Origin of the sequence: Rhizobium sp. NPDC090275, from assembly GCF_044772225.1 — a bacterium.
GTDB lineage: Bacteria > Pseudomonadota > Alphaproteobacteria > Rhizobiales > Rhizobiaceae > Rhizobium.
This window is the reverse complement of sequence record NZ_JBIVYL010000001.1, coordinates 226098-338478: the sequence shown is the minus strand read 5'-3', so window position 1 is coordinate 338478 and position 112381 is coordinate 226098. Positions and strand designations below refer to the sequence as shown.

Here is a 112381-nt window from a genome sequence, read left to right as displayed (position 1 = left end):
GGCGTAGTCGTAGTAGGTCTTGTCGAAGACATTGTAGATGCCAGCGTTGATCTTCAGACCCTTGATCTGCTCGGGCTCCCACCATGCGGTCAGGTCGACGATGCCGTAGCCCGGAGTGCTGAAGTAGCTCGTGGACGTTGCGGTTCCGATGGTCTGGCCGCGCGCATGCTTGACGCCGGTCCAATCGAGACCAACACCCCAGGTCTCGGTGTCATATCCGATGCTGACCACGGCCTTGAGGGGTGCCACGGACTGCAGGAAGGTCTTGGTATCGAGGTTGTTGCCTTCCGCGTAAGCCAAGCCGGCCAGAGCGCGGAAGCCGTTCGAGAAGCGCTTGTGAACGGAGATTTCCGTACCGAAGATCTCGGCGTTCGCCACGTTGTTATAGGTGCTGATACCGCCCTGCGGATACTGCGACAGCGTGTAGCCGAGAGCGGCAGCCTGCGCGGCGTTCAGGCTCGTCGTGTCGATGAAGTTGCGGTAGCGGTTGTAGAACAGGTTCACGCGGCCACCGAGATCATCGTCACCGAGCTTGGCGCCGATTTCGAAACCGTTGCTGGTTTCCGACTTCAGGTTGGGATTGCCGATACGCAGGTACGTGCCCGGACCACCGAAGGTGCTGAACAGTTCGCCAGCAGTCGGCGCACGGAAGCCCATGGCCCACTGACCGTAGAGCAGAACCTGATCGTTGACTTCCTGCTCCAGCCGGATCTTCGGCGATATCGCCGTATCGTTGAAGCCGTTCGGCAGCGCCGGATTGCTGGCGTTGTCGGCGAATGCATCGGTCATCTTCGGATCATGCTTGACCCAATCGAAGCGAACGCCCGGCGTAACCGAGAAGCCGGTATCACCGAAACTGACCTTGTCGTCGAGATACAGGCCGATACGGCCGGTCTCAACTTTCGGCGTATCAGCCTGGTTGGTGTGCAGGTTGGCGCATGCGGAATAGCCGGTCGGATAGGCGCCGCTTGGCAGCGGTGCCGGGCAATTGTCGTAGCCCGACGAATACTGCTCGCTCGTAACATGAGCGATGTCGAAGCCGAAGACGAAATTGTGGTCGAGGTAACCGGTGTCGATGTTCTTTTCCAGGGCACCGACGAGACCGATCGTGCGTTCGTCATACTCGTTCAAACGACCGATCGGGCCGATAACCGAGGTGGAGCGATAGCCGTTATATCCGGTTCCGCGCGTCTGATCCTGCCAGTAAAGCGAAGCCCAAGCGGAATCCACGAGGCTGTCGTCGCTCTCGGACTGGAACTTGTAGTCGACAGAAACGCGGTCGCGAGCCGACGCATCGTTTGTGAAATAGTTCCCCGGCAGATACTGATCGCGCGGACCTAGGACACTGACCTGATTGGTTTTGGCGTTGGTATCGCGGTCCTTGCGATAGCTTTCAGCCGTCAGGCCGATCGTGTGGCCGCCTTCGAGCTGCTGGCGCAGCTTGAACAGCAGGTTATGCTGATCGTAGTCGGAAGGGTTCGGCGCCGTGCGGGTCGGACCGTATGTATCGACGGTTCCCTGGCTGTCGGTCTGCTTGCCGGTCTTGTAGCCGCCCTGGAACATGATCGAGGTGTTCTCGATACGCTTGGCGATGGCGGCGGACGGCGAGGAGCTCTTGTCGGAGCTGTCATATGTGTACTTGACGATACCGCCCCAATCGCGACCTTCCTCGATCAGGTCTTCCGGCTCCAGCGTGCGCACGGCCAGGACACCGCCAAGCGCGCCACCGCCGGCACGGCTCGAATCGGCGCCGCGCAGGACGTCGACGGCCGAGAGCGACGAGAAGTCGAAGGTATCGACACCACCGGTCGCGCTGCGTGTCGCGTCCGAAAGGAAGGTCAGCGGAATGCCGTCCACGGTGGTCAGAACGCGGCTACCTTCGAGACCGCGAATGTTTACGCCACCCGTGTTGCGATTGAAGTTGACGCCCGGCTCGGCAATGCGGCCAAGATCGCTGATGCTGGTGATCTGCTTGTTTTCGATCTGAGCGGCCGTCGTCTCGGTCGCCAGCGGCGTGTCGGTGGCGCTGCCCGGCGCCGGCGCGGACACCCGCTTGCCCTTCACAACAATCTTCTGCAGCGTCGTTTCGCCGTCGCTCGTGGCGGCCGGCGTCGTCGTCTGCGCGCTCTGCGCCAGCGCCTGCGAGACCGGACCAGCGCAGACAAACGCCGCGCTCACCAAAAGCGCCGAGCGCCAATGTCGGATAACCATAATCAACCCCTCAATGAAAAAAGTACCGGGCTGGCTGGTCGTCACGCATTCGCGCTTGGAGGGGCTGGCTAGGTGTTCAGGCGAATAATTCCGCCTACTTCTTGCCGCATAAAAAACATGAGTATGGTTGTCAATATATGTAGCCGAGATATCATGATCTAAATGCTCATGTTTTCATGACGCCGATCAACGTTGCGAAATTGCAACGAAATCCGCCCCCATACGTTGTTCTCCCGCTGGGACTGAAACGATGGATGGATGCGTGAAGAAGACAGGCCAGATCGCGACAGCACTTCTCTGCCTCATCATGTTGACCGGCGCCGGCCTGCCAGAGACCGGCCCAAAGCCCGAAGTGAAACCCGGCGACAAGCAGGTCGAACAACAGGCCGACGACCCGGCGAATATCGATGTCGCGCCAAAGCCGCAGCCAAAACCAGAAACTCAGCCCGAGACCGCAGAACCCGATGCGTCCAGCCCCGATGTTCCAAAGCCGGACACGAAACCCGGCGAGAAGGCCACCGAAGGCGACCAGCCCGCCCCCTCCTCCGACACGTCAACCAAGGATGCCGCCGCGCCCAAGCGCGAGGTGCAGGGCCCCAACCTCCCCGACAAGAACCCTCCCGATAAGCAGACACTCGAGGCCCAGCATCTGACGATCGAGCCGGAAAGCGATGCCGACCACTCAGAATGTGTCAAGGAACTGCAATCACTCGGCGTCGTCTTCACCGATCTCAGCCGTATCGACGACGGCAATGGCTGTGGCATCGACAAGCCGATCAAGGTCACCGAGGCCCTGCCCGGCATCAAGCTGAAGCCGGATGGCGTCTTCCGCTGCCCGGTGGCGCTGGCCTTGGCGCGCTGGATGCAGGGCACGGTCATCCCGGCCGCTGCCATTGCGGCCGCCGATCAGGGCCGCATCACCACCATCAACCAGGCCTCTTCCTACATCTGCCGCCTGCGCAACAGCGCCGAAACCGGCAAGATCTCCGAACACGCGCGCGGCAACGCGGTCGATATCGCAAGCTTCAGCTTCGAGAAGGGCGAGGATATCGCGGTCAAGCCGCGGCGCGAGGATTCGACCCTGATCGGCGCCTTCCAGCGCACAGTCAGCGCCGCCGGCTGCCTCTATTTCACGACGGTGCTCGACCCCGAAAGCGACGCCGCCCACGAGACCCACTTCCATCTCGACGTCCTGCAGAGGAAGGGCGGATATCGCTATTGCCATTGATTTTCAAAGGCCTGGCGCAGCATGCGGAATCAGGGTGGAAAGCCGCTCACTCAATCCGTCAACACGCGCTCCGCCTCGACAAAGGCCGAAAACGAGCGCTTGAGATCGCCAAGATCGCCATCGGTGATCAACACCAGCACGCTGCCGCTCACCCCTTCCGGCCACGCATCAAGATGGATCGGCTTGTGGATGATGTGCTGCACGCCGTGAATGACGACGGGCGTCGGATAACCCTCGATGTCGAGAATACCCTTCACGCGCAGCAGCCGGTTGCCATGCCGGTTGACCAGCATCGACAGCCACGTCGAAAACCGCGGCCATGAGAACGGCCTGTCGGCGGTGATCGAAACCGAGCGCACCGAGCCATGCGCGTTCACATCATCGACAGGCGGATGCGCGTGGTCGTGATAGCGATCGGCGGCGATCCAACGCCGCACCTCGCCCGATCGCGCGCCGAGATCGTGAATATCCTCGGTCACCAGAAGCGCACTCGGCATCTGGTCAAGTGAGCCGATCTCGATCCGCGCCGCCGGGTTCATCTCGTTTAGCAGCGCCAGCAGATCGTCCATCGCGCCTGTCTCGGCGATATCGCTTTTGGTCACGACGATCCGGTCCGCGACGGCCACCTGCCGGGCGCTCTCGCTGTAGGTCGCAAGGTTGTGGCGCCCGTTCGGCGCGTCCACCACGGCAATGATGTTGCCCATCGAGAAATGGTATTTCAGCATCAGGTCGGCCGTCAGTGTCGCCACGATCGGCGCCGGATCGGCCAGCCCTGTGGTCTCGATCACCAGCCGCTTGAACGGCGCGATGCGCCCCTCTTGCCGCTTCTCGAACAGCGACAGGATCGCCTGCTTGAGATCGCCACGGATCGTGCAGCAGATGCAGCCGCTCTGCAGAAGCACCGTCTCGTCGTCGATCGTCTCCACCAGCAGATGGTCGATCCCGACGCTGCCGAACTCGTTGATGATGACGGCGACATCGGAAAGATCGGGCTCACGCAGCAGCCTGTTGAGCAGCGTCGTCTTGCCCGCGCCGAGAAAGCCGGTGAGAACATTGACGGTAATCGGGCCGGCGGGCGCCGAACTCAACGGCCGCGCTCCATCTCAAGCATCACCGAAGCATCAAGCGGGTCGATCGCGCAGCCTGCAAGCGTTTCGGCGAGCGGCCAGAGCTCGCCCATATGGCCGACCACCACGCTGCGTCCGGTGCGGCCATGCAGCGTGTAGCGATCGTTCCAGACCTTCAGCCTCAGGCCGTAAAGCCCGAGCACCCGGTTGGCCGCCTCGGCCTGTCGGTAGCGCTCGGCGGCGGGCGCCAGAAGCGTGGCACTCCCGGCACCGCTGCTCCAGTGATCGCCGGCGCCGAGCGCGCCGCAAAGACCGCACATCGGTTGCGCTCCCTTAGGGCTGCGGCCGCGCCGTGCCGCTGCGCGGATAGCGCTTGGCGAAATCGGCCGCGATCTCTTCCATGGTCACGAACTTCACGCCGTCGAACTTGCGGATATGCTCGAAGATGCGCTCATGCATCTTCAACACATGCGGCTTGCCGGAAACATCCGGGTGGATGGTCAGCGGATAGACGGCGTAATCGTAATTCTCGTAGATCCACTCGAACTGGTCGATCCACATCTGCTCAATATCGCGCGGGTTGACGAAGCCGTGGCTGTTCGGCGACGCCTTGATGAACATCATCGGCGGCAGGTCGTCGAGATACCAGGAGGCCGGGATCTCGATGAGATCGGTCTCCGGCCCCTGCACATAGGGCTTCATCCAGTGCGAGGGATGCTTGGAATAGTCGATCTTCGTCCATTCGTCGCCGACGGTCACGTAATAGGGATGGTGGTCGTTGTGCATCAGCGAGTGGTCGTAGAGCACGCCCTTCTTCTTCAGAAGCTCGTTGGTCTTGGAGCCGAACTCCCACCAGGGCGCGACGTAGCCGCGCGGCGGCTTGCCGGAAAGCTTGGTGATCAGGTCGACGCACTTGTCGAAGATCGCCTCTTCCTGCTCCGGCGTCATGGCGATCGGGTTCTCGTGGCTGTAGCCGTGCATGCCGATCTCGTGGCCGGCATCGGCCACCTGCTTCATCTCGTCCCAGAAGGTCTCGATCGAATGGCCGGGAATGAACCAGGTTGTCTTGATGCCCCATTTCTCGAACATCCGCAGCAGGCGCACGCTGCCCACCTTGCCGGCGAACACGCCGCGAGAGATATCGCAAGGGCTGTCTTCTCCGCCGTAGGAGCCGAGCCAGCCGGCCACGGCGTCAACGTCGATCCCGTAAGAAACCAGTATTTCCTTCGCCATTCTCTCTTCCTTCTGTCAGGTCAATGTGCGCAGCAGAGACGCCAACTGAAGACGTGGCATCGCGGCTCTGATCTGCCGCGCAAGCCAAGCAGTTGGAATCCTTGGGCATCAACCTAGACCGAGAATCGCGTGCATCGCAAACGGTTTTGTCGCGATGCAGCAGGCGCTAGAACAACCCCTCGATCGCGCCATCCTCGTTGAGATGGATGCGCTCGGCGGCCGGCGATTTCGGCAGGCCGGGCATGGTCATGATCTCGCCGGTGATGACGACGACGAAGCCGGCGCCGGCCGATAGTCGCACTTCGCGCACCGAAACCACATGCCCCTCCGGCGCGCCGCGCAGGTTGGGATCGGTCGAGAAGGAATATTGCGTCTTCGCAATGCAGACAGGCAGATCGCCATAGCCCTGCTCTTCCCAGACCTTCAGCTGGTCGCGCACCGTCTTCGGCACGCTGACCTCGCCGGCGTGATATATCTGCGCGGCGACTTCCTCGATCTTTTCGATGAGCGGCATGGCATCGGGATAGATCGGCGCGAAGTTGGCGTTGCCGGATTCGGCCATCTCCACCACCTTCCACGCCAGCTCCTCGATACCGGCCGAGCCTTCCGCCCAGTGGCGGCAGACGATGGCTTCCGCGCCGAGATGCGCGACATAAGCCTTCACCGCCTGCACTTCTGCATCCGTATCGGAAACGAAGTGGTTGATGGCAACCACGACCGGCACGCCGAACTTGCGGACATTGGCCACATGGCGGCCAAGGTTGGAGCAGCCGCGCGTCACAGCGCCGACATCCTCGCGCCCGAGATCGCCCTTCCCCACGCCGCCATTCATCTTCAGCGCCCGCACGGTCGCGACGATCACGGCCGCGTCAGGCTTCAGGCCGGCCTTGCGGCACTTGATGTCGAAGAACTTCTCCGCGCCGAGATCCGCGCCGAAGCCCGCCTCGGTCACCACGTAATCGGCAAGCTTCAGCGCCGTCTTGGTGGCGATGACGGAGTTGCAGCCGTGGGCGATGTTGGCGAAGGGGCCGCCATGCACCAGCGCCGGATTGTTCTCCAGCGTCTGCACCAGGTTCGGCTGCATCGCATCCTTGAGAAGCACGGCCATGGCACCATCGGCCTTCAGGTCGCGCGCGAACACAGGCGTCTTGTCGAAACGGTAGCCGATGATGATGTTGCCGAGGCGCTCTTCCAGATCGTGAAGATCCGACGCCAGGCACAGGATCGCCATCACTTCCGAGGCGACCGTGATGTCGAAGCCGCTCTCGCGCGGAAACCCGTTGGACACCCCGCCCAGCGAAGCGACGATCTCGCGCAGCGCCCGGTCGTTCATGTCCATCACGCGCCGCCAGGTGATGCGGCGCACGTCGATATCGAGCGCATTGCCCCAGTAGATATGATTGTCGATCATCGCCGACAAAAGATTGTGTGCTGCGGTAATCGCGTGGAAATCGCCGGTGAAGTGAAGGTTGATATCCTCCATCGGCACGACCTGCGCATAGCCGCCGCCGGCCGCCCCGCCCTTCACGCCGAAGCAAGGCCCCAGCGACGGCTCGCGCACGCAGATGACGGCCTTCTTGCCGATCCGGTTCAGCCCGTCGCCGAGCCCCACCGTCGTGGTTGTCTTGCCCTCGCCCGCCGGCGTCGGGTTGATGGCGGTAACGAGAATGAGCTTTCCGTCAGGCTTGCCCGCCTGCGCGGCGGTGAACTCGGCGCTGATCTTTGCCTTGTCGTGGCCATAGGGCGAGAGTTGAGCCGCCGGAATCCCGAGCCTGTCGCCGATCTCGTAGATCGGCTTTTTCACCGCGGCGCGCGCGATCTCGATGTCGGTTTTATACTCAGCCATGCCGCCCTCAGATCTATTTCGTCTCGTGAAAGTCACGTTTATGCCAATGGCATGGTGAAATATACCGAAAGTTTGAGGGGGGCACAGCGGCTGGCAACCTCTATCACCGACGCATTGATTCAGCATTTACGGGGGTAAACCATGAAATCACTTGAGCTCATCGTCGAGCGCATCATTCTGTCCAGTCGCTGGATCCTTGTCGCCTTCTATCTCGGTCTCGCATTGTCCCTGGCGGTCTATGCGATCTCCTTCGCCTACAAGTTCTCCAAGGTGGCGATCAACGTCTTTACCTATGACGAAGGCGAAATGATCCTGGCCATGCTCGGCCTCATCGACGCAGCACTGGTCGCCAGCCTGATCGTCATGGTGATGATCTCGGGCTACGAGAACTTCGTGAGCCGCTTCGACGAGAGCGAAGCTGATGTCTCCTTCATCGGCAAGCTGGATTCCGGCAGCTTGAAAATCAAGGTCGCCTCCTCGATCGTTGCTATCTCTTCCATTCACTTGCTGCAGGTATTCCTGAATTCGGATCAGTTCACCGACAGCAAGATCATGTGGCTCACCGCCATGCATCTCGCCTTCGTCGTTTCCGCCGTCATGCTCGGCTTCCTTGAGCAGCTGATGAAGAAGGCTAAGGACAGCTCGAAGATCTAGCGCCAAGCGATTCGCAGGCGGCTCCGCCGCCTGCGACATATGGTTGCAAGGCAAATTGTGCCATTATAACTCGGCATCACGGATAATTCGTGCACGCAGTGCAGCAAAAACGACACGTGGTTGATTTACGCAAAGCTAAAAACAACCAACCGGAGATTTTTCGTGTTTAAATTATAACACATTAATCTAATCACGGTGCGCCGCACAATTTCTGACTAGCAAATATATCAGATAGTCGATTTTATGATCGAAGTTGTAAGCGGCGGGAACTTGTTAATGTCTTACGTAACTACCTCAGAGAGGCAGTCACTATTAACGGCTGAAATCGCAGCAGTGAAGACTAGGCAGGCATTTGCCCAAGCTCTGGTCCGCACTGCCGAGGCCTTTGGTTTCACGTACGCTACTTTGATGGAAGCTCCGACTCCGGAGAGTTTTCTCCTCAAGTCCCTATTGATCGAAAGCAATCTTCCCCCTGCCTATATCAGCAGGTTCGATCGTGCCCGATTCATGCAGCTCCCGTTGTTTTCGGCGGGCATGTCCGCCTCCGCCTTGCCAAGACATTGGACGCTTTGCGACGAGACGGGCGCTTTTCCCGCCGAATTCCGCGAGCTGAAAAACGACTTTGACATGCGCGTCGGCATTTCTTTCCCAGCCTATACCGCCGAGGGCCAGCGGCTGATGTTCTGGTTTTCCGGTACGCGCACGCCGCTTAGCCAGGCGGAAGTCAATGAACTGCACATGTTGATGCTCCATGCGCTGGACGCCTTCAGCCTGGTCAAATCCGCCAAGAGCAGCGAGCACCCGCCGCTTTCGGCACGCGAGCGTGAAGTCGTGCGCTGGACGTCGCAGGGCAAGACCTCGATCGAGATCGGCCAGATCCTGTCGCTATCGGACCATACGGTCAATGCCTACATGACCAGCGCCATCAGGAAGCTCGATTGCGTCAACCGCACCCAGCTGGTTGCCAAGGCGATCCGCTACAAGCTGATCACCTGACGCCAAGCCGCGCCGTCCCAGCCTGCGTCAGCGCCGCAAGGCTCCCCCTATCGGCCGAGCACCGCGCGCATCTCCACCAGGTTCGAGCGCACTCTCAGAATATAGAAGCCCATGGTCGCCAGATGGCTCGGCATGATCCAGCCGTCCTCGCGACCGTTGGAAATGATCGCCGGCTGGATGCGCAACGCCGCCTGGAACTGTGCGTTGGTCGCGCCGTAGAGAGCGCCGAGATTGCGCTCGGCGATCACCCGCGAAAAGTCCGATTGGGCAGCCGCCAGGATGGCGTAGTAGCCGTAGAGCTGGCCATAGGCGAACCAGAAGCGATCGTCGGCGCGCGTGTCGAACCAGCCGCTCGCATGGTTGGCCGAGCGCTCCGCCAGCATGTCTGCGGTGCCGCCGAGATCGTTGGCGATACGATCGATGAACTGAATGAGGTTGTCGGCGCGGGTATCGAACACCGCGTTGCAGTTGGACAGATCCGTATTGAACTTGCGAAGACTATCGATCGCCGAGCGATAATAGCTTGGCGTCGGCGTCTTCGGACCGAACGGATTGAGCCCGAAATACCAGCTGTACTCGTCGAACTGCAGGTTACCACGCGCGCTCTGCAGGTCGTTGTTGATGCCGGACGTGCCGCGCACGCGGCCCAGCGTATCGACGAGCTCCGCCGAGGTGCGGCGCAGCGCCTGGTTCACGCCGCGCTGGAACGAGGCCTTGTTGTCAAGAAACGGCGTGTGGTCCCAGTCGATCCCGAAGAAGCCGAGCCGATAGAGCAGCATGGAGGAGATCCATGAATTCTGGTTGACGTTGAAATCCGTGAGATCGGCCGTGACGTCGACGATCGCCGAGCGCTGGCAGGTCTTGGCCGCAGGCGTCGTCGCGCCCTCGGCGGGCGGAATTTCCTGGCCGACCTGAACCTTGCGCTCCGCAAGCTTGTACTGATCGACGAAGGACGGGTTGAAGCCGGTCCACATTTGCGTCTGAACGAAGAAATAGCCGTACATCAGGATGAGCAGCAGAAGCACGCCGATGACGGGAAGCCTGACCAGCCAGCTGCGACGACCATACCAGCCGCGCGCGGCCATCAACGGCCAGAAGGCCCAGGCCACGAAAAGCCGCGCCCAACGACCAATCGCCCGGCCGATCGATCTGAAAAAACCGGAGATTCCGTCAAGCATCGCCCATTCCCCTCTGCATCCAAAAGCGCGTGTTTCACCCGCTCTCAAATATGCATCCGCATCCCAAACGGCAACATCGTGCTGATATTATTGTTTCTTCGGCCCTGTTTAGAGGCGGCACGCCTATAGGCGCGGCATCCGGAAGCGCAGCCGCGAGGAGATCTTCATCGTATCGATCAAAGGCGCACCCGGCACATCCTCGTTCTGATGCGCATAAGCGGGAAACCGCTTGCCGAACTGCGCATCGGCGGTGCGCTTGCGATGCTCGATCTCCTGCGGCAAGAGCATGTCGCGTTCGAAGAGAACGATGGCATCGGCGATATTGGGAAACAGCTCGGACGAAATCTGCACCTTCGAGCCCGGAATATCGGTATCGACCTGGGCCTGATATATCAAAAGGCGCTCTTCCGTATCGATCATCAGCTTGCGCATCAGCGTGTTGCACTGGCCGATCTCGGTGTTGAGCCCATCCACAAGCAGCTGGAAGATCCCGATGAAGCGCTCGCGCCGTTGGCTCTCGTCGCGCAATTCGTGCTCGCGGGTGGAGAACTCGTCGGCCTGCGCCTTCAGCGCCTTGCGCTCCTCTTCCATCCGATCCCACTCGGCCTTGCTGCCATAGACGCCGATGCGCCCCTGCGTCGTCAGCGCCTTGGCATTGAGCTCCTTGATGCGGATGCGGGCGATGTCGATCTCGTCGACCAATCTGCGCCGGCGCTCGACGATATCGACCAGCCTGCGCTCGGCCTCCTTGTGGGCGCTGAGCACGACCGCGCGATGGTGCGTGATAAGCCCCGCGACACTGTCGGACTTCACCATCAGGTCGCGCAGCCGCTCGACCACGGGAGCCGCCCTGACTCGGCTGCTGTGGCGCCGCCACATGCGCTGGCGCGAGAAATGCCCGATGAACCGCTCGGTCGCCGTCAGCCCGCGGAAACTGTCGAGATCCGACGACACCCTGACGGTCATTGCGTCCAGCGCCGCCACCAGTTCGGCAAGCAGCTCCGCAAGGTTCCTGGCATCAGTCGCAAATCCTTGGAAGCGCTCGTTTTCGACCAGAAAGCGCTCGTCGTCGATCTCGGCAGGATGGCGCGCGAACTCGCCGACGAAATCGGCGCAGGTCTTGACCTTCACCGGCAGTTCGTCGGCGATCGCACTGGCGGCATCAAATGTGGTGTCAAACGAGACAGGCTTGCGCACCTGATATCCCCGGGGAATCGAATGCCGTCAAATTAGAGCCGTTCATTCCTAAATGGAAGCAGCGGTTTAAGTCAGACCGCCTCAGCGACCCACTCGCCGTTCATGGCGTCGTCCCAGTGGCGGCGGCAGAGCGACACGTATTTCTCGTTGCCGCCGACCTCGATCTGCGCCCCTTCCCGCGCCACCGCGCCGTTGCCGTCGAGGCGCACGACCATCGTCGCCTTGCGGCCGCAATGGCAGATGGTGCGCACTTCGCGCATCTCGTCCGAGATCGCCATCAGCTCCTGCGAGGCGGGAAACAGCTTGCCCTGGAAATCCGTGCGCAGCCCGTAGACCATGACGGGGATATTGAGCCGGTCGACGACGCGCGCCAGCTGCCAGATATGCTCGCGCGTCATGAAATGCGCCTCGTCGACGAAGACGCAGGCGATCGGTTCGCCCGCAGCCCCCTGCTCGGCGATCAGCGACAACAGATCCGCATGCTGCTCGAAGGCGACCGCGTTGGCCTGCAGCCCGATCCGCGAGCCGATGATGCCCCTGCCCGCCCGCTCGTCGAACGCCGCGATCAGCAGGAGAACGCGCATGCCGCGCTCCTCGTAATTATACGCGGCCTGCAGCAGCATCGTCGATTTGCCGGCATTCATCGTCGAGTAGTTGAAGTAGAGCTTCGCCATTGCATTCTCCGTCTCTCCGCTTCTTGAAAGCTGGATACGATCAAGAAAACCCCCGGCCGTCGTTAATCACAGAAAATTGCCTGAAAACCCCTTCAAAACTGACAAAATTAAAGCGATCCATTAAATACGACACGTCGCAATCGGATACCGCAATGCGGCGCAAACGCACTGAGGTCGCTTGTAAAACTCGGCTATTGGTGATTGGCTTGGGAACGTAAGACTGGGAGTCTATAAATGAAAACGACAAGCGCATTCAAACTGATCACTGCCACAGCCGTTGCCGCACTCTCTGTCGCAACCGCCGCATATTCCGCTGATCCCGCCAGCTGCTCCACCGTCCATCTGTCGGATGTGGGCTGGACCGATATCACCGCGACAACAGCAACCGCATCCGTGATCCTCAAGGGTCTCGGATACACCCCCGACGTGAAGGTTCTTTCCGTACCGGTCACCTACCAGTCGCTGAAGAACAAGGACATCGACATCTTCCTCGGCAACTGGATGCCGACGCAGGAAAAGGACGTTCGTCCCTTCATCGACGACAAGTCGGTCGAATCCTTCGGCCCGAACCTGACCGGCGCGAAATACACATTGGCGACCAACGCCAAGGGCGCCGAGCTCGGCATCAAGGACTTCAAGGACATCGCCGCCCACAAGGAAGATCTCGAAGGCAAGATCTACGGCATCGAGCCGGGCAACGACGGCAACCGTCTGGTCATGGGCATGATCGAGAAGGATACCTTCGGCATGAAGGGCATGGAGGTTGTCGAATCCTCCGAGCAGGGCATGCTGGCGCAGGTCGCCCGCGCCGAGAAGGCCGGCAAGCCGGTCGTCTTCCTCGGCTGGGCACCGCATCCGATGAACGAAAACTTTAAGCTCACCTATCTCACGGGTGGCGACGACGTTTTCGGTCCTGACTTCGGTGGCGCCAAGGTGTTCACCAACGTTCGCGCCAACTACCTGACGGAATGCCCGAACGTCGGCACCATGCTCAAGAACATGGTCTTCTCTCTCCCGATGGAGAACCAGATCATGGGCAAGATCCTGAACGACGGCGACGAGCCGGAAAAGGCCGCGACGGAATGGCTGAAGGCCAATCCGACGGCAATCGAGCCGTGGCTCGCAGGCGTCAAGACGCTTGACGGCAGCGGCGACGGCGTTGCCGCCGTCAAGAAAAGCCTCGGCCTCTGATATCGAAAGACGGGGTGGCTCTGACCACCCCGTTTTCGCTATCCTCGCCCCTGTTGTTGTTCTTTCTGGATAGGCACGCCCTTGAACTGGATCACCGACTTTAAAATTCCCATTGGTCCCTGGGCGAAAGCCTTCGTGGATTGGCTCACCTCCAATGCCCACTGGTTCTTCAACCAGCTTGCCTTCGTGCTGTCCCACGTCATCGACGGGATCCTGTTCGTCCTGCAGAAGCCGCACCCGCTGATCGTCGTGCTGGCCATCACCGCCATCGCCTACTGGCTGAGGCGCTCGGTCGTCGTCGCCGTCTTCACCTGTCTTGGGCTGCTGTTCATCATGAACCAGGGCTACTGGAAGGAAACGACCGCGACGCTGGCGCTGGTGCTCGCCTCGACCTTCGTCAGCATGATCGTCGGCATTCCGCTTGGCATCGCGGCTGCCCGCCGCCCCTGGGTAAATTCGCTGCTGCGGCCGATCCTCGACTTGATGCAGACCATTCCGACATTCGTCTATCTGATTCCAGCGCTTATCCTTTTCGGCCTCGGCATGGTGCCCGGCCTGATCGCCACAGTGATCTTCGCCATCCCCGCCCCCATCCGCCTCACGCGCCTCGGCATCATCTCGACGCCCCCCTCACTGGTCGAAGCCGCCGAATCCTTCGGCGCAACCCCGATGCAGGTGCTGCGCAAGGTCGAGCTTCCCTATGCCACGCCGCAGATCATGGCCGGCCTGACGCAGACGATCATGCTCTCGCTGTCGATGGTCGTCATCGCGGCACTCGTCGGCGCCGACGGCCTCGGCGTTCCCGTCGTGCGCGCGCTCAATACCGTCAACGTCGCCAAGGGCTTCGAGGCAGGTCTCTGCATCGTCATCCTGGCGATCATCCTCGACCGAATGTTCCGCGTGGCGGGTGAAGGAGACGGCGCATGACCGCGGTTCGCTTCGACAATGTCAGCATCGTCTTCGGCGACAAGCCGGAGGCCGCCCTCACCCTTGCCGACAAGGGCAAGACCCGCGACGAGATCGGCGCCGAAACCGGCCTCGTGCTCGGTGTCGCCGACGCCTCGCTGGAAATCCAGGAGGGCGAGATCCTCGTGCTCATGGGTCTTTCCGGCTCCGGCAAGTCGACCCTTCTGCGCGCCGTCAACGGGCTTGCCCCCGTCGTGCGCGGCGAGGTCACCGTCAACAGCGCATCAGGCCCGGTCAATCCCTACAAGACCTCGGCCAAGGGCCTGCGCGATCTGCGCATGCACACCGTCTCCATGGTGTTCCAGCAGTTCGCGCTGCTCCCGTGGCGCACGGTCGCCGACAATGTCGGCTTCGGCCTCGAACTCGCCGGCATGGCCGAAGGCGAGCGCAAGAAGCGCGTTGCCGAACAGCTCGAGCTGGTCAACCTGACCAAATGGGCCGATCGCAAGGTCAACGAGCTCTCCGGCGGCATGCAGCAGCGCGTCGGCCTTGCCCGCGCTTTTGCGACCGGCGCGCCGATCCTTCTGATGGACGAGCCGTTCTCCGCACTCGACCCCCTCATCCGCACCCGCCTGCAGGATGAGTTGCTCGAGTTCCAGCGCCGCCTGAAGAAGACCATCCTCTTCGTGAGCCACGACCTCGACGAGGCCTTCCGCATCGGCAACCGCATCGCCATCATGGAAGGCGGGCGCATCATCCAGTGCGGCACGCCGCAGGACATCGTCAAGAACCCGGCAGACCAGTATGTCGCCGATTTCGTCCAGCACATGAACCCGATCAGCATGCTGACTGCCCGCGACGTCATGCACTCGGGCCTCGGCGATGCCGCGGCAGGCGCCAGCGTCAGCGGCACTGCCAAGGCCGAGACCCCGCTGATCGACATTCTCGACGCGCTGTCCCGCCAGCCGGGCAGCATCGGCGTCGTCGAAAACGGCGCCATCATCGGCACGATTTCCGCCCAGGACGTCGTCGCCGGCCTGACGCAGCACAGGAAGAAAGAACAGGCTTGATCCCACTGTCCGCTTCCGCCAAAAAGTGGACATGAAAGATCAAGCTTCTGTCATCAGGGAAACGGACGAAGAGGCGCGCAAGCTGGCGCGCACTCTTCTCCGTTCCGCCCGCTACGCCGCCATTGCGGTCCTCGACCCCAAGACCGGCTTCCCCTTCGCCAGCCGGGTGCTTCTCGGCACCGATTTCGATGGCGTTCCCGTCATTCTCGTCTCCGGCCTTTCGGCGCACACCCGTGCGCTAGACGCCGATCCGCGCGCCTCGCTATTGACCGGCGAGCCCGGCAAAGGCGACCCGTTGGCCCATGCACGGCTGACGACTCAGTGCCGCGCGGCAGCCGTCGAGCGCGACAGCACGGCCCACACACGCATTCGTGAACGTTTTCTGGCTCGCCATTCCAAGGCAAAACTCTACGTCGATTTCCCTGATTTCAGGTTTTTCCGGCTGATTCCCGAGAGCGCCAGCCTCAACGGCGGCTTCGGCCGCGCCTACATTTTGGGCGGCGAAGAGCTGATCATCCGCTCCGCAGCCAACGAAGAGCTTGCGGAAAGCGCTGCCGAGGTAGTGCAAGATTTGCTAGCCCTGGAGCCGGATTTGGCAAGGAAAACAGCGATCGCGCATAAAGCCCGTACGGGCACCAAATGGGCTATTTGTGGAGTCGATTGCGCCGGTTTTGATGTGATTTCGGGCGATTTGCTGGTGCGACACGAGTTTGACACACCTATCAGCAGCCGCGTTGAACTTTATTCACATATATCTAACATGAAATACTCAATACCTGAAATTTAGCTATATACAATCTTGAACCCGTCTTGCTAGTTTTCACCGTCGGCAATTTCAGGCAGACGTTCTTTTGAATTCCGTTTCCATGGGAAGATGATTATGGACACAATTGATTTGACCGCTCACGCGAATGTTGCCGCCGCACTGTTGTCCGCAATGGCAAATCCCAAGCGACTTCTGATCCTCTGTAATCTCGTCAAGGGTGAGATTCCCGTTGGCGCGCTGGCCACCGAAGTCGGCCTCAGCCAGTCGGCGCTGTCGCAGCACCTCTCCAAGCTGCGCGCCCAGAAGCTGGTCAAGACCCGCCGCGACGCACAGACGATCTACTATTCCAGCACATCCGATCAGGTCATTCGCATTCTCGAGACCCTGACGCAGATCTACGCCGAACCCGTCCGCGCCAAGTCCGCGGCCTGATTTCCCACATCACATCGTTTCCGGCCGTTCCAGCAATGGAGCGACTGACTATTTTTAGCACCATTTGATATTGATGGATCGGCGACCTCTGGTTTGCCGATCCTTTTTTTGTGCGCGAATGCGGCGCGCAAAAACCTCACCACAGACCGGCGTGAACAAGAAAATCAGGACCTGAATCGCGTTATCGGTCTCCGCGTGCCGAATTCTCTGAGAACGAAGGGCATCCCTTCCAACCGGAGACCATCGAATGTTCACACGACTGATCGCGCTGACCCTGCTCGCCTGCTTATCCACCTGCCCGGCCTTCGCGGCATCAGGCTTCCGCCAAGCTGCCATCGCGGCGACAGACGACAGGCCGCCCCTCTCCGTCAGCCTCTGGTATCCCACGGCATCCACGGCCAAGCCGATAAGCCTTGGAGAGACACCGGCCTTCGTCGGCTTCCCCGTCATCCGTGATGCCCAACCCACGCCTGCCCCGCACCCGCTCATTGTGCTATCGCATGGCTATGGTGGCAGCTGGCGCAACCTCGCCTGGCTTGCCGGAGAGCTCGCCGGCAGAGGCTATGTCGTTGCGGCCCCCGATCATCCGGGCACGACCACCTTCGACATGCAATCGTCCGACATCGTGGCGCTCTGGCAGCGCCCGCGCGACATCAGCCGGGTGATCGATACGCTTCTTGCAGACCCTGCCCTTGCAGGTTCGATATCGCCAGACCGCATCGGCGCCATCGGCCACTCCCTCGGTGGATGGACCGTCATGGAGCTCGGCGGCGGCCGGCTTGACGCGGAGGCGGTCATGAAAGAATGCCCTCAACAGTTTGGCCCCGTCTACTGCAGAACGTTCACCGCATTGGGCATCGGCCGCGATGCAGCCTCCATCGCAGCCCTTGGCGCGGATCTTGGCGATGCCAGGATCAGGGCGATCGTCACGCTGGACCTCGGCCCCGGACGCGGTCTGACATCGAGCAGCCTTGCTGCGGTAAAGGTTCCGGTCCTTGTCCTCGGCGCGGGCGAGAACGTCGATCCCGAGACTGCGGGGAAAGCCAGCATCGCCGCGACCAACAAGGACTCCGTCTACCTCGCGGAGCACCTGCCGCCTACCACGACGCAATTCGCCCTGGTGCCGGGCGCCTTGCACTTCAGTTTTATGCAGCTTTGCAAGCCGGGAGCGGCAGCGCTCATCGAGGAGGAAGCACCCGGAGAAAGCATTGTCTGCCGGGATGCGACTGGCGCCGATCGACAAGCAATCCATCGCGACGTGGGTGACAGAATAGTGACCTTTCTCGGGAGTGCGCTGGCCGATCGATGACGCCGAACGGCCTTGCGGAAAAATCACGGCTTTTCACCCAAAAAGTCGTGATTTTCGGCGTCGGGCATATCGAATCCGTCACAATTCGCCACCGCCATTCTATCTTCTTGCTAAATCGACGCGAAATTCCTAATAAACTTGCCATGCGTCCTTCGAGCCAAACATGGCCGATTGGCGCGTTTGCCGCGCGCAGTCCGTCGTCTTTGGCACATCCGGAAATGGATGTTTGTACGGCCTGGATTGATCGCAGCGGCAGGACAGTCGCGGGTCGAAGACCCATCCAAGGAGAGACAAAATGACCCTGAAGACCCTGACGGCGGCGCTGGTTGCCTCCATCTCTTTCGCGCCGCTGGCGCATGCCGACATCACCATCGGCCTGATCGCACCGCTGACCGGCCCGGTTGCCGCTTACGGCGACCAGGTGAAGAACGGCGCCCAGACCGCCGTTGACGAAATCAACAAGGCCGGCGGCATCCTCGGCGAGAAGGTCGTGCTGAAGACCGCCGACGACGCCGGCGAACCCAAGCAGGGCGTTTCGGCCGCCAACCAGCTCGTCGGCGACGGCATCCGCTTCGTCGTCGGCCCGGTCACCTCGGGTGTCGCCATCCCGGCATCCGACGTCTTCGCTGAAAACGGCGTGCTGATGGTCACCCCGACCGCAACGGCTCCTGACCTGACGAAGCGTGGCCTCGCCAACGTTCTGCGCACCTGCGGCCGCGACGACCAGCAGGCCGAAGTCGCCGCCAATTACGTCCTGAAGAACTTCAAGGACAAGCGCATCGCCATCATCAACGACAAGGGCGCTTACGGTAAGGGTCTCGCCGACAACTTCAAGGCGACGATCAACGCCGGCGGCATCAAGGAAGTCCTCGACGACGCGCTCTCGCCCGGCGACAAGGATTTCAGCGCGCTGACCACGCGTCTCAAGGCCGAGAAGGTCGACGTCGTCTATTTCGGCGGCTACCACCCGGAAGGCGGCCTGCTCGCCCGCCAGCTGCATGACCTGCAGGTCAACGCCGTGATCATCGGCGGCGACGGCCTGTCGAACACCGAGTTCTGGAACATCGGCACGGATGCTGCCGCCGGTACCATCTTCACCAACGCGGTCGACGCCACCAAGAGCCCCGACTCCAAGGCCGCCGCCGACGCGCTGAAGGCCAAGGGCATCCCGGCCGAAGCCTTCACGCTGAACGCCTACGCCGCCGTCGAAGTCATCAAGGCCGGCATCGAAAAGGCGAAAAGTGCTGAAGATTCCGAAGCCGTCGCAACGGCGCTGAAGGCCGGCGAGCCGATCGCAACCGCCATCGGCAAGCTCACCTACGGCGAAACCGGCGACCTGACCTCGCAGAGCTTCTCCCTCTACAAGTGGGAAGACGGCAAGATCGTCTCCGCCGAGTAATTCGGCTCGCCACTGCGATCAAATACAGACCGGGCGCCCTCACGGGCGCCCGGTTTTCGTTTGCGGATTTTTCGACATGGCCTTGGCCGCAGCCGGCCTCGATCAGGCCTGGAAGAATTTCAGGAGATCGGCGTTGATGATGTCGGCATGCGTGGTCGCCATGCCGTGCGGCAGGCCGTCATAGGTCTTCAGCGTGCCGTTCGTCAAAAGCTTGGCGGCAAGCAGGGCCGAGTCGGCGATCGGCACGATCTGGTCATCAGTGCCATGCATGACGAGAACCGGAACCTTGATCTTCTTGAGATCGTCGGTGAAGTCGGTCTCGGAAAACACCTCGACGCAATCATACTGGTCCTTGGCGCTGCCCATCATCCCCTGCCGCCACCAATTGTCGATCACGCCCTGCGAGACCTTGGCGCCCGGCCGGTTGAAGCCGTAGAACGGGCCTTCGGGAATGTCGCGATAGAATTGCGCGCGGTTGGCGGCAATTGACGTACGGAAGCCATCGAACACTTCAAGCGGCAGGCCGCCGGGGTTCTTGTCGGACTTCAGCATGACAGGCGGGATCGCGCCGATCAGCACCGCCTTGGCAATCCGGCCCCGACTTTCATAATTGCCGACATAACGCGTGACTTCGCCGCCACCGGTCGAATGGCCCACATGGATGGCATTCTTGAGATCCAGATGTTCGGCAAGCTCGGCGACATCGGCCGCGTAAGTGTCCATGTCGTTGCCGTGGCCCGGCTGGCTGGAGCGGCCATGGCCGCGACGGTCATGGGCGATCACCCGGTAACCCTTGCCGAGGAAGTAGAGCATCTGCGCATCCCAGTCGTCGGCGCTGAGCGGCCAGCCGTGATGGAACACGATCGGCTGACCGGTGCCCCAATCCTTGTAGAAGATCTGCGTGCCATCCTTGGTGGTGATGTAGCTGCTGGTCATGGCGTTTCTGTCCTTACCCGTCGAGTGAGCGGTCTTCTGGTTGGCGGCTGCGGAATGCTTGTGGCTCGCGGCTTCAGCCGAATTGGTGAAGGAGGCGGCAGCGGCCGTCGCGACGAGGCCGAGCCCTGCGACCATAACATGCCGTCTTGAGGCATTTTGGATGTCGTCAGTCATGTTCATCTCCATTTGTTTTCGCGATAATCAATATCGCGATAAACATATTCATAGCACCTCAGATTTTCCTGTCTACGAAAAAGATTATCGCGATATCATTTTTGTGATAGTGGTAATCGCACAGACAGATGGAGCCTCGGCATGACCGACCAGATACACGCCTCCCATAGACCCGCGCCCGGCACCACCACTCCGCCGCTGGACGACCAGCTGTGCTTCTCGCTCTATGCGGCAAGCCTCGCGATCAACCGCACCTACAAGCCGATGCTGGACGAGATGGGGATCACCTATCCGCAATATCTGGTGCTGAACGTGCTGGGCGAGCAGGATGGCGCCACGATCGGCGCTATCGCCGACCGGCTGTCGCTGGAATCGAGCACCATCACCCCGCCGGTCAAGCGCCTGGAGCAGGCCGGCCTCCTCGAACGTCGCCGCTCGACCCAGGACGAACGCCAGGTGAACGTCTTCCTGACACCAGCGGGCCGCGACATGCTGGCCCGCAGCAAATGCCTGGGCGACACGCTGCTCAGCCGTTCCGGCATGACCTTGACCGAGATCGAAGCCTTGAATGAGCAGATCCACACGCTGATCGGCGCCCTCGGCAAGACCGAATAGACGCAACCCTGACCGACCCCGGAACGGGACGAGCCCCTGCGACGGCATGGACGAGGACGAGACCGATCCGCGCCTTCCCATCGAGCGCCCGCCTCTCTAGAGTGGCTACCCAACGACACCGAACCAGAGAGCCCCATGACCGAAAGACTAGAACGCCTCATCGACCAGGGAACTGGCCGCGAACCGGCCGATATCGTGCTCAAGGGCGGGCGGTTCTTCGATCTGGTGACGGGCGAACTGGTGCAGTCCGACATCGCCATCTCGGGCGACACCATCGTCGGCACCTGCGGCGATTACACGGGCAAGACCGAGATCGACATATCCGGCAAGATCGTCGTCCCCGGCTTCATCGACACGCATCTCCACATCGAAAGCTCGCTCGTCACCCCGTACGAGTTCGACCGCTGCGTGCTCCCCTACGGCGTCACCACCGTGATCTGCGACCCGCACGAGATCGCCAACGTGCTCGGCGAAGAAGGCATCCGCTACTTCCTGGAGTCTGCCGAACAAACCATCATGGACATCCGCGTCCAGCTCTCCTCCTGCGTCCCCGCCACGCATCTGGAAACATCCGGCGCCGACCTGCCGATCGAAAAGCTCCTGCCCTTCCGCGACCACGAGAAGGTCATCGGGCTTGCCGAATTCATGAATTTCCCCGGCGTGATCCACAAGGATCCCGTCTGCATGGCCAAGCTCGCGGCATTTCAAGGAGCGCATATCGACGGCCACGCCCCGCTTCTCTCGGGCAACGACCTCAACGGCTATCTCTCAGCCGGCATCCGCACCGAGCATGAATGCACGAGCGCCGAGGAAGCGCTGGAGAAGATCCGCAAGGGCATGCACATCCTCGTGCGCGAGGGCTCCGTCTCCAAGGACCTGCACGCGCTGATGTCGATCATCACCGAGCGCCTGTCGCCGCACCTGGCGCTCTGCACCGACGACCGCAACCCGCTCGATATCGCCGAGCAGGGCCATCTCGACTACATGATCCGCACCGCGATCAAAAACGGCGTCGAGCCGCTCGCCATCTACCGCGCCGCCTCGATCTCCGCCGCCCGCGCCTTCGGTCTCAGAGACCGCGGCCTCGTCGCCCCCGGCTGGCGCGCCGATCTCGCCATCCTCGACAGCCTGGAAAACTGCAAGGCCGAGATGGTCTTCTCGGCCGGCCGCAAGGTCACCTCGGCGCTCTTCGAAACCCGTAAGCCCATCGCCCCCGTCGGCCTCGACAGCGTCAACGCGCGAACGGTCAATGCCGCCCACTTCGGCGTGCCGGTCGCCGATGGCGAAACACCTGTCATCGGCGTCATGCCCGGCAAGATCATCACCGAACACCGCCGCTACCGCCTGCCCGTCAAGGGCAACCAGACGGCGGTCGATCTCGACAACGACATCATCAAGGTCGCCGTCATCGAGCGCCACGGCAAGAACGGCAACCACGCCAACGGCTTCGTCCAGGGCTTCGGCCTGAAAAAGGGCGCCATCGCCTCCACCGTCGGCCATGACAGCCACAACATCTGCGTCGTCGGCGTCTCGGAAGACGACATGGCCATGGCCGCCAACCGGCTCGGCGAAATCAAGGGCGGCTTCGTCGTCGTCGAGGATGGCAAGGTCACCGGCGAAATCCCGCTGCCGCTTGCCGGCCTGATGAGCCTCGAACCCTACGAAACCGTCCGCGACACGCTGCACGACCTCAGAAAAGCCGCCTACGCCCTCGGCACGACCCTAGAAGAACCCTTCCTCCAGGTCGCCTTCCTGCCGCTGCCTGTTATCCCGCATCTGAAGATCTCGGACAGGGGCATGGTGGATGTCGATCAGTTCAGGCTGATCGGGTGAGCTCTGGGTTGGCAAACGACAACAGAGCGCTTAGCTTCGGCACCGATAGGAGCTCGCGATGACCAAGCTTGAGCAGATCGAAAAATTCGTAAGCGAACTGGACCCGCCGGACCTCGAAGCCTTCTCGGCATGGTTCGAGGCGTTTCAGGCCGAAAAGTGGGATCGCCGCATCGAAAACGACGTCGCCGCCGGCAAGCTCAACGACCTTGCTGACAAGGCGCTCAAAGATTTTCGCGCCGGCAAGACGCGCAGGCTTTGAACCACCGCGCCACCCCCGAGGGAGTGACGTCATCTCCGCAGTCACTTGCCAGGCAATTCATCTCCATCAGCCGGAGAGACGTCGCGCACCTTCTCCAACATATCGGTTAGGCCATCCCCACTCGCCGCCCCTGCTCGGCTCTCGAGGAACGCCTGCACCGTTTCAACGGCGCCGACCTTTTGCGCGACAGCCGAAGCGATCCATTGATTGAGAGACACGCCGTCAGCCTTCGCCAGACGCGCGGCAGCCTCCCTGAGGGATGCCGGCAGCTTGAGTGGGTAGGTATTCGTACTCACGATCCAATCTCCTGGAGCCTCAACCAACCCGCGCGCAAAACCCATCCAGCGCCCCGAGCACCACCTTGCCGCCGTCAACCGTTCCACCCGCCCCGGGCATCTCCAGCCGCTCGCCAAGCACCATCCCCGCAGGCAAGCCGAACGCCGCAGCCTCCCGTGTCAGGTTGAACACAAACAGCAGCGTCTCGCCCTCCTTCTTCCGGGTAAACACCAGTAGATCCTGGCTGGTGTCGAGGAAGGTCATCGCCCCATCGATCAGCGCCGGATGTTTTTTGCGGAAGGCCAGCGTGTCGCGGTAGTGGGTGAGCACCGAGTGCGCGTCGCCCTCCTGCACATCAACCGAAAGCGCCGCCTGCTCATATGGCACCGGCAGCCAGGATTTCTCGGCCGTGGTGAAGCCGGCATGCGCCTTGGCCGCTTCCCAGGGCATCGGCGTGCGGCATCCGTCGCGGCCCTTGAAGGCCGGCCAGAAGCGGATGCCGTAGGGGTCGCGCAGGTCCTCGAAGGCGAGGTCGGCTTCCGGCAGGCCAAGCTCCTCGCCCTGGTAGAGGCAGATCGAGCCGCGCAGAGCCGCCAGCACCGAGATCGCCAGCTTGGCGACGACAGGCCGTTCCTCGACCGTCTTGGCGAAGCGACTGAGATGGCGGTTGACGTCGTGGTTCGAGAAGGCCCAGCAGACCCAGCCATCGGCCACGGATTTCTGGAAGGCATCGACGCAGTTGCGGATATGGGCCGCGGTGAACTCCGGCCCAAGCAGGTCGAAAGTGTAGCACATGTGCAGCTTGTCGCCGCCCGTGGTATAGGCCGCCACCGTCTTCAGTGAGCGCGCCCCATCACCCACTTCGCCGACCGTCGTGCGCCCCTCGTAGCGGTCGAGCAGCGCGCGGAAACGCTGCAGGAAGCCGATGTTTTCGGGCTGCGTCTTGTCGTAGAGATGGTTCTGCATCCCATAGGGGTTGGTATCAGGCGCATCCAGCCCGCCATCGCTGGTATCGGGCTCGTGCGGAGGGTTGTCGCGCAGGAGCTTGTCACAGAAGTAGTAGTTGACCGTATCCAGCCGGAAGCCATCGACGCCCCGGTCGAGCCAGAACTTCACCGTCTTCAGAAGCGCGTCCTTAACGTCAGCATTGTGGAAGTTGAGATCCGGCTGCGAGGTAAGAAAATTGTGCTGGTAATATTGCCGGCGCACGCCGTCCCATTCCCAGCCCGGCCCGCCGAAGATCGACAGCCAGTTGTTCGGCGCCGTCCCATCCGGCTTCGGGTCCGCCCAGACATACCAGTCCGCCTTGTCGTTGGTGCGGCTGGAGCGGCTTTCGACGAACCATGGGTGGACATCAGCGGTATGCGAGATCACCTGGTCGATGATCACCTTCAGCCCCAGCGCATGCGCAGCCACCATCATCTCGTCGAAATCGGCGATCGTCCCGAAGATCGGATCGACATCGCAATAGTCCGAGACATCGTAACCCATGTCGGCCATCGGCGACTTGAAGAAGGGCGAGAGCCAGATCGCGTCGACGCCGAGGCTGGCGATATAGGGCAGACGCCTGGTGATCCCCTTGAGATCGCCGAGCCCATCACCATTCGTATCCTGAAACGATCTCGGATAGACCTGATAGACAACAGCACCCCGCCACCAGTCCGCATTCCCGCCCGTCCGAACCACCATCTGTCGCCGATCCCTACCGTTGTTCCTGTCCATCCGAGACTAAAGCGCAGAAAGTAAAAGACAACCGCGCTCACGTCTTTTTGCGCGCCAGTTGCAAAGACACCGGCCAGCCCGCCGGCATCCCGCGAGCCGGACATCGCGATATCCGGCCAATCCGCGCTTGTCAGCGCCGCGCGCGGCGCGTATCAGCGAACACGCAACATCTGGGAGGCAAGCAGTGGGCGGACGTTTTCTATCGATCGGTGAATGCATGGTGGAGCTGTCGCAGGCCGGCGCCGGGCTGCTGCGCAAGGGCTTTGCCGGCGATACGCTGAACACCGCCTGGTATGCCCGCGCCTGCCTTCCTCAGGATTGGTCGGTCGACTACTGCACCGCGCTTGGCGACGACGCTATGTCCGACGAGATGGTCGCCTTCTTCGCTGAAGCCGGCATCGGAACGGAGAGCATTCGCCGCATCAAGGGCAAGGCCCCCGGCCTCTACATGATCAGCCTGAAGGACGGCGAACGCTCCTTCAGCTACTGGCGCGACAACTCCGCCGCCCGCCAGCTCGCCGCTGATGCCGACTTCCTGCGCCAGGCGATCGAAGGCGCCGACGTCGTCTATTTCTCCGGCATCACGCTCGCCATCCTCTCGCGCGACGACGCCGACACGCTGCTCTCCGAGGCACGCCGCGCTAAGGCATCCGGCAAGCTCGTCGCCTTCGACCCCAACATCCGCCCGCGCCTGTGGTCGGGCTATGACGAGATGCACGCGACCATCAGCGAAGGCGCGCGCGCCGCATCGATGGTGCTGCCGAGCTTTGAGGACGAGGCCCTGCACTTCGGCGACGTCTCGATCGAGGCGACCATCCACCGCTACCGCGCGCTTGGCGTCCGCGACGTCGTCGTCAAGAACGGCGCCGACGGCATAACGCTCGATTTCGACGGCGAAGAAACATTCGTGCCCTCAGAGCGCGTCGAGCAGGTCGTCGACACGACAAGCGCCGGCGACAGCTTCAACGGCGCCTTCATCGCTCACTACCTGGAAACAAAGGACGCCCCCGCATCCGCCCGCTTCGCCGCCAAGGTTGCGGCGCGGGTTGTCAGCGAGCATGGGGCGCTGGTGGCGAAGGATAAGCTTGGGGTTTGACGAGCTTTCAAGCGGTCAGATGATGGCGATGATCTTGCTGAAGATCGTCGCGATCTTGAGTGCTGCTTCGGTCGTCTGCACGAGTTTCTGGATGTTGTCGATGATATCCTCCAGATCCTTCTTCGCGCCCTTCAAGGCTTGTGTCAGCACCTTGTATTGGCTCGAGGACTTCATCAGATCGTCCGCCACCAGCTTGTCGAGCTCGTCGTCGTAGACGTAGTAGAGATCGAGAAACCTGTTGGCGTCAGAGACCGTCTGCGCCTGGGAATAGCCGAGATTGGCGGCGACCTTTCCCGCCCGTATCCGATCGTAAGCATCCTGATTTGTCGTCATCACGTGTCTCCGTTAGCTGCGAAAATCTGTGCAAGGGCTTGAAATTGCTGCGCGGCGGCAAGGAATTCGGCAAGTGTCGATGCATCTTGCTGCCCTTCCGCCAATGCCTTGTGGGCAGCCGCCATCTTGTTCAGAACTGCGACGTAACCAGGCTCGTCACCGCCCTGCACCGACGTCAAAAGCGCTAGCGATTTGGCCAGGGCTTGTTGCTCTGAAGCGAATGCGCGGTACGCATCATAACGCTCCCTGGCGCTCCCATTCGCCCGGATCGAGTCAAGTACGCGTTGCTTCATCATGAGCCAGTCTTTGTAGCGCTCGTCGATGGCGTGGCCCATTTTCCCGAAGTCGGTGGCAAGCAGGGCATTGCCTTGCACGATTGCCGGCTGTGCACGCTGCATTGCCGCGCGGATTTGCTGCCATGCGGCCCAGCTTATCGCCTGCTTTGCAATGATCACCGAAGCGTTCGCGACCTGCGATGACACCGGATGCGCAAAAGCGGTTGGAGCAGCCTTTGCGGCCGCGCTCTTCAGATTGTCTACCGCAGTGCCGATGTCGGTACCGCTGACACCGGCTGCCGACTTGGTCAGCGCATCGGCATATGCGACAAGTGCATTGGCGTATGCAACCTGAACGTCCCAAGCGGTCGAGATGCGCGATCTATCCCTGTGAGGAGGAGGAAATTCGTAATGCACCCCGCCCGTCGCAAATCGCCCTGCGTGATCCTCGAGCCGGATCGTGTACGTCATGTCGTCGTTGAGCGTACCGGCATCGCGCGCCGCCTGGGCCACCGCCGCCGTAGCCACGCCAAACTTCTGAATATCAGTCGCATCCACACTGGCGCAGCCGGCCAAAGCCGTGGCCGCCAGCAACGCCAGCACCCGCAATCGTTTCAACATGGATTGTTCCCCTAACCTCGGCTAGGGATAGCACATTGCCGATTGCAAACAACAAACCACACACAACCAGAGATCACCACCCCAGTTGCATCCGGCTGCACCCGCCCGCCTGTAATATTTCCATCATCGACAGCAGCGAGAATATGAGCGCGGGAATCGATTATCCGGCGCCCGCCCGGAGCGGTGCGCCGATGGCGCGGATGGAAGTCGGATCATGTTGCAACGCCTGCAAAATGCCAGCGATGGCGAAAACGTCGCCGCCTTGCCGATGGGCAAGCCGGAGCGGCTGGTCATCGTCACGGATGCCTGGCATCCGCAGGTCAACGGCGTCGTGCGCTCGATCGAAAACACCAACCGCGAGCTCGCCAAGATCGGCGTCGAGGTGGCGATGGTGACGCCGCAGGGGTTCCGCAACATCCCCTGCCCCACCTATCCCGAAATCCGCCTGTCGATCGCCCGCTACCGCAGCGTTGCCCGCGAAATCGCCAAGCACAAGCCGTCCTATGTCCATATCGCCACCGAGGGCCCGCTGGGGCTGACGGCCCGGCGCTGGTGCCTGAAGAACCGCATGCCGTTCTCCACCAGCTACCACACCCGCTTCCCCGAATATGTCGCGGCCCGGCTCCCCATTCCGAAGAGCTGGCTCTACGCCTTCGTCAAGTGGTTCCACAATTCCGGCGCCGGCTGCATGGTGGCGACGCCCTCTTTGGCGCGCGAGCTTTCCGAAAAGGGCATCCGCAACCTGATGCCCTGGACGCGCGGCATCGACGCCAACCAGTTCCACCCGGCCGAGCTCGAGGAAAAGCCCTTCGGCCTTTCCCGCCCGATCTTCATGACGGTCGGCCGCGTGGCGCTGGAAAAGAACCTGCCGGCCTTTCTCGATCTTGATCTTCCCGGCTCCAAGGTCGTCGTCGGCGATGGCCCGGCCCGCGCCGAGCTCGAGAAGCGATATCCGGATGTGCATTTCACCGGCCTCAAGGTCGGCCCGGAACTGGCGGCGATCTATGCCCAGGCCGACGTCTTCGTCTTTCCGTCTTTGACCGACACCTTCGGCAATACCATCCTCGAGGCGCTGGCCTCGGGCGTCCCCGTCGCCGCCTACCCGGTCACCGGCCCGCTCGACATCATCGGCGAGGACAGCGAGGTCGGCGCGCTCGACGACGATCTCGGCGTCGCCTGCCTCGCGGCGCTCTCCGCCTCACGGCAAAAGGCCCGCGAACTCGCCGTCCAATATTCCTGGGAAGCTGCAACGCTGCAGTTCATCACCAACATCCGCGCCGCCAACGGGGTGATCACCCCGAAATGGAAGAAGGCCTGGCAATACGCCGCCAAGTCCCTGCCGCGCAACAAGCGCCTCGGCGATGGCGATGCGGCGACGATGGTGTAGGACCCTACTCCGCAGCCCCCACCACCTGACGCCCCCGCTCACCCGGCAGCGGCGGAAACGCCAGCGCAATCGCGGCCGCCCCCAGCCCCACCAGCGCCGAGCCGATGAACAGCCAGGAATAATTGGCGAAGTGATCGAAGATCCAGCCGCCGATCAGCGGGCCGAAGGCCATGCCGAGGCTGGAGAGCATGGTGGCGGCGCCGAAGACGGTGCCGATGATCTTCTGCCCGAAATATTCGCGCGCCAGCACTGCGTAGAGCGGCATGACGCCGCCATAGGCGCTGCCGAAGATCATCGCCAGTGCGTAGAATTCGCCAAGCCGGCTGACGAAGAGATAGCCCATCAGCGCAATTGCCTGGATGAGCAGCCCGCCGACAATCACGGGCTTGGCGCCGACGCGATCGGCAAGCGAACCGTAGATCAGCCGGCCGCCCAGCCCCGCTAGCCCCTCGACGCTGTAGATGCTGACGGCCGCCATCGGCGCCACGCCGCAGATCGTCGCGTAGCTCACCATATGGAAGATCGGTCCCGAATGCGCCGCGCAGCAGGCGAAGAAGGTGAGCCCGAGCACGATGAACTGCGGCGAGCGGAACACGTCGGAGAGCCGCGCATTCCCGCGCTCCGCCGGCGTTGAGCCCGTGGCCATCGCGCCACCAACCGGCGCTGCGCCAACCTCATCCTCGGTACTCTCTGGCGCGCGCCGCACCAAGAGTGCTGCCGGAAGCAACAGCACCCAGGCGCCGATGCCGATGATCAACATCGCGGTGCGCCAGTCATAGGCCGAGATCAGGAAGCGGGCAAAGGGCGAGATGGTCATCGGCGCCACGCCCATGCCGGCCGAGACCAGCGAGACGGCAAGGCCGCGATGCTCGTCGAACCATGCGGTGGTCGCCGCGATCATCGGTGCGAAGAACGTGCTGGCGGCGATACCAACGAGAATGCCGTAAGTCAGCTGGAATTGCAGGAGCGTCACCGCCCGGCTGGAAAGCACCAGCGCCAGCCCGAGCAGTGCGGCGCCCACAAGCACCACGGCGCGCGGCCCGAACCGGTCGCTCGCAGCGCCCCAGACGAAGCCGCCGATCCCCATGACGATGAAATTGAGCGTCATCGCGCTGGCGATGCCGATATGCGACCAGCCGGTGTCGAGCGCGATCGGCTCCTGGAAGATCGCCAGCGAAAACATCGCCCCGAGCGCGACGCAGGTCATCAGCGCCCCCGCCGCCACGATCACCCACCGATAGGACCCCTGATGCGAATGGCTCATCATCGTGCACCTCCCTGTGCGAACCGATCCGGCGCGGATGCCCTATAAAAGGCGACCCATGCCCTCCCCATCAAGACGTCCGACGGCAGCCGCATCCGACAGCCTGTCACATAATTTTCAAGAATTGCGCTTCGGGCGGGCAGCCCCGGCGGCCTTTATACCAAAAATAGTCATATATATTAAATCAGGATTATTAGACAAAGCACGGCCTGCGTGAGATTCTCACCATGTAGAATCAGGGCGCAACATGGCTGAAGAACGTTATCTGTATGATTCGAAGTCGCACAAGGCGGCCATGTATCAGGCCGGCGAACACCTGTTTTCGCTATCCGGAAGTAAAGCCGAGCACTGGATATCGGGAGACTACATTTTTTCCATGGAGACCCAGGCGATAAGCTTCTGGATTCTTGGAAACGACATCTACGGCCATGTCGGCAACGGCGAACTGACCCGCGAGCCGGTTTATTACTTCGACGGCTGAGACAGCCCATCTTCATCGCCAAGGAAGCGGAGTGCGGGCGCAGCCTTGGCTGCACCCGACATGTCACTTTGCCAGCTACCAGGCCAAGCTGCTACTTGGCAGGCTGCGGCTTGCGGCGTCCGCCGCTCTTGGATTCGTACGGATTGTCCTTCTCGCGATACATGATCCGGATCGGCACGCCGGGCATGTTGAAATCCGTGCGCAGGCTGTTGACCAGATAGCGCGTGTAGGATTCCGGCAGCGCGTCGGCGCGGGTGCAGGAGATCATGAAGGCCGGCGGGCGGGCCTTCACCTGGGTCATGTACTTCAGCTTCAGGCGGCGGCCGGAGACGGCCGGTGGCGGATGCTGCGTCGTGATCGAATCCAGCCAGCGGTTCAGCTTGGCGGTCGAGATGCGACGGTTCCACGTCATGTCCGTATCGATGATCGACTGCATCAGCTTGTCGAGGCCGCGGCCGGTCTGGCCGGAGATCGGCACGGCGCGGATGCCGCGTGCCTGCGGCAACAGCCGCTCGGTCTTTTCACGCAGGTCCGCCAGAAGCGCCTGCGGCTCGTCGATCAGGTCCCACTTGTTGAAGGCGAGAACGGCGGCGCGTCCCTCGCGAACCACGAGGTCGACCAGCTGCAGGTCCTGCTTCTCGAACGGAATGGTCGCGTCGAAGACGATGACCACGGTTTCGGCGAAGCGGATGGAGCGCAACGAATCGGCGACCGACAGCTTCTCGAGCTTCTCGGTGACGCGCGCCTTGCGGCGCATGCCTGCCGTGTCGAACATCTTGATGGTGCGGCCGTTCCAGTCCCACTCGACGGAAATGCTGTCGCGGGTAATGCCGGCCTCGGGGCCCGTCAGCAAGCGGTCTTCGCCGAGGAAGCGGTTGATCAGCGTCGACTTGCCGGCATTCGGGCGACCGATGATCGCCACGCGCAGCGGCTTGGTGTCGTCATATTCCGGCTCGTAGTCCTCGTCCTCTTCCATCTCGTGGGGAAGATTGACGTTGGTCTCGGCGATGTCTTCCTTCGGCGGATAGGCGCGATCCTCGCCGACCGCTTCCACGATCGCGTCGCGCAAGTCGAGCATGCCCTGCCCGTGTTCGGCAGAGATCGGCACCGGCTCGCCGAGGCCGAGCGTATAGGCGTCGTAGAAGCCGCCGTCCGAGCCCTTGGCTTCCGACTTGTTGGCGACGAGAACGACCGGCTTGCCGCGACGGCGCAGCATCTCGGCCAGTTCCTTGTCGACAGGCGTCAGGCCGAACTTGGCGTCGACCACGAACAGCGAAATATCGGCCTCGTCGATCGCCGCTTCCGTCTGGGCGCGCATGCGGCCCTGCAGGCTCTCGGCCTCGGCCTTTTCCAGACCGGCGGTGTCGATGATGGTGAAGGTCAGCCCCATCAGGCGCGCGTCGCCGGGGCGGCGGTCGCGGGTGACGCCGGGCGTGTCGTCGACAAGCGCCAGCTTCTTTCCGACCAGCCGGTTGAAAAGCGTCGACTTGCCGACATTCGGGCGACCGACGATCGCGACCGTAAAGCTCATTGAAATACCCTAAACTCAGCCCTGTGCGGCGGGCGCCTTGCCGGATGCGGTGATGTTATCAAGCATCATCTGGGCGCGATTGGCAACATTGCGCGGTGACTGCGCATCGTCGGCGATCGCCTGGTACCACTGGCGGGCCTGAGCCATGTTGCCGGCCTTGTAGGCGGCAAGGCCGAGCGCTTCGCGAGCGGAGTGGCGGAATGCATTGGTCGGAACGGCCATTTCCTCGACCTGGGCCGAGACCTGCTCATAGGTGCCGTTTTCGATCAGGAGCCATGCGGCGCGCATCTTGGCGGCATCGCGGATCGGCGCCGGCGCCTTCTGATCCTTGCCGATCACGTCGAAGGCGGCGATAGCGCCCGTCGCGTCACCCTTCTGGGCAAGCACGGAGGCGGCGCGCAGACGGGCCAGGATCGGATAGTCGCCGTGGCCTTCCTTCTCGAGCTTTTCAAGCGCTGTCAGCGCCTCGTCGCTCTTGTTCTCGTCGGCAAGCTTCATGGCGGCGATGAACTGGTCGCCGGTGCCCGACGACTGGTTGTTGTCCCAATACTGGAACACCTTGTAGCCGACCGTGCCGAGAACGATGAGGACGGCCAAAACGATCAGGTAGCGGCCGAAACGCTGCCACGCACCCTTCATCTGGTCCGAACGCAGTTCCTCATTGACCTCACGAATGAAGCTATCGTCGTTGAATGCCATTCTCGTCTCCGGCAGCGGATATGCAAAATCATGCGGGTTGCACGCACATTGTCGGGCCTTCTACCCCATTTTGCATCCGTTGTAAGGGGGATGTGAAAGAATCGTTACATCACAAGCGGAGAAACGCCGATCACCAGTTCGTGCAGCTTGAACAGGATGACCGCCCAGAGCACCGCGCCGATGACGACGGCATAGAGGTCATACTTGGCCGAGACGAACACCGGCAGCTTGATTTCCCCATTGCGCAGCCGCTGCTTCATCGAGATCCGGAGCAGCACCGCCCAGGCGAGAAACGCCACGAACAGCACGATCGCCTCCGGCTCGCCATTGGCCAGAAGATGCGACAGCGCCCAGATCTTGATCGCCACCAGAAGCGGAAACTTCAGCTTGGCGCGGATATGCCCGGCGGGCAGGAAGCCCGCCACCAGACAGATCATCGCGATCAGCATCAGGGTCAGCGTGATATGCGCCATCCAGATCGGCGGATTGTAGAGCGTGCCATACATGCCGCGCGCCTGATCGAAGGCGTAGGCGAGAAACAGCAACGTCACGATGCTGAGGATGCCGTGGACGGCGCCCCAGACCGGCTTGCCGAGCTTGTCGATCATCGACCGGCGGAAATCCGGAACGATGACGCGGATCAGATGAAGGCCGATAAAGAGGATGAGGCTCAAGATGAGAAGCTGCATCGCTAAATTCCTGTTTTGACTATGAGACAGGCTTATCGTCGTGAGCAGGAAAATGCCAGCGGCACCGCAGCTTCGCCTCAATTCTGTAACAGAAAAGCCCGAAACAAATCGTCGCGGTGTCCATGTCTACTTTGATGTCTCGTGTAATCTCTCGTTCCTGTCTTTCCCTTTCGCTCGCCCTCTCGCTGCTCGCGCCGGCCATTGCCCCGGCGCTCGCCCAGACCGCCGACGGCGCCGCAAACGCCACCCCGGCGGCAAAGCCGAAGCAGCTGGTGATGATCTCCTTCGACGGCGCCCACGACAACGCGCTGTGGCAGAAGAGCCGCGAAATGGCGGCGAAGAACGGCGCGCATTTCACCTATTTCCTCTCCTGCACCTTCCTGATGAACAAGGAGATGAAGAAGGCCTACCAGGCGCCGCACCAGAAGCCCGGCCGCTCCAACATCGGCTTCGCCCAGAGCGACGACGAGATCCGCGAGCGCCTCGGCAACATCTGGCACGCCCATCTCGAGGGCCACGACATCTCCAGCCACGCCTGCGGCCATTTCGACGGCCGCCAGTGGAGCGAGGCCGACTGGTCGGACGAATACGCCACCTTCCACCGGACACTGAAGAACGCCTGGAAGGGCGTCGATCTCGAAGAGCCGAAGGGTTGGCAGGATCTCGTCGACCACGGCATCCACGGTTTTCGCGCCCCTTACCTGTCGGCCACCGCGGGCGCCGACATGATCGCCGCCGAAAAGAAGGCCGGCTTCACCTATGACGCCAGCCTCGTCACCAAGGGTCCGGCCATGCCGGTCGAGGAAGGCGGCATCATCCGCTTCGGCCTGCCCTTGATCCCCGAGGGCCCGCGCGACCGCCCGATCGTCGGCATGGACTACAACCTCTTCGTCCGCCACTCCAAGGGCGAGGAAGACAAGGCCGACAGCAAGGAATTCGAAGACCGCGCCTACGCCGCCTTTTCCCGCGCCTTCGACAAGCAATATACGGGCGACCGCATTCCGCTGCAGTTGGGCTTCCACTTCGTGGAGATGAACGGCGGCGCATACTGGCGGGCGCTCGACCGGCTGGTGAGCGACGTCTGCCATCGGGAAGATGTGGCCTGTGTGAGCTATTCCGAGGCGATCCCTGTGATCAAGGCACGCGGCAAGCTGCAGGGGACGCCGGCTTCGGGGTTGTGATTGGCGGGGGTGGAGAACCGTAGCGTTCTGCCCATCATCTGCTTACCGGTGAGCGTTTTACCGTGTGATACCCCCCTCTGCCCTGCCGGGCATCTCCCCCACAGGTGGGGAGATTGGCTGGACGCACCCGCTCGCTCCTACCTCAATGTTTGGATGGGGAGCACGCCACGAGTCGATCTCCCCCCTTGTGGGGGAGATGTCCGGCAGGACAGAGGGGGGCATGGCTCTGCGCCGACATCAACGACATCGCCCCCCCATACCACTACCCTACCCCACGGGCACAACCACCCACCCCACAAAACAAATCCCTCAACCCGCTCAACACCCTAACCCCAACACCACACTTTTCTCATCCCCACCCCGCGCCGCCCCGCCATACTCCCCCTCGTCACCGCACAGGGAGCCGGGTCGCGAACCGGATGCTCAGCCGCTCAAAATCCGGCGTGCGGTGATGGTTACCAAGGGGATCGAACGCCGTCAGGGCCGATGATCCACCGGCAAGGCCGATCCGAGAGACGCTCCTGTCGGGTCGGGCGAACCGGAAACCGAGGTAATCGGGCAGGCGGACAGCCTGACAACCAATACCACCGACAACAAACCGCCTGCCCTTCCCGTTTCATGCCGTCGACCGTCGCGAGGCTTTGCTTCGCGCGCGGTTTTGGCGTGCGTGGTGTTGAATGACGATTGGCGTTTTGCCGTGTGATACCCCCCTCTGCCCTGCCGGGCATCTCCCCCACAGGTGGGGAGATTGGCTGGGCGCGGCCACTCGCTCCACGCTCATTGTTTGGTCGGGGGGCAGGCCACGAGTCGATCTCCCCCCTTGTGGGGGAGATGTCCGGCAGGACAGAGGGGGGTATCCCGGGCACAAGTCAAACCGTGGCCTCCCCCCAAAAAGCAAAAAACGCCGCGCATCCAAGACACGCGGCGTCTCCCAAAAACCATTCCACCCGCGAACTAGCCGTCGGCGTGAATGACCCCCTGCTCACGCTCCAGATAGCGCTGGTCGATATCCGGCAGCGGCTCGCCGTCGATGGCGGATTCGAAGGTGCGCAGGCGCTTGTAGATCGAGAGCAGCTCGACGATCGTCGTCCACGAATTGACGAGATACTGGAACGAACCGCGCACCTGGTCGAAGACGTTGTTGATCTGCGTGAGCAGGCCAAGCGTCAGCTTGCCGGCGACGATCGACGGGACCAGTACGATCAGGCTGAACAGGTTGTCGGCCTGCAGGTAGAAGATGCGGGCGACGTTGAAGTACATGTAGTGGAAATAGAGCCGGAAATAGTTGCGGCGGACATTGGCGAAGAGCTCGGCCACCGTCGGCGGCGTCGCACGGTCGGCGTGGTCCTCGCCGTAGACGAGTTCCTTGCGGTAAGACGCCTCGACGCGCTGGTTGCGGAATTCAAGGCCCGGCAGCTTGATGCCGACGAGGCCGAGGAACACCGTGCCGAACACCGACCAGAAGATCGCCGCCCAGACGAGCGCATGCGGAACGTCGCCGATCAGCGGCAGTTCGGTGATGCTGGCGCCGATCTTGAAGAGAACCGGCAGGAAGGCGATCAGCGTCATGACCGAGCTGACCAGGCTGACGCCGAGGCTTTCGACCGTCGACGAAAAACGCATCGTGTCTTCCTGCACACGCTGCGAGGCGCCTTCGATGTGGCGCAGCTTCGGCCAGTGGGCCATGTAGTATTCGTTCATCGCGGTACGCCAGCGGAAGATCCAGTGGCTGACGAAGAACAGGTTGAGCACGCCGACGGTGATCGCCACGAAGGCGATGCCGGCAAAGCCGAGCATGCCGAGATAGAGCTGCGAGGCGGTAACCGGCGCGGTCTTTGCCAGCGCCTGCTGGATCATGTCGTAGAACGGACCGTACCAGGCATTGATGGCGACGCTGACCTGCACCGAGAAATAGGTATTGAAGATGATCAGCGCCGAGCCGAGCACTGACCACATCTGCCAGCGATGCGGGCTGTAGGTGAACCAGAAGCCGGCGAAGATGGCGACGAAGACGATATAGTAGATGTAGAACCACAGGAACGGCGTCGACCAGAACACGGACACGCCGATCGGCGCTTCCTGCCCGGCAGCCAGTGGCGGCAGGCCGATCGCGGCGCCGAGGCTCGAGCCTCCGAAATACCAAAGGAGGACGCCGATGAGCGCCCAGACGACGGCCGATGTGAAGAAGAGTTTCGGCTTCGGGAAGTAGGATAGAAACACGGGTGGGATTGCTTTCCTGAACGAGTGTCTTCGCAAGCTCTATAAGAGCGATTGCGCCGGAAATTAAGGCAGTTCGCGGAAAGCGGCAATGGCCTGACGCCATTGTTACGCAATTGTAACCGCTTAGGAGAGCTTCTTGATCACAGGCATGACCATGATGGCGCAGACGACGAGCGCCACCGCCGCCACATAGGTGGGCGCGACGAAGCTTCCGCTGCGCTCGGCCAAAGCGCCGGCGACGATCGGACCGACGATCTGGCCGAAACCGAAGGCCGCCGTCATCATCGCGAACGCCCGGCGCGGGCTCGATGGCACAAGCTTGCGGCCGATCTGCAGCCCATAGGCGGTGATGGCAAGGAAGGTCGCGCCGAACAGCGCGCCGCCGATCAGCGGCGCTACCGATGGCGGCAGCATCACGGTTGCGAGGACGCCGAGCGCCTCGACGAGAAGGGCCGCGACATAGATCCAGCCGAGCCCGAGCGGCCTGACGAACGGCTTCCATGCAAACAGCGCGACGGCAGACGTCAGCCCCGCAATGAACCAGCACAGGAATTCGACCACGGCACCTGAGGCGGCCATCCGGGCGATGGTGACCAGGAAGGTGGCGGTGATGACATAGCCGAAGCCGAACAGGCCGTAGGAGAGCGTGACCAAGAGCATCGGCCGGCTCCATGTGATCGGCGGCTCCTTGCCGGTCTGCCCGCTGACGACGGGACCCGCAGGCAGAAGCAGCCAGACGAGCACGAGGCTGATCGCCGAATAGATCGCCCCGCCGATCCAGTCGATCCGCCAGGCATCCGGGCCGCCATGCGCGATGAGCCCGATGACGAAGACCATCACCGACGACAAGGCGATCCCTGCCCCCGGCCCGCCGAAATGCGCCGACTGCACATGGTCGTTGCCGGCAGCAGCCCCATGACTGAGGACGATCGACGAAGTGAAGATCATCGCGAACGCGCTGGCGAGGCCGGCGAGAAAGCGGATGACGGCAAAGAGCATGACGGAATGTGTCATCGCCATCGCGGCGAGCAGGATGGCGTTGGCGAGAAGTGCCGACAGCGCCACCTTCCGCTCCCGCCCCGCCGCCCAGCCATAGGCGGCGAGAACCGCGCCCACCAGATAGCCGACGAAATTGGCCGACGCGATGAAGCCGGCATCGGCGGCCGACAGCGGCACGCCGCTCATCATTCCAGGCAGGATCGGTGTGTAGGAAAACCGCCCGAAGCCCATGGCCGCCGCCATGGCGATCATTCCGGCCAGCGCCGTGCGAAACAGGGGAGCATGAGGGAGTTCATTGCGAGCCAACATGGCTCGCTTATCGCGCCGCACACCGCGAGCCGCAATCAAGATTTTCTGATGAACCCATCAATTCCGGAAATTTTCGGCCTGCCCTTGAAACGTCATATCTTACGATATATGTTTTACGACATAATCAACGATACATCATAAGGAGTGATCGATGAGAGGTTTTAGAGGTGGAATGATGGGTGGCGGCGGCTTTCGCATGGGGCGGAAGTTCGCGGCAGGCGACCTGCAGCTGGTGATCCTGGCGCTTCTGGCCGAACAGCCGCGCCATGGCTACGAGCTGATCAAGCTCTTGGAAGAACGGTCCGGCGGCTTCTATGTCCCGAGCCCCGGCGTCATCTATCCGGCGCTGACCTATCTGGAAGAAACCGGCCTTGCCGAGGTCGAGACGGAGGGCACGAAGAAGCTCTACCGCATCACCGAAAGCGGCCGCAAACAGGTCGAGGAGAACAGTTCCATGATCGAAATGACGCTTGGAAAGCTGGAACGCATCGGCGAGAAGATGGCGCATGTGCGCCGTATCTTCGATCCGGAGAGCCGCGGTCCGGAAAGCTATGGCAGGGAACGCGAGGAAGAGGCCTTCCCCGAGGACAAGAGCGAAGTCGTCGCCGCCCGCATGCTTTTGAAATCGGCGCTGAAGCTGCGCTATCCCTGGTCGAAGGACGAAGCCAAGCGCATCGCCGGCATCCTGGAACGCGCCGCCGCCGAGATTCTGCAGCAGCCGAAGAACGACTAAGCACGACTAATCACGACCGGCTTCACCAAGCCAAATGGAAACGCCCTGCTCTTTGAGCAGGGCGTCTCGCATTATGGATCCGTTATATCGTAAGACAGATCGCCGAAGCCGATCTTACGCCTGCCCGTCCGGCAGCGTCAGGATCATCGGCCCGTTGCGGGTCGCGACCACGGTATGTTCGTATTGCACCGTCGGCGCCTGCGGATCGGCATAGAGCGTCCAGGCGTCATCGCCGCCTTCGGCCCATGTGGCGCCGAGCGACAGGAACGGCTCGACGGTGAAGACCAGCCCATCCGTCATGATCCGCTTTTCGGACGGGTCCGGCCATGTCGAAAGCTCACCCGGCTCCTCGTGCAGCGAGCGGCCGACGCCGTGGCTGGCGAGGTTCGCCACCAGCGTATAGCGGTTCTTGGCCGCGAACGCGCCGATCGCCTGGCCGATCTTGGCCAGCGGCTCGCCCGATTTCACCTGGTTGAGACCGACCCAAAGCGCCCGCTTGCCGTCACGGCAGAGCTTGTCGAGCTTGGATTTCGACGGCGGCACGACGAAGGAGGCGCCGGTATCGGAGAAAAAACCGTCCTTTTCGGCCGAGACGTCGATATTGACGAGATCGCCAGGGCGGATGACGCGCGAACCGGGAATGCCGTGGGCGATCTCCTCGTTGACGCTGATGCAGGTCGCACCCGGAAACTGGTAGCAGAACTCCGGCGCCGAGCGCGCGCCGGCACTTTCGAGCACCTTGCGGCCGATATCGTCGAGCTCCTGCGTGGTGATCCCCGGCTCCATGGACGATGCCATGATCTGGATCGCATTGGCGCAGATGCGGCCGATCTCTTTGAGCTTCAGGAGTTCGTCTTCAGTCTCGATAATCATGAAATTCCGTTTCCGGCCCTAAGGTTACGGCCGGTCGGCCGGCTCTCGAATCTGGAACAGAACACGACGCCGGGGGAAATCCAATTCATCCTTTACGCCATGAAGCTCCTGCTTTAGGCGCTGGCTTTCGCCCCTTCGCCGCTCTCAGTCAATGCCTTTCTGACGATCGGCGCGACTTTCGTGCCGTAGAGCTCGATCCCGCGCATGATCTGGTCGTGCGGCATCAGCCCGATCGCCATCTGCAGCAGGAAGCGATCGTTCTTGAACAGCTTGTGATGCGCGATGATCTTTTCGGCCACCACTTCGGGATCGCCGACGAAGAGCGCACCCTTCGGCCCGCGCGAGGCGTCGAAATGCGGCCGGCTCGTCGGCCCCCAGCCGCGCTCACGGCCGATCCGGTTCATCACTTCGGCCTGCGGCCCGTAGAACTGATCGGCCGCCGCATCCGTCGTGTCGGCGACGAAGCCGTGGACGTTGATCGATGTCTTGAGCTTGGCCTGATCCTGCCCGGCCCGGCGCGCGGCCTCGCGGTAAAGATCAAACAGCGGCGCGAAACGATGCGGCTCGCCGCCGATGATGGCAAGCGCCACCGGCAGCCCGAGCGCACCCGCGCGCGCCACTGATTGCGGCGTCCCGCCAACCGCGATCCACACCGGCAGCGGATCCTGGAACGGCCTTGGATAAACGCCGCGCCCGTTGATAGCCGGCCGCATCTCGCCCGACCAAGTCACCGCCTCGCTGTCACGAAGGGCGAGCAGAAGGTCGAGCTTTTCCTCGAACAGCTGGTCGTAATCCTCGAGATTATAGCCGAACAGCGGAAAGGATTCGATGAACGACCCCCGCCCCGCCATGATCTCGGCGCGACCGTTGGAAAGAAGATCGAGCGTCGAGAACTGCTGAAACACCCGCACCGGATCGTCGGAGGACAGCACGGTGACGGCGCTCGTCAGCCTAATGTTCTTGGTCTTCACCGCAGCCGCCGCCAGCGCCACGGCCGGCGCAGACGCCGCGTAATCCGGCCGGTGATGCTCCCCCAGCCCGAAGACGTCGAGCCCCACCTGATCGGCAAGCTCGATCTCCTCGATCAGATGCTTCAACCTCTCGGCCCCTTCCGCCCCCTTGCTCCTGGAAGGATTGGGGTTGACGTCTGCGAAGGTGTAAAGGCCGAGTTCCATGGCGTGCATCCCGTTGAAATCTTTAGATTGCAGATAAGGATGGCCGAGGTGGGGCGCAATGACAAATTCTAGAACGGATCGTTCGATAAAGTTGATGGGGGAGCTAGCCTGGCCCATCCCATGGGTTGACGATATCGAGCCCCATGTTCTGGAAATCCTTGACGTTGCGGGTCACGAGAACGAACCCATGCGTCCGCGCTGTCGCGCCGATGAAGGCATCGCTTAGCGGCCGCGTAACGGGCACGTTCAACGCGGCGCAATCAAGCGCGATCGCCTCATCAACAGGAATGACGCGCGACTGTAGCCGCTCGCGGATTTTATTCCGCCATTCCTCCAGAACCTTCGCCTGAACAGGATCGCGGCGCTTGAGAAGCAGAATGCCGTACTCGATCTCGAAAATGCTGATCGCCGAGAGATAAACGACATCGAGGCTGATCCCGCCAAACCAGGCGGCAAAGGCCGGATCGGCCTTGCCGTTGCGCAGTTTTCGGAGCTCGGAGGCGACGTTGGTGTCGATCAGATACATCAGGAGAAATCGACCGGCTTGATGCCGGTGTCGTCGAGCTTCGGGATCTCGAACTCGATTTCGTCAGCGCCCGGAACATAGAAGGCCTCGCTGATCGAGTCCTCCTGCTTGGTCAGCTTCCGGTACTCGTCCACTGTCAGCAACACGTAAGCCGGTTTTCCCCGGTCCGTGATGATCACCGCACCCTTTGCCGTTGCACGGAAGGCGCTCGATCGGTTCTGATTGAATTCGCGGCTGCTGATGATGGTCATGACGGCACCTCTTTGTAGCTACGTTACTACATAAGTTGCGCGCCGCCAAATCCGACTCTCATTTCAACCACTTCAGAGCTTGAATGGAATCATCCTGCGAACCGCCTCGTAGCGCAGATAGAGCCCGCCCCAGGCCATCAGCCCGAGATAGACGCCGAAGAGCAGGTGCGAAAACACCGGGCTGCCGACCCTCAAGTGCGTGGCGATCGCGCCGCCGAGCAGGCCGGTGAGCAGGATCGCGCCCAGCACCGAGGTGCGCGGGATGGCATATAAAAAGGCGCAGGCGAGCGTGATGATGCCGAGGCTGCGGGCGAGCATCGGGTCGGCCGAGTAGCCGAGCGCCGTCAGAGTCTCGGTCACGGGCGCGATCGGCACCAGCTTGATTGCGCCGTCGAAGACGAGGAAGGCGACGATGAGGCCGCTCAGCACGAGGCCTGTGACTGTCTGCCAGCGCGGCTGCGCCGGATTTGAATCAATGATTGCGGACATCGTCCCATCCCCTTGTTCGGTTTGTCCAAATCACATACGCGCCAGAAGCTCGGCGAGCTGGTCTGCGCATTTGCCCCAGCCCTCGTGAAAACCCATTTCCTCGTGGGTCTTCTTGTCCTCGGCGGTCCAGTGCACGGCTGTTGCCGTGTATTTGGTGCGGCCATTGCCGAGATCCTCGAGCAGCACGGTCGCCGTCATGAACGGCTTTTCGGATGGCACCCAGGCGCTGGTATAGGCGTCGGTGAAGACCAGCTTCTCGTTCTCGATCACTTCGAGATAGACGCCGCGATTGGGAAATTCCTGCCCCTCGGGACTGCGCATGACGATCAGATTGGCGCCGCCGGCGCGCACGTCGAGCTTGGCGTCCGATATCGTCCACGGACGCGGCACGAACCATTCCTTCATCAGCTCCGGATCGGTCCAGGCCTTGAAGATCTTTTCGCGCGGCGCATCGAATTCGCGGACGAGAATAAGCTCGTGCATGGCGGTCATGTGTCGTCTCCTGTTTCGTGAAACCTGTTCTTGATCAGTCTGTTACAAGAACGTGTGAGATGTCGCCGATCCGACAACGCGCAAGGTGATTTTCGGAATTATTTCACCGCCGGTAGCGCCGGCTCCATTTTCAGGCTGTCGATCTGCCGGCGGATATGCGCGGCCTCGGGTGCCGAATGCGCCAGCGCGATCGCCCTGTCGAATGCTTCGCGTGCCTCGCGCGGACGGCCGATCTGCTTCAACAGCCCGCCGCGCAGGCCGTGATAATAGAAATAGCCGTCGAGCTTTTCACCGAGCGTCTCCACCAGCGTCAGCGCCTCGCCCGGTCCCCTGAGCTTCGAGACGGCGACCGCCCGGTTGAGCGTGATAACGGGGGACGGCTGCATGCGCTCCAGCGCACGATAGAGCAGCTCGATCTCCTCCCAGTCGGTATCCTCAGCCCTTTTGGCGCGCGAATGCAGCGCCGCGATCGCCGCCTGAAACTGGTAGCTCCCCGGCTGCCGGTGACGGATCGCCTTGTCGAGCAACGCCAGCGCCTCGTTGATCAGCTCGCGGTTCCACAGCGACCGATCCTGATCCTCCAACAGCACGATCTCGTTGTCGGCGCTGAAGCGCGCCGGACGCCGTGAGATCTGCAAGAGCATCAGCGCCAGGAGCCCAATCAGCTCCGGCTCTGCAGGGAAGATGCGCAGCAAAAGCCGCGCCAGCCGGATCGCCTCGTCGGAAAAGGCGCAGGCCTCGGCTTTGGGGTCGGCCTGGCTGTAGCCCTCGTTGAAGACGAGATAGATCATCGTCGAAACGATCGACAGCCGCTCGGCCCGCTCCGCCGCATCCGGCGTCTCGAAGGGAACGCCGGCCTTGGCGACGCGCGCCTTGGCCCGGGTGATCCGCTGCTCCATCGCGCTCTCGCCGACTAGGAAGGCGCGGGCGATCTGCTGTACCGAGAGACCCGAGACGATCCTGAGCGCCAGCGCGATCTGCTGCGTCGCCGGCAGGTCGGGATGGCAGCAGATGAAGAGCAGGCGCAAAATGTCGTCGCGGTAGTTGGAGGTATCCAGCCGCTCGGCGATATCGCTCTCGGCATCCTCCGTGTCGGAGATCAGCTCCTCATCCGGCAGCGCCTGGGTCTTCGAGCGCTTGCGCACCGCGTCGATGCCGCTGTTGCGGCCGACGAAGATCAGCCATGCAGTCGGATCGCGCGGCGGCCCCTTGTCCGGCCAGGTTCTGATGGCGCGCAGGCAGGCCTCCTGGAAGGCCTCTTCCGCGATATCGAGATCGCGGAAGTATCTGAGCAGCGCGCCGAGCGCCTTCGGCCGGGCGGAAGCGAGCGTCACGTCGATCCAGGCAATGTCTGTCATGTCGCACTCTCTCCCGGCCGGAACACGTAGAACGGCCTGATTTCATAGGATGTGGAACCGGGATTGACTGATGAAAGCTCCTTGGAAAAGGTGACGGCCTCCTCCAGCGTGTCGAAATCGACCACATAGAAACCGAGCAGCGCCTCCTTGGTCTCGGCAAACGGCCCATCGAGCACCAGCGGCTCTTCCTTGCCCTTGCGCACGGTGGTCGCCGCCGTGGTCGGCATCAGCCGGCCGACCGGCCCGAGCTTGCCGCTTTCGGCCAGGGGCGCTTGAACCGCATAAAGCTTCGCCATCACGGCGTCCTCTTCCTCCTTGGTCCAGGAGAAAACCCGCTCTTCATCGGCATAGCAAAGGATCGCATACAGCATCTCATACTCCTCTTCCTCAATGACGAAGGAGTAACCCGCCCGCCGACAGGACGCAGCAAAAAATTGCGCAGGTCAGGGCGCTCGGTCGGGCGGGACCGGATGCAGCACCGTTGCATTTACGGTAACGTACTTCCGCGCAAGTGCCGCCGCATGGTCTGCTGCCGTCGATCTTGACCGATAGGGAGACCCCGCATGAGCGCCGTCGATATTTTCGCGTGGATCGTGCTGATCGTGCTGGCGGCCAGCACGCTTGCGGTCATCCTCTTCCTTGCGATGCTCCCCGGCATGATCGCCCGCAGGCGCAATCATCCCTGGGCTCAGGCCGTCAGCGTCGGCGGCTGGGTGACGCTGCTGCTCGGCTTCGCCTTCTGGCCGCTGGTCGTGATCTGGGCCTATGTCGACGTCCCACGCGTGACAAGCGCGGAGAAGAACCGATGATCGTCGTTCTCCTCAACGTCTACCTGGTCATTCTCTTTCTGCTGGTGAAGCTGAAGATCGTGCCCTTCAACCTGTTCTGGAAGGTATCGCCGGCACTGGTCTTCCTGCTTCTCCTGATCGGCCTGTTCATCCCGATGGGCTGGGGCGCGCCGCAGGGGGCGGCATTGGTCGTCCGCAATTCCGTGGCGATCGTCCCCAATGTCGCCGGCGAGGTCATCGATGTCCCTGTTATCGCCAACACGCCGCTGAAGGCGGGCGACGTACTTTTCCGTATCGATCCCGTGCCCTACCAGGCCAAGCTCGACGCCCTGAAGGCGCAGCTCGAACTCGCCACGCTGAGGCTCTCCGAGACGACGCGGCTGCAAACCACGGGCGCCGGCCGCGGCTTCGACGTCGAGCAGGCGCAGGCACAAACCGACCAGCTGCAGGCCGAGATCGCCGAAGCGCAGTGGAACCTCGACAAGACAGTGGTTCGGGCACCAGCCGATGGCTACGTCACCAATCTCGCGCTTCGCAAGGGCGCGCGCGTCAGCAGCCTGCCGCTGGCACCCGTCATGGCCTTCATCGATACGTCGGACACGATCATCGGCATCGAGATCGCACAGATCAACGCGCGCTACATCACCCCTGGCCAGCCGGTCGAGATCACCTTCAAATACGCGCCAGGCAAGGTCTATCCCGGCAAGGTGGAAAGCGTGCTGCAAGCGGTGGCGAGCGGCCAGACGCAGACCTCGGGTCTCGCCGTGGCGCCGAAGGAGATCGCCTCCCTGCCGCTTGCCGTCCGCATCAGGCTCGAGGACAAGAACTTCGCCGACGTGCTGCCGGCGGGCAGCACCGGCGATGCGGCGATCTACACCGATCACGTCACGCCGACGCACATTATCCGCAAGGTGCTGCTGCGCCAGATCGCCATCACCAACTACGTCAATCCGTTCTGAGCGCTTCCCCACCGAAGACAACTGCGGATAGCGCTTGTAAATTTCTGCTATCCCACGTTTTCGCCTCAATCCCCCCTTCTATTTGCTGCAATGCGAAATGGAGGGCGGCACTTGGAGCAGCGGCAGGAGAAGACCCGTATCGAATGGCTCGATATCGCCAAGGGCATGTCCATCATCCTGGTGGTGATCTATCACACCCTTCTCTACCACCAGTTCCACGCCATCGCGCCTGATCTCTACGCCCGCTTCAGCGCCATCATGACGCCGATCCGCATGCCGCTGTTCTTCACCGTCTCCGGCTTCCTGGCGGCGTCGGCCATGCGCGCGCCGTGGAACGATTTCCTGCGCCGCAAGATCTGGCTGCTGGTCTACCTCTTCGCCATCTGGAGCACCGCCCGCTGGCTGTTCTTCCGCTACGTGCAACAGAACGCGCTCGTCCCCACGGAAGGCAGCGATCCCTATCAGCTGCTGGAAATGTGGTGGGCGCCCAACACCGGCATTTGGTTCATCTGGGCGCTCGCCATCTTCATGGTCGCCACCAAGCTGCTGCAATCGACGCCGCATGCGATCACCATCGCGATCGCCGCCATCGTCTCGGTCCTCACCTTCGGCGACCATCTGGCGATCGATCTCTTCACCCATCGCAACGTGCTGCAGTATTTCGTCTTCTTCCTGTTCGGCTGCTGGTATGGGCGATCTGTCGTCCACCTCATCACCGCCCGCCCGCTTCTGACGGCGCTCGGCGGCTTCTTTCTGTTCTCGGCGCTATATGTGCTGCGCTGGCGGCTGCAGGCCGTCGACAAGGGCAGTTGGGCGCTCGCCTCCTCCATCGCCGGCCTTGCCTGGCTCTGCGGCACGGCGGTGCTCCTGTCGCGCTGGGAGAGCGTGCGCAATGCCTTCGCCTATTTCGGCCGCAACACGCTTCCCGTCTACGTCACCCATGTGATGATCGTCTCGCTGCTCGTCGCCACCATCGCCGCCGCGATCGGCGAAAGTGCAAAGCTCGGCTATCTCACCGCACCGCTGGCGGTGGTCGTTGCAATCGGCCTGTCGCTGGCGATCCGCGCCGTGGCGGACCGCGGCGGCGCCGGCTGGCTCTATGCTCCGCCGGCAAGGCGCCGGCGGCAAGCAGCAACTGCGTGAGGCGGCACTTGCCGCCCCTCGCCTGGTTTACCCCTCGCTCAGCGTACGCTTGACTGCGCTCCGCCAACCCTTGAGCTTGGCCGCCCGGGTCTTCTCGTCCATATCAGGCTCGAAGCGGTTGTTGCGCTTCCAGTTCTTGGCGAACGCCGCCTTGTCGGGCCAGACACCCGCCCGGCTGCCGGCGAGCCAGGCGGCGCCCAGTGCCGTGGTCTCGAGGATGACGGGGCGGTCGACCGGCGCGTCGAGAATGTCGGCCAGTCGCTGCATCGTCCAGTCGGAGGCCACCATGCCGCCATCGACGCGCAGCACCGTCTCGTCGACGCCGCCCTTCCAGTCCTTGTGCATGGCGTCGAGCAGGTCGCGCGACTGGTAGCAGACGGCCTCGAGTGCTGCGCGCGCAAACTCCTTCGGCCCGCTGTTGCGCGTCAGGCCGAAGATCGCGCCGCGGGCGTTCGCATCCCAATGCGGCGCGCCGAGCCCGGTGAAGGCGGGCACCAGATAGACCTCCTGCGAGGGGTCGGCGGCATCGGCCAGTTCGCCGGTCTTAGACGCGCTGTCGATGATCCCGAGCCCGTCGCGCAGCCACTGCACGGCGGCTCCCGCGATGAAGATCGAACCTTCGAGCGCATAGGTCGTCTCGCCGTCCAGCCGGTAGGCGATGGTCGTCAAGAGCCGGTTCTTGGAGCGCACCATGTCGGCGCCGGTGTTGAGCACGGCAAAGCAGCCGGTGCCGTAGGTGGATTTCATCATGCCCGGCTCGAAGCAGGCCTGACCGATCGTCGCCGCATGCTGGTCGCCGGCAACGCCCAGGATCGGGATCGCGGCGCCGAAGATGTGAGGCTCGGTGACGCCGAAGTCGGCAGCGCAATCCTTGACCTCGGGCAGCATGGCCGAGGGGACGCGCAGGATCTCCAGCAGGTCCTTGTCCCACTCGTTACTGGCGATGTTGTACATCAGCGTCCGCGACGCATTGGTGGCATCGGTCACGAAGCTCTTGCCGCCGGTAAGCCGCCAGATCAGAAAGGTGTCGATCGTGCCGAAGCAGAGCTCGCCCTTGGCCGCGCGCGCCCTCGCCCCCTTCACATTGGCGAGCATCCAGGAAAGCTTGGTGCCGGAGAAATACGGGTCGAGCAGCAACCCGGTCTTCTTGGTGAAGGTCTTTTCCAGATCCTGCTTCTTCAGCTTGTCGCAATAGCTCGCGGTGCGGCGGTCCTGCCAGACGATGGCGTTGTGGATCGGCTTACCGCTCTCGCGCTCCCAGACGACGACCGTCTCGCGCTGGTTGGTGATCCCGAGTGCTGCGATATCCTTGGCGCTGATCTTCGCCTCGCGGATCGCCATCTTGATGGTCGAGACGACGGAATCCCAGATCTCTTCCGGATCATGCTCGACCCAGCCGGATTGCGGATAGATCTGCTTGAATTCCTTCTGGCCCGCGCCGGCGATCTTCATCTCGCCATCGAACACGATCGCCCGCGTCGACGTCGTCCCCTGATCGATCGCCAGTACATACCCCGCCATTGTCATCCTCCCATGAACTGCTTCGGATTGAATGAATAATGCAGGCAAACGAATGTGAAAAGAAATTAAAGTGAAATTTGTTGGGCCGTTGGTTTTGGGTGTTGAGGCCTTCAGGATGCCATCACCGTTGCATTCAGGGCGGCGTGCTTAGATCCTCGGGACGAGCCCGAGGATGACGTTTCGGTCTGGATTTCGCTTTACACTCAAACAGTTACCAAAATCTCGGCGTCATCCTCGGGCTCGTCCCGAGGATCTAAGCACGTCCCATCCGCACGACGGGAATGGCTCTCCCGACCACGATGCCTCCCCACAACGCCCGCCCCCAATTGCCAGCCCAACCGATTCCGGACTACGCTCCACACAACCGCGTTGCAGGACAAATCGGAGAACCTCATGGCCAGAACAGTCGTCGTTACCGGATCCACCAGCGGCATCGGCCTGGCGATCGCCACCGCATTCGCCGGCAAGGGTGACAACATCGTCCTCAACGGCTTCGGAAAGCCCGAGGAAATCAAGGGCATAACGGAACGGCTTGAATCACTCTCGAAAGCCGGCGTCATCCATCATCCGGCCGATATGACCAAGCCCGACGAGATCGCCGACCTCATCGCCACCGCGGCGAAAACCTTCGGCACGGTCGACGTGCTGGTCAACAATGCCGGCATCCAGCATGTCGAGAAGATCGAGGATTTTCCGATCGACAAGTGGGACCAGATCATCGCGATCAATCTCTCCAGCGCGTTTCACACGATGCGCGCGACAATCCCGCTGATGAAGGAGAAGAAGCACGGGCGCATCATCAATATCGCCTCGGCGCATGCCCTCGTCGCCTCGCCGTTCAAATCCGCCTATGTCGCGGCAAAGCATGGTATACTCGGCCTGACGAAGACGGCAGCACTTGAGCTTGCCGAAACGGGCGTGACCGTCAACGCCATTTGCCCGGGATACGTGCTGACACCTCTGGTGGAGAAGCAAATCCCGGATACCGCCAAGGCGCGCGGGATGACCGAGGAACAGGTCAAGACCGAGGTGATCCTGAAGGCGCAGCCGACGCATGAATTCGTCAAGGCGGAGGAGATCGGCGCACTGGCGCTTTACCTCGCCAGCGACGAGGCCCGCCAGGTGACGGGCACCCACATCTCGATTGACGGAGGCTGGACGGCGGCATAACCATTTCAAATAAAGAGAAAAACCGGGAACGACATGAACGACAGCATCCGCTTTATCCTGAACGGCGAAGACGTCACGCTGAAAGACGTCAAGCCTACCGAGACGCTTCTCGATTTCCTGCGGCTGAAGCGCCGGCTGACGGGCACGAAGGAAGGATGCGCCGAGGGCGACTGCGGCGCCTGCACCGTTCTGGTCGGCCGGCTGATCGACGGCAAGTTGCACTATGAATCCGTCAATGCCTGCATCCGCTTCATCGGCTCGCTGAACGCCACCCATGTCGTCACGGTCGAGCATCTGGCGGCAAAAGACGGCACGCTGCATCCGGTGCAGCAGGCGATGGTCGACTGTCACGGCTCGCAATGCGGCTTCTGCACCCCCGGCTTCGTCATGTCGATGTACGGATTGTGGCTTTCAAACAGCAATCCCGATCGCGCCGAGATCGAAAAGGCGCTGCAGGGCAATCTCTGTCGCTGCACTGGCTACGAGCCGATCGTCAAGGCGGCCGAACAGGTAGCGAGGACGCGGCCGAGCGCGCTGTTCGACCCGCTGGAGCGCACCCGTTCCGACATCGTCGCAAGACTGTGGGCGATGCAGGGATCGGGCACCATCTCGATCACGTCAGGCGAGGACCGTCTGCTGGTACCGGGCTCGCTGGAGGCGCTGGCACGCATCCTGGCCGACGAGCCGAAGGCGACCATTGTCGCCGGCTCGACCGATGTCGGGCTGTGGGTGACCAAGCAGATGCGGGCGCTGAACCCTGTCGTCTTCATCAACCATCTCCAGGAATTGCAGACAATCACCTCGGGCGAAGGCGGCATCACCATCGGCGCCGGCGTGACCTATACCCGCGCCTTCGAGACCATCGCCAGCAAGGTTCCTACGCTCGGCCGGTTGATCACCCGCATCGGCGGCGAGCAGGTGCGCAACATGGGTACGATCGGTGGCAACATCGCCAACGGCTCACCGATCGGCGACAGCCCGCCGCCGCTGATCGCCCTCGGCGCCACCGTCAAGCTGCGCTCGACGGAGGGCACGCGCATGCTGCGGCTCGAGGATTATTTCATCGACTACGGCAAGCAGGACCGCCGCCCCGGCGAGTTCATCGAAAGCCTCTTCGTGCCCTATCCGGCCGAAGACACGCATTTTTCCGTCTACAAGATCACCAAGCGCCGCGACGAGGACATCACCGCCGTGCTCGGCGCCTTTTATCTGACGCTCGACGAGCAAGGCGACGTCAACGATGTGAGGATAGCCTTCGGTGGCATGGCCGGCACGCCCAAGCGCGCCCGCGCCGTCGAAAACGAACTGATCGGCCGTCCGTGGAATGAGGAGACGATCGAGGCGGTGCGAGATGCCTTCGACAGCGATTTCCAGCCGCTTTCGGATTGGCGCGCGACGGCTGAGTATCGACAGCTGACGGCGAAGAATTTGCTGACGCGGTTTTATCTGGAGACGACGGGTGCGCCGGCAGAGCTGCGGCGGTTCGAGGAGGTGGCGTGATGGGGTATGATTTGTACCGTTGCGCCGTGCAGCCCCCTCATCCGGCTGCCGCCACCTTCTCCCCGTTGGGGAGAAGAGACTCGTGGCAAGCCGCTCGCTCCATCTCCCCTTCTCCCCCACGGGGAGAAGGTGGCCCGAAGGGTCGGATGAGGGGGCCACACCGCACGCCCTCAACAATCGCCCACTCACAAACCCCCACCACAGGAGGCAACCCCTGATGGACAAGTCTGCCTTCCCCGACCCCACTTTCATCATCTCAGGGCCGATGCACGCTTCGCGCCGCCATGACAGCGCCCACAAGCACGTCACCGGTACGGCCGACTACATCGACGACCTTCCGGAACCATCTGGCCTGCTCCACGGCGCGCTCGGCCTGTCGGATCGCGCACATGCCGAGATCGTCAGCATGGACCTCTCCGACGTCGCAGCCACGCCCGGCGTCGTCTGGGTCTTCACCGGCAAGGACGTGCCAGGGATTAACGACGTCAGCTCCAACGGCAGCCACGACGAACCGCTGCTCGCCGAAACCAAGGTCGAGTTCCACCAGCAGCCGATCTTTGCCGTGATCGCCGAGACCCGCGACATCGCGCGCCGCGCCGCCCGCAAGGCGAAGATCGAATATCGCGATCTCGCCCACTGGAGCGACATCGACGGCGCGCTGGAAAACGGTGGTGCGCTGGTCACCAGCCCGATGACGCTGCGCCGCGGCGAAGCAAAAGCAGAGATGGCAAACGCCGCCCGCCGGCTGACGGGCCAGATGCGAATTGGCGGCCAGGAGCACTTCTATCTCGAAGGCCAGATCGCCATGGCCATTCCCGGCGAGGACGACGAGGTCGCCGTCTGGTCCTCGACGCAGCATCCGAGCGAGATCCAGCACATCGTCGGCCATGTGCTCAACATCCCCTCCAACGCCGTGACGGTGAACGTGCGCCGCATGGGCGGCGGCTTCGGCGGCAAGGAAACGCAGGGCAACCAGTTTGCGGCGCTGGCCGCCATCGCCGCCAAGAAGCTGAAACGATCAATCAAGTTCCGCCCCGACCGCGACGAGGACATGGCGGCCACCGGCAAGCGCCACGACTTCATGGTCGATTACGAGCTCGGCTTCGACGAGGACGGCCGCATCCACGCGGTCGACGCCACCTATGCCGCCCGCTGCGGCTTCTCGTCGGACCTGTCGGGCCCCGTCACCGACCGCGCGCTGTTTCATGCCGACTCGAGCTATTTCTATCCGCATGTGCACCTGACTTCGAAACCGCTCAAGACCCACACGGTCTCCAACACCGCCTTTCGCGGCTTCGGCGGACCGCAAGGCATGCTGGGCGCCGAGCGCTTCATCGAGGAAATCGCCTATGCCGTCGGCAAGGACCCGCTTGAGGTCCGCAAGCTGAATTTCTACGGCCAGCCCGGCTCCGGCCGCACGCTGACGCCCTATCACCAGGAGGTCGAGGACAGCATTCTGGAGCGGATCGTCGGCGAACTCGAGGAGAGCGCCGACTACCAGGCGCGGCGCCGAGAGATCATCGAATTCAACCGCGACAGCCGCTACATCAAGAAGGGCATCGCGCTGACGCCGGTGAAGTTCGGCATCTCGTTTACGCTCACCGCCTTCAACCAGGCAGGCGCGCTCGTCCATGTCTACCAGGACGGCTCGATCCACCTGAACCATGGCGGCACGGAGATGGGCCAGGGCCTTTATACGAAGGTGGCGCAGGTTCTGGCCGACAGCTTCCAGATCGATATCGAGCATGTGAAGATCACCGCGACGACCACGGGCAAGGTGCCCAACACCTCGGCGACGGCCGCCTCCTCCGGCACCGATCTCAACGGCATGGCCGCCTATGACGCCGCCCGCCAGATCAAGGAACGCCTCGTCGCCTTCGCCGCCGAGAAATGGGACGTCCCGGTCTCCGACATCGCCTTCCTGCCCAACCGGGTGCGCGTCGGCAACCAGGAGATCCCCTTCCCCGACTTCATAAGGCAGGCCTATTTCGCCCGCGTCCAGCTGTCGGCGGCCGGCTTCTACAAGACCCCGAAGATCCACTGGGACCGCGCCGCCGGAAAAGGCACGCCCTTCTATTACTACTCCTACGGCGCCTCCTGCACCGAAGTCTCGATCGACACGCTGACCGGCGAATACCTGATCGACCGCACCGATATCCTCCACGACGTCGGCCGCTCGCTGAACCCTGCCATCGACATCGGCCAGGTAGAGGGCGCCTTCGTGCAGGGCATGGGCTGGCTGACGACGGAAGAGCTCTGGTGGGACGCCAAGGGACGCCTGCGCACCCACGCCCCCTCCACCTACAAGATCCCACTCGCCTCCGACCGGCCTAAGATCTTCAACGTCAAGCTCGCCGAATGGTCCGAAAACGCCGAACAGACCATCGGCCGCTCCAAGGCCGTCGGCGAACCACCGTTCATGCTGGCGATCTCGGTGCTGGAGGCGCTGTCGATGGCGGTTGCGAGCGTCGCGGACTACAAGGTCTGCCCGAGGCTCGACGCGCCGGCGACGCCGGAGCGGGTGTTGATGGCGGTCGAGCGGATGAAGGCGGTATGACTGGGAATGCGGGATTGGTGGGCGTGATACCCCCCTCTGCCCTGCCGGGCATCTCCCCCACAGGTGGGGAGATTGGCTGGGCGGCCCCGCTCGCTCCACGCTCAACGTCTGCGAAAACAGCACCACGAGTCGATCTCCCCCCTTGTGGGGGAGATGCCCGGCAGGGCAGAGGGGGGTACGCCACACCCACAAACCTCAACTTCATAAACCCCACACCCACCAGCCCCACCCAGACCAGCCTCTCCCCCACAATCCCCCCGGTCATCCCACAATGACCACCCTCCCCCAATTCCTCGCCACCCACCCCGACACCATCCTGATCGACATCACCGGCACGCAAGGCTCCACCCCCCGCGAAACCGGCACCTTCATGCTTGTCGCGATCGACGCCATCTGGGGCACCATCGGCGGTGGCCAGTTCGAGTTCATGGCGATCGCCAACGCCCGCAAGCTTCTGCAGGGCGCTGACGGCCGCGAGATGATGGATATCCCCCTCGGCCCGGAGATCGGCCAATGCTGCGGCGGGCGCACGCAGCTCAGGTTTCGCAAGGTGACGGATGCCGTGATCCGCGAGTTGGAGGAGCGGCGCAGCGATGAGGCGGAGCACCGGCCGGAGGTGTGGCTGTTCGGCGCCGGCCATGTCGGGCGGGCGCTTGCCGTAGCACTCTCGCCGCTGCCGCTCGACGTCACCGTGATCGAGACCCGCGAAGACGAACTCGCGCATCTGCCTGGAGGCATCAATGCCCGGCTCGTCGCCATGCCGGAAGCGCTGGTGCAGGAGATGCGCGCGGGCGCCGTCGTCGTCATCCTCACCCACGACCACGCGCTCGATTTCCTGATCGCCCGCGAGGCGCTCGCCCGTACCGATCTCGCCTATACCGGCATGATCGGCTCGGCCACCAAGCGCGCCACTTTCGCAAGCTGGCTGCAGCGCGAGGCGGGTGGCGAGAAAGAATGGATGGAGCGGCTGACGTTGCCGATCGGCGGTCAACAGGTGCGCGACAAGCGCCCGGAAGTGATCGCCGCCATGACCGCGGCCGAAATCCTGACCGCGCTCGCCGCCTACCGTGTCCGCGCATCCTCGATATAGGGATCGCGCCCGTCCATGAAGCCGAGGTCGCGCTTGACGCGATCCGGCATGCCCTCGAGATCCAGCCGGTCCGGCCGCGCCAGACGCACGGCAAGCCCTCGCAACAGATGCGCCAGCCGCTCGAAAGCCCTGACATGGGTCGGTTCGGCCACCCGTTGGGCCATATGTTCGTCGGTTACGCAAGCCATGACATCACCTCGATAATCTGATCTGATGACTTGCAGATTGCGCCGATTAATGCTGCAATTCCAATCGAACAACCGTCTGCATGCATAAAGAGAACTTATCCATGAAGCTGTCCAAGCAGGTTCCGCTGAATGCGCTGCGCGTCTTCGAAGCCGTGGCAAGGCTCGGCAGCTTCACCAAGGCCGGCGACGAACTCGGCATGACGCAGACGGCCGTCAGCTACCAGGTGAAACTGCTGGAGGAGAATATCGGCGAACCGCTGTTTTTGCGCCGCCCACGCCAGATCAGCCTGACGGACACCGGCGAACTGCTGCTGCCGAAAGTGTCCGACGCCTTCGTGCTTTTGAACGAGGCGATGGCCGAGGCGCGCGGCGAGATCGAATCGACGCTGCTGATCAACACCATCGCCACCTTCGCCTCGCACTGGCTGGCGCGGAGGCTGGGCACCTTCCAGCTTAGGCATCCCGCGATCGCGGTGCGGCTGTCGACGTCGGAAGCGCTGATCGACTTCACCCGCGAATCCGTCGACGTCGCCATCCGCTCGGGCGACGGCAACTGGCGCGGGCTGATCGCCGACAAGCTGCTCGATGTCGACTTCACCCCGATGCTGAGCCCGAAACTGGCGGAAAGCGTCGGCGGCATCCACAAGCCCGAGGATCTGATGAAGCTGCCGATCATCGGCGCCACCGACCCCTGGTGGCAGATCTGGTTTAAGGCAGCAGGGCTTACCGATCTCGGCCTGGAATCGCGCCCGCGCAGCCAGTACGGCTCGCAGACCTTCGAGGCGAGTGCCGCCATGGCCGGCCAGGGCGTCGCCATCCTGACGCCCGCCTTCTATGGCGACGAGCTCGCCCAGGGGCGGCTCTACCAGCCCTTCGAGATGACCTGCACCGACGATCGCGGCTACTGGCTGGTCTACGCCGAAAACCGCCGCAACGTCCCGAAGATCAAGGCCTTCCGCAGCTGGATCCTCGAAGAGATCGCTCGCGACAAGGAAAGCGCTCAGTAGCCCATTTCAGGGGCGTAGAAGCAGCGCGGCGTGTTCTCGTCGGGAAACAAGCAGAGATGGTAATCGCCATCCCCCGATTTCATCGCCTTCGTCATCGGCAGCAGAAAGATGTGGGCGTGGGTGACGAGCCGGTGATCGCCCGGCAAAAGCGTCACCTTATAGCCGTTCGGCGTAATCGCGACGCTCTTCGGCGGGATCATCTGGCAATCGCCCGTCTCGTTGTCGCCGTTGCAACAATAGGGCTCGTAAGCCCAGCCTGACGGGGCGTCATGGGCCTGGGCGCCACTGGTCTGGACGCCGGGGATTTGGACACAGGACGAAAAGGCAATCATCACAACCACAAGAATACTGCGCATCAGCATCTTCTCCGTCGATGAATGCGCCGCCACGCCGATGCGGTTTCCCCTCGTCTCGGCGGCCTTGCATAAAACTGTAATGAAGTCTTGGCATTTCAATGGCGGACGAACTTTCAGTTCTGGGTGCAGAAATAGATCTTGCAACCAAGCGGATAGCCACCGCACTATGCTGCACTGCCAACTCCGGCATGGAGGCTGACCGTGCTCAATTCCGTTACAAGGATTATCGCGTTGCTGGCGACCATCGTGATGGCAAGCAATGCCGGCCATGCGGCGCAAATCGAGTTCGCCAGCCTCAAGCCTGGTGCCGTGCAGCCGGCAACATCATCTGTGGCTCAAGATTTCGACCATATCTGCGTGTTGACGCCCTACCAGAACACTCTCACCGACGACGTGCCGTACCGTGATCGCGTGAACGAACATCTGGCGAAGATCAAATACCAGGGCGACGAGGGAGACTTGGCGATCGTTCTCGTCAGCGCAGCAAAGGTGGAGGTGCTGCATTTCACTCGATCGGATCAGTTTGACATGGACGGATCGATGTTGGCGTCGCCACGTATCGCGGGATTGCCCACCCAGTTCCAACCGGCGCTATGCGCGGATCGCGCCCATGCTACCTTCGGAAAGGTTGAGAGGGATAGTCGAGCCTATATCGTTCTGGGGAAGTTGGCCGATTGATGCCTCCCCCCTTTTCTCCCGGCAAAACATTCTGCACACTGCTGAATCGGAGAGAATAGGGGAACTGAATGTATGAATACGCCATAGCGTGGGAATGGCTGGCCTTTGCGGCTCGCTGGTTCCACGTCATCACCGCCGTTGCCTGGATCGGCTCGTCCTTTTATTTCATCGCGCTCGATCTCGGTCTGGTGAAGCGTCCGCATCTGCCCGTCGGCGCCTATGGCGAGGAGTGGCAGGTGCATGGTGGCGGGTTCTATCATATCCAGAAATATCTGGTGGCGCCGGCGCAGATGCCAGAGCACCTGACCTGGTTCAAATACGAGAGCTATTTCACCTGGCTCTCCGGTTTCCTGATGCTCTGTATCGTCTATTACGGCGGCGCCGATCTGTTCCTGATCGATCGCCACGTGCTCGATGTCAGCGCCCCGGTCGCGATCGCCATCTCGCTCGCCTCGCTCGCCGTCGGCTGGATCGTCTACGACCTGCTCTGCAAGTCGCCGATCGGCCGAAACACCTGGGGCCTGATGGTGGTGCTTTATGCGGTGCTGGTGTTCATGGCCTGGGGCTACACGCAGCTCTTCACCGGCCGCGCCGCCTTCCTGCATCTCGGCGCCTTCACGGCGACGATCATGTCGGCCAACGTCTTCATGATCATCATCCCCAACCAGAAGATCGTCGTGGCGGATCTCATCGCCGGCCGCACGCCGGATGCGAAATATGGCGCGATCGCCAAGCAGCGCTCGCTGCACAACAACTACCTGACACTGCCCGTCATCTTCTTCATGCTGTCGAACCACTATCCGCTGGCCTTCGGCACGGCCTATAACTGGGTGATCGCAGCACTGGTCTTCCTGATGGGCGTCACCATCCGCCACTGGTTCAACACCACGCATGCCCGCAAGGGCCGCCCGACCTGGACGTGGCTTGCGACCGTGATCCTCTTCATCCTGATCATGTGGCTTTCCACCGTTCCCAAGGTGCTGACCGGACAGAAGGACGCGGCCGCCGAAACCGTCGCCCCCGCCTTCCAGCAGTTCGCCGGCGATCCGCATTTCCCCGCCGTCAAGCAGCTCGTCGGCACACGCTGTTCCATGTGCCATGCCGCCGAGCCTGTTTATGAAGGCCTGGCGCGGCCGCCGAAAAACGTGATCCTCGAAAACGACGCCGAGATCGCGGCACACGCCCGCGAGATCTACATCCAGGCCGGCCGCAGCCACGCCATGCCGCCGGGCAATGTGACGGACATCACGCCGGATGAGCGCAAGCTGCTCGTCGCCTGGTTCGAAAGCGCGGTCGAGGGCAAACGCGAATGATCAAAGGCCTCCGCCCCCTGCTTCTGGCCAATCTTATCGCCCTCTCGGGGCAGACATGGACGGAAGCGCGGGCCGAAGAGGCCATTGCAAAACAGGAAGATGTGAAGACCACGGGAACCGTCCCCGCTGATATCACCACCCCCACCGATCTCTGGGGCGAGGTCAATGTGCTGGGCACCGGCCCCTTCTGGGCGCTCAGCATCCGCGAGGGTCAGATCACCTTCAGCCGGGCAGGCAAGAACGACGTCATCACCATAAACCCCGGCCCGATGGCGATGACTGAAGACAGCGCGACATGGACCATCACCCACCCGCCGCAGCACTACACGCTGACGGTCACCAAAGAGACCTGCGTCGACGGCGCATCCGCGAAGCGTTACGATCTCGCGGCAAAGCTGGTATTTCAGGGCAGGACATTATACGGCTGCGCCGCATCGGTGGCGGCCCTCCCCGCCAAGCCGGCGCCCTGAGCCCTGTTCCGACGACGACACGCAATCGATAAAGGCGAACGCCCATGACCCAAACCCTCCTCCGCGGCCGCCTGCTCTCCTTCGTAAGCGAACCTCAGAGCCTGACCGACAGCGAAAGCTATCGCTACGAGACCGATGGCGGCTTGTTGATGGATAATGGCGTGATTGTCGAAAGCGGCCCCTATGCCGAGGTCGAGGCCAAGTCCGCAGCTGATGCTGTCGAGATCGACCATCGCCCGCATCTGATCATGCCGGGGTTCATCGACATGCACCTGCATTTCCCGCAGATGCAGGTGATCGCCTCCTATGCCGCCAATCTTCTCGAATGGCTGAACACCTACACCTTCCCCGAGGAATGCCGCTTCGTCGAAAGCGCGCATGCGCAGCGTATCGCCACGCATTTCTACGATGAGCTCATTCGCCACGGCACGACGACCGCGGTCGCCTACTGCTCCGTCCACAAGACCTCCGCCGACGCCTTCTTCGCGGAAGCCATGAAGCGCAACATGCGCATGGTCGGCGGCAAGGTGATGATGGACCGCAACGCCCCGCAGGGCCTGCTTGACACGCCTCAGATGGGCTACGACGAGACCCGGGAGATCATCGCCGAGTGGCACGGCAAGGGCCGCAACCACGTCGCCATCACCCCGCGCTTCGCCATCACCTCGACGCCGCAGCAGATGGAAGCGACGCAGGCGCTCGCCCGCGAATTCCCCGACCTCCATATCCAGACGCATCTCTCCGAGAACCACGACGAGATCAAGTTCACCTGCGAGCTCTATCCCGACGCAATCGACTACACCGATATCTACGCCCGCTACGGCCTGCTTGGCGACAAGACCCTCTTCGGCCACTGCATCCACCTGTCGGAGCGCGAGGCCGACGCGATGAGCGAGGCCAGCGCAATCGCCGTCCACTGCCCGACCTCCAACCTCTTCCTCGGCTCCGGCCTCTTCCCGCTGAAGGCGCTGATGCGCCGCGACAAGCCGGTCAGGATCGGCGTCGCCACCGATATCGGCGGCGGCTCGAGCTATTCCATGCTGCGCACCATGGACGAGGCCTACAAGATCCAGCAGTTGCTCGGCGAACGCCTGAACCCGCTGGAGAGCTACTACCTGATGACGCTTGGCAACGCGCGATCACTTTCGCTTTCCGACCGCATCGGCACACTCGACAAGGGCACAGATGCCGATGTGGTGGTGCTCAACGCCGCGGCAACACCAGGCATGGCGCTGAAGATGGAAGTGGTGAAAACGCTGACGGAAGAGCTCTTCCTGCTGCAGACCATGGGCGATGATCGCGCCATCGTCGAGACCTATGTCGCGGGTGTGGCGGCGAAGGGCGCGCTTTAGGCCCGCCGATAGACCTGCGCGATGGCGCCCTTGGGGAACACCCGCGTGCTCACCAGTTGCAGCTGCCTCGGCTGCGCCAGATCGGAGAAGATCGGCTGGCCGCGCCCGAGCGCCAGCGGGTAGACCATCAGCATATACTGATCGACCAGATCATGGGCGATGAGGCTGCGCGCGAAGGTGGCGCCGCCATGGGCGATGATCGGCTTGCCGTGTTCCGCCTTCAGGCCGGCGATTTCCTCGGCGAGATCGCCGCTTGCCACATAGGCCGTGCTCCAGCTATCGGCTCCGGGTTGCAGCTCGCCCGCTGCAGGTGTCTCGATCGCCTTCGGCAGGATCGCCGCGCCCTTCTTCGAAAACACCGCTTTGGGAATCTGGTTCATCGCGGGTGCGAAGACGTTGGTCGATGTCGGCCAGAAGCGCGCCATTCCCTCGAAGGTGCGGCTGCCCATGATGTGCAGGCCGGCATTCCAGGCGTTCTCGACCTTCCAGGCGATCGCTTCCTCGTCGCCGGTAAAAATCCACTCGGTCTCCCCCTCGGGGCCGCTGACAAAACCATCGAGCGTCATCGCCATGGCCAGGATCAACTCTCGCATCGCTTCCTCCTCTTGCGTTCTCCCCAAGGACGGATCGGGCCGAGCTATTCCGACATCCGCCGAACCGGAAATGCATCGTCAGCCAATGATCAACATCAACGCTCGCGCAACGCATCCATCACCGCCCGCACCAGCGGCACATCCTTGATATCGCTGTGAACCACAAGCCACAGATCCCGCGTGATATCGGCGCCATCAAGATCAAGCCGCGCCAACCCTTGGCCCTCCGCGATGAAATCGGGCAGCAACGCCACGCCGCCGCCAGCCTTGACCGCCGCCACCTGAAACTCCAGCGTCGAGGCTCGGATCGCGACCGGCCGACCGGCGGCGATCTCGGCCAGTCGCTCCTCCTGCGGCGACGACGCCATCCCCTCGTCATAGCCGATGAACGTCCAGTCGTGCTCATCGACCGTCTCGGCATAGCCTGTTGCCGCATAGGCATGGAAACCCACCTCGCCGATCTTCGAGACGGTCAGATCGCCACTCTCAGGCCGATTAAGCCGCACGGCGATATCGGCCTCCCGCCGTCCGAGCGAGGCATAGCGCGTTTCGCCGATGAGCGTGACCCGGATGCCGGGATGGCGCGCCCTCAGCCGCACCAGCGGCGGCGCCAGAACAGCACCCGCATAGGCCGGCGGCGCGCTGATGCGGACCTCGCCGACATGGCTTTGATCGGCACCGATGCCGCCGCGCGCGATGGTCATCGCGTCGCCGCTCATGCGCTCGGCGATCGCGGCAACACGCACGCCCTCCGCCGTTAGCAGGATCCGCCGCCCGCGCCGGTCAACCAGTTTCGCGCCGATCTCGCGCTCCAGATGCGCCACCCGCCGCGACACCGTCGCATGCTCGACCCCGAGCGCCCGCGCGGCCCCCGACAAGGTTCCGAGTTGTGACAGCGCCAGCAGATGGCGCAGATCTTCCCAGTCCAACATTGATCATTTTTTCCCAAGTGATGTGAGATCATAGGGAATTTTCAATCACCTAACCATCCCCCATCTTCGGCGCCAGACAGGCACAGGAGATCGGAATATGGATATCGCAATCACCCTCACCACCCCCGGCGGCATCGAGCAGCTAAGGATTACCCCACAAGAACCGCAGGCGCCGGGACCGAAGGAAATCCGCATCCGCCACGACACCATCGGCGTCAACTTCCTGGATATCTATCATCGCAAGGGCCTCTACCCGCTCCCCGCCTACCCCGCCGTCATCGGCGCCGAAGGTGCTGGCGTGGTCGAGGCAGTCGGCTCCGACGTCACGACGGTCTCTCCCGGCAACCGCGTCGTCTATATGGGCGCGCCCGTCGGCGCCTATGCCTCGACCCGTCTGCTGCCGGCCCATCGCGCCATCCGTCTGCCCGATGATGTCGGCTCGAAACAGGCCGCCGCCATGATGCTCAAGGGCATGACGGCCTATATGCTGCTCCACCGCATCCACACTGTGACGCCTCAAAGCACCATCCTCGTGCACGCCGCCGCCGGCGGTCTCGGCACGCTGCTCGTGCGCTGGGCCAAGCACCTCGGCGCCACCGTCATCGGCACGGTGAGCAGCGCAGAGAAAGCGGCACTGGCGACCGCCAACGGCGCCGACCATCTGGTGATCGGCCGCGATGCCGATCTGGTCGCAGACGTCATGGCGCTGACATCAGGGCGTGGCGTCGATGTCGGATATGACGGCATCGGCGGCGCGATGCTGGCGAAGACCATCCAGTGCATCCGCCCCTTCGGCATGGCCGCGAGCTTCGGCCAGGCGGCGGGACCGATACCGCCGGTGGCGATCGAGGCGCTGCGCCCGAACAAGTCATTGTCGCACCCGAGCATCATGGCGGCGAGCGCCGATCCGGCCTTCTACCTGGAGGCGGCGACGGCGGCGATCGAGGCTATCCGGCTCGGCATTCTCACGCTTCCCACCCGCGAATTCGCCCTTTCCGATGCCGCCGCGGCCCACACCGAACTGGAGGCCGGACTGAGCAGCGGCAGCCTGTTGCTGATCCCGTAAACGGGCTTCGGCACGGGCGAGAAAGATACCGTTTCGGATGTAAATTATATGTGATATGGCCGGTTGCATTATTCAGATGTGAAAGTCTTATCCATGACCAAACCTCTCACCATTGCCGATCTGAAATCCCTCGCCCAGCGCCGTGTCCCCAAGATGTTCTTCGACTACGCCGATTCCGGCGCCTGGACGGAACAGACCTACCGCGCCAACGAGAGTGATTTCGCCAAGATCGGCCTGCGTCAGCGCGTGCTCGTCGACATGACGAACCGCACGCTCGAGACGACAATGGTGGGCCAGAAGGTATCGATGCCGGTCGCTCTTGCGCCAACCGGCATGACCGGCATGCAGCACGCCGATGGCGAGATGCTGGCCGCGCAGGCGGCCGAAGAGGCAGGCGTTCCCTTCACGCTGTCGACCATGAGCATCTGCTCGATCGAGGATGTCGCCTCGGTGACGACCAAGCCCTTCTGGTTCCAGCTTTATGTCATGAAGGACAAGGACTTCGTGCTGAACCTGATCAACCGCGCAAAGGCCGCCAAGTGCTCGGCGCTGGTCTTGACCGCCGACCTGCAGATCCTCGGCCAGCGCCACAAGGACCTGCGCAACGGCCTCTCCGCGCCGCCGAAATTCACGCCCAAGCATATCTGGCAGATGGCGACGCGGCCCTTCTGGTGCCTCGACATGCTGCAGACCAAGCGCCGCTCCTTCGGCAACATCGTCGGCCACGCCAAGAACGTCTCCGACCTCTCCTCGCTGTCTTCCTGGACGGCGGAGCAGTTCGACCCGCAGCTCTCCTGGGCTGACGTCGCCTGGATCAAGGAGCAGTGGGGCGGCCCGCTGATCATCAAGGGCATCTGCGATGTCGAGGACGCGAAGGCGGCAGCCGATACCGGCGCCGACGCCATCATCGTCTCCAACCACGGCGGCCGCCAGCTCGACGGCGCCCCCTCCTCGATCAGCATGCTGCCCGGAATTGTCGACGCCGTCGGCGACAGGATCGAAGTGCATCTCGACGGCGGCATCCGCTCCGGCCAGGATGTGCTGAAGGCCGTAGCGCTCGGCGCCAAAGGCACCTATATCGGCCGCCCCTTCCTCTACGGCCTCGGAGCCATGGGCAAGGAAGGCGTTTCGCTGGCGCTCGGCATTCTGCGCAAGGAGATGGACGTCACCATGGCCCTTTGCGGCAAGCGCGACATCAAGGACGTAAACTCGTCGATCATCGCGGGACGGCAGTAGGTGCGATTTGAATTATACACATCATTGTGTATAATTCAGCCCGATGAAGAGCGCCGACGTCATTGCCCTGCTGCAGAAGGCCGGCTGGTTTGAGGTCGGCCGCAAAGGCAGTCATGCCCAGTTCAAACATGCGGACAAGCCGGGCCGCGTGACGGTGCCGCATCCCAAACGAGACATTCCGATTGGGACGCTGCGCAGCATCGAGAAGCAGTCGGGCCTGAAGTTGAGGTGATCATGCGCAACTATATCGGACTGATCCACAAGGACGCCAAGAGCGACTACGGCGTCTCCTTTCCGGATTTTCCCGGCGCCGTCACGGCTGGCTCGACGCTGGATGAAGCGCGCGAAATGGCCGAGGAAGCTCTGGCATTTCACGTCGAAGGGTTGATCGAGGACGGCGAGACGCTTCCACAACCCTCTTCGCTCGAAACCGTCATGGCCAACCCGGAGAACAAGGACGGCGTTGCCATCCTCGTCTCGCTGAAAGCCGCCTCAAGTAGGGCCGTGCGCATCAATGTCACGTTGCCGGAAGATGTTCTGGCCCGCATCGATGCCGTCGCCGCTGCTGCCGGCCTGTCACGCTCGGCCTTTCTCGCCAGGGCCGCGAAGCACGAGATCGAGCGCAACGCGGCGGCTTAGCTCAGCGCTGACGGCCCCTAGCGGGCACCCGTGACGAAGTCCTCGGGCTCGATGAGATCATGCTCTTCGTAGCGGCCGTTCTTGACTTCCTCCAACGCCTCCATCAACCGCACGGCATTGGCCGGTGTGGAAAGGAGATGCAGCGTCTCCATCATCCCCTCATACTCGTGCTTGTCCATCAGGATCGCCGAGGGCTTGCCGCGGCGAACGATCTCCACGGGGACGCAATCTTGCGAGACTTCATCAAGAAGGCTGGCGAGGTCGTTTCTGGCTTCTGAAAACGTGACGGTGCGCATGATGATCCCTCGCAACGACTGTACGATGTACCACACAAGCCATTGCGAATGTCAATTTGAGCGCCGGCGCCTGCGGAACGCCTACCGCACCCACCCCGTCGCCAGCGCGCCGGCCCAATCCGGGCGCCCGTTCTCCCGCGCCAGCCGCGACATGGCCATGTGATCATAGGCGACCGTTCGGAACTGCGGCGCGAAGCCGGACGCGGTCTTTTCGATGATACAGTAGGAGGCCAGCGGATGCCCTGTTTCGACCTTGTGCTCATAGGGCGTGTCGTCGCTGTAGCCGGGGCAGCCGACGCTGCCGGGATTGACGATCAGGCGGCCGTCGCTGAGGCGCACCATGCGCGGCACATGGCTGTGGCCGCAGAGGATCAGCGGCTGCTCGACCCCCTCGGCCAGCGCCTCGATCTCTTCGAGAGGCTTCAGGAAGACATGACCGTCTGGCGAGACGGATTCCAGCCAGTAGGTTTCGTCATGCCCAGGCGTGGCGTGGCAGAGATAGACCTCGTCGCGCCAGACGGCGCTGAACGGCAGGCTCCGCAGCCAGTCGAGGTGCGCGGCCGATAGTTGCCCATAGGCGTGCTGCTCCCAGGAAGGCATGGCGTCGGCGGGGCTTTCGATCAGATAGCGGTCGTGATTGCCGCGCACCGTCAGCGCATCGAGCGACATCAGCCTATCCGCCGCCTTGCCCGCTTCGAGCGGCCCGCTCAGGCAATCGCCGAGATTGACGATCTCGGAAATCCCAAGCGCCTCGATATCGGCAAGCACGGCTTCCAGCGCCAGGTGGTTGCCATGGACATCGGCAATCGCGGCAAAACGCATCGCTCAACTCCCGCGATAGGTCGAGTAGCCATAGGGCGAGATCAACAGCGGCACGTGATAATGCGCGCTCTCGTCGGCGATGCCGAAGCGGATCGGCACAAGGTCGAGGAAGGCGGGATGCGGGAGTGCTGCACCAGTGCCGCGCAGATAATCGCCGGCATGAAACAGAAGCTCGTAGGTCCCGGCCTTGAAACTCTCGCCGACAAGGATCGGCCCGCCATCGACGCGGCCATCGGCATTGGTGACGACGGTCTTCACATGCCTGCGAACCTCGGCCTCGATATGGAAGAGCTCGATCTTCAACCCCTCGGCCGGCTTGCCGGAGGCGGTGTCGAGGACGTGCGTGGTCAATCCGGTCATGAAATGGGCTCGCTGATGACAAAGGGAGTGTCGAAAAAATATTCTTCCAGATTGTTGCCCGGCCCGTCGCGATCGACAACCAGGAAATCGCTGACCGCGCCGAGCGACATCAAGGGATGGTGCCAGACATTGCGCCCATAATTCACGCCCTGATCGCCTTGCGCCAGGAACACCTGCGGGGGCCCCGGCTTGCCGCCCTCGTCCTCGGACACCACGACCAGAAACGGCCGGCCGGAGATCGGCGAGAAACTCTGGCTGCCGAACGGATGCCGCTCCATCATGCCGACTTCATAGGGAAAATCGCGCGGCTGCCCGCGAAACAGGTTGATGATCACGCGCGCGCCCTCGCCCACGACGTCGGCCGACGCCAGCGCGTGAAACCGCTCCGTGGTGCCGTTGTTGATATATCGCATCGTCGCCGGATCGGCTTCGATGACCTCGCCGAAGGGCGCGAAGGCGGCTTTGGTGAGCGGCTGGATGTCAAGGTAGTCTGTCACGTCGATCATTCGCCTTGTATGCGCCAGTGGCGTAGAGATTCGAGCTCGGAAATCAGCGTCTGCAGGTCGCGACGCACGGTGGTCCAGATCGCGGGCAAATCGGCCCGGTAATAGTCGTGGACCATGAGATTACGCATGCCCCGGATCTGCGCCCAGGGTATCTGCCCATGCTCACGAGGAAATTCCGGATGATTGCTGGCGATCCGCGACGCCGCCTCGCCGAGCAGCACCAGCGACATGGTCACCGCAAGCTGCGTGCGCACATCGGACAGGAAAGCCTGCTCGTCCATGTCTTCCGTGAGCATCCGCGCCTGTTCGGCGGCGGCCTGCATCCTGCCGATATAATCGACCAGCCTCTCCGCGCTCATATACGGGTCGCTTCCAGAAGAACACGCTCGCGAATGTTCTCAGGCAAGCCGCCCGGCGTCACCAGATCCACCTTCACCCCCAGAATATCCTTCAATTCCTCAAGCAGCCCGCCAAGATCGAACAAAGACGTTCCCGGCAGCGTATCGACCAGAATATCGAGATCGCTATCCGCCCGATCCTCGCCGCGCGCCACCGAGCCGAACACACGCGGGTTCGTCGCATTGAAGCGCGTCGTCGCCTCGCGGATCGCCTGCCTGTTTTGCTCCAGCACCTCGGACGGTCTCATCATCTTCTCACGTTACCACTCGGCAAGAACAATGGTCGAACTCATATCGGCTTGGCCTCTTCGAGAACGCGCCGCCGGACATCTTCGGGAAAGTCGCCCGGTATCAAAAGGTGTATCGGCGTACCCAGCATCATCTGCTCGAGTTCATCGAGCAAACCACCGAGATCAAGAAGTGTCGCGCCGGGCAAAGCATCCACCAGAATATCCAAATCGCTATCCGCCCGATCCTCACCCCGCGCCACCGAACCGAACACACGCGGGTTCGCCGCGTTGAAGCGCTTGGTCGCCTCCCGGATCGCCTGCCTGTTTTGCTCCAGCACCTCGGATGGTCTCATCGCCTTTGCTCCCTCAGCGACGACTATAAGCCGCGGACGGACAAGAGAAAAGCGGCGCCGTCAGCGCGAAGGCAGCAGCGCCTCGAGCCTCAACAACGCAATCCGCTCCACCTGCGCCGTCGCCGTTTCGAATTCCGCGTCGCGGCTGTTGTCGATGCGCTTTTCGAAGGTCGAGAGGATCGCCTGCTTGTCGAGGCCTTTCACCGCGATGATGAAGGGAAAGCCGAATTTTTCGACATAGGCGCGGTTGAGTTCGGTGAAGCGCTGATGCTCCTCGGCGCTCAGCCGGTCGAGCCCGGCGCCGGCCTGTTCCTTTTTGCTGTCCTCGGTCAGTTCGCCGGCGATCGCCAGGCGGCCGGCGAGGTCGGGGTGGGCGCGCAGCACGCCGAGGCGTTCCTCCGGGCTCGCGGCGCGGAAGATCGCCACCAGCGCCGTGTGCACGCGGTCGACATCAAGCGTCTCGCCGACGAAGCCGTCGTCGAAGGCCCGCTCGGCGATGAAGGGCGAGTGCTCGAAGACGCCGCCGAAGCGAGAGATGAATTCATCGCGCGCGATCATCAGATGGTCTCCGGCTTGTGGTGCTTGTGCCAATGCTCGGCGATCTCGATGCGGCGCGGGATCCACACCTTCTCATGCTCCAGCACATATTGCATGAAGCGCTTCAGCGCCGCCGCGCGGCCCGGGCGGCCGACAAGCCGGCAATGCAGGCCGATCGACATCATCTTCGGGCTGCCCGCCGCGCCTTCCTCATAAAGCGTGTCGAAAGCGTCCTTCAGATAGGTGAAGAACTGGTCGCCCGAATTGAAACCCTGCGGCGTGGCAAAGCGCATGTCGTTGGTTTCGAGCGTATAGGGAATGATCAGGAACGGCTTGTCGTCCACGCCCTTCACCCAGAAGGGAAGATCGTCGGCATAGCTGTCCGACGAATAGAGGAAGCCGCCCTCCTCCTGCACCAGCCGCAGCGTGTTGTCGGATGGCTTGCCCTGGTACATGCCGTAGGGCCGCTCGCCTGTTAGTTCGGTGTGCAGCCGCACGGCTTCGAGAATGTGCTTGCGCTCCAGCTCTTCCTGGAAATCCTTGTATTCCAACCAGCGGTAGCCGTGGCTGGCGATTTCCCAGCCGGCTTCCTTCATCGCCGCCACCGCCTCGGGGTTGCGCGCCATGGCCTGCGTCACGCCGTAGACTGTCGCCTGCACCTTGAGATCGGTGAACATCCGCCACAGCCGCCAGAAACCGGCCCGCGAGCCGTATTCGTAGATCGATTCCATGTTGAGATTGCGCTGGCCGGGCCAGGCGGCAGCGCCGACGATCTCCGACAAGAGGTTTTCCGAGGCCGCGTCGCCATCCAGAATGCAGCTCTCGCCGCCCTCCTCGTAATTGATGACGAACTGCACGGCGATATTGGCGCCGCCGGGCCATTTCGGGTCGGGGGTGTTGCGGCCATAGCCGACGAGATTGCGCGGGTAAGTCTCGGATACCATGAAATCACCTTCCAGAAAGTCGGCGAACGGTAACACCTCAAGAGCGAATGTCGAGACGGAAACTGCGCAACAGAGTTTTGCCTTTATGGCACAATCGCTTAGGCCGGAACGGGAACCCGCTCGCGCCGCGCGCTGACCTTGCCCATCGGATGCAGCGAATGCACCCGGAACGGCCCGCCATTGCCCTCTTCGACCATCAGCGCCACGTTCGATATCTTCACGGGATCGACGAGAACCGGCTCGAAAACGCTGCGCAGTGAACGCTCGATGCGCGACATGTCGATCAGGCTGACCGGACCGGTCAAAGGCATGTGGAAGCGGAATTCGTCCATCACATAGGGGCATCCCCAGCGATGCAGATTGGCGAACTGCGCCGCCGAAAGTCCATCCGGATCGCTGCGCTCGATATCGGCATCGCTGAGCGGCGCGCGGAACTGGTCGAACTGCTGCACGATCGAGGAGGCCAGATACTGGACGTTGTCGCAGGGCAGCGACGGCACGAGGCTGAAGATGCTGCCGGTGCGGGCAACCTCGAGCCGCGGAATGGAAAACGGCGCCAGCGTACCGCAGAAGCGCATCAGTTCCCGCAGGAGTTGCGGCTCCGACATGTCAGCCGCAAGCCGGAATGGTGCCTTCAGCGCGCCGTGAAAACCGTAGCGCCGCGGCACCGCCGTATGAAAGGCGACCTCGTGAATGCTGAGCCCGCGGATCGCCGTGGGCTCGACCATCTCGCCGGAAAACACGTTTCGGCCAAGCCAATTGGCGGCCGCGTGCGACAGCGGGTCATTTGCGGCAGGCGTGAAACAGATGGCGTATCGCATGCAATTATCTCCGTCGGCACCAGGCGCGACTCGTCAGCGCGCCGCCGTTTTGCAAGCAGATAGGCGATTTGCATGACAGATTGACGAAGGATAGCGAGTGCTAATTCACGTTTAACGTGAATTGCCAAATATCTCGCGAAAGTGGCTGCTGATTTCAGGATTAAACAGCGGAAAACGGAAAAGCGTAGGCGAAACGAGAGAATTCAAGCGATCGCGAGGCACTTTAGCGTGAAGCGACGTGAATATGATTGATCAGGTGAAAGCTCTCCGGCACCGCAAACGGTATCGTGCTGCCCGCTGCCATATGCACAACCGCTTCGGCCAGCCGGTGCGCGAGGCCGAAGCTGACCTTGAAGCCACCGGTCAGCGCTAGCAGTCTCTCATGTTCGGGATGCGCACCAATCATCGGGTCGCGGTCGATCGCCTTGGGGCGCAGCCCGGCCCAGCGCTCGATAACGGGCGCATCGCGCAGCAAGGGCACCAGCGCCCGCGCCTTCTCGACCAGAACATCCAGCTGCCCGTCGGTCGAAAAGGGTGCGTCGAAACGGTTCTCGCTGGTGCTGCCGATCGCGACATGCCCGCCCTCATGCGCCACCACATAGAGCCCGTCGCGGAAGATGGTCGGCAGGCCAGGATCGACATCGGCCTTCAAAAGCGCCGACTGGCCCTTCACCGGCTGGCCGAGCGGCTGCGTCAGCCCTGCCGTGTCGCGCGCCAGAAGCGGAAACGATTGATAGCCGGCAGCAATAATGCAATGTCCGAAGGCGATCGGCCCAGCATCGGTCTCGGCGATCCCGCGCTTGGCTTCGATGCCGTGAACGGCCGAATTCTCGATGATGCGGACATGTCTGGCGCGGCGGAGAAAGGCTGCGAGCACAGCCGTCAGCGATCGTGGCGCCACCCGGCCCGCCAGCGTGTCGTGCACGAAGCCGCCTTCCATTTGAGAAGCGTCCGGCCAGCCGGATACATCAGGCGTATCGATCACATTCCAATGGAAACGGCGCTCGCCGGCATGCCAGTGGCTGTCGGCATCGGCCGAATGGCCGAGCGCGATATCGCGCAGATGCGGCTTGGGCAGCGGGATCAGGCGGCCGGAGCGACGGTAGCCCGTTGAGAGGCCCGTCTCGGCCTCCAGCCGCGCCACCTCGGCCTCCAGCGCCACCAGCGCATCGAACTGAAACTGCTTCTTCGGATTCCATTTGTCCGGCATGTGCGGCATGAGCGCGCCCAGCAACCCGCCGCTCGCCCCGCCGCCGAGCACGCCGGCATCGATCAGCACCGCGTCGATCCCCATGCGCTCGGCGTAGACGGCCGCCCAGAGCCCCATGATGCCGCCGCCGACGATCAACAGATCAGTGGACGATTGACCCGAGGGCAAGGCCGGACTATCGGCTGTTGACATGACAGACATCGATCCCGATCAGATTAATGTGGCACAGGCTGAGATGGCGAACCGGCCGCTTGAATGGCGCGACGGCGATATGCCCTATTCGCCGGCCTTTGGCGACCATTTTTATTGCCAGACCGACGGCCGCCTCGAATGCGGCCATGTCTTCCTCGCCGGAAACGGCCTGCCCGAGCGATGGGCCGGGGCGCAAACCTTCCTGATCGGCGAGCTCGGTTTCGGCACCGGCCTGAACTTCGCCGAGACCTTCAGGAACTGGAAGCTGAAGCGCGCCGAAGGCCAGCACCTGCACTTCATGTCCTTCGAGCTCTACCCGATGCGGCGCGACGAGATCGACCGCGCGCTGTCGCACTGGCCGGAGATCGACGCCGAGCGCATCGCACTGGTCTCGGCCTGGCCGGGTCAGCCGGAGGGCACCGTATCCTTGAAACTCGACGAGCAGACCACGCTCAGCGTCGTCTGCGGCCGGGCGCTCGATGGCGTGGCGGCCGCCGAGGCGGGTTTCGATGCCTGGTATCTGGATGGCTTCGCCCCATCGCGAAATGCCGACATGTGGTCGCAGGAGCTGATGACGCTCGTCTGTGAAAAGACGGTCCCCAATGGCACCTTCGCGACCTACGCAGCGGCCGGCTTCGTCCGGCGCAATCTGGGCGCCGCGGGCTTCGTGGTCGAGCGTCGTCCCGGTTTCGCCGGCAAACGCGAAATGCTGTGCGGCGTCAAGCGCGCTGAGGGTTAGCTCCCCAGAGCTGGGCCAGCTCTAGGCTAGCTCAGCGAAATCCCGCTCGCGCGGCCTTCCTTGCCGAGCCAGAGCGCGATCTTTTCTTCCAGCAGTTCCGGGCTGATCGGCTTGGCCATGTAGTCGTCCATGCCGGCGTCGAGGCAGAGATCGCGGTCGGCTTCGAGCGCGTGCGCGGTGACGCCGATGATCGGCACCCGGTGCCCCTGCCCGCGCTCGAGCTCGCGGATGCGCCGCGCCGCGTCGTGGCCGTTCATCACGGGCATCGACACATCCATCATGATGATGCGCGGCGTATAGGCCTCCCAGGCCTCGACAGCCTCCTCGCCATTCTTGACGACGAGGAAGTTGAGCCCCGTCGCCTGCAGGATCTGCGTGAAGACGATCTGGTTCACTTCATTGTCCTCGGCGACGAGCACGTCGATGAAGGACGGCGGCGCTCTCTCGCTGAGAGCTTCCGGCAATAATTCGGGCTCGAGCGGCGGCGCCTCGATAACCGGGCGCAGCGTCGGCGCCAGCCTGATCCGGTTGGTGCGCACGACATCGACGATGGTATTGCGCAACACGTTGGCCCGCGCCGGCTTCATCAGATGCGCCTGGCCGTTCAGCGCCGCAAATTCCTTCTCGGTGCCCGAAATATCCATCGAGGTCAGGAAGACGATCGGCAGCTCGGCGAAGCGCTCGTCGGCGCGCAGCAGGCGGGCGATATCGGCGCCGTTCATGCCGGGGATCTGGTAGTCGAGCACAAGCGCATCGATGGAGACGCCGAGCGCGAAGGCTTCCTCGAGAATGGCAAGACCTTCGACGCCGTCTTCGGCGGCCGCGCCATCGAAGCCCCATTGCGTCAGCTGCTCGGTCAGGATCTGGCGGTTGACGGCGTTGTCGTCGATGACAAGCACGCGCGCGCCGCGCACATTGACCGGCAGCGGCCGCGGCTCGGCCCGCTTGGCGCCGACGGTAAATGGCAGGGTGACGGTAAAGACCGAGCCCTCCCCGACAGCGCTATCCACCTCGATATAGCCGCCGAACAGATCGACCAGACCGGCCGTGATCGCCAGCCCCAGCCCGGTGCCTTCATGACGCCGCGTCGAGGAGGAATCGATCTGCGAGAACTTGCCGAAGATCTGGTCGAGCCGGTCCTTCGGCATGCCGATCCCGGTATCCTCGATGCGCAGCGTCGCCATGATCTCGTCGGCCGCACCCGCGACATAGCCGAGTTCGACCAGCACATGGCCCCGCTCGGTGAACTTGACGGCATTGCCCACAAGATTGGTAACGATCTGGCGAAAACGCCCGGCATCGCCGATGATGGCTGCAGGCAGGCCCGGCATGACGCGCACCAGAAGCTCGATGCTCTTTTCCGCCGCCAGCGACGACAACAACGTGACCACGTCCTCGACGGCCTCGATCGGATCGAAGGTCACGCGCCTAAGCGTCATCTGCCCGGAATCGATTTTCGAGAAGTCGAGAATGTCGTTGATGATGGTCATCAGCGCATTGCCGGACTTGGTGATGATATCGACGAAAGTCTTCTGGCGCGTGTCGAGATTGGTCTTCGACAGCAGCTCCGCCATACCGAGAACGCCATTCATCGGCGTGCGGATTTCATGGCTCATATTGGCGAGGAACTCCGACTTCACCCGATCGGCCACTTCGGCGCGTTCAAGCAGGCTTTCGAGATCGCCTTCGCGGATCTTCATCGCCGAGATGTCGGTAAAGAGCACGACCCAATGCCGGCGCGCGCTGACCATGACGTCCATCTGCACCCAGCGGCCATCGGGCACGCGAAACAGATGCGACGCCGGCTGGCCGTCGGCAAGCGCCTGGCCGATATCGTTGAGCAGGTGATCGGCATCCTCCGGGAAATCGCCGCGCTTGGCGCAGAAGGCCAGCATCTCGCGCCAGTTGCGCCCGACGGCGACGTTCTCGCAGGCAAGGTCCAGCATTCCGGCCAGCGCATCGTTGCTGAGCAGGATTTCGCCATCCTGCAGCACGAGCAGCCCTTGCGACATCGCGTGCGTCGCGTCTCCCATCAGCTCGCCGAGGTTTTCGAGTTCCTCGCGCGCGGCGTGGATTTCGCGCTCATGCCGGCGCACGGCCGAGACATCGGCATAGGTGAGCAGGATGCGGTCGGTGGAGATCTTGCGGCTGTCGACCAAGAGGAATTTGTCGCCCCAGTTGATCTCGGCCGCCGCCGGCTGGTCGGAGCGGAACTGATCGGTGCGCCGCGCCAATATCTCCTCGGCCGTCACGCCGGGCGGATAGCGCCCAAGCGTGTGATTGTATTCGACGAGCTCGGCAAAACCCTTGCCGTCGAACAGGCCTTCGGGCAGCTCCGAGATCGTATAGAAGGCGTGGTTGCCGTAGCGGATCGTCAGATCGCTTTCGAGGATGAGAACGCCGACCGGCAGCGAATTCAAAACGCGCGCCATATCGCGATGGAGAATTTCGGTATGGGCCTGCGCGGCGATGAGCGCGCTCTCGCGCTCCTTCAGCAGCGTGACATCCGAGAAGGATCCGACCGTATAGTGCCGGCCGTCGTCGCCATCGATCCGATTGATCTGCGCCAGGATCGGATAAACCCCGCCCTTGGCGCCGGGAACCAGGCTCTCGATGTCGCGCGCCTCGCCCTTGGCCAGCGCCTGCACATGACCGCGGCTCACCATGTCGCCGGCCGCCTTGCCGAACATCTCGCGCTCGGTCTTGCCCAGCGCCTCGGCGCGCGGCAGGCCCGTCAGCTGTTCGTAAGATGCGTTGGCATAGACCAGCCGGTGATCCTCGTCGCGCACGAAGGCGGCAACCGGAAGCGCTTCGATCACATCGCGCAGGAAGTCGATATCCGTGCTGATTTCACCGAGCGCCCGCGTCGCCGGCCATTTCGGCCGCGCCGCCTTGCGCGCTTCTTCGAACATGCCGAGCACATAGATCCGTTCGTCCGACAGCGCGAAGCTCTCGATCCGCACGCGGTCATGGCGATCGCCTGTCGCGTCGAAGCAGAGCGCGCTTTCCTCGCTGCCGAACACCAGAGCACGGCGCTCCTTGTCCTCGCGGTCCTGCTCGTCGGGACGATCGAACAGCTCGCGGCTGCGCCGGCCGATGAAATCGGAAATCTCCTTGCCGAAGAAATTCGCATAGGCCTGGTTGACCGCGACATAGCGCAGTTCGCTGTTCTTGACATAGGCAGGGTTGTCCAGATCCGCGATCCGGCGGCATGCCAGTTCGAGAATGTCCCCGTTCGGTCCCAAAAACACCTGCTCCACCATGAAAACACTAGGCAAATTGCTACGTCATCGACCATAGCCGAGAGGCGTTTAACAACGAATTAACCATGACCCGGCCAACCAAAAATAACGCTGCAGATTGAGAAGAGTAGAAGAAGAGCATGCGTGGTTGCAGCGGCTGATGCTCCTGTCATCGCCAAGCAAAACCTCGAAAATCGTGCTAAAATCGCAGCCATTTCTTGGGCCGTCACGATCTTCTGTTGCCGACCTCAAGAACAACTCTTCCGCTATAGGAGGCGAACATGTCCGTACTTCATAAAAGCATGGCAACCGGCTCTATCCTGCTCACGCTGACAGTGGCGACGCTGGCATTGGGCTCGCCGGCGATGGCGCATGAACATTACGCCTGGGGCGGCGCCGCGGCCGGCTTCGTCGGCGGCGTGCTCCTGTCACAGGCGCTGCGCCCCTACCCCTACACATACGGCTATCCAGATGGCTACGGTTACCCCTATGCCTATGGCTATCGTTATGGATATCCCTATAGGGCATACCGACCCTACGGCGCCTATCCGGTCTACCGCACCCATTACGTCCAGCCCTACCGCACCTGCCATCTCGAATGGCGGCGCAACGGATGGGGCGAGGCCTACCGCGTTCGCGTCTGCCCGTACTGATGTAACCAGTTGCCCGAGCGACGGTGCACGTGACACCTCGTCCGCGCCGTGACCCCGTGCGGCCTTTTGCGCCCCTCCCCTTGACTTTCCGGCCGAACTAGACCACATGCAGGCCAGCTTTCACCTTCCGGCCGCCGCGTGAGCGTGCCCCTGCCAGCAAATAGGATGCAGGAAGAAGGACAAAGCGCATTTCGAATGGACCGCATCCCAAAGGACGCGGCAGAAGCGCTGGAGAGCTTTTTCCAACAAGACAAGTTCCCACTTCACGCGGGGTTCTTGACGCCAGAGTAACACCGGACCGCAAACCCGCGTTCCGGCGGTATTGTTTTGGCGCCCCTGAAAAGGTTATGACTTGACCAATTTTGAATCGCTTGGTGTCTCCAAGCCGATCGTCGCCACACTGTTCCAGCTCGGTATCGAAACGCCGACCCCCATCCAGGAAAAGGCGATCCCGCTTCTTCTCGAAGGCCGCGACCTGATCGGCCTTGCCCAGACCGGCACCGGCAAGACGGCCGCATTCGGCCTGCCGCTGATCGAAAAGCTGATCCCGGAAGAACGCCGCCCCGACAACCGTACCACCCGTACGCTCATCCTGGCGCCGACCCGCGAACTGGTGAACCAGATCGCCCAGAATCTGAAGAACTTCCTGCGCAAGTCGCATCTGCGCATCAACGTCGTCGTCGGCGGCGTGTCGATCAACAAGCAGCAGCTGCAGCTTGAAAAGGGCACCGACATCCTAGTCGCCACCCCCGGCCGCCTGCTCGATCTCGTCGCCCGCCGCGCCATTGGCCTCACCGCCGTGCGCTACCTCGTGCTCGACGAAGCCGACCAGATGCTCGACCTCGGCTTCGTGCATGATCTCCGCAAGATCTCCAAGATGGTGCCGAAGCGTCGCCAGACGATGCTCTTCTCCGCCACCATGCCGAAGGCGATCGCCGATCTCGCCGCCGACTTCCTGACCGATCCGGTCAAGGTCGAAGTGACGCCTCCGGGCAAGGCTGCCGACAAGGTCGAGCAGTATGTTCACTTCGTCAACGGCAAGAACGACAAGACCGATCTTCTCAAGAAGTCGCTCTCCGAGAACCCCGATGGCCGCGCCATCGTCTTCCTGCGCACCAAGCACGGCGCCGAGAAGCTGATGAAGCATCTTGAGCACGTCGGCTACTCCGTCGCCTCGATCCACGGCAACAAGAGCCAGGGTCAGCGCGAGCGCGCGCTGAAGGCCTTCAAGGACGGCGACATCAAGACGCTGATCGCGACCGACGTCGCGGCGCGCGGCATCGACATCCCGGCTGTCAGCCACGTCTACAACTACGATCTGCCTGAAGTGCCCGACGCGTACGTTCACCGTATCGGCCGTACGGCCCGCGCCGGCCGCGATGGTATCGCGATCGCCTTCTGCGCACCGGATGAAACCCGTCTGCTGCGCGATATCGAGCGCCTGATGAACATCTCGATCGCGGTAGCCTCTGGCGAAGCACCGGCCAACATGAACGCGGCGCCGAAGCGCGGCAGCGGCAATGGCCACCGTGGCCAGGGCCAGGGTCGTGGCGGTGAAGGTCGCAATGGTGAAGGCAGGGGTGGCGAAGGCCGTGGCAATGCCCGCGCCGGTCGTCCCGAGCGCCGTCCGCGCCCGGAAGCTGGTGAGGAAGTCCGCGCCAACGAGGAGCGCCGCGAGCGTCGTCCCCGTCCGGAACGCCAGACCCAGCGCAACGAGGATTTCCGCGGCCAGCGTCGCGGCGAAGTCGCGCCGGTCACGGCAGGCCCTGACAACGATCTTGCCTCGACCTCGGATTTCCGTGGCGCAGGCCAGGCCCGCAAGCAGCAGCGCCCGCAGCACGGCAACCACGCGCATGGCGACGCAAACCGTCACCAGCCCGGCGGCGGCGCCCGCAATGCGCCCCGCAACGGCCAGGGCCGTCCGGCCCGCAAGCATGGCGAAGACCGTGGCGCACAGCAGAACGCCGGTAACGGTGGCGGCGAACGTCGCGAAGGCAACGGCGGCAACCGCCGCGGCGGCCCCTCGCGCGGCGGCAATGGCGGCCAGCGTCGCGAACGCGCGTAATTCTTAACGCGATTGAACAACGAACGGCGGGAGAGATCCCGCCGTTTTTTATTGCGCCTGCTCGCTGGTCCTACTGCGCCTGCTCCCGCAGCGGCGCGGCAACCTGTCGGTTAGTCAAATAGACGCCGGTGACGACCACGATGGTGCCGATAACGAGCGGTATGGTCAGCGGTTCGCCGAAGGCGATGAAGGCCTCCAGCGCCACGGTCGGCGGCATCAGATAGATCAGCGATGCCGCGCGCGACACCTGTCCGCGCCGGATCAGATAGAGCAGCAGCCCGACTCCGCCCATCGACAGGCCGAAGACCGACCAGACGAGGGCCGCGACCGCCGTTGCCGACCCGTCGAAATGCATGCGCTCGAAGCTGAGCATCAGCGGCACGCTGACGATGAGCGCGCCGACATATTGCAGCGTCGCGATGGCAGGCAGATTGCCGGCCTGCAGGTGTTTCTTCTGATAGATCGTTCCGTAGGTGACCGAAGCCATCGCCAAGAGGTTGATGGCGAGCGGCACGAGGGCATGGGCGAGATTGGCATTGGCGGGATCGAAGAGCTTCGGCGAGATGGCGATTGCGATCCCCACGAAGCCGAGCGCGAGCCCGGCCTTCTGCACCGGCTGCAGCCTTTCGCCGATCAGAAGCGGTGCGGCCATAGCCGTCAGAAGCGGCTGCAGCGCCGCGATGATGCCGGAGATACACGCCGGCACGCCATTGGCGATCGCCCACCACAGCCCGCCGAGATAAAAGCCGTGCAGGAAGAGCCCCGAATAGATCGCTTTCCACATGACCGCCCTACCGGGCCATTGCACCCTGAGCACGAGACAGAGCGCCAGGAAGGCCAGCGCCGACAGCGCGAAGCGAATGGCGAGAAAGGTGAAGGGCTCGGAATGGATGGCCGCGTATTTCGCCACCACCCAGCCGGTGGACCACAAGAGAACGAAGATGGCGGGTGCGAGGCGATCGAGCGACATGAGTGGCCTTGGAAAACGGAAATGGGCCGAGATAGCCGCTGCGGGTGCCGGCAGTCAAAGGCGAAGCGTTGATGCTTATTGTAAGTTTCATTGATGCCGTCGGAAAACCGCTCCAGCATCCCGATCGCCCGAAAATGAATCGCGCCACGCGTGGAAAATAATCACATGCTCATGTTTTAAGCGACCGGATACAATTGCTCTTTGCCGCCCCGGCGCTACCTTCCCGAAAATGCTCAGTTTTTCGGCTATTTTCGTCGATAGCTATGATTTTATGAATCTTCCGTTTGAACTGAGCATGGTTCTTGCATTGCTTTCTCCGTTGTACTCAAATGAAGAAAAAAGGGGAGCCACACCTTTGGCATTTGATGAAATGATCACCGGGGACGAAAGCCCTCGACAGCCATATGAAAAATACTTTGAGTGGTACAATAATCAGGATCGCGCTCATCTGATCGCCAAATCCCGCGATGCGGAAAACATCTTCCGCAAGACCGGCATCACCTTCGCCGTCTATGGCCACGCCGACAGTTCCGAAAAGCTCATCCCCTTCGATATCATCCCCCGCGTCATCTCCGGCCGCGAATGGCGAAAGCTGGCGCAGGGCATCGAGCAGCGCGTCATCGCGCTCAACGCCTTTCTCGACGACATCTACCACAAGCAGGAGATCATCCGCGCCGGCCGCATTCCGCGCGAGCTGATCGAGAAGAACGACGCCTTCCTGCCCGAGATGATCGGCTTCCGCCCGCCCGGCGGCGTCTATACCCACATTGTCGGCACCGACATCGTGCGCACCGGCGAGGACCAGTTCTACGTTCTGGAAGACAATGCCCGCACGCCCTCGGGGGTCAGCTACATGCTGGAAAACCGCGAGACGATGATGCACATGTTCCCGGAGCTGTTCCACGAGAACAAGGTGCGCCCGGTCGAGGATTATCCCTATCTGCTGCGCCAGTCGCTCGCCTCGCTTGCCCCTCCCGGCTGCAAGGGCAAGCCGCGCGTCGCCGTGCTGACGCCAGGCATCTACAACTCCGCCTATTACGAGCACTCCTTCCTTGCCGACACCATGGGCGTCGAGCTGGTCGAAGGCTCGGATCTGCGCGTCATCGACGGCAAGGTGAAGATGCGCACCACGCGCGGCTACGAGGCGATCGACGTGCTCTACCGCCGCGTCGACGACGACTTCCTCGATCCCCTCACCTTCCGCCCGGATTCCGCCCTCGGCATCCCCGGGATCATGGATGTCTACCGCTCCGGCAACATCACCATCGCCAACGCGCCGGGCACCGGCATCTGCGACGACAAGGCGATCTATTCCTATATGCCCGAGATCGTCGAGTTCTACACCGGTCGCAAGGCGCTTCTCGAAAACGTGCCGACCTGGCGCTGTTCGGAAGCCTCCAGTCTGAAGTACGTGCTGGAGCACCTGGAAGAGCTCGTCGTCAAGGAAGTGCACGGCTCCGGCGGCTACGGCATGCTGGTCGGCCCGACCGCGTCGAAGAAGGAACGCGCCGATTTCGCCGAAAAGCTGCGCGCCAAGCCGAGCAATTACATCGCCCAGCCGACGCTCTCGCTGTCGACGGTGCCGATCCTCGTCAACAAGGGGATTGCGCCGCGCCACGTCGACCTGCGTCCCTACGTGCTGGTCTCCGACAAGGTGCAGATCATTCCCGGCGGCCTCACCCGCGTTGCGCTGAAGCAGGGCTCGCTGGTGGTCAATTCCAGCCAGGGCGGCGGCACCAAAGACACCTGGGTATTGGAGGATTGATCTGATGCTCGGAAGAACCGCAAACGGCCTCTACTGGATGTTCCGTTACTTCGAGCGCGCCGAGAATATCGCGCGCCTGATCGATGCCGGCATCCGCATGTCGCTGACCAGAAGCAGCGGCAGCGACGACAACTGGGACGGCGTGCTGCAAAGCGCCGGCGTCCGCGAAGCCTATGACGAGGGCCATTCGAAGCTCACCGGCCCCGACGCGATCGACTATCTGCTACGCGACCGCACCAACCTGTCGAGCGTCATGTCCTGCGTCGATTTCGGCCGCAACAACGCCCGCATGGTGCGCACGGCGCTCACGCGCGAGACCTGGGAAGCTACCAACGAGTTCTGGATCGAGCTCAAGGAACTGCTGTCGAAGCGGCTGAAGCCGGCCGATCTGCCGCAGGCAATCGACGTGATCAAGCACCGCGCCGGGCTGATCCGCGGCGCGCTGCACGGTTCGATGCTGCGCAACGAGCTCTATAACTTCGCCCGCATCGGCACCTTCATCGAGCGCGCCGACAACACCAGCCGCATCCTCGACGTGAAGTATTACGTGCTGCTGCCGGCCGTCTCCGCCGTCGGCACCTCGATCGACAATGTCCAGTGGGAATCGATCCTGCGCTCCGTCTCCGCTCACCGCTCCTACAGCTGGGCCTATGACGGCGAATACCGCGCCACCAACATCGCCGACTTCCTGATCCTCAACGGCCAGATGCCGCGGTCGCTCGCCTATTGCTACGAGAAGATCACCAGCGAACTCGGCCACCTCGCCACCGATTACGGCGAGCGCCTGAAGGCGCATGACACCGCCGACGCCATCCGCCAGTCGCTGAAGAAGCAGGCGATCAAGGACGTCATGGATCAGGGCCTGCACGAATTCCTCGAGGACTTCGTCTCACGCAACAACCAGCTCGGACAGGAAATTTCCGACGGTTACCGGTTCTACGCATAGGCGGGTCGCGACATGAAACTGAAGATTAGCCACGTCACCGAATACCGCTACGACGAACCCTCCGCCTTCTCGCTGCAGCGCCTGCGGCTGACCCCGCCATCAGGCCCGGGCCAAAAGGTGCTGAGCTGGTCGCTGCATGTCGAGGGCGCCAAGCCTGAAGTCGAGTATGACGATCAGTTCGGCAACCACGTCAACTTGGTGTCGCTGGAAGGCGAGCAGCAGGTGACGCGCATCGTCGCGGAGGGCGAGGTCGAGACCGAGGATCTGAACGGCGTCACCGGCCCGCACACCGGCTTCTGCCCGCTCTGGCTCTTCCTACGCGACACGCCGCGCACCAAGCCGGGCAAGCTGGTGAAGGAGCTCATCAAGGGCGTCAGCGGCGACAACGAGCTTGGCCGCATGCATGCCCTGATGGGCGCCATCCACGAGACGGTGAACTACCAGCCCGGCACCAGCGACGTCGAGACCACGGCCGAGCAGGCGCTGGAAAAGAAGACCGGCGTCTGCCAGGACCACGCCCATATCTTCGTCGCAGCCGCCCATGCGCTGGGTGTTCCCGCGCGTTATGTCTCGGGCTATCTGATGATGGAAGAAAAGATCGAGCAGGCGGCAACCCATGCCTGGGCGGAAGCGCATATTCCCGGCCTCGGCTGGGTCGGCTTCGATCCCGCCAACAAGATTTGCCCGGACGAGCGCTATGTCCGTATCGCCAGCGGCCTCTCCTACAAGGACGCCGCTCCCGTCTCGGGCATGCGCATCGGCACGCCGGGCGAAAAGCTGCAGGTGATCGTCAAGGTCGCGGACCAGGGGCAATCTCAGAGTCAGTCCCAGAGCTAGAAATCAACGGCATCGGCGGCAGGGTATCGCCAGTCACAATCTCATCGGTAACGACCTCGAACTGCGCCAGCCGCGCCGGCCCGAACGCCGTGGAGATAGCGACGTCGGTGGCATCGCGGCCGGTCGCCATCAGGATGCGGCCGATGCGCGGCGTGTTGTGGCGCGCATCCACCGTGTGCCAGTGGCCGCCGAGATAGACCTCAAACCAGGCGCTGAAATCCATCGGCGCCGGGTCCTTGGGGACCCCGATGTCACCGAGATAGCCGGTGCAGTAGCGCGCGGGAATGTTCATGCAGCGGCAAAGCGTAATCGCCAGATGCGCGAAATCCCGGCACACGCCGGTTCTGTCCGTGTAGCCGCCATGCGCGGTGCGCAGGAGATCGGCGTTCATGTAGTCGAAGCGGATATGGCCGTGCACGAAATCGGTGATCGCCTGCACGCGGGTCCATCCAGGCTTGGTGGCCGAGAAGGTCTCCCAGGCGAAATCGGCAAGCCGGTCCGTGTCGCAGTAGCGGCTGCCGAGCAGGAAGACGAGCACGTCGTCGGGCAGATCCTTGATCTCATGCTGGACGGCATCGACGGGTATCACATCGGGCTGGCCGCTGTCGTAGATGTCGAAGCTGGTCGAGATGGTGGTGATCCCCGCCGGCGCCACGATGCGGGTGCAGGCATTGCCGAAATCGTCGGTGTAGCCCCAGGCTTCGATCTGCTGGTCGAACTCCAGCACCTGCTCGGTCAAGAGATCGACCCGTCTTGAGGGGTGGATGTTGAGGGTGAGAAGCATCGGCGTCGGTTGCACGCATTCATACCCTATCGTGAAACCGGCATGGATCTTCATGATCGTTCCTTTTCGAAAAGCGGCGCGGCGGCATTGGCGCGCTTTCAGGGAACGTCACCGGCACCGATCGGTTCCACGCACTGCGACCGGATCACGGCATCATGTCTCGGTGGTCACATTGACCTGCACGAGCATGTCACCGAAATCGTCGCTAGTGCCGTCATAGCTCCCCCAGAGTGGGATCGCCTGGCGCGGGTCGCGGGCGACGCCGACGCGGATGAGGTCCTGATTGCCGACGATGCCGTTGGTCGGATCGAACTCCACCCAGCCCGCGCCCGGCAGATAGACCTGACACCAGGCATGTGTCGACCCGCCGCCAAGCGTGCGCGATCCATCGCGATCAGGCACGTAGATGTAGCCGGTGACGAAACGCGCAGCGAAACCCAGAGACCTTGCCGCTTCCATCATCAAAAGCGCGAAATCCCGGCACGTTCCCTGTCGCCGCTGCAGCGTCTCGACAGGCGTTTGCGTGCCCCTTTCGACGCGGCGTGCATAGACGAAGCTCTGGCGGATCGAAAAGCACAGCGTCATCAGGATATGCCCGGTCTGCACCGAAGTGCCCGCGCCGGTGAACTGCCGCGCCCAGTGTGCCACCGCCCCCTCGGGGTCGTCATAGGAGCGCGCGATGGTGCAGCTGAGATCAGGAAGCTCGTCCTCTTCATAGGAGAAAGGATAGGTCAGCGCCTCGCTGTCCATCTCGAACTCGACGGGCACCTCGGGCGTATGATCGAGCCGGATATTGGTCTCGAAGCGGAGATGATCGGATGCGCCTTCGAAGTCCACAAGGGCAATGCAATTGCCGAACACGTCGTGGATCCAGCGCACCCGCGCCGGCGTCGGCTCGACCACCATCGTCGCGTCGAGCAGCCGCTGGTCGAAGCTGTCGCGCGGGCGAAACAGCACCCGGTGCTGGCCGAAGGTGACCGGGCGCTTGTAGCTGTATTGGGTGATGTGCCTGACGGAATATACGGTCATGCTGCCCTCGCCCGCCACGGTCCGGGCGGACGCCCTGCTATTCGAACTCTTCTAGTCGAACGCGTCTAATCGAACTCCGGCACCTGCCCCGACTGGAAGAGAATGATCGATGGCCCCTGCTCGCCAACCGCGACATTGGCCTCGCGGCACCAGACGACCACGCCGGCATAGTCGTTGACCATCGTCTCGGCGACATAGACGGCCGTGTCCTCGCCCTTCATCCGGCGCGGTTCGAACGCATGGACAAGAGCGCCGCTGTCATCGATGTTGAACGCGCTCAGCACAATCAATTTCCGCACTCCTGGCATTGACGCTCTCCTGCGGCGATAACGGCAGGACGCCCGTTTCGTTCCTGACAACGGGCGGTCTGGAGAAGAAAATGCGGCCGAGATCACTCGGCAATCGCTCAGCCCCGGCGAGCAGCCTCGATCGCCGCGACGTCGATCTTGCCCATGTCCATCATCGCATCGAAGGCGCGCTTGGCCTCGGCGCCGCCGGCGTTCATCGCCTCCGTCAGCACGCGCGGCGTGATCTGCCATGATACGCCCCATTTGTCCTTGCACCAACCGCAGGCACTCTCCTCGCCGCCATTGCCGACGATGGCGTTCCAGTAGCGGTCGGTCTCTTCCTGATCCTCGGTGGAGATCTGGAATGAGAAGGCCTCGTTGTGCTTGAAGACGGGGCCGCCATTGAGGCCGATACAGGCAACGCCGGCGACGGTGAACTCGACGACGAGCACCTGCCCCTCCTTGCCCGAGGGATAATCTCCCGGTGCACGCGTGATCTTCCCGACGGAGCTGTCAGGAAACGTCTTCGCGTAGAAGCGCGCGGCTTCCTCCGCATCCTTGTCGTACCATACGCAAATCGTGTTCTTTGCCATTACGCGCTCCTCCCGCGTTCGTCGCCTATGTCAGGACACATAAGGCAGCGACGTCAGTTGACCAGCGTAATGGTCTCTTCGGAGCGGATCGTGAAGGCGGGGTCAGAGGCTCTCGTATGTTTCCGAAGTCCGGCGGGTCGCCAGCGAGTAGAGCCAGTAGAAGGGTATGAAGCAGACGAGCACGGCGATTTCGAGCACCGAATGGCGCGTCTCGCGGACCTCGTCGACAGCAACAGGCGCCTCCGCCCTCACCCCGCGCTGCGCGTTCTCGAGCAGACGGTTCACCAACTGGCGATTGTCTTCCGTCTCGGTCCCGTCGGCATCGTGGTGAGTGGTCTTCGGCGCGGGCTTGCGCATGTCTGGCCTCGTCGTCATTGCAGTGCGAGGTCAAGCTAGCATGATTTTATTAAATCTTTAACTATAACTTACCCGCCCCTCAGAGACGGAAAAGGCGGAGCTTTCGCCCCGCCTCCTCGTCAATTCACCCGATCGAAACGACCGATTAGTGGCTGTCCTTGCCAACCGCGCTGCCGCGACATCCCTTGAGGAAGTCGAGGTCGGCGCCGGTGTCGGCACCTTCGACGTGCTGCTGGTGCAGGAACGCATAGCCCGAGGTCGGCAGCTCGTGCTGCGGCTTCCACTCGGCCAGGCGACGCGCCATCTCTTCGTCGGAGATATCGACATGCAGGCGGCGGTTCGGCACGTCGAGCTCGATCATGTCGCCGTTCTTGATGACGGCAAGCGGACCGCCGACGGCGGCTTCCGGCGAAGTGTGCAGAACGACGGTGCCATAAGCGGTGCCGGACATGCGGGCATCCGAGATGCGCACCATGTCGGTGATGCCCTTCTTCAGAACCTTCGGAGGCAGACCCATGTTGCCGACTTCGGCCATGCCTGGATAGCCCTTCGGACCACAGTTCTTCATGACCATGACGCAGGTCTCGTCAATGTCGAGATTGTCGTCGTTGATCTTGGCCTTGTAGTCATCGATATCCTCGAACACCACGGCGCGGCCACGATGCGTCAGCAGATGCGGCGAAGCAGCCGATGGCTTCAGGACAGCACCCTTCGGCGCCATGTTGCCGCGAAGGACGACGATGCCGCCCGACTGCGTCAGCGCCTTTTCGGCCGGCAGGATGACGTCTTCGTTCCAGTTGACGACGTCCTTGACCTCTTCCCACATCGTCTCGCCCGAAACGGTCAGCGCATCCTTGTGCAGCAGGCCGGCTTCGCCGAGGCGCTTGATGACGACAGGCAGGCCACCCGCATAGAAGAACTCTTCCATGAGGTATTTGCCCGACGGCATCAGGTTGACGATGGTCGGCACGTCGCGGCCGCAACGGTCCCAGTCGTCGAGCGTCAGGTCGATGCCGACGCGGCCGGCCATGGCCAGCAGATGGATGACGGCATTGGTCGAACCGCCGATCGCCGCATTGGTGCGGATGGCGTTTTCGAAGGCCTGCTTGGTCATGATATCAGAGGGCTTCAGGTCGTCCTTGACCATCTGCACGATGCGGCGGCCGGTGAGCTGCGCCATCACCTTGCGGCGGCTATCAACGCCCGGGATCGCAGCATTGCCCGAGAGCGCCATGCCGAGCGCTTCGGCCATCGACGCCATGGTGGACGCGGTGCCCATGGTGTTGCAGGTGCCCGACGAACGGCTCATCGAAGCCTCGGCTTCGAGGAACTCGGCCTGCGTCATCTCGCCGGCCTTCACCATTTCGGAGAACTTCCAGAGGTGCGTGCCGGAGCCGACGCGCTCGCCGCGGAAGTAGCCGTTCAGCATCGGGCCGCCGGTGACGACGATCGACGGCAGGTCGACGGAGGCGGCCGCCATCAAGAGCGACGGCGTGGTCTTGTCGCAACCGACCATCAGCACGCAACCGTCCATCGGCTGGCCACGAATGGTTTCCTCGATCGAGAGCGCCGCAAGGTTGCGGTACATCATCGCGGTCGGGCGGAAGGTGTTTTCGGAAGCCGAGAACACAGGAACTTCCATCGGGAAGCCGCCGGCCTCCCAGATGCCGGCCTTGACCTTCTCCGCCAGTTCGCGCAGATGGCCGTTGCACGGCGTCATGTCCGACCAGGTGTTGAGAATGCCGATGACGGGGCGTCCGTCGAACAGGTCGTGCGGGTAACCCTGGTTCTTCATCCAGCCGCGGTGGTAGATGACGTCACGGCTGGTGCCGCCGTACCATTCCTGCGATCGAAGCTTGCGCGGCCATTCCGCTTTTTTAAACATTGTCTTCTGCCTTTTGAGGGATGCCGAGCCGTCCTCGCGACGGCCCGTATCGCTATTTTGACGTCAGGCCAGCGTGTAGCTGGTCTTGACGGATGTGTAGAATTCGGCGGCGTACTTGCCCTGCTCGCGCGGGCCGTAGGAAGAGCCCTTGCGGCCACCGAACGGAACGTGGAAATCGACACCGGCCGTCGGCAGGTTGACCATCACCATGCCGGCCTCGGCGTTGCGCTTGAAGTGCGTCGCATGCTTGAGGCTGGTCGTCGCGATGCCGGAAGACAGGCCGAACGGCGTGTCGTTGGCGGTCGCCAGCGCCTCTTCGTAATCCTTGACGCGGATGACCGAGACGACGGGTCCGAAGATCTCCTCGCGGGAAATCCGCATCTGGTTCGTGGCTTCGGTAAACAGCGTCGGCTGCAGATAGAAGCCGGGCGTGTCGCGCTTCAGAAGCTCACCGCCGAAGGCGAGCTTGGCGCCTTCCTTTTTGCCGATCTCGATATAGTCGGTGTCGGTCTTCAGCTGCTTCTCATCGACCACGGGGCCGATATGCGTGCCCGATTTCATGGCGTTGTCGACGACAAGCGTCTCAAGCTTGGCCGTCAGGGCCGCCACGAACTTGTCGTGGATGCCTTCGGTAACGATCAGGCGCGAGGATGCCGTGCAGCGCTGGCCAGTCGAGAAGAAGCCGGAATTGGCGGCAGCTTCGACGGCGACGTTGAGGTCGGCGTCGTCGAGAACGACCATCGGATTCTTGCCGCCCATTTCCAGCTGGAACTTGCGGTTATGCTCGAGCGAAGCGGCGGCGACGCGTTTTCCCGTGCCGGTGGAGCCGGTAAAGGTGATGCCCGCAACATCGGGGCTGTCGAGCATGGCCTGGCCAACGACCGAGCCCTTGCCCATGACGAGGTTGAGCACGCCCTTCGGCAGGCCGGCGCGGTGAAGGATGTCGACGATCGCCCAAGAGCAGGCCGGAACCAGCTCGGCCGGCTTGAACACGATGGTGTTGCCGTAGCAGAGCGCCGGCGCGATCTTCCAGGCCGGAATGGCGATCGGGAAGTTCCAGGGCGTGATGATGCCGATGACGCCGAGCGGGTCGCGGGTGATCTCGACACCGATGTTCGGGCGTACCGACGGGATGGTTTCGCCGGCAAGGCGCAGCACTTCGCCTGCGAAAAATTCGAAGATCTGGCTGGCGCGGATGGTTTCGCCGATCGCTTCGGGAAGCGTCTTGCCCTCTTCGCGGGCAAGCAGCGCACCGAGCTCGTCCTTGCGCGCCATGATCTCGTCGCCGGCCTTCTTCAGGATGACGTGGCGTTCCCAGATGCCGGAACGCGACCAGGCCGGGAAAGCGGCCTTGGCAGCGGCGATAGCGTTCTTCGTGTCTTCTGCCGAACCATCGGCATAGAGGCCGACGACTTCGTTCGTATCCGACGGGTTGATGTTCTTGGTGGCGTCCGAGCCGATCCATTCGCCGGCGATCAGGTTCTGATAAATGGTCATGGGCCCTGCAAGCCTCCTTTACCGCTTATGAAAGACTGGCCCGACAGCCAATGCGCCGGGCCCTAGAAACCAGAGCTGAGAAATCAGAGCTGCTTGACGACGATTTCTTCTTCGGCGTCGATCTTCAGCGGATTGCGCAGCGGCAGGCCGAACTCGGCGACCTCGATCTCGAACACGTCGCCCTCTTCCGTCTTGATGCCTTCGGCGAACGACAGCGTCGCCGTGCCGAACATGTGGACGTGAACGTCGCCGGGGACGCGGAACAGGCCGTACTTGAAGTGGTGATATTCGAGGTTGGCGAAGGTGTGCGACATGTTCGCTTCGCCCGATAGGAAGGGCTTCTCGAAGATCACCTTATCGCCGCGCTTGATGCGCGATGTGCCGCGGATATCCTCAGGCGCCGCACCGATGCGGATCTCGGGGCCGAAGCTTGCCGGACGCAGCTTGGAGTGCGCGAGGTAGAGATAGTTCTGGCGCTCGGTGACGTGGTCGGAAAACTCGTTGGAGAGCGCGAAACCGATGCGGAACGGCGTGCCGTCCTCAGCAATCACGTAGATGCCGGCCATCTCAGGCTCTTCGCCGCCGTCGAGCGCGAAGGATGGGGAGACGAGTGCGGCGCCAGGAGCTGCGGCACCATAGCCGTTGCCCTTGTAGAACCACTCGGGCTGGACGCCCTTTTCGCCGGCTTTCGGCTTGCCGTTCTCGAGGCCCATCTTGAACATCTTCATCGAGTCCGTCAGCGTTTCTTCCGCGGCCTCGGAGGTCTTCTTGTGCATGCTGTCACGCGTCGCGGCCGAGCCGAGATGCGTCAGGCCCGTGCCCGTCAGATGCAGGTGCGCGGCGTCAGGATGCGTCATCGGCGGCAGGAAGCGACCTTCGGCATATGCCTTTTCCAGATCAACAGCTTCACCAAGGCCATGCGCCTCGATCACCGATGCGAGCGACTTGCCACCATTTGCGGCTTCCATGGCGAGCGCATAGACGCTGCCGGCATTGTTGACGGCTTTCGCGGTACCGCCCGGCTCGCGCACGGCGACGACGATCTCTCCGTTCGAACCCTTGATCTGCGAAATAAGCACGGTCTTCATCCTTTTTTTCCATTGCGCGGAATGTGCTCCGCCATTCCGGCTCCCGAGGGAGCCGGATTGCAAGTTCATGTCACTGCGAATTCAAGTCACTGCGAATAGGTGGGCAGCGCCGAAGCGCTTAGCCCTTGTTCTTGTTGTAGACGTCGAAGAAGACGGCTGCGAGCAGCACGAGACCCTTGACCATCTGCTGGAAGTCGATGCCGAGACCGACGATCGACATGCCGTTGTTCATGACGCCCATGATGAACGCGCCGATGACGGCACCGGTGATCTTGCCAACGCCGCCGGATGCCGAAGCACCGCCGATGAAGCAGGCCGCGATGACGTCGAGCTCGAAGCCGACGCCGGCCTTCGGCGTTGCCGAGTTCAGGCGAAGCGCCACGATCATGCCGGCGAGACCGGCGAGAACGCCCATGTTGACGAAGGTGAAGAAGCTCAGGCGCTCGGTGTTGATACCGGAGAGCTTGGTGGCCTTTTCATTGCCGCCCATCGCGTAGATGCGGCGGCCGATCGTCGTGCGGCGGGTGACGAAGCTGTAGGCCGCGATCAGCACCAGCATGACGATGAGAACGTTCGGCAGGCCGCGATAGGTCGACAGCAGATAGCCGAGTGCGACGATCGCCAGCGAGATGATGACGTTCTGCGCGACGAAGAAGCCCATCGGCTCGACGTCGATGCCGTGGCTTTCGTTCACCTTGCGGCGGCGCCATGCGAGGTAGAACAGGATGACCGGCAGGATGACGCTGAGCACCAGAGAGGTGATCTGCGTCGGCGTGCCGAAGATGTCGACCATGTCGCCAGGCAGGAAGCCGGTGGAGATGACCTGGAATTCCTTCGGGAACGGACCGATGTTCTTGCCGCCGAGAACCGTCAGCGTCAGGCCGCGAAACACCAGCATGCCGGCCAGCGTCACGATGAACGACGGAATGCGGTGATAGGCGATGAAATAGCCCTGCGCCGCGCCGATGACGCCGCCGATCGCCAGACAAAGCAAGGCCGCGAGCCAGAAGTTCATACCCCAGGAGACGGTGAAGATCGCCGCCAGCGCGCCGACGAAGGCGACGATGGAGCCGACCGACAGATCGATATGGCCGGCCACGATGACCAGCAGCATGCCGAGCGCCATGATGACGATGAACGAGTTCTGGAGAACGAGGTTGGTCAGGTTGACCGGCCTGAACAGGATGCCGCCGGTGTAGAACTGGAAGAACACCATGATCGCGACGAGCGCGATGAGCATGCCGTATTCACGAATGTTGCCGCGGATGTAATCGACGACGGAAACGACGTTGCTTTCCTCGTGGCTGGTCGGGTTGACAGGAGTCATTGTTTCTTCTCCCCAGAGCGCATGATGGCGCGCATGATGGTTTCTTGGCTCGCTTCGCCCTTCGGCAGTTCAGCGACGATGCGACCTTCGTTCATCACATAGATGCGGTCGCAGTTGCCAAGCAGTTCAGGCATTTCCGACGAGATCATCAGAACGCCTTTTCCATCGGCAGCAAGCTGGTTGATGATAGTATAAATTTCGTATTTTGCACCCACGTCGATACCGCGGGTCGGCTCGTCGAGGATCAGCACGTCGGGATCGGAGAACAGCCACTTGGACAGCACCACCTTCTGCTGGTTCCCACCCGAGAGGTTGACCGTCTCCTGGTAGATGCCCGACGAACGGATGCGCAGCTTCGACCGGTAGTCGGTGGCGACCCTGCTTTCCTTGATGCCGTCGATGACGGTGCTCTTCGAAATACCCGCCAGGTTGGCGAGCGACGTGTTGTGCATGATGTTGTCGGCGAGCACGAGACCGAGATGCTTGCGGTCTTCGGTCACGTAAGCGAGACCGGCATCGATCGCCTTGCGAACGGTGCTGGTGTCAACCTGCTTGCCGTCGACATAGACTTCGCCGGTGATCTTGTGGCCATAGGCCTTGCCGAATACGCTCATCGCGAACTCGGTGCGGCCGGCACCCATCAGGCCGGCGATGCCGACCACCTCGCCCTTGCGGACGTTGATGTTGATGTCGTGCAGAACCTGGCGGTCGCGATGCTGCTGGTGAAATGCATTCCAGTTCTTCACTTCGAAGATGGTTTCGCCGATCGGAACCGAGCGTGGCGGATAGCGGTCTTCGAGATCGCGGCCCACCATGTTTCTGATGATGGTGTCCTCGCTGATCTCTTCCTTATGACAGTCCATCGTCTTGACGGTCATGCCGTCGCGCAGAACGGTGATCTGGTCGGCGACCTTGCGGATCTCGTTGAGCTTGTGCGAGATGATGATCGACGTGATGCCCTGCTTGCGGAACTCCATCAGGAGGTTCAGCAGCGCATCGGAATCGCTTTCGTTGAGCGACGCGGTCGGCTCATCGAGAATGAGCAACTTGACGCTCTTGGACAAGGCCTTGGCGATTTCGACGAGCTGCTGCTTGCCGACACCGATGTCGGTCACGAGCGTGTTCGGAGATTCGCGCAGGCCCACCTTGGCGAGCAGCTGCTTGGTGCGGTTGAAGGTGGTTTCCCAGCTGATGACGCCGCTCTTCGCATTCTCGTTGCCGAGGAAGATGTTTTCCCCGATCGAGAGCAGCGGCACGAGCGCCAGTTCCTGGTGAATGATGACGATGCCGATTTCTTCGGAGTCCTTCAGGACTTTGAAATTGCGGACGTCGCCGTCGTAGAAGATCTCTCCATCATAGGTGCCCGAGGGGTAGACACCGGAAAGAACCTTCATCAGGGTCGACTTGCCGGCCCCGTTTTCCCCCACAACTGCGTGTATCTCACCCTGGCGAACCTTGAGGTTCACATTCTCGAGCGCTTTTACGCCCGGGAACGTCTTGGTGATGTTCCGCATTTCGAGGAGTGTATTTTCCATGATCAAAATTCCAGCGCCGTGGCCGTAAGATCGGCCTGGCGTTCTAAAAATCGGAAACCGGAACCCGCGCGCGAAGGCGCGGATTCCGGCGTTCGTCAGATTACTTCAGCTGGTCTTCTTTGTAGTAGCCGCTGTCGACGAGAACGGTCTTGTAGTTCTCCTTGGTGACGGCAACCGGCTTCAGCAGGTAGGACGGAACGACCTTTACGCCGTTGTCGTAGGTCTTGGTGTCGTTGACTTCAGGCTCCTTGCCGGACATGACGGCATCAACCATGGCAACGGTAACCTTCGCCAGTTCGCGAGTATCCTTGAAGATCGTGGAATACTGCTCGCCTGCGATGATCGACTTGACGGAAGGAACTTCCGAGTCCTGGCCGGAAACGACCGGCAGCGGCTGATCGCCAGAACCATAGCCTACGCCCTTGAGCGAGGAGATGATGCCGATGGACAGACCATCGTAAGGCGACAGAACGGCGTCAACCTTGGCGTCGGTGTAGTTAGCCGACAGCAGGTTGTCCATGCGAGCCTGGGCCGTTGCCGGGTCCCAACGCAGCGTGCCGACCTTGTCCATGCCGGTCTGGCCGGACTTTACGACGAGCTTGCCCGAGTCGATGTAAGGCTGCAGGACGGACATTGCGCCATCGTAGAAGAAGAAGGCGTTGTTGTCGTCAGGCGAACCACCGAAGAGCTCGATGTTGAACGGGCCCTTGCCATCCTTGAGGCCGAGCTTGTCGACGATCGTGCCGGCCTGAAGAACGCCGACCTGGAAGTTGTCGAAGGTTGCGTAGTAGCTGACGTTGGCCGAATCGCGGATCAGGCGGTCGTAAGCGATGACCTTGATACCGGCGTCAGCAGCCTTCTGCAGCACGTCCGACAGCGTGGTGCCGTCGATCGAAGCGATGACGAGAACCTTCGCGCCCTTCGTGACCATGTTCTCGATCTGAGACAGCTGGTTCGGAATGTCGTCGTCTGCATACTGCAGGTCGGTCGTGTAACCGGCGTCCTGGAGCTGCTTGACGATGTTGTTGCCGTCGTCGATCCAGCGAGCGGACGACTTGGTCGGCATGGCAATACCGACGAGACCCTTGTCAGCGGCAACAGCCGGCATAACGAACGAAGCAACGCCGAACGCGGCAGCTGCCATCAATGAGATAATGGATTTCATCTCTCTCTCCCTAAGTTAATAAATGCGCGGGCGACTCCTCGCCCACCCCGAACTGTGGCGGGTTTCGTATTGGATAATACTTCAATAGCGAGAAACGAAGTAGGTCTCCTCCACGCTCTCACACGTGTTGAGTGCCAACCAGCACACGGCGGCAAACTGGTATGGATTCCTATAACTGTCAAATAGAATAAGTGGCAAAAGGCATAACAAATTTGGTATATCGTTAAAAAGTATTACTTTTAATGGAGAGCAGTAGGGAGGCTGCAACCATGTCGAGCAATTCAGGGCATGTGGCATTAGAGAACGTGGATATACAGACAGAGATTTTTGGGGATGACGGCCTTCTGCGGTCGGGACTCAAGCTGAATCACTTGCGCATGATCGTCGCAATCGAAGATAGCGGCCAGATTTCGGCGGCTGCCGAAGCACTTAACATTTCACAGCCCGCCGCGTCGCGAATGCTGTCGGAAATGGAGACCATTGTTAAGACTCCGCTTTATGAGCGCGTTGCCCGTGGCGTGGTGCTGACCACCTTCGGCGAGGCACTCGCAAGGCGTGCGCGCAAGATCATGTTGGAACTCAGGGAGGCAAGCCGCGAGATCGCCGAGCTCAGATCCGGCAAGGGCGGATCTGTCTTCATCGGCGCGGTGACAGCGCCCGCAATGAGCCTCGTCGTCCCCGCCATCAAGCAGATCCGCACGGCGCTTCCCGGCATCGAGGTCAACATTCAGGTCGAGACCAGCAACGTGCTTGCCCGCGAGCTTCTGGCCGCCCGCCACGACTTCGTCATCAGCCGCATCCCGGATGATCTCAACCCGCGGCTTTTCGAGGTGCAGGAGATCGGCGTCGAGCGCGCCTGCCTGATCGTGCGCAGCGGCCACCCTCTATTACAGAAGGGCGTGGCCACCATGGCCGACCTGACGGAATACGACTGGGTCTTCCAGCCGCCCGGCACATTGCTCAGGCGCACGATCGAGGACATGTTCCTGTCGCGCGGCGTTGCCGTGCCAGAGAATATCGTCAACACCTCGTCGCTGCTGCTCACCTGCGCGATCATCTGCCAGACCGACGCGATCGCTCCGATCGCCATCGACGTCGCCCACTTCCTGGCGGCGCAGCGTTCACGCGCCTCGGATGTGCGCGTGCTGCCGATCGACTTCGAGATCAACGTCCGGCCCTACAGCCTGATCACCGCAAGGGAACGCGCCCTGCCCCCGAGCGCGCGGCTGCTTTACGATCTGGTGCTGGCGGAGAGCCGCAAGGGCGGGACCTGACTGTTTGGATGGGGCCTCACAAGCCCCACGCCATCTTGGTCGCGTTCTATGCGCATTCGCGCAAGGGAGGCTCCATGCTATTCGGACAATCGCTGTTCCAGTCAGTGCTTGATCGCCTGAAGGAAGAGGATGGCGACTCTATAGAGGAGGCCGCTCCCGTCTCGCACCGCATGCCGGGCTTCACGACGGGCCTCGCTTTCGACGTGATGGAGGGCGTATCCGCACCCTCGGCGCGGCCCGGCCAGGCCTATTTCGACAATCTGGAATTCGAAACGCCGCGAGAGGCAACCGCCCAGGTGCCGCCCGAGCCCTCGCCCGAGCCGGTGACCGAGCCACTCCCCGAGATCGAGCTCGAACCGGTGATGCCGGAGCACCTCGCCCGCACGGCGCTGCCTGAGATCGCCGCCGAACTGGCGATCTCGGCGAACGACACAGTCCAGAGCCTCAGCGACAAGCGACGCGGCTTCGCCAAAGCCAATCATCCCGATCGCGTCCACCCGCTGTTTCGCGACAACGCCACCAAGCGCATGACGATCGCCAATCAGCTGATCGACGAAGCGATCCGCCGCAAGACGAGAAGCGCCAGACGCTGATTACGCGTCGTTCTTGGGAGCGTCCTGCGTCTCGGCAGGCTCGGCGGTCTTGTCCTCGACAGCCGCCTTTCCCTCGCTAGGGTCTGCAGGCTTGTAGGACCAGAGCAGCACGTAGGCGGCATAAGCGCCGGCGCCGGCCGCCAGCACCGCCCAGAAGGGATCGCCCCACAAGGCCTCGACCCCGGTCCAGCCGAAGCAGACCGCGACGATGAGAACGCGCACCCAAAGCGCGCGGTAGGCCGGATGGTTTGGATCGATCAGCTGCATCTCATTCCCACATATGAATTGTTACGTGTCTTTAAGATGGTTTCTTGAAATGTGAAAGGCCCACGGCCTTGACGACGCGTGTATAAAATGGAATGAAAATTCCACAAGGAGATAAATTCGGCCCATCCATTCCGCGAGAAGGCAAGCCGAATTCAAGGGAGGTTTACATGACAGTCAGATTTGGTCTTCTCGGCGCCGGTCGTATCGGCAAGGTTCACGCCAAGGCAGTCAGCGGCGATGCCAATGCAAGGCTCGTTGCCGTCGCCGACGCCTTTCCGGAGGCCGCCAACGCCATCGCATCCGCTTACGGCTGCGAAGTCCGCACCATCGAGGCGATCGAAGCCGCCAGCGATATCGACGCCGTCGTCATCTGCACGCCGACCGACACCCATGCCGACCTGATCGAGCGCTTCGCCCGCGCAGGCAAGGCGATCTTCTGCGAGAAGCCCGTCGATCTCTCCGTCGAGCGCGTCAAGGCCTGCATCAAGGTGGTGGACGAGACCAAGGGCAAGCTGATGGTCGGCTTCAACCGCCGCTTCGACCCGCACTTCATGGCCGTGCGCCATGCCATCGACGACGGCCGCATCGGCGACGTCGAGATGGTGACGATCACCTCGCGCGATCCGGGCGCCCCTCCCGTCGACTATATCAAGCGTTCCGGCGGCATCTTCCGCGACATGACGATCCACGATTTCGACATGGCCCGCTTCCTGCTCGGCGAAGAGCCGGTCGCCGTCACAGCAACCGCCGCCGTTCTCGTCGACAAGGCGATCGGTGAGGCCGGCGACTACGACAGCGTTTCCGTCATCCTGCAGACCAAGTCCGGCAAGCAGGCGATCATCTCCAACTCGCGCCGCGCCACCTATGGCTACGACCAGCGCATCGAGGTGCACGGCTCCAAGGGCATGGTCTCGGCCGAAAACCAGCGCGCCGTCTCGATCGAAGTCGCTAATGGCGAAGGCTATACCCGCCCGCCGCTGCACGATTTCTTCATGACCCGCTACACCGAAGCCTATGCCAACGAGATTGCAAGCTTCATCGCCGCCATCGAAAAGGGTGCCAGGATCTCTCCCTCGGGCGCCGATGGCCTCGCCGCCCTTGTGCTTGCCGACGCGGCCGTCCAGTCCGTCAAGGAAGGCAAGCTGATCAAGATCGGCTGACGGTTTTCTCCCGACCGAAAGCCACATAGGAGATGGCCGGGGCCCGACCCGGCCATTTCTCGTTTTTGCCTCCGGCGCGATCGTCGTCGCACCCTCTGCTCTCTGACATTGCCTGTAACATTCGCCTGGCTCGATCACAAAACGCACCTTGGCGCGGCCCTCGCAAGTGCATTGCCTGTCTTTGTATATTAGCAAATTTTCCGCACGTCCGACGCGTGTTACATTGCGCCAAATATCCAAATTAGCATTGGTTTCCTTCAGTTTTCGGGCCATTCATGCCACCTCCGACGAACTGGGTGACCAATAGATGGCGGAAATTTCGGGCTCTTCCGGGCGAATTGGCAGCCTCGACGGCTTGCGTGGCATCGCCGCTTTATGGGTGCTGATTGGGCACGCTATGCTGCTCACCGGATGGCATCTGCCGCTGATCGGCGATCCTGATCTCGGCGTCGATCTCTTCATCATGCTCTCCGGCTTCCTGATGGTGTTTCACTATCAGCTGCGCCAGGAAAAGGAGCCGTGGTCGGAGATCTCGACATGGTCGAATTTCTGGACCCGCCGCTTCTTCCGCATCGCCCCACTTTATTACGTGATGCTGGCGATCGCCATCGCGCTCGGCCCCGTCATTTTCGAAAGCCGCATGGTGATCGACCACTTCCTTGGCGTCACCCCGCAGCTTCCCGAACGCTATCTCGACGGCAGCCTCGAGAACGTGCTGCTGCATGTCAGCTTCCTCTTCGGCCTCTCGCCGGCGCACGCCTTCCGCACACCGCTGCCGGATTGGAGCATCAGCCTCGAAATGCAGTTCTATGCCGTCCTGCCCTTCCTGATGCTCTTCATCCACCGGCTCGGCTGGCTGCGCGGGAGCATCGGCGTGGTTGTCGCCGGCGTTGCGATCGCCATGGCGCTCCGCTTCGTCGGCGTAAACTTCCCGATGCCGGCCTTCCTGCCGCTGAAGATGCACGTCTTCGCATCAGGTATGCTGCTCGCCGGCGCGCTCAACGCCTCGGCCCCACGCGCCCTCGTCCACTTCCTGTTGGCGCTGGCCTTCGTGGCGATCCCGATCGGCGGCGGCATGACCGTCATGCGCGAAGTCGTGCGCCTCGGACTTGTCGTCGCCTTCTTCGCGCTGATCTTCCACGCGCATCTGCCGCGCCCGCTGGCAAATCCGCTCAACCGGATTTCCGATTTCATGGGCAACAGGTTCTGCCACGAGCTCGGCGAACTCTCCTTCGGCGCCTATCTGATCCACCTGCTGGTCATGCAGCCCGTCATCGCCTATCTCATCAAGGCGCATGGCCACGACATCAGCGACTTACAGCGCTTTCTGCTCTCCATCGTCATTACCATCCCGATCGTCTACGCGCTGTCTGCGGTCGGCCACAGGTTCATCGAGATGCAGGGACAGAAGATCGGCAGAACGCTCACGCGGCGCAGGACATCCGCCGCTTAGCCGAACCCGCCCTGGACGATATCGCCGTCGATGACGGACAGCGCCCGGTTGAGATGCCCCTCGAACACCAACAGCGGCTCGTCGAACACGACGCGCAGCTCTGGCATGCCCTGCATCCTGACCATGTGCGACTGGGCAAGCCCCTCCTCGATACCGGGCCTCAGCAGATCGTAGTAGCGCGTGCCGGGCCCGGTGATCGCCACCGGCATCCGCTCGGTGAGGCTTAGCAGCCGCGACAGCCCGTTTCCAAGCGCCAGCCCCGCCTGCCGGAAGGCGAAGGCCGACATCCGGTGTCCCTGGCGCGCCCGCGCCGCGATCTTGTCGAGCTCGCCGACGGGAACGAACTTCGCCGGGATCGTATCGTCAGGCACCTCGAAGGCCATGCGCAGGATCGCGTAGAACCCGGCATAGGCCTCGATGCACCCCCTGCTCCCACACCGACAAAGACCGCCATTCGCCACATGCAGCATGTGCCCGAAATTGGGCGCCGAGATCTCCCGCTCGGCCGGCCCCGCATTGCGGACGATCCCGAGCCCGATGCTGTGCCCCAGCGACAGCGCCGCCAGCGACCGCAGCCCGTCTGGATTGCCCGCATCCTCGCGCGCGCCAAGGGCTGCGGCAACCAGCAGCGTCTCGTTGTCGAGAATGATCTTCGCCTGCCACGCGGGCCTCAGCGCCGCCTCGAAATCGATCCGGTCGCTGCCGAAGATCGGCGACCACAGGAGCACGGCATCATCGGAGCTCACCAGCCCCTTGCTGCTGATCGAGATCAGCTTGATCTTGTCCCGCGATAGCCGCGAACGCTCGAGCAGCCGCTCCAGCCCCTCACCAACAGCATCCGCGAATCGAGCGGCGCCATCGGGATCGTGCGAGCGGTCCTCACCGAACTGGTCGATCAGCGTGCCGGCGTAATCCACCAGCGAATATTGCACGCCATCCGACGAAATGATGACGACGATCAGATAGCCGCTGTCGCGCCTCTGGCGAAACTGCACGCGCGGCCGTCCTCGGCCGCTCGCCGCCTGCTGCTCGGACTTTTCGATCACCTCGCCCTTCTCGAGATCGGCGGTAATCGCCGAAATCGTGGCCGAGGAAAGCCCGGTGAAATCAGCTATTTCGGTATGGGACAGCGCGCCATGACGCCTCAGCGCGGCAAGCACCAGCACGCTGTTGCGCTGGCGCACCAGTTCCGTGCTCGATCTGGTCAGCATGAAGGCCGCCCTATTCCCGCGTGCATTCCACCCCTCGTTCACACCGTATCTCCAACAACCTCCACGTGAGAGATCATTCACAGGTAGTGCGGTGTTGACAGTTGAAAAAATCTCTGACACTTAATTTCTCGACTGTCGAGAAAATAATGAAAACCTTTCCCGACAGCACATCGCGGCGGCCGGAGGAACCACTGGCTGGGGCTGGCCGCATTCTATTCGGGAGGATATCATGAAGCATGTTTTGAAGCTGATGGCAGGTGCTGCCATCCTCGTATCGGTGCATACCGCCGCAATGGCTGCCGACCTCGTTGTCGGCGTGTCGTGGTCCAACTTCCAGGAAGAGCGTTGGAAGACCGACGAAGCCGCCATCAAGAAGGCGCTTGAAGCCAAGGGCGCCAAGTACATCTCCGCTGATGCCCAGTCGTCCGCCGCAAAGCAGCTGACCGACGTTGAATCGCTGATCTCGCAGGGTGCCAACGCCCTCATCGTTCTCGCGCAGGATTCCGATGCAATCGGCCCGGCCATCGAAAAGGCTGCCGCTGAAGGCATTCCTGTCGTCGGCTACGACCGCCTGATCGAAAACCCGGCTGCCTTCTACATCACCTTCGACAACAAGGAAGTCGGCCGCCTGCAGGCGGAAGGCGTGTTCAAGGTCAAGCCTGAAGGCAACTACGTCTTCATCAAGGGCTCCTCTTCCGACCCGAACGCGGACTTCCTGTTCGCCGGCCAGATGGAAGTCCTGAAGGCTGCCGTTGACGCGGGCAAGATCAAGAACGTCGGCGAAGCCTACACCGACGGCTGGCTGCCGCAGAACGCCCAGCGCAACATGGAACAGTTCCTGACCGCCAACAACAACAAGGTCGACGCCGTTGTTGCTTCTAACGACGGCACGGCCGGCGGCGCGGTTGCTGCTCTGGACGCACAGGGCATGGCAGGCACCGTTCCGGTCTCCGGCCAGGACGCCGACAAGGCAGCTTTGAACCGTATCGCGCTCGGCACCCAGACGGTTTCCGTCTGGAAGGATAGCCGCGAACTCGGCAAGCGCGCTGCTGAAATCGCGCTCGACCTCGCCGGCGGCAAGACCATGGACAAGATCGACGGCGTAACCGCCTTCGAAGGCGGTCCGAAGAAGGTGAAGATGCAGTCCATCTTCCTGAAGCCGCAGGCGATCACCAAGGACAACCTGAACGTCGTCATCGACGCAGGCTGGATCACCAAGGCTGAAGCTTGCCAGGGCGTGAAGGCCGGCAGCGTCAAGGCTTGCGACTAATCCTCGCCAGCTGAGCCAACACACCGGCGCCGTGGCGATCTCGCCGCGGCGCCGGATGCGGATGGAGCCCAATGAAGCGCTCCCCGCCTCGCAACGCACCGCGAACGCTTTGATTCCCTGCCGCAACGATGCCGCGCCCCACGCGGCCGCTTCGGAAGTCTCTCGGTGGTCGATTTGAAGAACAGGGCACCTCGGCAAGGGCTTTCGGGCACCCGCGCCAGAGCCCAAACAATGGGGGAAACGGCAAACCCATGGCAAACATCACGCAATCCTCATCGAGCCATCCGCGCTCGGCGGAGGGTAACCCTTTCACGCGCTTCCTGCGCGCAACTGAGATCGACACGCGCCTGCTCGGCATGGTCGCGGCGCTGCTGGTCATCTGGATCGGCTTTCATCTCTACACCGGTGGACTGTTTCTGACGCCGCGCAACCTCTGGAACCTCTCGGTCCAGACCACCGAGATCGCGGTTCTCGCGACCGGCATGGTGCTCGTCATCGTCACCCGCAATATCGACCTGTCCATCGGCTCGATGCTCGGCCTCGTCGCCATGATCATGGGCGTCGTCCAGGCGAAGTTCCTGCCGCAATATCTCGGCTTCGACAATTCCTGGACCTGGCTGATCACGCTCATCTGTGGCCTGATCGCCGGCACTTTGATCGGCCTCTTTCAGGGCGTCATCATCGCCTTCCTCGGCGTCCCTTCCTTCATCGTCACGCTCGGCGGCTTCCTCGCCTGGCGCGGCCTTGCCTGGTATGTGACATCCGGCCAGACGGTCGCCCCCCTCGACACCACCTTCCGCATCATGGGCGGCGGTGCCGAAGGCTCCGTCGGCGCCACATGGAGCTGGATCATCGGGCTGATCGCCTGCGTGCTGATCATCGTCGGCATCATCAGCTCGCGCCACCAGCGCAAGCGCTTCAACTTCCCCCGCCGGCCGCTCTGGGCCGAGTATTTCCTGGTTGTTCTCGGCTGCGCGCTGGTGCTCGGCGCCATCTGGGTCTCGACCATCTACTACTGGCCGGTGGCGATCGCCAAGAAATACGCCGAAGCCAACGCCATCGCCTGGCCGGAAACGGGGCTCTTCATCTCCTACGGCATCGCCGTGCCGGTCCTGATCGCCGTTCTGGTCGGCATCGTCATGACCTTCATCGCCACCCGCCTGCGCTTCGGCCGCTACGTCTTCGCGATCGGCGGCAACCCTGAAGCGGCCGAGCTCGCCGGCATCAAGACCCGCTGGGTGACAGTGCGCATCTTCGCGCTGATGGGCTTCCTGGCAGCCGTTGCCGCGGCGATCTCCACCGCCCGCCTCAACGCCGCCGCCAACTCGCAAGGGACGACCTACGAGCTGTACACCATCGCGGCGGCCGTCATCGGCGGCACGTCGCTTGCCGGCGGCACCGGCACGATCGCCGGCGCCATGCTCGGCGCGCTCGTCATGCAGTCGCTGCAGTCGGGCATGGGTCTCGCAAACGTCGATACCCCCATACAGAACGTCGTCGTGGGCGCGGTTCTCGTCGTTGCCGTCTGGCTCGACACCGTCTATCGCTCGCGGTCGAAGTAAGAGGAGCCTGGATATGACTGATCAACGCACTTCCCCAAGCCCGAACACTCCTCTCGTGGAACTGAAGAACATCTCGATCTCGTTTGGCGGCATCCACGCCGTGGACAATGCCTCGGTCGATCTCTACCCCGGCGAGGTTGTCGCCCTTCTTGGCCACAACGGCGCCGGCAAGTCGACGCTCATCAAGATCCTCTCGGGTGCCTACAAGCGCGACAGCGGCGAAATCATGATCGACGGCGAACCCGCCGATATCAAGAACCCGCGCGACGCCAAGAAATACGGCATCGAGACGATCTACCAGACGCTTGCCGTCGCCGACAACGTCGACGCCGCCGCCAACCTCTATCTGGGTCGCGAGATCCGCACCAAGTGGGGCACGCTCGACGACGTCGCCATGGAGGCCTCGACGCGCGAGGTGATGGGCCGCCTCAACCCCAATTTCCGCCGCTTCAAGGAGCCGGTGAAGGCGCTTTCGGGCGGGCAGAGGCAATCCGTGGCGATCGCCCGCGCCATCCTCTTCAACGCCCGCATCCTGATCATGGACGAGCCGACGGCAGCCCTTGGACCGCAGGAGACCGCGCAGGTGGGCGAGCTGATCAAGCAGTTGAAGAAGGAAGGCATCGGCATCTTCCTGATCAGCCACGACATCCACGACGTCTTCGACCTAGCCGACCGCGTCTCCGTCATGAAGAACGGCCAGGTGGTGGGCCACGCCCGCACCGAGGACGTGACCAAGGACGAGGTGCTCGGCATGATCATCCTCGGCAAGGTCCCCCCCAAGGCCATCCCCGGCCCCGGCGCCATGCAGGTCTGATCGCGAAGATCTAGAAAACCAAAGTCCGCCATCGACAGAACGGCGGACTTTTCATTTTGGTGATTGAAGCCAGCCAAAAGCTAGGCTAAGAACCACCCATCGGACAGGCGATTCAAACCCGCCTCAGGCATGCACCCGTAGCTCAGCTGGATAGAGTGTTGGATTCCGATTCCAAAGGTCACAGGTTCGAATCCTGTCGGGTGCGCCATTTTTCTCTTATTCTGCCTCGCCGCATAAGCCCGGACTCGACCCCGCTAAGCGCGGACTGCAGAACCCATAACCGCGGACTCTGAATTCGTCATTATTCGCTCAACATCATGATTCCGCACAATATTCTATCCCCGCCGCCTTATTTGGGCGGCGCGGCGTCGCCAAGCCGATCTTCTGATTCACTTCGCTTGGTGTTCACCCCCAACAATGCAGCGTCACAATCCGACAACAACCCTTGGTGTATATGCGCGTCACGCTACACGTGAATCAAGCTTCCGGTCACCCAGCGAGCATCTCTCAGGACAATTGTTGACAACGGTCCCCGAGCGCCTTTTATCGCAGCTTCCCGCACCGGGCAGGCGTTAGCCAAACGTAAACCATCTTTCGATGTCGGTAGAAGACGTGTCAGGTCTCACATTTTGCCAAGAGACGCCGCAAACCGCTCTTGAAGGGTCCCCGACCTAAGTATGACTCTTAAAGCAGCATAATAATTCAACGAATCGGTAATAATGTCCGAATACAGCGTCGCCGATAGAAAAGATCAGGTTATGTATCCGCGACACATGTAAAATAAAACGCTGGAATATACTTGGGCGCGGCGCCGCCTCGAATCTTACCGCGGGATTCGACGATGAATGCTTGGGAAGCCCCCGGATTTCGAATCCTTTGACGGGCCGCGAACGACCCTCCAGAGAGTGCATCTTGAAACATGTGAGCCCACTCGTTTAAGGATTCGCATTCGGTGTAACTTGCCTTTGCGGACCACTCTAAACCTAGCGCGCTAGCGATCACCGTAGCGAAGTCGAGAGTGCTCGCCACCCGATGGCGCACGCCTCCCTGTAGAGCTTCTGCTGTGTCGCCATCGTGAAAGGGTTCGCACTCAAACTCTCATCGAAAGGAAGGTGGCGGGCACAATCACATGCCCGCCACGACGATCTGGCATAATAGGGACGCACTCCTCGGTCGCCGCAGCATGGCGGAAACCACATATGCCAGTCGCGCCCGATCGCCATGAGAAATCGGGCATCAGGCCCGCAGAAGGGACCGGATGTCATTGTTATCCCGGGAAAAGGTTAACAGGACACCGGCGGCCTGGTGTATCTCGCCTACCTCTCTCATCCGCGTACGGTCAGTGGATGTGGCTGCCTTTGAGGTTCGACGAGGAACCGCAGCAGGGATCCGAAGTGCCGTCCGCATATCGGAGCTGATCGCACACCCGGCGCCAAGCACGCTACTCGCATTAGCAATCGCTTGCGAATGTTATGACCGATGCTAGGGTGCCCACTCGCGGGGGAACATCAATGACAATCGAAGAGCTGGTAGATCTGCAGGAAGCGGGGGCTCGAGCGCGGGTGCTTGGCATGAAGCCACACGACAAGCCGAGAAAGCACCCCATGGATCAGCTCGTAAAGAAAACCAAATCCACTGCCGCGCGTCTGAAGGCATCTCGCCTCGCGAGAGGCTACAGCCTCGAAGATTTTGCCATCGCGACGGGGCTTACAATCTCCGAGATCAAGACCGCCGAGGACGAACTCACGTCCGCTCCGGCTTCGCATATGGCCCGGATCGAGCGTGTCGTAAGCTAGTCGCTGTCAAATCTCGTTCGCGGGGCCATCGCCTCGTCGAGGAGGCGGGCCGCAAACGCTTGACCAGAAAAGCGCCACCGCGAACGGACGGCGCATATGTGTTGTGGACATTGGTGCCGCCCGGCGCAGAAGAATGGACCGTCCTGAGGTTTGGGGCGATGCCGCCAGGCGACATTCGTAGAATGTCGAAACAGCAACTATGTTCCGGCGTGCGAGTAGGCTGCGCAAGGAATGGAGCCACGAACTGAGGTTCGCTAACTTTATTTTGAAGTTGAGGCCACCGGCCCCTTTCCGTGTGACTTGCATGTGTTTAGTTTTGTGTATAGTTACACCGAGCGAAGGGAACACTTATGGCGCAGATGAAAAACGCCCCGATCAAGTATGTGATCGGCGTAGTCCGGTTCCCTGAAATCACAGATTTCGACACGTTTACCAAGGAAATGGCCCGCGGGCTGGCGGACAACTATCCTGCCGGAAAAGAAGCTGAGATCCCGCAGATCAACGTGCATATCGATGAGCGTGGCGTGCAGGTTCAGAACGAAGTCCTTCGCATCTGGCAGTTTCGGAGTGAAGACTTCAAATGGTCGGCCATCGTGCACAAAGGCATGATCGCTCTCCATACGCGAGGCTATGTCGGGCATGAGGACTTTCTCCGCAAGCTTGTCGGCCTCGCCGAGGTCGCTGTCCGGACAGAGAGCAACCAGGTCAGGATGATCGAGGGCGTAGCATTGCGGTACCTCGACCTCGTGGAACCAAAGCCCGATGACGTTCTCGAGCAGTATCTCCACGAGCGCTTCATGCCGATTGGACTGAAATTAGGCGATTTTTCGCTACGCGAGGGCGTGAATCAGTTACAGATGAGCACAAAGGCTGGTGCTGCACTGAGAGTTCAAGTCGCCAGGAAGCCGCCTTCGGTATTTCCTCCCGACCTAAACTCGCAGTTGATCCTGGACAACAACTGGCAGATCGATCGACCACTCGGAGACTTTCTTACAATCGATGCCGATCACGCAATGACATACTCGCCTCCCCGCAAGGTTGACCTGGAGGAGCTGCGGGCCAATATCGTAGATCTCTGGCAGCCGATCAGAGACGTCTTCGACAAGATTACGACCGAGCATGCAATGAAGGTGTGGGCATGAGTGCAGTAGCTGCAACGAGCAAGATCAACTTCTTCGGGATCCTGAAAGGGGTCACGTATTTCGCTGCCGCGGGCGCTTCCGTCACAAATGGTTTCGCCGCGGACCGAATGATTCTGACCTCGAACGTTCAGATGGTTCCGAGCACGGATCACCTGCTGCAGCAGGAGACCGTGATCGACTTCGCCGCCACTATTCGCGAGATGCAGCAGAACGGGCTTCCCGTCAGTGCAATCGCGGACTTGATGCGTGTCGAACGGAAGACCGTGTACGCTTGGATGAAGGACACTCAGCCGCGGCGGGATGCGATCGACAGATTGACGGTCGTCTATCCGATCATCAAGGATGGGTTCGGGACCAACCTGAAGACCGTTCACAGGATGATGAAGACCAAGGATCGATCGGGTGTTTCTCTGGAAGAACTTCTAACGGCGCAGGTAATCGATGCTACCGCTGTGAACCGTTACCTTGCTACATTCGCTCCAGCGATCAAGCGGTACGCGGCACAAGATGCAGCACTCTGGTCGAGTGGGAAGGGCAACGCAATTCTCGACGAAATGCCCATTGCCGTTGTCGGACGCTCGTGATCTCCTTTCTTGGGTGATGCACTTAGGAGATGGAATTGCACGAGTTCGGAGAGGCGGAAGCGCAGAAGATACTTGAGCTGGGATGGCGCCAAGGATCCTCGTTCCGCGTGAGTGGGGAGCTTGCAAAGCAGCTGGGGTTCGAGGACGACAAGCTCGTCGTCGTGGTAACCCAGTCGTGCACGGTTGTCAGCTCAGACCTTGCCAAGGATCCATACGTTGAAGTCATGGTACTCGAGCGGTCGTCGGAAGCATACAAGGCGACCACCGATCATGCGCGCGGCAAGAACATGCGCAAGCTGACGATCCCTTTAACCGAGAACGGCGAGCAGGCCGCCTTCGTAGTGAATATCAATGCCCGCCGTTTCATTGATCGCGCCCTCCTTCTCGACACTGCGCCGGATGGACCCGCTGGGACAGTGGAAACGGGGGAGACGATTGGCCGCTGGCTGGGCTATTCCTATTCCAGAGCCGCTTTGCCGAACAACCTCGTCAGCTTCTTTCGTGCCGACGGTTTCGATCGAGAGGTCGAGAAGGTGCTGAAGGCGAAGTTCGAGGAAAGCCCCTTGCACGAACGCGTCAGGGCGATGTTCGCTTCCTGGTCGTCGGAGGACGAGGTCGACTTCTACAAGATGAGGGTCGATTTCCTATGCGACGACGAACTTGTCGCTATGGAGCTTGAGGACCGTCTGCAAAAGGCATTCGGCACGGAGCTTCCGAACATCGCAGCGACAGGCCGTCTCGAACTCCAGATGAACGTCCGGGCGGCAGGATCGACCTACTACACCGACTTCGATGGGATGCGTCGCTTCTCTCGATGGGATTTCTTCTCCAGTTTATCCGACGACTCGACCGAGACCGCATAAGCCACACTAACCCCGCATCCGCGATTGACGGCAGATGGCGCTGACGATACCCCCGTTGGCGAGAGAGAAGCGGCACGGTGGACGATCGATGACGGTCACGACATTGGCGAATGCAAAGATGAGCGTATGCGTGAATGGGGCTTATATCCCGTTCAAAAACACGCCGGACACGATGCAACGCTTTGTACGTCCGGCACTGTTCTCAACGGGTGACGAAGTTTGGGAGCTTCGGACCTTCGGAACCGCGCTGATCTGCAGGTATCGCAACCTATACCTCGCTGTGACCACTGGCCACCAGGTCGGTGATGGCAACCTGAAGCCCTCGCCGGAAAAGTTCGTCGTCCTGGCGACCGACGGACAACGGACGTTAGCGATTCCGCCAAAGTCTGTCCGGAAGCCCCGTATAGGCGAGGAACAACGCACTGCTCCGGCTTCTTACCGTGCGCACGCAGCTCCTAATCATCGATGACGCGCAGTATTTGTTTTTTGATCGCCCGGACAACGGTGCCGCCATGTTCAAGCTTGTGAAAACGATCGTCGATTACAACGAACTTGCGGTCATGCTTGTGGGCGAAGAGCGGATCGCTGACTACGTGCACAGTATCGACGCCTTCGAGAACCGTTCGTTCAACGCAGACGTTCTTCAATGCCTGAGCGCGAGCGCAGACGACCTCCTCCGGTTTTCGAAGCTGCTGGGGTCGATCGACAGGCGGCTTCCTTTCGCAAATCTCAGCGGCTTGGACGACAAGTACCTGGCTGAGGATTTGTACCGATACAGCCGCGGACAGATCGGGCGGGTCATGAATGTTGTCCGTCCCGCCGCTTATCTGGCGTTGAATGACGGTTCTTCGCGAATCCTTGTCGAACATCTCCAGAAGGTGGTCGCCACGCGGCTGAAGAAGGGCGACGACTGGAATTACTTCGGATATCTTCGCCATGCAGCATGATCGCTTCCGCACCGAGCGAATCTTTTCGCGGTGGCGGGTGCGGCCGGGTTTTGGCGAGGAAATCCGGTCGTACTTTGCCCGCCTTGTTGCCGACAACGCAGATATTACGCCTGCCATCTACGCCAAGAACTGCGGGTTTAACCGCGGTGATCGCCAGGAAATGTTGGAAGCCGTTTTTCGGCTTCCTCTCACACCGGACGAGAAGGAAAGCCTCGTCCGGTGGACGCCCACCCATTCGAGGACCATTTCCGGGCAATCCATCGCAGTCGACCGAGTAAGCGGGCTTCGACGCCATTGCGCGGAATGCGTCGAGCAAGCGCCTTACTCGCGGGTGTGGTGGAGCCTCTCCCGGTTCGAAACGTGCCCTTTCCATGATACCTTGCTTATTGAAGAAAAGCTGACGGGCGAAAAGGTTCGGTTCCCCTACTTCGGGTTCCATCCCGGCGGCATCGTCGCGCCTCCACCGCTCACGCAGCGAGGGGCGGCGAGCTTTGAAGGCTACGTCCTCCAACGCCTTGGAGTAGTGGAACCGGGCCTGTGCAGACCGATACTCGACCAACATTCTCTGGACGCGAGCCTATCCATCGTCCCGCTCATCGGGCGCTTTCTTTCAAATCCTCGGTCCCGTGAGACACCACCGCTTCGCATCGGGCATGTCGGTGTCGGGTTCGACGCTCTTGGATCCGATGAGGATCATTTCGAAGAGCGCCTCTCGGTGTGGATTGCCGCCAATGTCGACGTGAAGGCATTTGGCAGGGCATCGCAAACCTACTTTGGCCACGCAGCCCGCTTGTGGAACGAGAAGTCCTATGACGCTCCTATGCAGCAAACGATCAACGCCGTGATGAACCGCGCATGCGGAAGATATGGCACCCTTGCGAGAGCAATGCGCAACAAGGCCGTTGTCGGAATTCCCCCAAACGGACGCGACGTTCAGCGCGAGCTTGGCCTCACACCATATAGTCTCCGTGTCCTCGGCCAGCGGGTGAAGCTCGATGTGGGGAGATCTGAGGACGGTGTATTCGAATACACGCCGCGGATAATCGAAACTCTTCGTGGCGCGATAGCATCGCTAGTGCCAATCCAGGAAGTCGCCGCTTCACTCGGCTGCACCGTCGAAGAAGCGAACGGTATTTGCATCCTGATGGCAAAGAAAGGATGGCGAGGAGCTGTCGGTGTAAGAATTGGCAGGAAAGTCGTGCGGCACGTATTCCGGGCGGATCTCGATGCTTTCCTAAACCTCCTCGAAAACTTGCCCGCGTCGCCAGACGACATCGAGACCGTCGGTATCGAGAGATTTCTCCGATTGTCGCGGAAGCGCACGATGACGGTGACAATGGCAGCTGTCCTAAGCGGTCGGCTGGCCGCGTTCAGGGGGCGATCGGGAGGCCTACGGGCGCTGTTGTTCGCGCGTCCGCCTAAAAGAGGGTACGGGGGGAAACCATCCGCGCTAGGAAAACGAGATCTTCCAAAGGATACAATGCGCATCACCGAGTTCACGGCGATAACAGGAATTCCGTCCGCCGGGATTAGGCACCTTGTCCGCCTACAGCATCTCAGCCTCCATAGCTCGTCCGCTCCCTTGCTGGTCCGAAGTTCGGCGGTGGCATTCCACGAGCGGTACGTGAACGTTGCCCGATACTCCGTTCTAGGAACAATCACGGTGGGGAAGGCAGCCAAGCTACCGAAGCTCGGGCTGAAACCGGCGTTCGAGCACAAGGACATCCAGGCGATGGTCGTGGAAAGGACGGCTCTGGCTGCTAAGCTCGGCCCATTGAGGGAGTATTCAGTCGAAGAGCGGAGAAGATGGAATGAATTCCGCCGCTTCGGCGAGCGAAACTGCCCATCATTCACCATGCCGTCCATCATGGGCGATGGCGACATGATCATTTACACGTCGTCGCGCAAGATGTTCTTCCGTGTCATCTCCTTTCCGGACGAGTTGCTCGTCACGATCAGGATACATCCCAGCGATACCCGCCGCGCTTGGCGTATTTATCGCGAGAACGAAGACGCGATCAGAAGATTGCTTGCTTCGTTCCGGTGGGTAGAGGATGGCGGCTACACCATTATACAGACTGCGGTTAAGGACTCGGCTGACATTGATCTCGTTACACGGGAGATCGGCGAACTAACCAAATTCTTCCGTTACAAGATGCCGTAGTTGTTGGAACCCAATGCGTCAGCCATCTGTACGGCTGGCGCATTGAATATATCGGCATACTGCCCCTCACTTCTGAGCCCGAGGCGACCGCGTTGCAGCCGACGGAAATTGCTTAAAAGTCCCGGCCTAGGAAGCAGAAAACGCGAATCCACGCTTTTGGGTTTACGTCCCTTTAGAATCCGCATTTAAATGTTGAGAGTCCGAGTTTTTGCGGACAGAAATTCAAAAAAATCAACGAATTCAACGACACTTAGTCCGGCCTTATGTGGCGAGGCAGACTTATCCTGCCCGGTCATAGGCGACACTTCATGTCTCAGACACAGGCGATATTCTCCGCATAGATTTTCTAGGCATGGCGACCCGAAGTCGCTGCACAGAGCGCCTAAAAAGGACAGTAGCGCTTTGCTATATGAAGACTACATTTGAACGCGCGAAATTTGAGGCCCGGAACGCTGAGAAAATGGAAAAGAGATCGTTGAAAGACCTGTCCTTCTACGACGACGTTGCAGCCCTTGAGCGATACATAGGCGTGCCCGAAGGTGCGCTAAGAAATATTCCCATATATGGTCGCGTTGGCGCAGTGGATGCAATTATCGCGGTCAGGAAGATGGAGAAAAATTCACTGTTCCGGCCGGGCTTATACTACATTGTTTTGGCCGATCTTAAAGGCAACACAGAATTCAATGCAAAATACGGCGACACCCAGGGTGACATCCGTATTCAGTGGTTCCAGACGTGTGCAATCGAAGCCCTTGGAACGATCAAGCCATCCAACTACTCTGCGTATCTCAAGGCAATTGGCGATGCTGCCCTGCTTATATTCTCAGCTTTTGAGGACGTGGTGAGGTGGTCGGATCAGTTTACGAGCTTGCTAAAATCAATGTCCGCTGAGTATGCCCAAGTTTGCGAGAACGAGAATCCCGACATAGACCTAGATCAACAAATCTCTGACTTTGACTTGCGTGCACGTCGTTTCGCGCATCTCGGGGAGGTCCGCTTTAAAGAGGCTTCCGATCCAATCTGCTTGTCAGTAAGTCAAACATTTAAGATAGAGAAGCTGTTTGAAAATGAGGACCTAGGCTGCACTGACGCCGTATTGTCGGCAGTCCGGCCACTTCTTCCCGATTTCGGGCTCA

113 protein-coding genes and 1 tRNA gene (2 of these 114 only partly in view) are annotated in these 112381 nt (G+C 61.9%); 56 read left to right on the top strand and 58 right to left on the bottom strand.

The window, feature by feature from the left end; genetic code table 11:
* Positions 1–2211, bottom strand: partial view of a TonB-dependent hemoglobin/transferrin/lactoferrin family receptor gene (locus ACIQUB_RS01615; protein WP_402928439.1) — the 5' portion only. It extends 87 nt beyond the left edge of the window; 2211 of the gene's 2298 nt are visible here — the first part of the coding sequence; the start codon lies at positions 2209–2211; the stop codon falls past the left edge of the window.
* Between the two features lie 262 nt (positions 2212–2473).
* Here ACIQUB_RS01615 and ACIQUB_RS01610 point away from each other — a divergent pair, with 262 nt between their 5' ends.
* Positions 2474–3439: an extensin family protein gene (locus ACIQUB_RS01610; RefSeq protein WP_402928436.1), complete on the top strand. Its 966-nt coding sequence runs from the start codon at positions 2474–2476 to the stop codon at positions 3437–3439.
* A 50-nt stretch (positions 3440–3489) separates the two neighbouring features.
* Here ACIQUB_RS01610 and ACIQUB_RS01605 read toward each other — a convergent pair whose 3' ends face one another.
* The 4 genes from ACIQUB_RS01605 to ACIQUB_RS01590 form a co-directional block, all read right to left on the bottom strand.
* The gene (locus ACIQUB_RS01605) at positions 3490–4527 is read right to left on the bottom strand and encodes a GTP-binding protein (RefSeq protein WP_113237282.1); all 1038 of its coding nucleotides are present in this window, start codon (positions 4525–4527) and stop codon (positions 3490–3492) included.
* Positions 4524–4826 (bottom strand): hypothetical protein, encoded by a 303-nt coding sequence (locus ACIQUB_RS01600; RefSeq protein WP_113237281.1) that lies wholly within the window; start codon positions 4824–4826, stop codon positions 4524–4526. The genes ACIQUB_RS01605 and ACIQUB_RS01600 overlap by 4 nt, the downstream gene beginning before the upstream one ends.
* A 13-nt stretch (positions 4827–4839) precedes the next feature.
* Positions 4840–5739 carry a polysaccharide deacetylase gene (locus ACIQUB_RS01595; RefSeq protein WP_113237280.1) on the bottom strand — a complete coding sequence of 300 codons (900 nt, stop codon included), beginning with the start codon at positions 5737–5739 and terminating at the stop codon, positions 4840–4842.
* Between the two features lie 166 nt (positions 5740–5905).
* Positions 5906–7585, bottom strand: a complete 1680-nt coding sequence (locus ACIQUB_RS01590) for a formate--tetrahydrofolate ligase (RefSeq protein WP_113237279.1) — start codon at positions 7583–7585, stop codon at positions 5906–5908.
* Between the two features lie 141 nt (positions 7586–7726).
* On the opposite strand from ACIQUB_RS01590, the gene ACIQUB_RS01585 reads away from it, so the two are divergent.
* Positions 7727–8239 carry a TIGR00645 family protein gene (locus ACIQUB_RS01585; protein WP_113237278.1) on the top strand — a complete coding sequence of 171 codons (513 nt, stop codon included), beginning with the start codon at positions 7727–7729 and terminating at the stop codon, positions 8237–8239.
* Between the two features lie 276 nt (positions 8240–8515).
* Positions 8516–9235, top strand: coding sequence for a LuxR family transcriptional regulator (locus ACIQUB_RS01580; protein ID WP_113237277.1), 720 nt, complete (start codon positions 8516–8518; stop codon positions 9233–9235).
* 47 nt (positions 9236–9282) lie between these two features.
* Here ACIQUB_RS01580 and ACIQUB_RS01575 read toward each other — a convergent pair whose 3' ends face one another.
* The 3 genes from ACIQUB_RS01575 to ACIQUB_RS01565 all read right to left on the bottom strand — a co-directional run bounded on the left by ACIQUB_RS01575 (position 9283) and on the right by ACIQUB_RS01565 (position 12284).
* On the bottom strand, positions 9283–10413 hold the full coding sequence (locus ACIQUB_RS01575; protein WP_402928430.1) for a DUF2333 family protein: 1131 nt from the start codon (positions 10411–10413) through the stop codon (positions 9283–9285).
* A gap of 123 nt (positions 10414–10536) precedes the next feature.
* Complete coding sequence (locus tag ACIQUB_RS01570; RefSeq protein ID WP_113237275.1) at positions 10537–11610, bottom strand: hypothetical protein; 1074 nt, start codon at positions 11608–11610, stop codon at positions 10537–10539.
* A 71-nt stretch (positions 11611–11681) separates the two neighbouring features.
* Positions 11682–12284: a thymidine kinase gene (locus ACIQUB_RS01565; RefSeq protein WP_113237274.1), complete on the bottom strand. Its 603-nt coding sequence runs from the start codon at positions 12282–12284 to the stop codon at positions 11682–11684.
* A gap of 234 nt (positions 12285–12518) precedes the next feature.
* Between ACIQUB_RS01565 and ACIQUB_RS01560 the strand changes: the two genes are divergently transcribed.
* From ACIQUB_RS01560 to ACIQUB_RS01525, 8 genes are all read left to right on the top strand, one after another.
* Positions 12519–13475, top strand: a complete 957-nt coding sequence (locus ACIQUB_RS01560) for a choline ABC transporter substrate-binding protein (RefSeq protein ID WP_047506214.1) — start codon at positions 12519–12521, stop codon at positions 13473–13475.
* A gap of 81 nt (positions 13476–13556) precedes the next feature.
* Positions 13557–14402, top strand: a complete 846-nt coding sequence (gene choW, locus ACIQUB_RS01555) for a choline ABC transporter permease subunit (protein WP_402928427.1) — start codon at positions 13557–13559, stop codon at positions 14400–14402.
* Positions 14399–15451, top strand: coding sequence for a choline ABC transporter ATP-binding protein (choV, locus tag ACIQUB_RS01550; RefSeq protein WP_113237273.1), 1053 nt, complete (start codon positions 14399–14401; stop codon positions 15449–15451). The genes choW and choV overlap by 4 nt, the downstream gene beginning before the upstream one ends.
* Before the next feature lie 31 nt (positions 15452–15482).
* Complete coding sequence (locus ACIQUB_RS01545; protein ID WP_113237272.1) at positions 15483–16238, top strand: HugZ family protein; 756 nt, start codon at positions 15483–15485, stop codon at positions 16236–16238.
* A 93-nt stretch (positions 16239–16331) separates the two neighbouring features.
* Entirely contained in the window at positions 16332–16649 is a 318-nt protein-coding gene (locus ACIQUB_RS01540; protein WP_018897310.1) for a metalloregulator ArsR/SmtB family transcription factor, read from the top strand.
* Positions 16650–16896: 247 nt separating this feature from the next.
* Entirely contained in the window at positions 16897–17958 is a 1062-nt protein-coding gene (locus ACIQUB_RS01535) for an alpha/beta hydrolase family protein (RefSeq protein WP_402928422.1), read from the top strand.
* Positions 17955–18257: a hypothetical protein gene (locus ACIQUB_RS01530; RefSeq protein WP_162737464.1), complete on the top strand. Its 303-nt coding sequence runs from the start codon at positions 17955–17957 to the stop codon at positions 18255–18257. The genes ACIQUB_RS01535 and ACIQUB_RS01530 overlap by 4 nt, the downstream gene beginning before the upstream one ends.
* Positions 18254–19357, top strand: coding sequence for a branched-chain amino acid ABC transporter substrate-binding protein (locus ACIQUB_RS01525; RefSeq protein WP_018897309.1), 1104 nt, complete (start codon positions 18254–18256; stop codon positions 19355–19357). The genes ACIQUB_RS01530 and ACIQUB_RS01525 overlap by 4 nt, the downstream gene beginning before the upstream one ends.
* 102 nt (positions 19358–19459) lie before the next feature.
* Here ACIQUB_RS01525 and ACIQUB_RS01520 read toward each other — a convergent pair whose 3' ends face one another.
* A complete protein-coding gene (locus ACIQUB_RS01520; protein ID WP_113237338.1) occupies positions 19460–20293 on the bottom strand; it encodes an alpha/beta fold hydrolase in 834 nt (277 codons plus the stop codon).
* Between the two features lie 315 nt (positions 20294–20608).
* On the opposite strand from ACIQUB_RS01520, the gene ACIQUB_RS01515 reads away from it, so the two are divergent.
* From ACIQUB_RS01515 to ACIQUB_RS01505, 3 genes are all read left to right on the top strand, one after another.
* Positions 20609–21082, top strand: coding sequence for a MarR family transcriptional regulator (locus ACIQUB_RS01515; protein WP_113237270.1), 474 nt, complete (start codon positions 20609–20611; stop codon positions 21080–21082).
* A 135-nt stretch (positions 21083–21217) separates the two neighbouring features.
* Positions 21218–22915 carry an adenine deaminase gene (gene ade / locus ACIQUB_RS01510; RefSeq protein WP_113237269.1) on the top strand — a complete coding sequence of 566 codons (1698 nt, stop codon included), beginning with the start codon at positions 21218–21220 and terminating at the stop codon, positions 22913–22915.
* Positions 22916–22973: 58 nt separating this feature from the next.
* A complete protein-coding gene (locus ACIQUB_RS01505; RefSeq protein ID WP_113237268.1) occupies positions 22974–23174 on the top strand; it encodes a hypothetical protein in 201 nt (66 codons plus the stop codon).
* Positions 23175–23215: 41 nt separating this feature from the next.
* Here ACIQUB_RS01505 and ACIQUB_RS01500 read toward each other — a convergent pair whose 3' ends face one another.
* Together ACIQUB_RS01500 and ACIQUB_RS01495 are read right to left on the bottom strand one after the other, a co-directional pair.
* The gene (locus ACIQUB_RS01500; protein WP_113237267.1) at positions 23216–23470 is read right to left on the bottom strand and encodes a toxin-antitoxin system HicB family antitoxin; all 255 of its coding nucleotides are present in this window, start codon (positions 23468–23470) and stop codon (positions 23216–23218) included.
* Positions 23471–23489: 19 nt separating this feature from the next.
* The gene (locus tag ACIQUB_RS01495; protein ID WP_113237266.1) at positions 23490–25139 is read right to left on the bottom strand and encodes an alpha-glucosidase; all 1650 of its coding nucleotides are present in this window, start codon (positions 25137–25139) and stop codon (positions 23490–23492) included.
* A gap of 217 nt (positions 25140–25356) precedes the next feature.
* Between ACIQUB_RS01495 and ACIQUB_RS01490 the strand changes: the two genes are divergently transcribed.
* On the top strand, positions 25357–26268 hold the full coding sequence (locus ACIQUB_RS01490) for a sugar kinase (protein ID WP_113237265.1): 912 nt from the start codon (positions 25357–25359) through the stop codon (positions 26266–26268).
* 15 nt (positions 26269–26283) lie between these two features.
* On the opposite strand, the gene ACIQUB_RS01485 is transcribed toward ACIQUB_RS01490, so the two are convergent.
* Together ACIQUB_RS01485 and ACIQUB_RS01480 are read right to left on the bottom strand one after the other, a co-directional pair.
* The gene (locus ACIQUB_RS01485; protein WP_113237264.1) at positions 26284–26601 is read right to left on the bottom strand and encodes a hypothetical protein; all 318 of its coding nucleotides are present in this window, start codon (positions 26599–26601) and stop codon (positions 26284–26286) included.
* The gene (locus tag ACIQUB_RS01480) at positions 26601–27497 is read right to left on the bottom strand and encodes a hypothetical protein (protein ID WP_113237263.1); all 897 of its coding nucleotides are present in this window, start codon (positions 27495–27497) and stop codon (positions 26601–26603) included. The genes ACIQUB_RS01485 and ACIQUB_RS01480 overlap by 1 nt, the downstream gene beginning before the upstream one ends.
* Before the next feature lie 214 nt (positions 27498–27711).
* Here ACIQUB_RS01480 and ACIQUB_RS01475 point away from each other — a divergent pair, with 214 nt between their 5' ends.
* On the top strand, positions 27712–28884 hold the full coding sequence (locus ACIQUB_RS01475; RefSeq protein ID WP_113237262.1) for a glycosyltransferase family 1 protein: 1173 nt from the start codon (positions 27712–27714) through the stop codon (positions 28882–28884).
* A 4-nt stretch (positions 28885–28888) separates the two neighbouring features.
* On the opposite strand, the gene ACIQUB_RS01470 is transcribed toward ACIQUB_RS01475, so the two are convergent.
* Positions 28889–30151 carry an MFS transporter gene (locus ACIQUB_RS01470; protein ID WP_113237261.1) on the bottom strand — a complete coding sequence of 421 codons (1263 nt, stop codon included), beginning with the start codon at positions 30149–30151 and terminating at the stop codon, positions 28889–28891.
* 244 nt (positions 30152–30395) lie between these two features.
* Here ACIQUB_RS01470 and ACIQUB_RS01465 point away from each other — a divergent pair, with 244 nt between their 5' ends.
* Positions 30396–30629, top strand: coding sequence for a hypothetical protein (locus ACIQUB_RS01465; RefSeq protein WP_113237260.1), 234 nt, complete (start codon positions 30396–30398; stop codon positions 30627–30629).
* Positions 30630–30720: 91 nt separating this feature from the next.
* Here ACIQUB_RS01465 and der read toward each other — a convergent pair whose 3' ends face one another.
* From der to ACIQUB_RS01450, 3 genes are all read right to left on the bottom strand, one after another.
* Positions 30721–32160 (bottom strand): ribosome biogenesis GTPase Der, encoded by a 1440-nt coding sequence (gene der / locus ACIQUB_RS01460; protein WP_047506246.1) that lies wholly within the window; start codon positions 32158–32160, stop codon positions 30721–30723.
* A 15-nt stretch (positions 32161–32175) separates the two neighbouring features.
* Positions 32176–32859, bottom strand: a complete 684-nt coding sequence (locus tag ACIQUB_RS01455) for a tetratricopeptide repeat protein (protein WP_113237259.1) — start codon at positions 32857–32859, stop codon at positions 32176–32178.
* A 104-nt stretch (positions 32860–32963) separates the two neighbouring features.
* A complete protein-coding gene (locus ACIQUB_RS01450; protein ID WP_018897295.1) occupies positions 32964–33548 on the bottom strand; it encodes an NnrU family protein in 585 nt (194 codons plus the stop codon).
* 134 nt (positions 33549–33682) lie between these two features.
* On the opposite strand from ACIQUB_RS01450, the gene ACIQUB_RS01445 reads away from it, so the two are divergent.
* Complete coding sequence (locus tag ACIQUB_RS01445) at positions 33683–34729, top strand: polysaccharide deacetylase (RefSeq protein ID WP_113237258.1); 1047 nt, start codon at positions 33683–33685, stop codon at positions 34727–34729.
* Between the two features lie 954 nt (positions 34730–35683).
* Here the strand turns inward: ACIQUB_RS01445 and sbmA are convergent.
* Positions 35684–36949: a peptide antibiotic transporter SbmA gene (gene sbmA / locus ACIQUB_RS01440; protein WP_113239846.1), complete on the bottom strand. Its 1266-nt coding sequence runs from the start codon at positions 36947–36949 to the stop codon at positions 35684–35686.
* Positions 36950–37072: 123 nt separating this feature from the next.
* Complete coding sequence (locus ACIQUB_RS01435; protein WP_402928409.1) at positions 37073–38257, bottom strand: YbfB/YjiJ family MFS transporter; 1185 nt, start codon at positions 38255–38257, stop codon at positions 37073–37075.
* A 151-nt stretch (positions 38258–38408) separates the two neighbouring features.
* On the opposite strand from ACIQUB_RS01435, the gene ACIQUB_RS01430 reads away from it, so the two are divergent.
* Positions 38409–38990 carry a PadR family transcriptional regulator gene (locus ACIQUB_RS01430; RefSeq protein WP_113239335.1) on the top strand — a complete coding sequence of 194 codons (582 nt, stop codon included), beginning with the start codon at positions 38409–38411 and terminating at the stop codon, positions 38988–38990.
* A gap of 114 nt (positions 38991–39104) precedes the next feature.
* On the opposite strand, the gene map is transcribed toward ACIQUB_RS01430, so the two are convergent.
* The 8 genes from map to ACIQUB_RS01390 form a co-directional block, all read right to left on the bottom strand.
* A complete protein-coding gene (gene map / locus ACIQUB_RS01425; protein WP_047506259.1) occupies positions 39105–39863 on the bottom strand; it encodes a type I methionyl aminopeptidase in 759 nt (252 codons plus the stop codon).
* A gap of 113 nt (positions 39864–39976) precedes the next feature.
* Complete coding sequence (locus ACIQUB_RS01420; protein WP_018897289.1) at positions 39977–41038, bottom strand: LLM class flavin-dependent oxidoreductase; 1062 nt, start codon at positions 41036–41038, stop codon at positions 39977–39979.
* Between the two features lie 103 nt (positions 41039–41141).
* Positions 41142–41564 (bottom strand): type II toxin-antitoxin system VapC family toxin, encoded by a 423-nt coding sequence (locus tag ACIQUB_RS01415; RefSeq protein WP_113239334.1) that lies wholly within the window; start codon positions 41562–41564, stop codon positions 41142–41144.
* Positions 41564–41815 carry a type II toxin-antitoxin system Phd/YefM family antitoxin gene (locus tag ACIQUB_RS01410; protein ID WP_111562936.1) on the bottom strand — a complete coding sequence of 84 codons (252 nt, stop codon included), beginning with the start codon at positions 41813–41815 and terminating at the stop codon, positions 41564–41566. The genes ACIQUB_RS01415 and ACIQUB_RS01410 overlap by 1 nt, the downstream gene beginning before the upstream one ends.
* A 72-nt stretch (positions 41816–41887) precedes the next feature.
* Positions 41888–42304 carry a DoxX family protein gene (locus tag ACIQUB_RS01405; protein WP_113239333.1) on the bottom strand — a complete coding sequence of 139 codons (417 nt, stop codon included), beginning with the start codon at positions 42302–42304 and terminating at the stop codon, positions 41888–41890.
* Between the two features lie 30 nt (positions 42305–42334).
* Complete coding sequence (locus ACIQUB_RS01400; protein WP_112536870.1) at positions 42335–42796, bottom strand: SRPBCC family protein; 462 nt, start codon at positions 42794–42796, stop codon at positions 42335–42337.
* A gap of 98 nt (positions 42797–42894) precedes the next feature.
* Entirely contained in the window at positions 42895–44154 is a 1260-nt protein-coding gene (locus ACIQUB_RS01395; RefSeq protein ID WP_402928403.1) for an RNA polymerase sigma factor, read from the bottom strand.
* Positions 44151–44525: a YciI family protein gene (locus ACIQUB_RS01390; protein ID WP_113239332.1), complete on the bottom strand. Its 375-nt coding sequence runs from the start codon at positions 44523–44525 to the stop codon at positions 44151–44153. Before ACIQUB_RS01390 ends, ACIQUB_RS01395 begins: the two co-directional genes overlap by 4 nt.
* Positions 44526–44717: 192 nt before the next feature.
* Between ACIQUB_RS01390 and ACIQUB_RS01385 the strand changes: the two genes are divergently transcribed.
* From ACIQUB_RS01385 to ACIQUB_RS01375, 3 genes are all read left to right on the top strand, one after another.
* A complete protein-coding gene (locus tag ACIQUB_RS01385) occupies positions 44718–44963 on the top strand; it encodes a DUF3302 domain-containing protein (RefSeq protein WP_111562940.1) in 246 nt (81 codons plus the stop codon).
* The gene (locus tag ACIQUB_RS01380) at positions 44960–45901 is read left to right on the top strand and encodes an HlyD family secretion protein (protein ID WP_113239331.1); all 942 of its coding nucleotides are present in this window, start codon (positions 44960–44962) and stop codon (positions 45899–45901) included. The genes ACIQUB_RS01385 and ACIQUB_RS01380 overlap by 4 nt, the downstream gene beginning before the upstream one ends.
* A gap of 111 nt (positions 45902–46012) precedes the next feature.
* On the top strand, positions 46013–47044 hold the full coding sequence (locus ACIQUB_RS01375) for an acyltransferase family protein (protein WP_402928398.1): 1032 nt from the start codon (positions 46013–46015) through the stop codon (positions 47042–47044).
* Between the two features lie 27 nt (positions 47045–47071).
* Here ACIQUB_RS01375 and glpK read toward each other — a convergent pair whose 3' ends face one another.
* The gene (gene glpK, locus ACIQUB_RS01370) at positions 47072–48565 is read right to left on the bottom strand and encodes a glycerol kinase GlpK (protein WP_018897281.1); all 1494 of its coding nucleotides are present in this window, start codon (positions 48563–48565) and stop codon (positions 47072–47074) included.
* Positions 48566–48958: 393 nt separating this feature from the next.
* On the opposite strand from glpK, the gene ACIQUB_RS01365 reads away from it, so the two are divergent.
* From ACIQUB_RS01365 to xdhC, 4 genes are all read left to right on the top strand, one after another.
* Positions 48959–49735 carry a 3-hydroxybutyrate dehydrogenase gene (locus tag ACIQUB_RS01365; RefSeq protein WP_113239807.1) on the top strand — a complete coding sequence of 259 codons (777 nt, stop codon included), beginning with the start codon at positions 48959–48961 and terminating at the stop codon, positions 49733–49735.
* Between the two features lie 33 nt (positions 49736–49768).
* Positions 49769–51235, top strand: coding sequence for a xanthine dehydrogenase small subunit (gene xdhA / locus ACIQUB_RS01360; RefSeq protein WP_113239806.1), 1467 nt, complete (start codon positions 49769–49771; stop codon positions 51233–51235).
* A gap of 217 nt (positions 51236–51452) precedes the next feature.
* Positions 51453–53792: a xanthine dehydrogenase molybdopterin binding subunit gene (gene xdhB, locus ACIQUB_RS01355; RefSeq protein WP_113239805.1), complete on the top strand. Its 2340-nt coding sequence runs from the start codon at positions 51453–51455 to the stop codon at positions 53790–53792.
* Positions 53793–54063: 271 nt separating this feature from the next.
* The gene (xdhC, locus tag ACIQUB_RS01350; RefSeq protein ID WP_402928392.1) at positions 54064–54882 is read left to right on the top strand and encodes a xanthine dehydrogenase accessory protein XdhC; all 819 of its coding nucleotides are present in this window, start codon (positions 54064–54066) and stop codon (positions 54880–54882) included.
* On the opposite strand, the gene ACIQUB_RS01345 is transcribed toward xdhC, so the two are convergent.
* Positions 54855–55070, bottom strand: coding sequence for a hypothetical protein (locus ACIQUB_RS01345; protein ID WP_402928389.1), 216 nt, complete (start codon positions 55068–55070; stop codon positions 54855–54857). The two genes, xdhC and ACIQUB_RS01345, sit on opposite strands and share 28 nt — an antisense overlap.
* Before the next feature lie 101 nt (positions 55071–55171).
* On the opposite strand from ACIQUB_RS01345, the gene ACIQUB_RS01340 reads away from it, so the two are divergent.
* Positions 55172–56077 carry a LysR substrate-binding domain-containing protein gene (locus tag ACIQUB_RS01340; RefSeq protein WP_113238359.1) on the top strand — a complete coding sequence of 302 codons (906 nt, stop codon included), beginning with the start codon at positions 55172–55174 and terminating at the stop codon, positions 56075–56077.
* Here ACIQUB_RS01340 and ACIQUB_RS01335 read toward each other — a convergent pair.
* Positions 56071–56433: a hypothetical protein gene (locus tag ACIQUB_RS01335; protein WP_113238402.1), complete on the bottom strand. Its 363-nt coding sequence runs from the start codon at positions 56431–56433 to the stop codon at positions 56071–56073. The genes ACIQUB_RS01340 and ACIQUB_RS01335 overlap by 7 nt on opposite strands.
* A 201-nt stretch (positions 56434–56634) precedes the next feature.
* Here ACIQUB_RS01335 and ACIQUB_RS01330 point away from each other — a divergent pair, with 201 nt between their 5' ends.
* The 4 genes from ACIQUB_RS01330 to guaD all read left to right on the top strand — a co-directional run bounded on the left by ACIQUB_RS01330 (position 56635) and on the right by guaD (position 60246).
* Positions 56635–57111 (top strand): hypothetical protein, encoded by a 477-nt coding sequence (locus tag ACIQUB_RS01330; protein WP_113238360.1) that lies wholly within the window; start codon positions 56635–56637, stop codon positions 57109–57111.
* Positions 57112–57179: 68 nt separating this feature from the next.
* Positions 57180–58424, top strand: coding sequence for a urate hydroxylase PuuD (gene puuD, locus ACIQUB_RS01325; protein WP_113238361.1), 1245 nt, complete (start codon positions 57180–57182; stop codon positions 58422–58424).
* Positions 58421–58894 carry a hypothetical protein gene (locus ACIQUB_RS01320; RefSeq protein WP_113238362.1) on the top strand — a complete coding sequence of 158 codons (474 nt, stop codon included), beginning with the start codon at positions 58421–58423 and terminating at the stop codon, positions 58892–58894. The genes puuD and ACIQUB_RS01320 overlap by 4 nt, the downstream gene beginning before the upstream one ends.
* Positions 58895–58938: 44 nt before the next feature.
* Complete coding sequence (gene guaD, locus ACIQUB_RS01315) at positions 58939–60246, top strand: guanine deaminase (RefSeq protein ID WP_113238363.1); 1308 nt, start codon at positions 58939–58941, stop codon at positions 60244–60246.
* On the opposite strand, the gene ACIQUB_RS01310 is transcribed toward guaD, so the two are convergent.
* Both ACIQUB_RS01310 and ACIQUB_RS01305 read right to left on the bottom strand, forming a co-directional pair.
* Positions 60243–60839: a dihydrofolate reductase family protein gene (locus ACIQUB_RS01310; RefSeq protein ID WP_402928382.1), complete on the bottom strand. Its 597-nt coding sequence runs from the start codon at positions 60837–60839 to the stop codon at positions 60243–60245. The two genes, guaD and ACIQUB_RS01310, sit on opposite strands and share 4 nt — an antisense overlap.
* 95 nt (positions 60840–60934) lie before the next feature.
* Complete coding sequence (locus ACIQUB_RS01305) at positions 60935–61771, bottom strand: LysR family transcriptional regulator (RefSeq protein WP_113238365.1); 837 nt, start codon at positions 61769–61771, stop codon at positions 60935–60937.
* 97 nt (positions 61772–61868) lie between these two features.
* Between ACIQUB_RS01305 and ACIQUB_RS01300 the strand changes: the two genes are divergently transcribed.
* The 4 genes from ACIQUB_RS01300 (at position 61869) to ACIQUB_RS01285 (ending at position 64712) form a co-directional block, all read left to right on the top strand.
* Positions 61869–62837: a quinone oxidoreductase gene (locus tag ACIQUB_RS01300; protein ID WP_113238366.1), complete on the top strand. Its 969-nt coding sequence runs from the start codon at positions 61869–61871 to the stop codon at positions 62835–62837.
* A gap of 93 nt (positions 62838–62930) precedes the next feature.
* Positions 62931–64073 (top strand): alpha-hydroxy acid oxidase, encoded by a 1143-nt coding sequence (locus tag ACIQUB_RS01295; protein WP_113238367.1) that lies wholly within the window; start codon positions 62931–62933, stop codon positions 64071–64073.
* 43 nt (positions 64074–64116) lie between these two features.
* Positions 64117–64305, top strand: coding sequence for a type II toxin-antitoxin system HicA family toxin (locus tag ACIQUB_RS01290; protein ID WP_018897262.1), 189 nt, complete (start codon positions 64117–64119; stop codon positions 64303–64305).
* Positions 64306–64307: 2 nt separating this feature from the next.
* Complete coding sequence (locus ACIQUB_RS01285) at positions 64308–64712, top strand: type II toxin-antitoxin system HicB family antitoxin (protein WP_113238368.1); 405 nt, start codon at positions 64308–64310, stop codon at positions 64710–64712.
* 17 nt (positions 64713–64729) lie between these two features.
* Here the strand turns inward: ACIQUB_RS01285 and ACIQUB_RS01280 are convergent, their stop codons facing one another.
* The 11 genes from ACIQUB_RS01280 to ACIQUB_RS01230 all read right to left on the bottom strand — a co-directional run bounded on the left by ACIQUB_RS01280 (position 64730) and on the right by ACIQUB_RS01230 (position 71381).
* A complete protein-coding gene (locus ACIQUB_RS01280; protein WP_113238369.1) occupies positions 64730–65008 on the bottom strand; it encodes a type II toxin-antitoxin system prevent-host-death family antitoxin in 279 nt (92 codons plus the stop codon).
* 81 nt (positions 65009–65089) lie between these two features.
* Positions 65090–65830, bottom strand: a complete 741-nt coding sequence (locus ACIQUB_RS01275; RefSeq protein WP_113238370.1) for a metallophosphoesterase family protein — start codon at positions 65828–65830, stop codon at positions 65090–65092.
* Between the two features lie 3 nt (positions 65831–65833).
* Entirely contained in the window at positions 65834–66190 is a 357-nt protein-coding gene (gene uraH, locus ACIQUB_RS01270) for a hydroxyisourate hydrolase (RefSeq protein ID WP_047506311.1), read from the bottom strand.
* Entirely contained in the window at positions 66187–66687 is a 501-nt protein-coding gene (locus tag ACIQUB_RS01265) for an ureidoglycolate lyase (protein WP_113238403.1), read from the bottom strand. Before ACIQUB_RS01265 ends, uraH begins: the two co-directional genes overlap by 4 nt.
* A gap of 5 nt (positions 66688–66692) precedes the next feature.
* The gene (locus tag ACIQUB_RS01260; protein WP_113238371.1) at positions 66693–67055 is read right to left on the bottom strand and encodes a HepT-like ribonuclease domain-containing protein; all 363 of its coding nucleotides are present in this window, start codon (positions 67053–67055) and stop codon (positions 66693–66695) included.
* Positions 67052–67342, bottom strand: a complete 291-nt coding sequence (locus ACIQUB_RS01255) for a nucleotidyltransferase family protein (protein WP_113238372.1) — start codon at positions 67340–67342, stop codon at positions 67052–67054. The genes ACIQUB_RS01260 and ACIQUB_RS01255 overlap by 4 nt, the downstream gene beginning before the upstream one ends.
* Positions 67343–67383: 41 nt before the next feature.
* On the bottom strand, positions 67384–67677 hold the full coding sequence (locus ACIQUB_RS01250) for a nucleotidyltransferase family protein (protein WP_113238373.1): 294 nt from the start codon (positions 67675–67677) through the stop codon (positions 67384–67386).
* A 60-nt stretch (positions 67678–67737) separates the two neighbouring features.
* Positions 67738–68235: a 2-oxo-4-hydroxy-4-carboxy-5-ureidoimidazoline decarboxylase gene (uraD, locus tag ACIQUB_RS01245; RefSeq protein WP_113238374.1), complete on the bottom strand. Its 498-nt coding sequence runs from the start codon at positions 68233–68235 to the stop codon at positions 67738–67740.
* The gene (gene puuE / locus ACIQUB_RS01240; protein ID WP_113238375.1) at positions 68235–69158 is read right to left on the bottom strand and encodes an allantoinase PuuE; all 924 of its coding nucleotides are present in this window, start codon (positions 69156–69158) and stop codon (positions 68235–68237) included. The genes uraD and puuE overlap by 1 nt, the downstream gene beginning before the upstream one ends.
* 98 nt (positions 69159–69256) lie before the next feature.
* On the bottom strand, positions 69257–69979 hold the full coding sequence (locus tag ACIQUB_RS01235; RefSeq protein ID WP_113238376.1) for a DUF1045 domain-containing protein: 723 nt from the start codon (positions 69977–69979) through the stop codon (positions 69257–69259).
* 223 nt (positions 69980–70202) lie between these two features.
* Complete coding sequence (locus tag ACIQUB_RS01230) at positions 70203–71381, bottom strand: FAD-binding oxidoreductase (protein WP_113238377.1); 1179 nt, start codon at positions 71379–71381, stop codon at positions 70203–70205.
* Between ACIQUB_RS01230 and mnmD the strand changes: the two genes are divergently transcribed.
* The gene (gene mnmD, locus ACIQUB_RS01225) at positions 71380–72120 is read left to right on the top strand and encodes a tRNA (5-methylaminomethyl-2-thiouridine)(34)-methyltransferase MnmD (protein WP_113238378.1); all 741 of its coding nucleotides are present in this window, start codon (positions 71380–71382) and stop codon (positions 72118–72120) included. The genes ACIQUB_RS01230 and mnmD overlap by 2 nt on opposite strands.
* A gap of 26 nt (positions 72121–72146) precedes the next feature.
* On the opposite strand, the gene ACIQUB_RS01220 is transcribed toward mnmD, so the two are convergent.
* Positions 72147–75365 (bottom strand): response regulator, encoded by a 3219-nt coding sequence (locus tag ACIQUB_RS01220; protein ID WP_402928731.1) that lies wholly within the window; start codon positions 75363–75365, stop codon positions 72147–72149.
* Positions 75366–75643: 278 nt separating this feature from the next.
* Between ACIQUB_RS01220 and ACIQUB_RS01215 the strand changes: the two genes are divergently transcribed.
* The gene (locus ACIQUB_RS01215) at positions 75644–76015 is read left to right on the top strand and encodes a hypothetical protein (RefSeq protein WP_113238379.1); all 372 of its coding nucleotides are present in this window, start codon (positions 75644–75646) and stop codon (positions 76013–76015) included.
* 352 nt (positions 76016–76367) lie between these two features.
* Entirely contained in the window at positions 76368–78080 is a 1713-nt protein-coding gene (locus tag ACIQUB_RS01210) for a DEAD/DEAH box helicase (RefSeq protein WP_113238380.1), read from the top strand.
* 70 nt (positions 78081–78150) lie between these two features.
* On the opposite strand, the gene ACIQUB_RS01205 is transcribed toward ACIQUB_RS01210, so the two are convergent.
* Positions 78151–79050: a DMT family transporter gene (locus tag ACIQUB_RS01205; protein WP_113238381.1), complete on the bottom strand. Its 900-nt coding sequence runs from the start codon at positions 79048–79050 to the stop codon at positions 78151–78153.
* Positions 79051–79405: 355 nt separating this feature from the next.
* Between ACIQUB_RS01205 and ACIQUB_RS01200 the strand changes: the two genes are divergently transcribed.
* The 3 genes from ACIQUB_RS01200 to ACIQUB_RS01190 are packed head-to-tail and all read left to right on the top strand — an operon-like array spanning position 79406 to position 82598.
* Positions 79406–80815 (top strand): circularly permuted type 2 ATP-grasp protein, encoded by a 1410-nt coding sequence (locus tag ACIQUB_RS01200; protein WP_018897244.1) that lies wholly within the window; start codon positions 79406–79408, stop codon positions 80813–80815.
* A 4-nt stretch (positions 80816–80819) separates the two neighbouring features.
* Entirely contained in the window at positions 80820–81761 is a 942-nt protein-coding gene (locus ACIQUB_RS01195; RefSeq protein WP_047506342.1) for an alpha-E domain-containing protein, read from the top strand.
* 12 nt (positions 81762–81773) lie between these two features.
* The gene (locus ACIQUB_RS01190; protein WP_112982974.1) at positions 81774–82598 is read left to right on the top strand and encodes a transglutaminase family protein; all 825 of its coding nucleotides are present in this window, start codon (positions 81774–81776) and stop codon (positions 82596–82598) included.
* On the opposite strand, the gene ACIQUB_RS01185 is transcribed toward ACIQUB_RS01190, so the two are convergent.
* The 11 genes from ACIQUB_RS01185 to chvE all read right to left on the bottom strand — a co-directional run bounded on the left by ACIQUB_RS01185 (position 82552) and on the right by chvE (position 94145).
* Positions 82552–83436, bottom strand: coding sequence for a transglutaminase family protein (locus ACIQUB_RS01185; protein ID WP_113238382.1), 885 nt, complete (start codon positions 83434–83436; stop codon positions 82552–82554). The genes ACIQUB_RS01190 and ACIQUB_RS01185 overlap by 47 nt on opposite strands.
* A 99-nt stretch (positions 83437–83535) precedes the next feature.
* The gene (locus tag ACIQUB_RS01180; protein ID WP_113238383.1) at positions 83536–84411 is read right to left on the bottom strand and encodes a transglutaminase family protein; all 876 of its coding nucleotides are present in this window, start codon (positions 84409–84411) and stop codon (positions 83536–83538) included.
* 65 nt (positions 84412–84476) lie between these two features.
* Positions 84477–84695, bottom strand: coding sequence for a hypothetical protein (locus tag ACIQUB_RS01175; RefSeq protein ID WP_296434711.1), 219 nt, complete (start codon positions 84693–84695; stop codon positions 84477–84479).
* Between the two features lie 122 nt (positions 84696–84817).
* Complete coding sequence (locus ACIQUB_RS01170; protein WP_018897240.1) at positions 84818–85291, bottom strand: VOC family protein; 474 nt, start codon at positions 85289–85291, stop codon at positions 84818–84820.
* A gap of 102 nt (positions 85292–85393) precedes the next feature.
* A complete protein-coding gene (locus tag ACIQUB_RS01165; protein ID WP_113238384.1) occupies positions 85394–85648 on the bottom strand; it encodes a hypothetical protein in 255 nt (84 codons plus the stop codon).
* Between the two features lie 145 nt (positions 85649–85793).
* The gene (gene araD / locus ACIQUB_RS01160) at positions 85794–87533 is read right to left on the bottom strand and encodes an L-arabinonate dehydratase (protein WP_018897238.1); all 1740 of its coding nucleotides are present in this window, start codon (positions 87531–87533) and stop codon (positions 85794–85796) included.
* 63 nt (positions 87534–87596) lie between these two features.
* Complete coding sequence (locus tag ACIQUB_RS01155; protein ID WP_402928362.1) at positions 87597–89030, bottom strand: aldehyde dehydrogenase family protein; 1434 nt, start codon at positions 89028–89030, stop codon at positions 87597–87599.
* 83 nt (positions 89031–89113) lie between these two features.
* Positions 89114–90109 (bottom strand): AraD1 family protein, encoded by a 996-nt coding sequence (gene araD1, locus ACIQUB_RS01150; protein ID WP_162737551.1) that lies wholly within the window; start codon positions 90107–90109, stop codon positions 89114–89116.
* 127 nt (positions 90110–90236) lie between these two features.
* Positions 90237–91445 (bottom strand): multiple monosaccharide ABC transporter permease, encoded by a 1209-nt coding sequence (mmsB, locus tag ACIQUB_RS01145; protein WP_113238387.1) that lies wholly within the window; start codon positions 91443–91445, stop codon positions 90237–90239.
* Positions 91442–92980, bottom strand: coding sequence for a multiple monosaccharide ABC transporter ATP-binding protein (gene mmsA, locus ACIQUB_RS01140; protein WP_047506352.1), 1539 nt, complete (start codon positions 92978–92980; stop codon positions 91442–91444). The genes mmsB and mmsA overlap by 4 nt, the downstream gene beginning before the upstream one ends.
* Positions 92981–93080: 100 nt before the next feature.
* Entirely contained in the window at positions 93081–94145 is a 1065-nt protein-coding gene (chvE, locus tag ACIQUB_RS01135; protein ID WP_018897233.1) for a multiple monosaccharide ABC transporter substrate-binding protein, read from the bottom strand.
* Between the two features lie 242 nt (positions 94146–94387).
* Between chvE and ACIQUB_RS01130 the strand changes: the two genes are divergently transcribed.
* Together ACIQUB_RS01130 and ACIQUB_RS01125 are read left to right on the top strand one after the other, a co-directional pair.
* Complete coding sequence (locus ACIQUB_RS01130; protein WP_402928355.1) at positions 94388–95419, top strand: LysR family transcriptional regulator; 1032 nt, start codon at positions 94388–94390, stop codon at positions 95417–95419.
* A 74-nt stretch (positions 95420–95493) separates the two neighbouring features.
* Entirely contained in the window at positions 95494–96012 is a 519-nt protein-coding gene (locus tag ACIQUB_RS01125) for a hypothetical protein (protein WP_113238405.1), read from the top strand.
* Here the strand turns inward: ACIQUB_RS01125 and ACIQUB_RS01120 are convergent, their stop codons facing one another.
* Complete coding sequence (locus ACIQUB_RS01120; protein WP_113238389.1) at positions 96013–96279, bottom strand: hypothetical protein; 267 nt, start codon at positions 96277–96279, stop codon at positions 96013–96015. It lies immediately after the preceding gene.
* 167 nt (positions 96280–96446) lie between these two features.
* Here ACIQUB_RS01120 and iolG point away from each other — a divergent pair, with 167 nt between their 5' ends.
* Together iolG and ACIQUB_RS01110 are read left to right on the top strand one after the other, a co-directional pair.
* Positions 96447–97439: an inositol 2-dehydrogenase gene (iolG, locus tag ACIQUB_RS01115; protein WP_113238390.1), complete on the top strand. Its 993-nt coding sequence runs from the start codon at positions 96447–96449 to the stop codon at positions 97437–97439.
* Positions 97440–97746: 307 nt separating this feature from the next.
* On the top strand, positions 97747–98892 hold the full coding sequence (locus ACIQUB_RS01110) for an acyltransferase (RefSeq protein ID WP_113238391.1): 1146 nt from the start codon (positions 97747–97749) through the stop codon (positions 98890–98892).
* Here the strand turns inward: ACIQUB_RS01110 and ACIQUB_RS01105 are convergent.
* Entirely contained in the window at positions 98889–100103 is a 1215-nt protein-coding gene (locus ACIQUB_RS01105) for an ROK family transcriptional regulator (protein ID WP_113238392.1), read from the bottom strand. The two genes, ACIQUB_RS01110 and ACIQUB_RS01105, sit on opposite strands and share 4 nt — an antisense overlap.
* A gap of 229 nt (positions 100104–100332) precedes the next feature.
* On the opposite strand from ACIQUB_RS01105, the gene xylF reads away from it, so the two are divergent.
* The 11 genes from xylF to ACIQUB_RS01050 all read left to right on the top strand — a co-directional run.
* Complete coding sequence (gene xylF / locus ACIQUB_RS01100; RefSeq protein WP_018897226.1) at positions 100333–101373, top strand: D-xylose ABC transporter substrate-binding protein; 1041 nt, start codon at positions 100333–100335, stop codon at positions 101371–101373.
* Between the two features lie 251 nt (positions 101374–101624).
* Positions 101625–102935, top strand: coding sequence for a sugar ABC transporter permease (locus ACIQUB_RS01095; protein ID WP_018897225.1), 1311 nt, complete (start codon positions 101625–101627; stop codon positions 102933–102935).
* Between the two features lie 13 nt (positions 102936–102948).
* Positions 102949–103749 carry an ATP-binding cassette domain-containing protein gene (locus ACIQUB_RS01090; RefSeq protein WP_026282772.1) on the top strand — a complete coding sequence of 267 codons (801 nt, stop codon included), beginning with the start codon at positions 102949–102951 and terminating at the stop codon, positions 103747–103749.
* Between the two features lie 131 nt (positions 103750–103880).
* A tRNA-Arg gene (locus tag ACIQUB_RS01085) sits at positions 103881–103957 on the top strand.
* Between the two features lie 1303 nt (positions 103958–105260).
* Positions 105261–105545 carry a hypothetical protein gene (locus ACIQUB_RS01080; protein WP_402928348.1) on the top strand — a complete coding sequence of 95 codons (285 nt, stop codon included), beginning with the start codon at positions 105261–105263 and terminating at the stop codon, positions 105543–105545.
* Positions 105546–105895: 350 nt separating this feature from the next.
* Positions 105896–106687, top strand: a complete 792-nt coding sequence (locus ACIQUB_RS01075) for a TIGR04255 family protein (RefSeq protein WP_113238393.1) — start codon at positions 105896–105898, stop codon at positions 106685–106687.
* Positions 106684–107271, top strand: a complete 588-nt coding sequence (locus ACIQUB_RS01070) for a hypothetical protein (RefSeq protein WP_113238394.1) — start codon at positions 106684–106686, stop codon at positions 107269–107271. The genes ACIQUB_RS01075 and ACIQUB_RS01070 overlap by 4 nt, the downstream gene beginning before the upstream one ends.
* Before the next feature lie 35 nt (positions 107272–107306).
* The gene (locus ACIQUB_RS01065) at positions 107307–108134 is read left to right on the top strand and encodes a hypothetical protein (protein WP_113238395.1); all 828 of its coding nucleotides are present in this window, start codon (positions 107307–107309) and stop codon (positions 108132–108134) included.
* A gap of 440 nt (positions 108135–108574) precedes the next feature.
* Positions 108575–109081, top strand: coding sequence for a hypothetical protein (locus tag ACIQUB_RS01060; protein ID WP_162737549.1), 507 nt, complete (start codon positions 108575–108577; stop codon positions 109079–109081).
* Positions 109071–111245 (top strand): hypothetical protein, encoded by a 2175-nt coding sequence (locus ACIQUB_RS01055; protein ID WP_113238397.1) that lies wholly within the window; start codon positions 109071–109073, stop codon positions 111243–111245. Before ACIQUB_RS01060 ends, ACIQUB_RS01055 begins: the two co-directional genes overlap by 11 nt.
* A gap of 460 nt (positions 111246–111705) precedes the next feature.
* Positions 111706–112381, top strand: the 5' portion of a protein-coding gene (locus ACIQUB_RS01050; protein WP_402928343.1) for a hypothetical protein. Its footprint extends 77 nt past the window's final position; the window shows 676 of its 753 coding nt (coding positions 1–676); the start codon lies at positions 111706–111708; the stop codon falls past the right edge of the window.

Excerpts from the sequence above, each read along its gene's own strand:
- ACIQUB_RS01385 (WP_111562940.1), top strand. The coding sequence starts at position 44,718 with ATGAGCGCCGTCGATATTTTCGCGTGGATCGTGCTGATCGTGCTGGCG.
- ACIQUB_RS01585 (WP_113237278.1), top strand. The coding sequence starts at position 7,727 with ATGAAATCACTTGAGCTCATCGTCGAGCGCATCATTCTGTCCAGTCGC.
- ACIQUB_RS01285 (WP_113238368.1), top strand. The coding sequence starts at position 64,308 with ATGCGCAACTATATCGGACTGATCCACAAGGACGCCAAGAGCGACTAC.
- ACIQUB_RS01455 (WP_113237259.1), bottom strand. The coding sequence starts at position 32,859 with ATGGCATTCAACGACGATAGCTTCATTCGTGAGGTCAATGAGGAACTG.
- ACIQUB_RS01190 (WP_112982974.1), top strand. The coding sequence starts at position 81,774 with ATGAAACTGAAGATTAGCCACGTCACCGAATACCGCTACGACGAACCC.
- guaD (WP_113238363.1), top strand. The coding sequence starts at position 58,939 with ATGACCCAAACCCTCCTCCGCGGCCGCCTGCTCTCCTTCGTAAGCGAA.
- mmsA (WP_047506352.1), bottom strand. The coding sequence starts at position 92,980 with ATGGAAAATACACTCCTCGAAATGCGGAACATCACCAAGACGTTCCCG.
- ACIQUB_RS01195 (WP_047506342.1), top strand. The coding sequence starts at position 80,820 with ATGCTCGGAAGAACCGCAAACGGCCTCTACTGGATGTTCCGTTACTTC.
- ACIQUB_RS01280 (WP_113238369.1), bottom strand. The coding sequence starts at position 65,008 with ATGCGCACCGTCACGTTTTCAGAAGCCAGAAACGACCTCGCCAGCCTT.
- ACIQUB_RS01485 (WP_113237264.1), bottom strand. The coding sequence starts at position 26,601 with ATGACGACAAATCAGGATGCTTACGATCGGATACGGGCGGGAAAGGTC.
- xdhB (WP_113239805.1), top strand. The coding sequence starts at position 51,453 with ATGGACAAGTCTGCCTTCCCCGACCCCACTTTCATCATCTCAGGGCCG.
- puuE (WP_113238375.1), bottom strand. The coding sequence starts at position 69,158 with ATGGTATCCGAGACTTACCCGCGCAATCTCGTCGGCTATGGCCGCAAC.
- ACIQUB_RS01595 (WP_113237280.1), bottom strand. The coding sequence starts at position 5,739 with ATGGCGAAGGAAATACTGGTTTCTTACGGGATCGACGTTGACGCCGTG.
- ACIQUB_RS01505 (WP_113237268.1), top strand. The coding sequence starts at position 22,974 with ATGACCAAGCTTGAGCAGATCGAAAAATTCGTAAGCGAACTGGACCCG.
- ACIQUB_RS01575 (WP_402928430.1), bottom strand. The coding sequence starts at position 10,413 with ATGCTTGACGGAATCTCCGGTTTTTTCAGATCGATCGGCCGGGCGATT.
- ACIQUB_RS01470 (WP_113237261.1), bottom strand. The coding sequence starts at position 30,151 with ATGATGAGCCATTCGCATCAGGGGTCCTATCGGTGGGTGATCGTGGCG.
- ACIQUB_RS01515 (WP_113237270.1), top strand. The coding sequence starts at position 20,609 with ATGACCGACCAGATACACGCCTCCCATAGACCCGCGCCCGGCACCACC.
- ACIQUB_RS01290 (WP_018897262.1), top strand. The coding sequence starts at position 64,117 with ATGAAGAGCGCCGACGTCATTGCCCTGCTGCAGAAGGCCGGCTGGTTT.
- ACIQUB_RS01335 (WP_113238402.1), bottom strand. The coding sequence starts at position 56,433 with ATGCGCAGTATTCTTGTGGTTGTGATGATTGCCTTTTCGTCCTGTGTC.
- ACIQUB_RS01400 (WP_112536870.1), bottom strand. The coding sequence starts at position 42,796 with ATGACCGCCATGCACGAGCTTATTCTCGTCCGCGAATTCGATGCGCCG.
- ACIQUB_RS01480 (WP_113237263.1), bottom strand. The coding sequence starts at position 27,497 with ATGTTGAAACGATTGCGGGTGCTGGCGTTGCTGGCGGCCACGGCTTTG.
- xylF (WP_018897226.1), top strand. The coding sequence starts at position 100,333 with ATGAAGCATGTTTTGAAGCTGATGGCAGGTGCTGCCATCCTCGTATCG.
- ACIQUB_RS01560 (WP_047506214.1), top strand. The coding sequence starts at position 12,519 with ATGAAAACGACAAGCGCATTCAAACTGATCACTGCCACAGCCGTTGCC.
- ACIQUB_RS01415 (WP_113239334.1), bottom strand. The coding sequence starts at position 41,564 with ATGTATCTGATCGACACCAACGTCGCCTCCGAGCTCCGAAAACTGCGC.
- ACIQUB_RS01300 (WP_113238366.1), top strand. The coding sequence starts at position 61,869 with ATGGATATCGCAATCACCCTCACCACCCCCGGCGGCATCGAGCAGCTA.
- ACIQUB_RS01390 (WP_113239332.1), bottom strand. The coding sequence starts at position 44,525 with ATGCTGTATGCGATCCTTTGCTATGCCGATGAAGAGCGGGTTTTCTCC.
- choV (WP_113237273.1), top strand. The coding sequence starts at position 14,399 with ATGACCGCGGTTCGCTTCGACAATGTCAGCATCGTCTTCGGCGACAAG.
- ACIQUB_RS01530 (WP_162737464.1), top strand. The coding sequence starts at position 17,955 with ATGACGCCGAACGGCCTTGCGGAAAAATCACGGCTTTTCACCCAAAAA.
- ACIQUB_RS01380 (WP_113239331.1), top strand. The coding sequence starts at position 44,960 with ATGATCGTCGTTCTCCTCAACGTCTACCTGGTCATTCTCTTTCTGCTG.
- ACIQUB_RS01305 (WP_113238365.1), bottom strand. The coding sequence starts at position 61,771 with ATGTTGGACTGGGAAGATCTGCGCCATCTGCTGGCGCTGTCACAACTC.
- ACIQUB_RS01095 (WP_018897225.1), top strand. The coding sequence starts at position 101,625 with ATGGCAAACATCACGCAATCCTCATCGAGCCATCCGCGCTCGGCGGAG.
- ACIQUB_RS01055 (WP_113238397.1), top strand. The coding sequence starts at position 109,071 with ATGCAGCATGATCGCTTCCGCACCGAGCGAATCTTTTCGCGGTGGCGG.
- uraD (WP_113238374.1), bottom strand. The coding sequence starts at position 68,235 with ATGATCGCGCGCGATGAATTCATCTCTCGCTTCGGCGGCGTCTTCGAG.
- ACIQUB_RS01275 (WP_113238370.1), bottom strand. The coding sequence starts at position 65,830 with ATGCGTTTTGCCGCGATTGCCGATGTCCATGGCAACCACCTGGCGCTG.
- ACIQUB_RS01395 (WP_402928403.1), bottom strand. The coding sequence starts at position 44,154 with ATGACAGACATTGCCTGGATCGACGTGACGCTCGCTTCCGCCCGGCCG.
- ACIQUB_RS01230 (WP_113238377.1), bottom strand. The coding sequence starts at position 71,381 with ATGTCAACAGCCGATAGTCCGGCCTTGCCCTCGGGTCAATCGTCCACT.
- ACIQUB_RS01125 (WP_113238405.1), top strand. The coding sequence starts at position 95,494 with ATGCTATTCGGACAATCGCTGTTCCAGTCAGTGCTTGATCGCCTGAAG.
- mnmD (WP_113238378.1), top strand. The coding sequence starts at position 71,380 with ATGACAGACATCGATCCCGATCAGATTAATGTGGCACAGGCTGAGATG.
- ACIQUB_RS01540 (WP_018897310.1), top strand. The coding sequence starts at position 16,332 with ATGGACACAATTGATTTGACCGCTCACGCGAATGTTGCCGCCGCACTG.
- ACIQUB_RS01590 (WP_113237279.1), bottom strand. The coding sequence starts at position 7,585 with ATGGCTGAGTATAAAACCGACATCGAGATCGCGCGCGCCGCGGTGAAA.
- ACIQUB_RS01215 (WP_113238379.1), top strand. The coding sequence starts at position 75,644 with ATGTCCGTACTTCATAAAAGCATGGCAACCGGCTCTATCCTGCTCACG.
- ACIQUB_RS01260 (WP_113238371.1), bottom strand. The coding sequence starts at position 67,055 with ATGAGCGCGGAGAGGCTGGTCGATTATATCGGCAGGATGCAGGCCGCC.
- ACIQUB_RS01495 (WP_113237266.1), bottom strand. The coding sequence starts at position 25,139 with ATGGTGGTTCGGACGGGCGGGAATGCGGACTGGTGGCGGGGTGCTGTT.
- ACIQUB_RS01450 (WP_018897295.1), bottom strand. The coding sequence starts at position 33,548 with ATGCAGCTTCTCATCTTGAGCCTCATCCTCTTTATCGGCCTTCATCTG.
- chvE (WP_018897233.1), bottom strand. The coding sequence starts at position 94,145 with ATGAAATCCATTATCTCATTGATGGCAGCTGCCGCGTTCGGCGTTGCT.
- ACIQUB_RS01295 (WP_113238367.1), top strand. The coding sequence starts at position 62,931 with ATGACCAAACCTCTCACCATTGCCGATCTGAAATCCCTCGCCCAGCGC.
- xdhC (WP_402928392.1), top strand. The coding sequence starts at position 54,064 with ATGACCACCCTCCCCCAATTCCTCGCCACCCACCCCGACACCATCCTG.
- ACIQUB_RS01205 (WP_113238381.1), bottom strand. The coding sequence starts at position 79,050 with ATGTCGCTCGATCGCCTCGCACCCGCCATCTTCGTTCTCTTGTGGTCC.
- ACIQUB_RS01170 (WP_018897240.1), bottom strand. The coding sequence starts at position 85,291 with ATGGCAAAGAACACGATTTGCGTATGGTACGACAAGGATGCGGAGGAA.
- mmsB (WP_113238387.1), bottom strand. The coding sequence starts at position 91,445 with ATGACTCCTGTCAACCCGACCAGCCACGAGGAAAGCAACGTCGTTTCC.
- ACIQUB_RS01250 (WP_113238373.1), bottom strand. The coding sequence starts at position 67,677 with ATGAGACCATCCGAGGTGCTGGAGCAAAACAGGCAGGCGATCCGGGAG.
- ACIQUB_RS01475 (WP_113237262.1), top strand. The coding sequence starts at position 27,712 with ATGTTGCAACGCCTGCAAAATGCCAGCGATGGCGAAAACGTCGCCGCC.
- ACIQUB_RS01525 (WP_018897309.1), top strand. The coding sequence starts at position 18,254 with ATGACCCTGAAGACCCTGACGGCGGCGCTGGTTGCCTCCATCTCTTTC.
- ACIQUB_RS01545 (WP_113237272.1), top strand. The coding sequence starts at position 15,483 with ATGAAAGATCAAGCTTCTGTCATCAGGGAAACGGACGAAGAGGCGCGC.
- map (WP_047506259.1), bottom strand. The coding sequence starts at position 39,863 with ATGATTATCGAGACTGAAGACGAACTCCTGAAGCTCAAAGAGATCGGC.
- ACIQUB_RS01165 (WP_113238384.1), bottom strand. The coding sequence starts at position 85,648 with ATGCGCAAGCCCGCGCCGAAGACCACTCACCACGATGCCGACGGGACC.
- der (WP_047506246.1), bottom strand. The coding sequence starts at position 32,160 with ATGAGCTTTACGGTCGCGATCGTCGGTCGCCCGAATGTCGGCAAGTCG.
- ACIQUB_RS01130 (WP_402928355.1), top strand. The coding sequence starts at position 94,388 with ATGGAGAGCAGTAGGGAGGCTGCAACCATGTCGAGCAATTCAGGGCAT.
- ACIQUB_RS01410 (WP_111562936.1), bottom strand. The coding sequence starts at position 41,815 with ATGACCATCATCAGCAGCCGCGAATTCAATCAGAACCGATCGAGCGCC.
- ACIQUB_RS01365 (WP_113239807.1), top strand. The coding sequence starts at position 48,959 with ATGGCCAGAACAGTCGTCGTTACCGGATCCACCAGCGGCATCGGCCTG.
- ACIQUB_RS01320 (WP_113238362.1), top strand. The coding sequence starts at position 58,421 with ATGATCAAAGGCCTCCGCCCCCTGCTTCTGGCCAATCTTATCGCCCTC.
- ACIQUB_RS01420 (WP_018897289.1), bottom strand. The coding sequence starts at position 41,038 with ATGGAACTCGGCCTTTACACCTTCGCAGACGTCAACCCCAATCCTTCC.
- ACIQUB_RS01310 (WP_402928382.1), bottom strand. The coding sequence starts at position 60,839 with ATGCGAGAGTTGATCCTGGCCATGGCGATGACGCTCGATGGTTTTGTC.
- ACIQUB_RS01445 (WP_113237258.1), top strand. The coding sequence starts at position 33,683 with ATGTCTCGTGTAATCTCTCGTTCCTGTCTTTCCCTTTCGCTCGCCCTC.
- ade (WP_113237269.1), top strand. The coding sequence starts at position 21,218 with ATGACCGAAAGACTAGAACGCCTCATCGACCAGGGAACTGGCCGCGAA.
- ACIQUB_RS01105 (WP_113238392.1), bottom strand. The coding sequence starts at position 100,103 with ATGCTGACCAGATCGAGCACGGAACTGGTGCGCCAGCGCAACAGCGTG.
- ACIQUB_RS01120 (WP_113238389.1), bottom strand. The coding sequence starts at position 96,279 with ATGCAGCTGATCGATCCAAACCATCCGGCCTACCGCGCGCTTTGGGTG.
- ACIQUB_RS01070 (WP_113238394.1), top strand. The coding sequence starts at position 106,684 with ATGAGTGCAGTAGCTGCAACGAGCAAGATCAACTTCTTCGGGATCCTG.
- ACIQUB_RS01185 (WP_113238382.1), bottom strand. The coding sequence starts at position 83,436 with ATGAAGATCCATGCCGGTTTCACGATAGGGTATGAATGCGTGCAACCG.
- ACIQUB_RS01345 (WP_402928389.1), bottom strand. The coding sequence starts at position 55,070 with ATGGCTTGCGTAACCGACGAACATATGGCCCAACGGGTGGCCGAACCG.
- ACIQUB_RS01430 (WP_113239335.1), top strand. The coding sequence starts at position 38,409 with ATGAGAGGTTTTAGAGGTGGAATGATGGGTGGCGGCGGCTTTCGCATG.
- uraH (WP_047506311.1), bottom strand. The coding sequence starts at position 66,190 with ATGACCGGATTGACCACGCACGTCCTCGACACCGCCTCCGGCAAGCCG.
- ACIQUB_RS01235 (WP_113238376.1), bottom strand. The coding sequence starts at position 69,979 with ATGCGATACGCCATCTGTTTCACGCCTGCCGCAAATGACCCGCTGTCG.
- ACIQUB_RS01110 (WP_113238391.1), top strand. The coding sequence starts at position 97,747 with ATGGCGGAAATTTCGGGCTCTTCCGGGCGAATTGGCAGCCTCGACGGC.
- araD (WP_018897238.1), bottom strand. The coding sequence starts at position 87,533 with ATGTTTAAAAAAGCGGAATGGCCGCGCAAGCTTCGATCGCAGGAATGG.
- ACIQUB_RS01405 (WP_113239333.1), bottom strand. The coding sequence starts at position 42,304 with ATGTCCGCAATCATTGATTCAAATCCGGCGCAGCCGCGCTGGCAGACA.
- ACIQUB_RS01180 (WP_113238383.1), bottom strand. The coding sequence starts at position 84,411 with ATGACCGTATATTCCGTCAGGCACATCACCCAATACAGCTACAAGCGC.
- ACIQUB_RS01075 (WP_113238393.1), top strand. The coding sequence starts at position 105,896 with ATGGCGCAGATGAAAAACGCCCCGATCAAGTATGTGATCGGCGTAGTC.
- ACIQUB_RS01090 (WP_026282772.1), top strand. The coding sequence starts at position 102,949 with ATGACTGATCAACGCACTTCCCCAAGCCCGAACACTCCTCTCGTGGAA.
- xdhA (WP_113239806.1), top strand. The coding sequence starts at position 49,769 with ATGAACGACAGCATCCGCTTTATCCTGAACGGCGAAGACGTCACGCTG.
- iolG (WP_113238390.1), top strand. The coding sequence starts at position 96,447 with ATGACAGTCAGATTTGGTCTTCTCGGCGCCGGTCGTATCGGCAAGGTT.
- ACIQUB_RS01255 (WP_113238372.1), bottom strand. The coding sequence starts at position 67,342 with ATGAGACCGTCCGAGGTGCTGGAGCAAAACAGGCAGGCGATCCGCGAG.
- ACIQUB_RS01565 (WP_113237274.1), bottom strand. The coding sequence starts at position 12,284 with ATGGCGAAGCTCTACTTCAACTACTCGACGATGAATGCCGGCAAATCG.
- ACIQUB_RS01580 (WP_113237277.1), top strand. The coding sequence starts at position 8,516 with ATGTCTTACGTAACTACCTCAGAGAGGCAGTCACTATTAACGGCTGAA.
- ACIQUB_RS01340 (WP_113238359.1), top strand. The coding sequence starts at position 55,172 with ATGAAGCTGTCCAAGCAGGTTCCGCTGAATGCGCTGCGCGTCTTCGAA.
- glpK (WP_018897281.1), bottom strand. The coding sequence starts at position 48,565 with ATGGCGGGGTATGTACTGGCGATCGATCAGGGGACGACGTCGACGCGG.
- ACIQUB_RS01155 (WP_402928362.1), bottom strand. The coding sequence starts at position 89,030 with ATGACCATTTATCAGAACCTGATCGCCGGCGAATGGATCGGCTCGGAC.
- ACIQUB_RS01535 (WP_402928422.1), top strand. The coding sequence starts at position 16,897 with ATGTTCACACGACTGATCGCGCTGACCCTGCTCGCCTGCTTATCCACC.
- ACIQUB_RS01465 (WP_113237260.1), top strand. The coding sequence starts at position 30,396 with ATGGCTGAAGAACGTTATCTGTATGATTCGAAGTCGCACAAGGCGGCC.
- puuD (WP_113238361.1), top strand. The coding sequence starts at position 57,180 with ATGTATGAATACGCCATAGCGTGGGAATGGCTGGCCTTTGCGGCTCGC.
- ACIQUB_RS01600 (WP_113237281.1), bottom strand. The coding sequence starts at position 4,826 with ATGTGCGGTCTTTGCGGCGCGCTCGGCGCCGGCGATCACTGGAGCAGC.
- ACIQUB_RS01520 (WP_113237338.1), bottom strand. The coding sequence starts at position 20,293 with ATGACCAGCAGCTACATCACCACCAAGGATGGCACGCAGATCTTCTAC.
- ACIQUB_RS01080 (WP_402928348.1), top strand. The coding sequence starts at position 105,261 with ATGACAATCGAAGAGCTGGTAGATCTGCAGGAAGCGGGGGCTCGAGCG.
- ACIQUB_RS01435 (WP_402928409.1), bottom strand. The coding sequence starts at position 38,257 with ATGTTGGCTCGCAATGAACTCCCTCATGCTCCCCTGTTTCGCACGGCG.